The sequence below is a fragment of the Amycolatopsis sp. EV170708-02-1 genome (assembly GCF_022479115.1).
GTDB lineage: Bacteria > Actinomycetota > Actinomycetes > Mycobacteriales > Pseudonocardiaceae > Amycolatopsis.
On sequence record NZ_CP092497.1, the window covers coordinates 6,952,929 to 7,065,584 of the forward strand.

Annotated in this window: 102 protein-coding genes, 3 rRNA genes and 3 pseudogenes (2 of these 108 running past the window's edge); 47 read left to right on the top strand and 61 right to left on the bottom strand. The window is 68.6% G+C overall.

The window, feature by feature from the left end; genetic code table 11:
* Positions 1-234 carry the 3' portion of a hypothetical protein gene (locus tag MJQ72_RS31590; RefSeq protein ID WP_240594662.1) on the top strand. 150 nt of this gene lie to the left of the window's left edge, so only the last 234 of its 384 coding nucleotides appear in the window; the start codon falls outside the window, past its left edge; its stop codon occupies positions 232-234.
* Positions 235-278: 44 nt separating this feature from the next.
* Here MJQ72_RS31590 and MJQ72_RS31595 read toward each other — a convergent pair whose 3' ends face one another.
* Positions 279-653, bottom strand: coding sequence for a cupin domain-containing protein (locus MJQ72_RS31595; protein WP_240594663.1), 375 nt, complete (start codon positions 651-653; stop codon positions 279-281).
* 111 nt (positions 654-764) lie between these two features.
* Positions 765-1,175, bottom strand: a complete 411-nt coding sequence (locus MJQ72_RS31600) for a MarR family transcriptional regulator (protein ID WP_240594664.1) — start codon at positions 1,173-1,175, stop codon at positions 765-767.
* Positions 1,176-1,262: 87 nt separating this feature from the next.
* Here MJQ72_RS31600 and MJQ72_RS31605 point away from each other — a divergent pair, with 87 nt between their 5' ends.
* The 4 genes from MJQ72_RS31605 (at position 1,263) to MJQ72_RS31620 (ending at position 4,452) form a co-directional block, all read left to right on the top strand.
* Entirely contained in the window at positions 1,263-2,339 is a 1,077-nt protein-coding gene (locus MJQ72_RS31605) for a substrate-binding domain-containing protein (RefSeq protein ID WP_396426888.1), read from the top strand.
* A gap of 83 nt (positions 2,340-2,422) precedes the next feature.
* Positions 2,423-2,932 carry an AmiS/UreI family transporter gene (locus MJQ72_RS31610; RefSeq protein WP_396426889.1) on the top strand — a complete coding sequence of 170 codons (510 nt, stop codon included), beginning with the start codon at positions 2,423-2,425 and terminating at the stop codon, positions 2,930-2,932.
* A gap of 27 nt (positions 2,933-2,959) precedes the next feature.
* Complete coding sequence (locus MJQ72_RS31615; protein ID WP_240594665.1) at positions 2,960-3,958, top strand: aliphatic amidase; 999 nt, start codon at positions 2,960-2,962, stop codon at positions 3,956-3,958.
* A 29-nt stretch (positions 3,959-3,987) separates the two neighbouring features.
* Positions 3,988-4,452: an SRPBCC family protein gene (locus MJQ72_RS31620; protein WP_240594666.1), complete on the top strand. Its 465-nt coding sequence runs from the start codon at positions 3,988-3,990 to the stop codon at positions 4,450-4,452.
* Here MJQ72_RS31620 and MJQ72_RS31625 read toward each other — a convergent pair.
* The gene (locus MJQ72_RS31625) at positions 4,392-5,807 is read right to left on the bottom strand and encodes an MFS transporter (protein ID WP_240601466.1); all 1,416 of its coding nucleotides are present in this window, start codon (positions 5,805-5,807) and stop codon (positions 4,392-4,394) included. The two genes, MJQ72_RS31620 and MJQ72_RS31625, sit on opposite strands and share 61 nt — an antisense overlap.
* Positions 5,808-5,934: 127 nt before the next feature.
* Here MJQ72_RS31625 and MJQ72_RS31630 point away from each other — a divergent pair, with 127 nt between their 5' ends.
* Both MJQ72_RS31630 and MJQ72_RS31635 read left to right on the top strand, forming a co-directional pair.
* Positions 5,935-6,363 carry a helix-turn-helix domain-containing protein gene (locus MJQ72_RS31630; protein WP_240594667.1) on the top strand — a complete coding sequence of 143 codons (429 nt, stop codon included), beginning with the start codon at positions 5,935-5,937 and terminating at the stop codon, positions 6,361-6,363.
* A gap of 8 nt (positions 6,364-6,371) precedes the next feature.
* Positions 6,372-7,355, top strand: coding sequence for an ROK family transcriptional regulator (locus MJQ72_RS31635; protein WP_240594668.1), 984 nt, complete (start codon positions 6,372-6,374; stop codon positions 7,353-7,355).
* Here MJQ72_RS31635 and MJQ72_RS31640 read toward each other — a convergent pair.
* The 5 genes from MJQ72_RS31640 to ligD (MJQ72_RS31660) all read right to left on the bottom strand — a co-directional run bounded on the left by MJQ72_RS31640 (position 7,324) and on the right by ligD (MJQ72_RS31660) (position 12,078).
* A complete protein-coding gene (locus tag MJQ72_RS31640; protein ID WP_240594669.1) occupies positions 7,324-8,712 on the bottom strand; it encodes an amino acid permease in 1,389 nt (462 codons plus the stop codon). The two genes, MJQ72_RS31635 and MJQ72_RS31640, sit on opposite strands and share 32 nt — an antisense overlap.
* Positions 8,713-8,744: 32 nt before the next feature.
* The gene (locus tag MJQ72_RS31645) at positions 8,745-10,109 is read right to left on the bottom strand and encodes an aminotransferase class V-fold PLP-dependent enzyme (RefSeq protein WP_240594670.1); all 1,365 of its coding nucleotides are present in this window, start codon (positions 10,107-10,109) and stop codon (positions 8,745-8,747) included.
* Positions 10,110-10,188: 79 nt separating this feature from the next.
* Entirely contained in the window at positions 10,189-10,722 is a 534-nt protein-coding gene (locus MJQ72_RS31650; protein WP_240601467.1) for a MarR family winged helix-turn-helix transcriptional regulator, read from the bottom strand.
* A 114-nt stretch (positions 10,723-10,836) separates the two neighbouring features.
* Positions 10,837-11,100, bottom strand: a complete 264-nt coding sequence (locus MJQ72_RS31655) for a hypothetical protein (protein ID WP_240594671.1) — start codon at positions 11,098-11,100, stop codon at positions 10,837-10,839.
* Between the two features lie 60 nt (positions 11,101-11,160).
* Positions 11,161-12,078: a non-homologous end-joining DNA ligase gene (gene ligD, locus MJQ72_RS31660; RefSeq protein ID WP_240594672.1), complete on the bottom strand. Its 918-nt coding sequence runs from the start codon at positions 12,076-12,078 to the stop codon at positions 11,161-11,163.
* A gap of 46 nt (positions 12,079-12,124) precedes the next feature.
* Between ligD (MJQ72_RS31660) and ligD (MJQ72_RS31665) the strand changes: the two genes are divergently transcribed.
* Entirely contained in the window at positions 12,125-13,081 is a 957-nt protein-coding gene (gene ligD, locus MJQ72_RS31665) for a non-homologous end-joining DNA ligase (protein WP_240594673.1), read from the top strand.
* On the opposite strand, the gene MJQ72_RS31670 is transcribed toward ligD (MJQ72_RS31665), so the two are convergent.
* Positions 13,078-13,680, bottom strand: a complete 603-nt coding sequence (locus MJQ72_RS31670) for a TetR/AcrR family transcriptional regulator (RefSeq protein ID WP_240594674.1) — start codon at positions 13,678-13,680, stop codon at positions 13,078-13,080. The two genes, ligD (MJQ72_RS31665) and MJQ72_RS31670, sit on opposite strands and share 4 nt — an antisense overlap.
* A gap of 29 nt (positions 13,681-13,709) precedes the next feature.
* Here MJQ72_RS31670 and MJQ72_RS31675 point away from each other — a divergent pair, with 29 nt between their 5' ends.
* Entirely contained in the window at positions 13,710-14,918 is a 1,209-nt protein-coding gene (locus MJQ72_RS31675) for a saccharopine dehydrogenase family protein (RefSeq protein ID WP_240594675.1), read from the top strand.
* An 11-nt stretch (positions 14,919-14,929) separates the two neighbouring features.
* Here the strand turns inward: MJQ72_RS31675 and MJQ72_RS31680 are convergent, their stop codons facing one another.
* Both MJQ72_RS31680 and MJQ72_RS31685 read right to left on the bottom strand, forming a co-directional pair.
* Positions 14,930-15,976, bottom strand: a complete 1,047-nt coding sequence (locus MJQ72_RS31680; RefSeq protein ID WP_240594676.1) for a polymorphic toxin type 44 domain-containing protein — start codon at positions 15,974-15,976, stop codon at positions 14,930-14,932.
* Between the two features lie 6 nt (positions 15,977-15,982).
* A complete protein-coding gene (locus MJQ72_RS31685) occupies positions 15,983-16,285 on the bottom strand; it encodes a hypothetical protein (protein ID WP_240594677.1) in 303 nt (100 codons plus the stop codon).
* Between the two features lie 174 nt (positions 16,286-16,459).
* Between MJQ72_RS31685 and MJQ72_RS31690 the strand changes: the two genes are divergently transcribed.
* The 3 genes from MJQ72_RS31690 (at position 16,460) to MJQ72_RS31705 (ending at position 19,917) form a co-directional block, all read left to right on the top strand.
* Complete coding sequence (locus MJQ72_RS31690) at positions 16,460-17,275, top strand: DUF4097 family beta strand repeat-containing protein (protein ID WP_240594678.1); 816 nt, start codon at positions 16,460-16,462, stop codon at positions 17,273-17,275.
* A 618-nt stretch (positions 17,276-17,893) separates the two neighbouring features.
* Positions 17,894-19,150: an HNH endonuclease signature motif containing protein gene (locus tag MJQ72_RS31700; RefSeq protein WP_240594679.1), complete on the top strand. Its 1,257-nt coding sequence runs from the start codon at positions 17,894-17,896 to the stop codon at positions 19,148-19,150.
* A 188-nt stretch (positions 19,151-19,338) separates the two neighbouring features.
* A complete protein-coding gene (locus MJQ72_RS31705) occupies positions 19,339-19,917 on the top strand; it encodes a tyrosine-protein phosphatase (protein ID WP_240594680.1) in 579 nt (192 codons plus the stop codon).
* Here MJQ72_RS31705 and pip read toward each other — a convergent pair.
* Positions 19,914-20,858 (bottom strand): prolyl aminopeptidase, encoded by a 945-nt coding sequence (pip, locus tag MJQ72_RS31710; protein WP_240594681.1) that lies wholly within the window; start codon positions 20,856-20,858, stop codon positions 19,914-19,916. The genes MJQ72_RS31705 and pip overlap by 4 nt on opposite strands.
* Before the next feature lie 136 nt (positions 20,859-20,994).
* Between pip and MJQ72_RS31715 the strand changes: the two genes are divergently transcribed.
* The gene (locus tag MJQ72_RS31715) at positions 20,995-22,092 is read left to right on the top strand and encodes a glutamate--cysteine ligase (protein ID WP_240594682.1); all 1,098 of its coding nucleotides are present in this window, start codon (positions 20,995-20,997) and stop codon (positions 22,090-22,092) included.
* Positions 22,093-22,103: 11 nt separating this feature from the next.
* On the opposite strand, the gene MJQ72_RS31720 is transcribed toward MJQ72_RS31715, so the two are convergent.
* Complete coding sequence (locus MJQ72_RS31720; protein WP_043848645.1) at positions 22,104-22,709, bottom strand: DNA-binding response regulator; 606 nt, start codon at positions 22,707-22,709, stop codon at positions 22,104-22,106.
* Positions 22,710-23,166: 457 nt separating this feature from the next.
* Between MJQ72_RS31720 and MJQ72_RS31725 the strand changes: the two genes are divergently transcribed.
* Positions 23,167-23,865: an AraC family transcriptional regulator gene (locus tag MJQ72_RS31725; RefSeq protein WP_240594683.1), complete on the top strand. Its 699-nt coding sequence runs from the start codon at positions 23,167-23,169 to the stop codon at positions 23,863-23,865.
* A 78-nt stretch (positions 23,866-23,943) separates the two neighbouring features.
* On the opposite strand, the gene MJQ72_RS31730 is transcribed toward MJQ72_RS31725, so the two are convergent.
* Positions 23,944-24,939, bottom strand: coding sequence for a DUF1702 family protein (locus MJQ72_RS31730; RefSeq protein ID WP_240594684.1), 996 nt, complete (start codon positions 24,937-24,939; stop codon positions 23,944-23,946).
* Positions 24,940-25,361: 422 nt separating this feature from the next.
* Between MJQ72_RS31730 and MJQ72_RS31735 the strand changes: the two genes are divergently transcribed.
* The 3 genes from MJQ72_RS31735 to MJQ72_RS31745 all read left to right on the top strand — a co-directional run bounded on the left by MJQ72_RS31735 (position 25,362) and on the right by MJQ72_RS31745 (position 27,648).
* The gene (locus tag MJQ72_RS31735; protein ID WP_037347757.1) at positions 25,362-25,967 is read left to right on the top strand and encodes a DNA-binding response regulator; all 606 of its coding nucleotides are present in this window, start codon (positions 25,362-25,364) and stop codon (positions 25,965-25,967) included.
* 166 nt (positions 25,968-26,133) lie between these two features.
* On the top strand, positions 26,134-26,913 hold the full coding sequence (locus tag MJQ72_RS31740; RefSeq protein ID WP_240594685.1) for an AfsR/SARP family transcriptional regulator: 780 nt from the start codon (positions 26,134-26,136) through the stop codon (positions 26,911-26,913).
* A gap of 48 nt (positions 26,914-26,961) precedes the next feature.
* The gene (locus tag MJQ72_RS31745; protein WP_016332244.1) at positions 26,962-27,648 is read left to right on the top strand and encodes a helix-turn-helix domain-containing protein; all 687 of its coding nucleotides are present in this window, start codon (positions 26,962-26,964) and stop codon (positions 27,646-27,648) included.
* Between the two features lie 39 nt (positions 27,649-27,687).
* Here the strand turns inward: MJQ72_RS31745 and MJQ72_RS31750 are convergent, their stop codons facing one another.
* The gene (locus MJQ72_RS31750; protein ID WP_125695428.1) at positions 27,688-28,308 is read right to left on the bottom strand and encodes an L-threonylcarbamoyladenylate synthase; all 621 of its coding nucleotides are present in this window, start codon (positions 28,306-28,308) and stop codon (positions 27,688-27,690) included.
* Positions 28,309-28,661: 353 nt separating this feature from the next.
* Between MJQ72_RS31750 and MJQ72_RS31755 the strand changes: the two genes are divergently transcribed.
* On the top strand, positions 28,662-30,983 hold the full coding sequence (locus MJQ72_RS31755) for a sensor histidine kinase (protein WP_240594686.1): 2,322 nt from the start codon (positions 28,662-28,664) through the stop codon (positions 30,981-30,983).
* A 160-nt stretch (positions 30,984-31,143) separates the two neighbouring features.
* Here the strand turns inward: MJQ72_RS31755 and MJQ72_RS31760 are convergent, their stop codons facing one another.
* The 8 genes from MJQ72_RS31760 to MJQ72_RS31795 form a co-directional block, all read right to left on the bottom strand.
* Entirely contained in the window at positions 31,144-31,752 is a 609-nt protein-coding gene (locus MJQ72_RS31760) for a DNA-binding response regulator (protein WP_081976077.1), read from the bottom strand.
* A 228-nt stretch (positions 31,753-31,980) separates the two neighbouring features.
* Positions 31,981-32,172 carry a hypothetical protein gene (locus tag MJQ72_RS31765; protein ID WP_037347770.1) on the bottom strand — a complete coding sequence of 64 codons (192 nt, stop codon included), beginning with the start codon at positions 32,170-32,172 and terminating at the stop codon, positions 31,981-31,983.
* A 269-nt stretch (positions 32,173-32,441) separates the two neighbouring features.
* The gene (locus tag MJQ72_RS31770; RefSeq protein ID WP_315860771.1) at positions 32,442-32,996 is read right to left on the bottom strand and encodes a carboxymuconolactone decarboxylase family protein; all 555 of its coding nucleotides are present in this window, start codon (positions 32,994-32,996) and stop codon (positions 32,442-32,444) included.
* Positions 32,968-33,444, bottom strand: coding sequence for a DUF6187 family protein (locus MJQ72_RS31775; protein ID WP_240594688.1), 477 nt, complete (start codon positions 33,442-33,444; stop codon positions 32,968-32,970). Before MJQ72_RS31775 ends, MJQ72_RS31770 begins: the two co-directional genes overlap by 29 nt.
* A complete protein-coding gene (locus MJQ72_RS31780; protein WP_240594689.1) occupies positions 33,437-34,756 on the bottom strand; it encodes an FAD-dependent oxidoreductase in 1,320 nt (439 codons plus the stop codon). The genes MJQ72_RS31775 and MJQ72_RS31780 overlap by 8 nt, the downstream gene beginning before the upstream one ends.
* Positions 34,757-34,764: 8 nt before the next feature.
* Complete coding sequence (locus tag MJQ72_RS31785) at positions 34,765-35,250, bottom strand: DUF6423 family protein (RefSeq protein ID WP_240594690.1); 486 nt, start codon at positions 35,248-35,250, stop codon at positions 34,765-34,767.
* Positions 35,251-35,490: 240 nt separating this feature from the next.
* Positions 35,491-35,799: a DUF6235 family protein gene (locus tag MJQ72_RS31790; RefSeq protein ID WP_016332236.1), complete on the bottom strand. Its 309-nt coding sequence runs from the start codon at positions 35,797-35,799 to the stop codon at positions 35,491-35,493.
* Positions 35,800-35,901: 102 nt separating this feature from the next.
* Positions 35,902-36,051 (bottom strand): hypothetical protein, encoded by a 150-nt coding sequence (locus MJQ72_RS31795; RefSeq protein WP_240594691.1) that lies wholly within the window; start codon positions 36,049-36,051, stop codon positions 35,902-35,904.
* A gap of 290 nt (positions 36,052-36,341) precedes the next feature.
* Between MJQ72_RS31795 and MJQ72_RS31800 the strand changes: the two genes are divergently transcribed.
* Positions 36,342-36,518, top strand: coding sequence for a hypothetical protein (locus MJQ72_RS31800; RefSeq protein WP_240594692.1), 177 nt, complete (start codon positions 36,342-36,344; stop codon positions 36,516-36,518).
* 199 nt (positions 36,519-36,717) lie between these two features.
* Here MJQ72_RS31800 and MJQ72_RS31805 read toward each other — a convergent pair whose 3' ends face one another.
* From MJQ72_RS31805 to MJQ72_RS31830, 6 genes and pseudogenes are all read right to left on the bottom strand, one after another.
* Entirely contained in the window at positions 36,718-36,909 is a 192-nt protein-coding gene (locus MJQ72_RS31805) for an acyl-CoA carboxylase subunit epsilon (protein ID WP_240594693.1), read from the bottom strand.
* A gap of 11 nt (positions 36,910-36,920) precedes the next feature.
* Positions 36,921-38,462, bottom strand: a complete 1,542-nt coding sequence (locus MJQ72_RS31810) for an acyl-CoA carboxylase subunit beta (protein ID WP_396427016.1) — start codon at positions 38,460-38,462, stop codon at positions 36,921-36,923.
* Between the two features lie 158 nt (positions 38,463-38,620).
* Positions 38,621-38,788 carry a DUF6222 family protein gene (locus tag MJQ72_RS31815; protein ID WP_240594695.1) on the bottom strand — a complete coding sequence of 56 codons (168 nt, stop codon included), beginning with the start codon at positions 38,786-38,788 and terminating at the stop codon, positions 38,621-38,623.
* A gap of 17 nt (positions 38,789-38,805) precedes the next feature.
* Positions 38,806-39,378, bottom strand: a complete 573-nt coding sequence (locus MJQ72_RS31820) for a flavin reductase family protein (protein WP_240594696.1) — start codon at positions 39,376-39,378, stop codon at positions 38,806-38,808.
* A 1-nt stretch (position 39,379) separates the two neighbouring features.
* On the bottom strand, positions 39,380-39,820 hold the full coding sequence (locus tag MJQ72_RS31825) for a thioesterase family protein (RefSeq protein WP_005154182.1): 441 nt from the start codon (positions 39,818-39,820) through the stop codon (positions 39,380-39,382).
* Position 39,821: 1 nt separating this feature from the next.
* Positions 39,822-45,640 (bottom strand): annotated as a pseudogene (locus MJQ72_RS31830) (SDR family NAD(P)-dependent oxidoreductase).
* 230 nt (positions 45,641-45,870) lie between these two features.
* Between MJQ72_RS31830 and MJQ72_RS31835 the strand changes: the two are divergent.
* Entirely contained in the window at positions 45,871-47,313 is a 1,443-nt protein-coding gene (locus tag MJQ72_RS31835) for an alpha/beta hydrolase (protein ID WP_240594697.1), read from the top strand.
* A gap of 149 nt (positions 47,314-47,462) precedes the next feature.
* On the opposite strand, the gene MJQ72_RS31840 is transcribed toward MJQ72_RS31835, so the two are convergent.
* From MJQ72_RS31840 to MJQ72_RS31885, 10 genes are all read right to left on the bottom strand, one after another.
* Positions 47,463-48,443 (bottom strand): carboxymuconolactone decarboxylase family protein, encoded by a 981-nt coding sequence (locus MJQ72_RS31840; RefSeq protein WP_240594698.1) that lies wholly within the window; start codon positions 48,441-48,443, stop codon positions 47,463-47,465.
* Between the two features lie 2 nt (positions 48,444-48,445).
* Positions 48,446-50,098, bottom strand: coding sequence for a GMC family oxidoreductase N-terminal domain-containing protein (locus tag MJQ72_RS31845; RefSeq protein WP_240594699.1), 1,653 nt, complete (start codon positions 50,096-50,098; stop codon positions 48,446-48,448).
* A complete protein-coding gene (locus MJQ72_RS31850) occupies positions 50,095-50,652 on the bottom strand; it encodes a DUF5987 family protein (RefSeq protein WP_240594700.1) in 558 nt (185 codons plus the stop codon). Before MJQ72_RS31850 ends, MJQ72_RS31845 begins: the two co-directional genes overlap by 4 nt.
* A gap of 5 nt (positions 50,653-50,657) precedes the next feature.
* Positions 50,658-52,010, bottom strand: coding sequence for a cytochrome P450 (locus tag MJQ72_RS31855; protein ID WP_240594701.1), 1,353 nt, complete (start codon positions 52,008-52,010; stop codon positions 50,658-50,660).
* Positions 52,007-53,002: an enediyne biosynthesis protein gene (locus MJQ72_RS31860; RefSeq protein ID WP_396426890.1), complete on the bottom strand. Its 996-nt coding sequence runs from the start codon at positions 53,000-53,002 to the stop codon at positions 52,007-52,009. The genes MJQ72_RS31855 and MJQ72_RS31860 overlap by 4 nt, the downstream gene beginning before the upstream one ends.
* Entirely contained in the window at positions 52,999-54,963 is a 1,965-nt protein-coding gene (locus MJQ72_RS31865) for a CRTAC1 family protein (protein WP_240594703.1), read from the bottom strand. The genes MJQ72_RS31860 and MJQ72_RS31865 overlap by 4 nt, the downstream gene beginning before the upstream one ends.
* Positions 54,960-55,916, bottom strand: coding sequence for a DUF1702 family protein (locus MJQ72_RS31870; protein WP_396427017.1), 957 nt, complete (start codon positions 55,914-55,916; stop codon positions 54,960-54,962). The genes MJQ72_RS31865 and MJQ72_RS31870 overlap by 4 nt, the downstream gene beginning before the upstream one ends.
* 161 nt (positions 55,917-56,077) lie before the next feature.
* Positions 56,078-56,980 (bottom strand): AraC family transcriptional regulator, encoded by a 903-nt coding sequence (locus MJQ72_RS31875; RefSeq protein WP_240594705.1) that lies wholly within the window; start codon positions 56,978-56,980, stop codon positions 56,078-56,080.
* Positions 56,981-57,138: 158 nt separating this feature from the next.
* A complete protein-coding gene (locus MJQ72_RS31880; RefSeq protein ID WP_240601468.1) occupies positions 57,139-58,584 on the bottom strand; it encodes a SagB family peptide dehydrogenase in 1,446 nt (481 codons plus the stop codon).
* A gap of 42 nt (positions 58,585-58,626) precedes the next feature.
* Positions 58,627-60,897, bottom strand: a complete 2,271-nt coding sequence (locus tag MJQ72_RS31885; protein ID WP_240594706.1) for a TOMM precursor leader peptide-binding protein — start codon at positions 60,895-60,897, stop codon at positions 58,627-58,629.
* Between the two features lie 223 nt (positions 60,898-61,120).
* Between MJQ72_RS31885 and MJQ72_RS31890 the strand changes: the two genes are divergently transcribed.
* The 4 genes and pseudogenes from MJQ72_RS31890 (at position 61,121) to MJQ72_RS31910 (ending at position 64,712) form a co-directional block, all read left to right on the top strand.
* Positions 61,121-61,960 carry an AfsR/SARP family transcriptional regulator gene (locus tag MJQ72_RS31890; protein ID WP_240594707.1) on the top strand — a complete coding sequence of 280 codons (840 nt, stop codon included), beginning with the start codon at positions 61,121-61,123 and terminating at the stop codon, positions 61,958-61,960.
* A gap of 40 nt (positions 61,961-62,000) precedes the next feature.
* Complete coding sequence (locus tag MJQ72_RS31895; RefSeq protein ID WP_240594708.1) at positions 62,001-62,687, top strand: helix-turn-helix domain-containing protein; 687 nt, start codon at positions 62,001-62,003, stop codon at positions 62,685-62,687.
* A gap of 116 nt (positions 62,688-62,803) precedes the next feature.
* A complete protein-coding gene (locus MJQ72_RS31900; RefSeq protein ID WP_240594709.1) occupies positions 62,804-63,382 on the top strand; it encodes a hypothetical protein in 579 nt (192 codons plus the stop codon).
* Positions 63,379-64,712, top strand: a pseudogene (locus MJQ72_RS31910) (copper resistance CopC/CopD family protein). The gene MJQ72_RS31900 and the pseudogene MJQ72_RS31910 overlap by 4 nt, the downstream one beginning before the upstream one ends.
* Here the strand turns inward: MJQ72_RS31910 and MJQ72_RS31915 are convergent.
* Complete coding sequence (locus MJQ72_RS31915; protein ID WP_240594712.1) at positions 64,713-65,408, bottom strand: maleylpyruvate isomerase family mycothiol-dependent enzyme; 696 nt, start codon at positions 65,406-65,408, stop codon at positions 64,713-64,715.
* A 212-nt stretch (positions 65,409-65,620) separates the two neighbouring features.
* Here MJQ72_RS31915 and MJQ72_RS31920 point away from each other — a divergent pair, with 212 nt between their 5' ends.
* A complete protein-coding gene (locus tag MJQ72_RS31920) occupies positions 65,621-66,289 on the top strand; it encodes a M protein (RefSeq protein ID WP_240594713.1) in 669 nt (222 codons plus the stop codon).
* Here the strand turns inward: MJQ72_RS31920 and MJQ72_RS31925 are convergent, their stop codons facing one another.
* Positions 66,290-66,652 carry a YciI family protein gene (locus MJQ72_RS31925; RefSeq protein ID WP_037347812.1) on the bottom strand — a complete coding sequence of 121 codons (363 nt, stop codon included), beginning with the start codon at positions 66,650-66,652 and terminating at the stop codon, positions 66,290-66,292.
* 168 nt (positions 66,653-66,820) lie between these two features.
* Between MJQ72_RS31925 and MJQ72_RS31930 the strand changes: the two genes are divergently transcribed.
* Entirely contained in the window at positions 66,821-67,102 is a 282-nt protein-coding gene (locus MJQ72_RS31930; RefSeq protein WP_007034631.1) for a metal-sensitive transcriptional regulator, read from the top strand.
* On the opposite strand, the gene MJQ72_RS31935 is transcribed toward MJQ72_RS31930, so the two are convergent.
* The 3 genes from MJQ72_RS31935 to MJQ72_RS31945 are packed head-to-tail and all read right to left on the bottom strand — an operon-like array spanning position 67,092 to position 69,639.
* Positions 67,092-69,278: a heavy metal translocating P-type ATPase gene (locus MJQ72_RS31935; RefSeq protein WP_396426891.1), complete on the bottom strand. Its 2,187-nt coding sequence runs from the start codon at positions 69,276-69,278 to the stop codon at positions 67,092-67,094. The two genes, MJQ72_RS31930 and MJQ72_RS31935, sit on opposite strands and share 11 nt — an antisense overlap.
* Positions 69,275-69,436, bottom strand: coding sequence for a hypothetical protein (locus MJQ72_RS31940; RefSeq protein WP_240594714.1), 162 nt, complete (start codon positions 69,434-69,436; stop codon positions 69,275-69,277). Before MJQ72_RS31940 ends, MJQ72_RS31935 begins: the two co-directional genes overlap by 4 nt.
* Positions 69,433-69,639: a heavy-metal-associated domain-containing protein gene (locus tag MJQ72_RS31945; RefSeq protein ID WP_007034629.1), complete on the bottom strand. Its 207-nt coding sequence runs from the start codon at positions 69,637-69,639 to the stop codon at positions 69,433-69,435. The genes MJQ72_RS31940 and MJQ72_RS31945 overlap by 4 nt, the downstream gene beginning before the upstream one ends.
* 96 nt (positions 69,640-69,735) lie before the next feature.
* On the opposite strand from MJQ72_RS31945, the pseudogene cobF reads away from it, so the two are divergent.
* Positions 69,736-70,494: pseudogene (gene cobF / locus MJQ72_RS31950) on the top strand (precorrin-6A synthase (deacetylating)); the annotation flags it as partial.
* Positions 70,495-70,869: 375 nt separating this feature from the next.
* Here cobF and rrf read toward each other — a convergent pair.
* From rrf to MJQ72_RS31965, 3 genes are all read right to left on the bottom strand, one after another.
* A 5S ribosomal RNA gene (gene rrf / locus MJQ72_RS31955) occupies positions 70,870-70,986 on the bottom strand.
* An 83-nt stretch (positions 70,987-71,069) separates the two neighbouring features.
* Positions 71,070-74,202: ribosomal RNA gene (locus tag MJQ72_RS31960) — 23S ribosomal RNA — on the bottom strand.
* A 325-nt stretch (positions 74,203-74,527) separates the two neighbouring features.
* A 16S ribosomal RNA gene (locus MJQ72_RS31965) occupies positions 74,528-76,044 on the bottom strand.
* Together the 16S, 23S and 5S rRNA genes form the textbook arrangement of a ribosomal RNA operon.
* A 463-nt stretch (positions 76,045-76,507) precedes the next feature.
* Between MJQ72_RS31965 and MJQ72_RS31970 the strand changes: the two genes are divergently transcribed.
* Positions 76,508-77,311 (top strand): alpha/beta fold hydrolase, encoded by an 804-nt coding sequence (locus MJQ72_RS31970; RefSeq protein WP_240594715.1) that lies wholly within the window; start codon positions 76,508-76,510, stop codon positions 77,309-77,311.
* Entirely contained in the window at positions 77,311-78,069 is a 759-nt protein-coding gene (locus MJQ72_RS31975) for an SDR family oxidoreductase (protein ID WP_240594716.1), read from the top strand. The genes MJQ72_RS31970 and MJQ72_RS31975 overlap by 1 nt, the downstream gene beginning before the upstream one ends.
* On the opposite strand, the gene MJQ72_RS31980 is transcribed toward MJQ72_RS31975, so the two are convergent.
* Positions 78,008-79,606, bottom strand: coding sequence for a transposase (locus MJQ72_RS31980; RefSeq protein WP_240594717.1), 1,599 nt, complete (start codon positions 79,604-79,606; stop codon positions 78,008-78,010). The genes MJQ72_RS31975 and MJQ72_RS31980 overlap by 62 nt on opposite strands.
* A gap of 143 nt (positions 79,607-79,749) precedes the next feature.
* Between MJQ72_RS31980 and MJQ72_RS31985 the strand changes: the two genes are divergently transcribed.
* The 4 genes from MJQ72_RS31985 to MJQ72_RS32000 all read left to right on the top strand — a co-directional run bounded on the left by MJQ72_RS31985 (position 79,750) and on the right by MJQ72_RS32000 (position 86,035).
* Complete coding sequence (locus MJQ72_RS31985; RefSeq protein ID WP_396426892.1) at positions 79,750-82,347, top strand: bifunctional FO biosynthesis protein CofGH; 2,598 nt, start codon at positions 79,750-79,752, stop codon at positions 82,345-82,347.
* A 203-nt stretch (positions 82,348-82,550) separates the two neighbouring features.
* Positions 82,551-83,402, top strand: coding sequence for an arpA protein (locus tag MJQ72_RS31990; RefSeq protein ID WP_240594718.1), 852 nt, complete (start codon positions 82,551-82,553; stop codon positions 83,400-83,402).
* A gap of 21 nt (positions 83,403-83,423) precedes the next feature.
* On the top strand, positions 83,424-84,257 hold the full coding sequence (locus MJQ72_RS31995; protein WP_240601471.1) for a class I SAM-dependent methyltransferase: 834 nt from the start codon (positions 83,424-83,426) through the stop codon (positions 84,255-84,257).
* Positions 84,254-86,035 carry a choline/carnitine O-acyltransferase gene (locus MJQ72_RS32000; protein WP_240594719.1) on the top strand — a complete coding sequence of 594 codons (1,782 nt, stop codon included), beginning with the start codon at positions 84,254-84,256 and terminating at the stop codon, positions 86,033-86,035. The genes MJQ72_RS31995 and MJQ72_RS32000 overlap by 4 nt, the downstream gene beginning before the upstream one ends.
* An 81-nt stretch (positions 86,036-86,116) precedes the next feature.
* Here MJQ72_RS32000 and MJQ72_RS32005 read toward each other — a convergent pair whose 3' ends face one another.
* Together MJQ72_RS32005 and MJQ72_RS32010 are read right to left on the bottom strand one after the other, a co-directional pair.
* Positions 86,117-86,554: a hypothetical protein gene (locus MJQ72_RS32005; RefSeq protein ID WP_240594720.1), complete on the bottom strand. Its 438-nt coding sequence runs from the start codon at positions 86,552-86,554 to the stop codon at positions 86,117-86,119.
* Between the two features lie 15 nt (positions 86,555-86,569).
* Entirely contained in the window at positions 86,570-87,907 is a 1,338-nt protein-coding gene (locus tag MJQ72_RS32010; protein WP_240594721.1) for an LVIVD repeat-containing protein, read from the bottom strand.
* A 100-nt stretch (positions 87,908-88,007) separates the two neighbouring features.
* Here MJQ72_RS32010 and MJQ72_RS32015 point away from each other — a divergent pair, with 100 nt between their 5' ends.
* Positions 88,008-89,450 carry an ABC transporter substrate-binding protein gene (locus tag MJQ72_RS32015; protein WP_240594722.1) on the top strand — a complete coding sequence of 481 codons (1,443 nt, stop codon included), beginning with the start codon at positions 88,008-88,010 and terminating at the stop codon, positions 89,448-89,450.
* Here the strand turns inward: MJQ72_RS32015 and MJQ72_RS32020 are convergent.
* The gene (locus tag MJQ72_RS32020; RefSeq protein WP_240594723.1) at positions 89,430-90,329 is read right to left on the bottom strand and encodes a LysR family transcriptional regulator; all 900 of its coding nucleotides are present in this window, start codon (positions 90,327-90,329) and stop codon (positions 89,430-89,432) included. The genes MJQ72_RS32015 and MJQ72_RS32020 overlap by 21 nt on opposite strands.
* Positions 90,330-90,400: 71 nt before the next feature.
* On the opposite strand from MJQ72_RS32020, the gene MJQ72_RS32025 reads away from it, so the two are divergent.
* Positions 90,401-91,435, top strand: a complete 1,035-nt coding sequence (locus MJQ72_RS32025) for an SDR family oxidoreductase (protein ID WP_240594724.1) — start codon at positions 90,401-90,403, stop codon at positions 91,433-91,435.
* Positions 91,436-91,493: 58 nt separating this feature from the next.
* Here MJQ72_RS32025 and MJQ72_RS32030 read toward each other — a convergent pair whose 3' ends face one another.
* The gene (locus MJQ72_RS32030) at positions 91,494-92,234 is read right to left on the bottom strand and encodes an SDR family oxidoreductase (protein ID WP_240594725.1); all 741 of its coding nucleotides are present in this window, start codon (positions 92,232-92,234) and stop codon (positions 91,494-91,496) included.
* A gap of 281 nt (positions 92,235-92,515) precedes the next feature.
* Here MJQ72_RS32030 and MJQ72_RS32035 point away from each other — a divergent pair, with 281 nt between their 5' ends.
* Both MJQ72_RS32035 and MJQ72_RS32040 read left to right on the top strand, forming a co-directional pair.
* Positions 92,516-92,863, top strand: coding sequence for a DUF1508 domain-containing protein (locus MJQ72_RS32035; protein WP_240594726.1), 348 nt, complete (start codon positions 92,516-92,518; stop codon positions 92,861-92,863).
* A 156-nt stretch (positions 92,864-93,019) separates the two neighbouring features.
* Positions 93,020-94,111, top strand: a complete 1,092-nt coding sequence (locus tag MJQ72_RS32040; protein WP_240594727.1) for a substrate-binding domain-containing protein — start codon at positions 93,020-93,022, stop codon at positions 94,109-94,111.
* Positions 94,112-94,177: 66 nt separating this feature from the next.
* Here the strand turns inward: MJQ72_RS32040 and MJQ72_RS32045 are convergent, their stop codons facing one another.
* The 5 genes from MJQ72_RS32045 to MJQ72_RS32065 all read right to left on the bottom strand — a co-directional run bounded on the left by MJQ72_RS32045 (position 94,178) and on the right by MJQ72_RS32065 (position 99,513).
* The gene (locus MJQ72_RS32045) at positions 94,178-96,070 is read right to left on the bottom strand and encodes a S8 family serine peptidase (protein ID WP_240594728.1); all 1,893 of its coding nucleotides are present in this window, start codon (positions 96,068-96,070) and stop codon (positions 94,178-94,180) included.
* Between the two features lie 195 nt (positions 96,071-96,265).
* Positions 96,266-97,168, bottom strand: coding sequence for a sortase (locus MJQ72_RS32050; RefSeq protein WP_240594729.1), 903 nt, complete (start codon positions 97,166-97,168; stop codon positions 96,266-96,268).
* Positions 97,165-97,410 (bottom strand): hypothetical protein, encoded by a 246-nt coding sequence (locus MJQ72_RS32055; protein ID WP_240594730.1) that lies wholly within the window; start codon positions 97,408-97,410, stop codon positions 97,165-97,167. Before MJQ72_RS32055 ends, MJQ72_RS32050 begins: the two co-directional genes overlap by 4 nt.
* Before the next feature lie 91 nt (positions 97,411-97,501).
* A complete protein-coding gene (locus MJQ72_RS32060; protein ID WP_240594731.1) occupies positions 97,502-98,263 on the bottom strand; it encodes a hypothetical protein in 762 nt (253 codons plus the stop codon).
* A complete protein-coding gene (locus MJQ72_RS32065; RefSeq protein ID WP_240594732.1) occupies positions 98,260-99,513 on the bottom strand; it encodes a hypothetical protein in 1,254 nt (417 codons plus the stop codon). Before MJQ72_RS32065 ends, MJQ72_RS32060 begins: the two co-directional genes overlap by 4 nt.
* 259 nt (positions 99,514-99,772) lie before the next feature.
* On the opposite strand from MJQ72_RS32065, the gene pstC reads away from it, so the two are divergent.
* Genes pstC through MJQ72_RS32085 form a run of 4 tightly spaced genes read left to right on the top strand, consistent with a single transcriptional unit; the run spans position 99,773 to position 104,278 of the window.
* Positions 99,773-100,762 (top strand): phosphate ABC transporter permease subunit PstC, encoded by a 990-nt coding sequence (pstC, locus tag MJQ72_RS32070; protein ID WP_240594733.1) that lies wholly within the window; start codon positions 99,773-99,775, stop codon positions 100,760-100,762.
* Positions 100,762-101,886, top strand: coding sequence for a phosphate ABC transporter permease PstA (pstA, locus tag MJQ72_RS32075; RefSeq protein WP_240594734.1), 1,125 nt, complete (start codon positions 100,762-100,764; stop codon positions 101,884-101,886). Before pstC ends, pstA begins: the two co-directional genes overlap by 1 nt.
* Before the next feature lie 23 nt (positions 101,887-101,909).
* Positions 101,910-102,725, top strand: coding sequence for a phosphate ABC transporter ATP-binding protein (locus MJQ72_RS32080; RefSeq protein ID WP_394329954.1), 816 nt, complete (start codon positions 101,910-101,912; stop codon positions 102,723-102,725).
* Positions 102,722-104,278, top strand: a complete 1,557-nt coding sequence (locus tag MJQ72_RS32085; RefSeq protein WP_240594735.1) for a substrate-binding domain-containing protein — start codon at positions 102,722-102,724, stop codon at positions 104,276-104,278. The genes MJQ72_RS32080 and MJQ72_RS32085 overlap by 4 nt, the downstream gene beginning before the upstream one ends.
* An 83-nt stretch (positions 104,279-104,361) precedes the next feature.
* Here MJQ72_RS32085 and MJQ72_RS32090 read toward each other — a convergent pair whose 3' ends face one another.
* On the bottom strand, positions 104,362-105,615 hold the full coding sequence (locus MJQ72_RS32090; protein ID WP_240594736.1) for an HNH endonuclease signature motif containing protein: 1,254 nt from the start codon (positions 105,613-105,615) through the stop codon (positions 104,362-104,364).
* Positions 105,616-105,778: 163 nt separating this feature from the next.
* Between MJQ72_RS32090 and MJQ72_RS32095 the strand changes: the two genes are divergently transcribed.
* Complete coding sequence (locus MJQ72_RS32095; protein ID WP_240594737.1) at positions 105,779-106,372, top strand: hypothetical protein; 594 nt, start codon at positions 105,779-105,781, stop codon at positions 106,370-106,372.
* Positions 106,373-106,402: 30 nt separating this feature from the next.
* Here MJQ72_RS32095 and MJQ72_RS32100 read toward each other — a convergent pair whose 3' ends face one another.
* The gene (locus tag MJQ72_RS32100) at positions 106,403-107,314 is read right to left on the bottom strand and encodes an NADP-dependent oxidoreductase (protein ID WP_240594738.1); all 912 of its coding nucleotides are present in this window, start codon (positions 107,312-107,314) and stop codon (positions 106,403-106,405) included.
* A gap of 99 nt (positions 107,315-107,413) precedes the next feature.
* On the opposite strand from MJQ72_RS32100, the gene MJQ72_RS32105 reads away from it, so the two are divergent.
* A complete protein-coding gene (locus MJQ72_RS32105; protein ID WP_396426893.1) occupies positions 107,414-107,875 on the top strand; it encodes a GNAT family N-acetyltransferase in 462 nt (153 codons plus the stop codon).
* On the opposite strand, the gene MJQ72_RS32110 is transcribed toward MJQ72_RS32105, so the two are convergent.
* Complete coding sequence (locus tag MJQ72_RS32110; protein WP_240594739.1) at positions 107,853-108,806, bottom strand: YafY family protein; 954 nt, start codon at positions 108,804-108,806, stop codon at positions 107,853-107,855. The genes MJQ72_RS32105 and MJQ72_RS32110 overlap by 23 nt on opposite strands.
* Before the next feature lie 63 nt (positions 108,807-108,869).
* On the opposite strand from MJQ72_RS32110, the gene MJQ72_RS32115 reads away from it, so the two are divergent.
* The 3 genes from MJQ72_RS32115 to MJQ72_RS32125 all read left to right on the top strand — a co-directional run bounded on the left by MJQ72_RS32115 (position 108,870) and on the right by MJQ72_RS32125 (position 111,462).
* Positions 108,870-110,006, top strand: a complete 1,137-nt coding sequence (locus MJQ72_RS32115; protein WP_240594740.1) for an epoxide hydrolase family protein — start codon at positions 108,870-108,872, stop codon at positions 110,004-110,006.
* A gap of 3 nt (positions 110,007-110,009) precedes the next feature.
* The gene (locus MJQ72_RS32120) at positions 110,010-111,089 is read left to right on the top strand and encodes a winged helix DNA-binding domain-containing protein (protein WP_240594741.1); all 1,080 of its coding nucleotides are present in this window, start codon (positions 110,010-110,012) and stop codon (positions 111,087-111,089) included.
* 76 nt (positions 111,090-111,165) lie between these two features.
* Entirely contained in the window at positions 111,166-111,462 is a 297-nt protein-coding gene (locus tag MJQ72_RS32125) for a hypothetical protein (RefSeq protein ID WP_240594742.1), read from the top strand.
* A 15-nt stretch (positions 111,463-111,477) separates the two neighbouring features.
* On the opposite strand, the gene MJQ72_RS32130 is transcribed toward MJQ72_RS32125, so the two are convergent.
* Positions 111,478-112,248: an FHA domain-containing protein gene (locus MJQ72_RS32130; RefSeq protein ID WP_240594743.1), complete on the bottom strand. Its 771-nt coding sequence runs from the start codon at positions 112,246-112,248 to the stop codon at positions 111,478-111,480.
* Between the two features lie 84 nt (positions 112,249-112,332).
* Between MJQ72_RS32130 and MJQ72_RS32135 the strand changes: the two genes are divergently transcribed.
* Positions 112,333-112,656: the 5' portion of a PH domain-containing protein gene (locus MJQ72_RS32135; RefSeq protein WP_026467493.1), read on the top strand. It continues 48 nt past the right edge of the window; the window shows 324 of its 372 coding nt (coding positions 1-324); its start codon is at positions 112,333-112,335; its stop codon lies off the right edge, out of view.

Consider the following 112,656-nt stretch of genomic DNA (forward strand, 5'->3'; position numbering starts at 1 on the left):
CCCCGCGAGCCCGCGCACGGTGCCGCGGATGTCGCCCGGCTGGTCATGACGTCGCTGTGCGCGCGAGCCGATGCCGAGCTGACCGTCGAATCCGTCAACGGCCGCGCCGGGCTCGCCCTGCGCCGTGCCTCCCGTGCCGTCGCGGTCGTCGCCGCCGAAACGGCCGGGTCGAAGATCACCACGCTCTGGATCGTGGTCAACCCGGCCAAGCTGACCGGCTGGCACCGCGCATGACCGGGCCCGCACGGCGGCCGCCGTGCGGGCCCGGTCGGTGGTCTTCACTTCTTCGTCCTCGTCCATCCCTTCGCCCGGAGTTCTTCCTCGGCCACGAGGTCGACCATCGGCTTGCCCGGTTCGCAGAGCATGGTGACGGTGAACCGCACCGGGACGTCGTCGCGGTTGTTGCCGTCCTGGTAGTGGATGACGTCGCCGCCCGGCTCCCAGAACGCCTCGCCGGCGCGGACGACGCGCGGCGGCGCACCTTCGAGTTCGAACACCATCTCGCCCTCCAGCACGTAGCCGAAGGCCGGTCCGGGATGGCGGTGCGGCGGGGTGCCGGGGTCGCCCGGCGGGTACTCGATGACGATGGTCATCGCATGCGCCCCCTCCGGGATGAAGGGTGGTTGCGCCTCTTGCAGCACGGTCAATGACATGGAAGGCCTCCTCGGCGAACGGGTGCACCCGCTATGACCGGACAGCCGCGCGATCTGTGACTCCCCGGACCGCGCGCGCCGCCCACGCCGAAACCCTGACGCGCGCCTGACTCAGTCGCCGAGTTCCCGCAGGGCGGCGAGCACTTCTTCCGGTACGTCGAGGCCGGCTTCCACTTCCGACACCTTCGCGGCCACGCGGCGATACGTCGCGCGGCCACGGGTGCTGAGGTGGACGAGCACGCGTCGTCTGTCCGCGGCGTCGACCTCGCGGTAGGCCTGCGCGGTGGTCACCAGTTTGTCCACCACCCTGGTCAACGTCGGGGCGGTGGCGAGCGTCCGGTCGGCGAGGTCTGCCATGGCGAGACCTCCCTTGCCGCTCAGCGCGTCCAGCACCAGCCACTGGTCCAAGGTGAGGCCTTCCTTGGCGAGCACCTGCTCGACCCTGGCGGCGACGGCCCGGGCGGCGCGGGTGAGCGAGCCGGTGAGCGACGTTCCGGCGGTCGTGACGCCGCGTGTCCCCATATCCCGTCCCCTTGCCAAAACCGGACACCCTCGCAATACTTCCAGGTGAAAGCACTTTGACCTTACCGGGCCACCGCACGGAGCGCCATGCCCCTACGCCTCGCCACCCGGCCCCGCGACGACACCTGGCGTGTGGCCATGGTGGTCCCGTTGCAAGGGCCCGCCGGGCTGTTCGGCCCGTCGTGCGAGGCGATCACGGAGCTGGCCGTCCACGAGCTCAACGAATCCGGCGGCATCCTCGGCAGGCAGGTCGAGGCCGAGGTGGTCGACGGCGGCGGCACGCCCGCGCAGGTGGCGGGCGACTTGCGGCGGCTGGTCGGCACAGGGCGGGTCGACGCGGTGAGCGGCTGGCACATCTCGTCGGTCCGGCACGCGCTCGCACCGGTCGTGGCCGACAGGATCCCGTACGTGTACACGTCGCTCTACGAAGGCGGCGAGCGCCGCGCGGGCATCTTCTGCACGGGCGAAACGCCGCGCTGCCAGATCGAACCGGCGCTGCGCTGGCTGCGCGACCACCTCGGCACCCGTCGCTGGTTCGTCGTCGGCGACGACTACGTCTGGCCGCACCGGTCGACCCGCGCGATCCGCCACTACGCCAAGGATCTCGATCTGCGCATCACCGGCGAGGCGTTCGTCGGGCTCGGGGCGGGCGATATGTCCACAGTGGTCCGCAAGATCGAACAGTCCACAAGCGACGGTGTGCTCATGTTGCTGGTCGGGCAGGACGCGGTGCGCTTCAACCGCGCCTTCGCCGCGCACGGGCTCAGCGATCGGCTGATCCGGTTCAGCCCGCTGATGGAGGAGAACATGCTCCTGGCGAGCGGCGCGAACGCCACCGGCAACCTCTACGTCTCCGCCGCCTACTTCCGTTCCATGGTCACCGCCGACGCGATGGACCTGCTCGGCCGCTACGTCGGCCGCAACGGCCCCGGCGCCCCGGCACTGAACAACGCCGCCGAATCCTGTTACGAGGGGTTGCACACGCTGGCGGAACTCGTCCGACGCGCGGGCACGTCGGAGCTTCCCGCGCTCAACGCGGCGATCGACGGCGTCGCCTATCACGGGCCGCGCGGCACGATCGAGTTCCGCGGGCAGCAGGCCGATCAGCACGTCCATCTCGCGGTCGCCGACGGCTACGACTTCGAAGTCCTCACCCGGCTCTGAAAGCCACCCCTTGACTCGCTCCGGCACACCACATACTTTCATTTGAAATTATTCCATGTGACGCACGTCCTGCGGAGGTGAGCATGGGCAACGTGGGCCTGCTCTACGTCGGCGCCGCCTTGATGATCAACGGCCTGATGTTGCTGGGCCGGATACCTCCGCGTTCGGCGGCGGTGCTGAACCTGTTCGTCGGCGCGCTCCAGTGCGTCACCCCGACCGTGCTGATCGTCCAGGCGGACGGGAATCCGGACACGATCCTCGCCGCGTCCGGCCTGTACCTGTTCGGTTTCACCTATCTGTACGTCGGTATCGCGAACCTCGCCGGCCTGGAGCCCGAAGGCATCGGCTGGTTCTCGCTCTTCGTGGCGGGCGCCGCCGTGGCGTACGCGGGAATCGCCTTCTGGCACGACGACGATCCGGTGTTCGGCGTCATCTGGCTGTCCTGGGCGCTGTTGTGGACCTTGTTCTTCCTGGTTCTCGGCCTTGACAAGGAACAGCTGACGCGGTTCACCGGCTGGACCTCCCTGCTGCTCAGCCAGCCGACCTGCACGGTGCCCGCCTTCCTCGGCCTCACCGGCGTTTACCCGTCCTGAAAAACCGTTCGGAGAAAAGGAGTCTTCATGCGACACGGTGACATTTCCGCCAGCCCGGACACGGTCGGTGTCGCGGTGGTCAACTACAAGATGCCGCGCCTGCACACCAAGGCCGAAGTCCTCGACAACGCCCGCAAGATCGCCGAAATGGTGGTGGGCATGAAATCCGGGCTTCCCGGCATGGATCTCGTGGTGTTCCCCGAGTACTCGACCCAGGGCATCATGTACGACCCGAAGGAGATGTACGAGACCGCGGCGACGATTCCCGGCGAGGAGACCGAGATCTTCGCGGCCGCGTGCCGGGAAGCCCAGACCTGGGGCGTCTTCTCGATCACCGGCGAGCGGCACGAGGACCACCCGGCCAAACCGCCGTACAACACGCTCGTGCTCATCAACGACCGCGGCGAGATCGTCCAGAAATACCGGAAGATCCTGCCCTGGTGCCCGATCGAGGGCTGGTATCCCGGCGAGGACACCTACGTCAGCGACGGCCCCAAGGGCATGAAGATCTCGCTGATCATCTGCGACGACGGGAACTACCCGGAGATCTGGCGCGACTGCGCGATGAAGGGCGCCGAACTCATCGTGCGCTGCCAGGGCTACATGTATCCGGCCAAGGAACAGCAGATCCTCATGGCCAAGGCGATGGCGTGGGCCAACAACTGTTACGTGGCGGTGGCGAACGCCGCCGGTTTCGACGGCGTGTACTCGTACTTCGGCCATTCCGCGATCATCGGCTTCGACGGGCGCACACTCGGCGAGACCGGCGAAGAGGAATACGGGATCCAGTACGCGCAGCTTTCGGTTTCGGCGATCCGTGACGCGCGGACCTACGACCAGTCGCAGAACCACATCTTCAAGCTGCTGCACCGGGGTTACACCGGCGTGCAGGACGCGGACGAGGGCGACAAGGGCGTGGCGGACTGCCCGTTCGACTTCTACAAGCTCTGGGTCACCGACGCCAAGAAGGCGCAGGAGAAGGTGGAGTCGATCACCCGCGACACCATCACTCCTCGGCATCCCTGACGAGGACAGTGCGCCCTAGACTCGGCGCCATGGACCGGATCGACAGCGGCAGCCGGACGATCGCCGCCCCGCCCGAGACCGTCTACCAGGCACTCCTCGACCGGGAGTCCCTGGAAACCTGGCTGCCGCCCGAAGGTATGCGGGGCCGGATCGAGCACTGGGATCCGCGGCCCGGCGGCGGTTTCCGGATGACCCTCACCTACCTCGACGCGTCCGCCGCGCCCGGCAAATCGTCGGACGCGACGGACGTCGTCGAAGTCGGGTTCGCCGAGCTGGTGCCCGCCGAACGCGTCGTGCAGCGGGCCGTCTTCGAATCCGAAGACCCCGCGTTCGCGGGCACCATGACGATGACCTGGAGCCTGACCGCCGCGGGTGACGGCACCGAAGTGACCGTCACCGCGACGGGCGTGCCCTCCGGCATCGGCCAGGCGGATCACGAGGCCGGGATCGCCTCCTCACTGGCCAACCTGGCTTCCTTCGCCGAGACGCGCTGACGGCCGGACGCGATGACGATCGCGGCGAGCACGGCCATCACCAGTGGCACCACCAGCGCCGCCCGGTACCCGCCGAGCGCTGCCTCGGGCGAACCACCCGCGCCGAGCGCGGCGACGTTGACGGCGGTCACCGCGGACAGCCCGAGCGCCGCGCCGAACTGGAACGCCGTGTACAGCAGACCGCCCGCGAGCCCCTGTTCGTCCTCGGCGATCCCCTCGGTGGCGACGATCGTCAGCGGACCGTAGGCGATCGCGAAGCCGAGCCCCAGGATGATCATCGACGGGAACATCGCCGCGTACGTCCAGTCCAGGCCCAGCGGCAGGAAGAGCGCGTAGGACACGGCCGCGAGCACGAAACCGCCGAAGATCAGCCGGGTGTTGCCGAACCTCGCCACCAGCCGCGGGGTCAGCGTCGGCGCGAGGATCGCGTCGATCCCGACCGCCAGCAGCGCCAGGCTCGTCTCCAGCGTCGACCAGCCCCGCAGTTCCTGCAGGTACAGCGTGACCAGGAACTGGAACCCGAAGAACGAGCCCGCGAACAGCAATGCGCTGGCGTTCGCCCGCACCAGCGGCCCCGACTTCAGGATGCCCAGGCGCACCAGCGGCGCGGGCGAGCGGCGTTCGACGGACACGAAGGCCACCAGCGCGGCCACTCCCCCGGCGAACGACGCGACGGTCCAGCCCCAGCCCTGTCCGGGGTGTTCCAGCCGGACCACCGCGTAGGCGATCAACAGCATCGCCACCGTGACGGTGACCGCGCCGGCGAAGTCCAGGCGACGCGGGCCGGGTTCCTCGCGAGCGGGTTCCTTGATGAGCCAGAGCGCGGCGAGCAGGATGACCGCGGACAGGATCACCGGCGTGAAGAACACCCAGCGCCAGTCGATCCTGGCCAGCAGGCCGCCGATGACGAGGCCGAGCGAGAAGCCGCCCGCCCCGGTGCCGGCGTAGAACAACAGGGCCTTGTTGCGCTTCGGGCCCTCTTCGAAGCTCGTGGTGATGATGGACAGGCCCGCCGGGGTCATGAAGGCCGCGGCGACGCCGGTGACGAACCGGGCGAGCAGCAGCATCCAGCCTTCGGTGGCGAATCCGCCCAGCCCGGAGAAGACGAGGAACACCACCAGCCAGCCGACGAACATGCGGCGGCGGCCGTACAGGTCGGCGGCGCGCCCGCCCAGCAGCATGAACCCGCCGTAGCCGAGCACGTAGGCGCTCACCACGCCGCTCAGCGTCGCGGTCGACAGGCCGAGCTCGGCCCGGATGGACGGCAGCGCCACGTTCAGCATCGCGACGTCGATGCCCTCCAGGAAGATGGCGCCGCACAGCACCAGGAGCACGCCCCAGGCCCGCCCTCCCATCCGGTCGGTGCGCGCAAGCGTTTGCGAGTCGTTCAAGATCGGATCTCCCTCAGTGAACGGGAACCGACGGTTACTCATCAGCCGGTCGGTTCCCTCTTGTAACCAAGGGGATCTTCCGTCACCGTCGATGACCATGGAAGAAGGCACTTTGAACTCACCCAGTCGTTGCGAACTCACCGAGGAGGACTACGAGGCCTTCCAGTGGGACACGCGCGAAGACTGCGAGGTCCGCCAGATCCTGGACCGGGTGGCGGACAAATGGTCGCTCCTGGTGATCGCGCTGCTCGACCGCAACACCCTGCGGTTCACCGAGCTCAAGTACAAGATCGACGGCATCAGCCAGCGCATGCTCACCACCACGCTGCGGCATCTGGAACGCGACGGGCTGGTGAGCCGCACCGTCTATCCGGTGGTGCCGCCCCGCGTCGAGTACGCGCTGACACCGCTGGGGATGACGTTGCACAAGACGATCCAGTCGCTGGTCACCTGGACCGAGGACCACCAGGGCGAGATCGCCCTCGCGCGCGCCCAGTACGACAAACGCGTCACCGCCTAGGGAGCCGCATGGCCAGACTGTCCGGAGGGGATCCGTCACTGCTGCGGCGGCTCAACGCCATCGCCGTCCTGCGAGCGCTGTACGCGGCCGAGGAACTCACCCTCGCGGAACTGGTCAAGGCGAGCGAGGTCTCCCGTCCGACGGTCGAGGAGATCGCCGCCGACCTCGGTGAACAGGGGCTGGTCGAGGAGGTCCCGCTTCCTCCCGGCGCGCCGCGGCCGGTGGGGCGGCCCGCCAAGCGATACCGCTTCCGCCACGAGTCCGGGCACGTCGCCGGCCTCGAGATCGGCCCGCATCAGGCGTTGTGCCTGGTCGCCGACCTGCGGGGCGAGGTCGTCGGGCGGGCGGGGGCCGGGCTCACCCCGGAAACGGCCGCCGCGGACCGGCTCGGTACGGCGCACCGGGTGCTCGCCACCGCCGTCGAAGGCCGCGCCAACGTGCGGGTGCTCGGCATCGGCACGACCGGCGTGGTGTCCGGCGGCAAGGTCGTCCACAACTACCGCCTGCCCGGCTGGACCGGCGTCGACCTGCCCGCGGAGTTCGGCGGCGGCTGTCCGGTGCTGGCCGGGAACGACACCGAACTCGCGACGCTGGCCGAACATTGGCGCGGCGCCGCGCACGGCTTCGACGACGTCGTCTACGTGCGGGCCGGACCCGCCGTCTCGCTGGGCCTGCTGCTCGGCGGGAAGCTGCACGCGGGCCACCACGGCGCGGCAGGCCAGCTCGGCGCCCTGCGCCAGGCGAGCGAGTTCGCCGAACTGGTCGCCGCCACCATCCTCGCCCTCGACCCGCAACTGGTGGTGATCAGCGGCTCCGAAAAACCGCTGGCCACGACGCTGCGCGCCGAACTGGCCCGGCTGTGCCTGTTCCCGGTGCGCGTCGAAACGTCGGCGCTCGGCGAAGACGCGGTCGCGCTCGGCGCGGTCCGGCTGGCGCTGAGCCGGGTGGAGCGCGAACTGTTCAGCGTGGCGGACGTCGCCGGAGCAGGCTGATCACCACGATCAGCACGGCCACCGCGCCACTGGTGAACAGCTGCGTCCGCGCGTCGGCGTCCGTCCACATGAGAACGAGCACACCCGCCATCGCGAGCAGCGCGACCCAGCTGAGCCACGGGAAACCCCACATCCGCACCGGCAGATCGGCGGCCGTGCCGTCGCGTTCCGCCGCCTTCCGCAGCCGCAGCTGGGAGACGGCGACGAAGATCCAGACCAGCAGGATATTCGCCCCGATGGCGTTGAGCAGGAACGGCAGCACGTGTTCCGGGGCGAGGAAGTTCAGCAACACGGCCACGAAACCGAAGGCCACCGACGCGAGCACCGCCGTCCGCGGGACACCGGCACCGGACAGTTTCAGCATCGCGCGCGGCGCTTCACCGCGTCCGGCCAAGGAGAACACCATGCGCGAGGCGCCGTAGAGGTTCGCGTTGAGCGCCGAGAGCAGCGAGGTCAGCACGACGAAGCTCATCAGCAGCGCCGCCGACGGAACCCCGATCTTCTCCAGGATGACGACGAAGGGGCTGGTGTTGGCCGAAGCCGATTCCCACGGCAGCAACAGCACCATCAGCGCCACGGAACCGACGTAGAACAGCAGCAGCCGCACGATGACCGTGCGCGTGGTACGGCGGATCGACCCCGCCGGGTCGTCGGACTCCGCGGCCGCGATGGTCACCAATTCCATGCCACCGAAGGAGAACGCGACCGCGAGCAGACCGGTCAGCACGCCTTGGAGGCCGTTGGGCAGGAAACCGCCGTGCCCGGTGAGGTTGTCCAGGCCGACCGCCGTCGTGCCCGGCAGGATCCCGAACACCGCCAGGGTGCCGAGGACGAGGAAGGCGACCACGGCGGTCACCTTGATCGCGCCGAACCAGAACTCGAATTCCCCGAACGAGCGCACGGCGAACAGGTTCACCGCGGTCAGCACCGCCATGAACAGCAGCACCCAGGTCCACTGTGGAACCTGGGGCAGCAGCCCGTTCGCGATCCCCGCGGCCGCGGTGGCCTCGGCGGCGACCACGACCACCAGCAGCGACCAGTACAGCCAGCCGACGGTGAACCCGGCCCAGCGGCCGAGCGCCTTCTCCGCGTACACCGAGAACGAGCCGCTGCTCGGCTCGGCGGCCGCCATCTCGCCCAGCATGCGCATCACGAGCACCATGAGCAGGCCCGCGACCACATAGGACAGCAGGATGCCGGGGCCGGCGGTCTTGATCCCCGCGCCGGTGCCCACGAACAGCCCGGCGCCGATCGCCCCGCTGATGGCCAGCATGGTGACGTGCCGCCGCCGGAACCCGGTGCCGAGCGATTTCGTCTCGATCGCGGTCACGGGTTCGGCGGGACCTGGTGCGGGCATGGTGGATCCATTCGTCTGCGGTACGCGGGAGCTCAACCGCGGGACAACTCTTCCAGCCGTTCGTGCAGCCGGTCGACGTGGTCCTCGCTTTCGGGCTTCATCAGCACGCTACGCAGGATCCTCGTGCCGTCCGCATCCGCGTCGACCCCGGTGTGACGCAGACCGAACTGCGGCTCGCCGACCCGCAGCGTGCTGAGGAACACCGGCTCCCTCGCCGCGGCCATGCCGGTGCGCAGGATCCGCTCGCTCGCCTGGTCGATCCTCGACAGCGAAAGCGGCTCCGTGCGGGGGAAGTAGGTGACGATGTCGAGTTCCGGCGGCTGGTACAGGTCGAACCGCTCGGAGTCCTCCAGCAGCTTCGCCCACCGCAACGCCGCGCGGCGCCCGGCCGCGAGCACCCGGCCCAGTCCGTCGGGGGTGGGCGGCAGGACCCGGAAGGTGAGCCACAGCGCGGCGGCGGCCGCGCCCGCCCTGGAGCATTCGAGGCTGATCTCGCCGAGATGCAGGTCGTCCGAGGTGAAGTAGGTGTACGGCGAATCGTGCAGGAAGAACCGGCCTGCCCCGGGGTCCTTGAACAGCACCGCGCCGCAGCCGTAGGGCTGGAGGCCATGCTTGTGCGGGTCGATGACGATCGAGTCGGCCTCGGCGATGGCCAGCCACGGGGCTTCGGGCAGCCCCTCCGGACCGTCCAAACCGGACAGAAGCCGGAAGAATCCCCCGTACGCGGCATCGACGTGCACCCGGACGCCGTAGCGTTCGCGCAGCGCCATCGCCTCGTGGACCGGCTCGACCGTGCCGAGCGCGGTCGTCCCGGCGGTGAGGACGACGGTGCCGATCTTCCCGGTGCGCAGCAGCTCTTCGAGCGCGTCGAGGTCCATCGCGCCGCGCGCGTCGACGGGGACCGTGTGCCCCTCGACGCCGAGGACGCCGCACATCCTGCCGTGCGTGTAGTGCGCCTCGGCGCTGTACGCGATCCCCTTGCCCGGATGCGTTTCCCGCGCGACGAACAGCGCTTCGAGGTTCGCCACCGTGCCGCTGGTGGTCAGATGCCCCAGATGCTCCGGGTAGCCGAACATCGTCGCCAGCGCCTGGACGACCTCGCGTTCCATCTCGGCCGTCGCGGGACCACCGTCGAGCGCGTGGTTGTTGGGGTTGACCAGCATCGCGGTCAGGTAGCCGACCACTGCGGCCGGATGCGGCGGTTTGAGCATCTGGCCGGCGTAGGACGGGTGGAAGAACGGGTAGTTGTCCTTCAGCCGCTCGGTGAGCTCCTCGAACGCCGTCTCGAACCGCCCGTCGGAGATCTCCACCGACGGATGCGGCCGGACGGGGGTGAACGTCTCCGCCCACGCCTCGTTCGACGTCAACGCCTGCCCGAGCCAATACCGGAAGTCCATCAAGGGCGCCCTTCGCTTCGTTCGGCTCCAAAAAACGTAGGAGTCGCCGGAGGTCTCGCGCAACCGCCTTCGGTAGGGGTCAGCTCCCCCGGGTCCGCCGTTCTTCGCCCTTCTCCTCCAGTTGCCGGACGATCTCCCGCAGCGAAGCGGCCAGCTCGGTGCACTCCTCGGGACTCAGCCGTTCGGTGACGAACGCCTCCTCCTGGTTGAACTCCGGGAAGAGCTCCCGCATCAGCCGCTCCCCTTCCGGGGTCAGCGCGAGCAGCACGAGCCGTCCGTCGACGGGGTGTTTGCGCCGGGTGACGAGGCCGTGCGCCTCCAGCGTCTTCATGACCCCGGTCAGCGTCCCCTTGGTGATCCCGGACTCCGCGGCGACGTGCCTGGTCTCCTTCTCGCCGAAGATCCACACCACCCAGAGCACCACGAACGCGGTCCAGGTGAGGCCCGCGGTGCGCAGGACCGAGTTCTCGAAGTGCAACCGGACGGCGGTCGCGGCGCGGTGAAGATTGGCCACCGCCTCCATCCGCTCCCACAGCAGCGGGATACCGCCCAGTTTGGCCCGGACGGCGTTCTCGGTCTCGGCCAGCGTGTGATACCCGGTCAACAGCCACATCCTCACCGGCCCCGGAGGCACCAGCCCGATGGGCACGCACCCCCGCGCACCCGCTCCGCAGATCGTATGCGGAACGGGCGTGAGTCCACAGTGGTCTTTCCGGGTACCTCTCCGCTAAGCGGCGGGCGCCAAGGGCTCCAGCAGATCCTGTCCGGTTTCGGACAATTCCGCGGGTACCCGGCTGCCGGGAACGCCACCGGCGGGCGGCCGGATCAGCCCGGCGTGGGCGAGGCGGTGGGCTGTGCTCTGGTCACTGCACGGCAGGCCGTCGACGTAGAGATCGGGCTCCAGGCTGACGGTGATTTCGGCCCTGCCCTGTGCCACGGCTCGCAGCATGGCCAGGGCCCGCGCTGACCAGTCTTCGGTGTTTTCGGTCATTCGGGGTCACTCCTCCGACCAGAGGTTTTCCCGCCGGCCGCGGTTCAAACATGACCCCGGTCACCGTTGGGGAACGGCCGCGCGATGCTCGGCGATGTCCCCGAACAGGTCGCCCATCTCCTCGACGCGTTCGAGCACCTGATCAGCGGTGAACAGCAGGTCGGCGGCCTTGCGGCAGGCTTCGACCTCCTCCCAGGTCACCGGGGTGGAGACGGTCGGGACGGCACGGCCGCGCAGCGAGTACGGCGCGATGGTGGTCTTGGCGGTGTTGTTCTGGCTCCAGTCGATGAACACCCGGCCGGGGCGGATGGCCTTCGTCATCTTGGCGACGATGGTTTCCGGTGACCGGCGCGCGAGCTCCTCCGCGACGGCTTTGGCGTACACGGAGGTGCGTTCGTCGGAGCGCGTGCGCACCGGGCAGTACAACTGCATTCCCTTGTTGCCGCTGGTCTTCGCGTACACCGTGAGACCGTCTCCGATGAGCAGGTCGCTGAGCGTCTCGGCCACGCGGCAGCAGTCGACGACGTCCGCGGGCGGCCCGGGGTCGAGGTCGAACACCAGCAGATCGGGTGATTTCCGCGCACCACGCGGGCCGACCGTCCACTGTGGAACGTGCAGCTCCAGCGCGGCGAGGTTGGCCGCCCACATCAGGGTCGGGAGGTCGCCGACCACCGGGTAGTCGAGCGTCTCCTCGCCGCCCCGGCGGCCGCGGTTGGTGAGCCGCGCGGTGCGCACCCAGCCGGGCGCGTGCCGGGAAACGTTCTTCTCGTAGAACGGTTCGCCGTCGACACCGTCGGGGAAGCGGCGGAACGTGGCGGCGCGGTCGCGCAGATGCGGGAGCATGGCCGGGGCTATCCGGCGGTAGTAGTCGAGGACCTCGCGTTTGGTGAAACCGTGCGCGGGGTAGAGCACCTTGTCCAGATTGGACAGCCCCAGCCGCCGACCTTCGACCTCGACCGTTATCCGCTCCTCAGGCACCCTTCGACGATAGATCACGGGCGGGGTTTCCGGGGTACCGTGAGGCATGAGCACCGTGCCGGACGCGATCGCCCCGATGCTGGCGACCGACGGCGACCTGCCCACCGGCGGGTGGGGGTACGAATACAAATGGGACGGCTACCGCTGCTGCCTGCGGGTCGCGCGCGACGGCGAGACCCGTCTGACCAGCCGCCGCGGGCTCGACATCACGACGACGTACCCGGATGTCACCGGCGAAGCGCTCGACGGCCGCGAAGCCGTCCTCGACGGCGAGATCGTCGTGCTCGACGAGCACGGGCGGCCCAGCTTCCCGCTGCTGCAGACACGGCATCTGCGCACACCGGACGCGTCGCTGCTGGAACGCAGCCCGGTGCACTTCTTCGCCTTCGACGTGCTGTTTCTCGACGGCGACGTACTGCTCGACGAGCCGTACGAGGCCAGGCGCGAGGTGCTGACGTCCTTGGGCGCCGGCGGCCGCATCGCCGTCCCACCGGGGTACACCGACGAAGACATCTCGCCCGAGCAGCTGCTCGACGTCGTCCGGCAGCACGGGCTCGAAGGCTTGATCGCGAAGAAGCTCGACAGCCGCTACTACCCCGGCAAGCGGACACGGCAGTGGGTCAAACGGGCGCTGTGGCACACCCAAGAGGTCGTGGTCGGCGGCTGGCGTCCCGGCGACGGACGGCGCTCGGGAACGCTCGGCGCGCTGCTGCTCGGCGCCCATGACGAAGCCGGGGACCTGCGGTACATCGGCGACGTCGGCACCGGGTTCACCGACAAGGTCCTCGAAGACCTGCATGCCCGGCTCACCCCGCTGGAACGGAAGCAGCCGCCCTTCGCTTCGGAGGTCCCGCGCGATCGGGCGCGGCGGGTGCACTGGGTGGAGCCGGAACTCGTCGGGGAGGTCGTGCACCGGAACTGGACGCCGGACGGCCGTCTGCGCCATACGACCTGGCGGGGTTTGCGGGCGGACAAGACGCCGGAGGACGTCAAGCTGCCCTAGTGCCGCCGGCACGGCAGCTGATCCAAGATGAGCAGGGCCGCGCGCTCGGCCTGGCGACGGCGGCGTTCGTCGGCGACGTCTTGCACGCTGAACGCCCAATGCGCCTCGAACAGGCACACCAGCGCGTACACCGTGTCCGCGACGTCCTCGGAGGACGCGTCGGGACTGTGCGCGGCCAGCAGCGCTTCGAGCTCGGGCAGCCACAGCTCGGTCCACAGGCCGCGCAAACGGCGGCGCACGTCCTCGTCGCGGGCGCTCAAGGCCACGAGTTCCGTCCACACGACCAGGTCCTCGCGGGAGCGGTACGCCCCCGGGGCGAAGAGGGACACGACCCGCTCACGGAGCGACAGGCCGGGATCGCGACGGAAGATCTCCGTTCCCATGGCGCCGACGGCATGCTCGATGAACGCGCCGAGCAGCTCGTCACGGGAACCGAAGTAGTGCAGGACCAGCGTGCGCTGCATGCCCGCCACCTCCGCGACCTTCGCGAAGGTCACCCCGGCCAGCCCGTCGCGCACGACCACTTCGGCCGTCGCGCGCAGGATCTCCGGGATCCGCTCGCCGGCCTTGCTGGGCCGCCCGACTTGATTTACTGTCATGACAGTAAATATATCAAAGGGGGTCTGCCATGCGCGTTCTCGCGCTCGGAGGAGGCGGCGAGATGGGGGCCGCCGCGGCGGCGGTCCTCGCCGCGGACGACTCGGTGACCGAGGTGGTCATCGCCGATCGCGACCTGTCCCGCGCCACCACGGTGGCGAGCGGGCTGGGGGCCAAGGTGTCGGCACGCCAGGTCGACGCGACGGATCACCCCGGGCTGGTCGCCGCGATGAAGCCGCACGACCTGGTCGTCAACACGGTGGGCCCGTTCTTCCGGTTCGGCGTCCCGATCCTGACCGCCGCGATCGAGGCAGGCCGTGACTACGTGGACATCTGCGACGATCCGGCACCGACCTTGCGCATGCTCGAACTCGACGAGCGGGCCGAGGCCGCCGGGATATGCGCCCTGATCGGCACCGGCGCCAGCCCCGGCGTCGCGAGCATGCTCGCGGTGCGCGCCGCACGGGAACTCGACACCGTCGAAACCCTTCTCACCGGCTGGAACATCGCCGCGGCCCAGCCGGAGACCCCGCGTTCCGGAACGGGCCCCAGTGCGGCGATCGTGCACATGATGGAGCAGATCAGCGGCACCATCCCCGTCCTGCGCGAGGGCAGGCTGGTGCACCGTCCTGCGCTGGAGAAGCTCGACTGGCGGCATCCCGGCCTCGGGCCGCTGAGCGGGCGGACCGTCGGGCATCCGGAGGCCGTGACCCTGCATCGCGCCTTTCCCACGCTGCGCTCCAGCACCAATGTCTGTGTCGGGGACAAGGCGGCGCTCAGGATGCTGGCGGGGCTGCGGCGGCTCATCGACGCCGGAGTGTTGAGCCCCGGACGAGCGGCGCGGCTGGTGGAACGGGCGGAGAAGCTGCTGACCTCCGAGACGAGCGACATCTTCAAACGAGGCACCCCACCTCCCCTCTTCGCCGTGGCCACCGGCGTTCGCGAGGGGCGTCCCGCCGTCGCGGCCACGATCCTGGCCAACACACCCGGATTCACCATGGCCGCCGCCACCGGCGTGCCGCTCGCCGTGTCGGCGCTGCTCGTCCCCGCCGCCCGGCGGCCCGGCGTGCACACCCAGGAAACGCTCATCGACGCGGACGACTTCTTCGCCGCGCTCGCGCCGCACTGCATCGGCGATCCGTCACCCGAGCACATGACCGCCACCACGACGAGCTGGGCGTCCGAAGAGGAGAACAAGCGAGCGCTCGACGCGTCACTGCTGACCGCCCTGATGCGCTGAACCCCTTCGGCTCACAGCGGCCGGATGGCGCCCGCCTGCTCGAATCTGTCACGGCGATCGAGGATCGCCTTGGTGACGGCCTCCGGGGTCAGCGCGCCCGGGCCGTACTCGTGCGCGAGATCGATCCCCAGCTGCACGGACGCCTGATCGGCGGGATCGGTGGGATGGCCGTCCTTCCAATCGGCGGCGTTGGCTCCGGCGTGCAGGGTCCATTCGTCGATTCCGCCCAGGGTGCCGACGTACCCGTAATGGATGTTGGACCAGACGTCGTACCGGATCTGCTCCCGCAGGCCCGGCATGGGGGTGAACGTGTTGTCCCCCGTGGTCATGTCCAGGATCCTGCCCTTGTGGTCCCACTGGGCGCCGGTGTTCACGAGGTCGTACCACTCCTTGAGCGCCTCGACCTTGTCGCCGATCGAGGTGAACGGATTCACCTTGTCCTTCAAGAGATCCCGGATGTTCCGGAGATCCGGCGACAGCCCGTTGCGCACCATCTCGTCGGTGATGAACGCGAGAATGGCGTCGTATTCGGCGACCGGGTTCTCCGAGGCGGTTTGCGTGGTGACACCCGAGTCGAGGCCGTTGACCGACGCGACCCCCGCGGTGAGCAGGTCCCTGACCGCGTTGGCCACGATCAGGACGAAATCGCGTCGCTCCCCTTCGTCCCGCATGGCCGAGTAGGGCTGCTCGCGGTCGTCGACGGTCGCCCGGATCGACTGCTTCACCTGCTCGACTATCGACGCGAAGCGGTTGACGTGGTCGAAAAGCTGCTGACAGGAGACCCTGACGTTCGTGGTCGCCCGGATGGTTCCCTCGACCCGCTGCGCGAACATCTCACCGGCCCTGTCCCGCCAGGCGTCTCGGAGATCGTCCGGTTCGACCCGGACCGGCGTGAAGGCCAGTGAGGCGTCACGCCAGGCGACGGCGAGCGCCCGGACCTTGTCCTCGTCGGTGTCGGGCCAGGCCATCGCGGGCTCCCGGCTGCCCCGGACCGCTTCGATCTCGGCTCTGACCGCCGCCCACAACCCGTGGGCGTTGTCCGGCTGTGGCACGGCCATCCGGTGCTACCTCCCGAACCCGGAGGCCGCGTCCTGATCCGCCTTGGCGTACGTCGCCGCGGAAATTGTGGCGCCGTGGCCGTCGGCCTGCCACAACGCCGGGAGCGGATCGGCGTGGCTCAGCACCGAGACCTCCGCCGGCCGGTATTCGCCGAGGAAGGCCGTGCCGAGCGGATCGACGCCGATCCCGGCCCGCTCGGTTTCGACGGTCCGCCGGAACCGGCCCCACTCGCGTTCCATGTCGTCGCCGATCGCGACGAGCTGTGCCCCGATCCGGTTCACCGTGGCGATATCCATGTCGACGGACATCGGGCCTCCCTTCCCGTCACACCATTGTCCGGCCGCTTCACGAGGCGGGATCGCCGTGACCTGTACCGGCCACGCCGTGTCCCCGGCGTGTCAGCGCCGTGGCGGTCCGATGTCAGGCGGGTCGGCGATCGTTGCTTTCACCAACGAGAGACACCAGCACCGAAGGAGCTCACAATGTCCGTCTTCCCCACCCCGCAGCCGATCGCCGCCACGCTGACCGTCGCCGGCGCCCGGGTCCGCCTCACCGCGAGCGAACGCACCGACACGGTGGTCCTGGTCGAGCCGATCGACGCCACGAGCAAGTCGGACGTGAAGGTCGCCGAGAACACCAAGGTCGGCTTCGACGGCGGAAAGCTGTCGATCGAGACGAAGAAGGCGGGCGGCAAGAACGGCTCGGTCGCGATCACGATCGAGATGCCCGCCGGCTCCCAGCTGGCCCTGAACACGGCCTGGTCGGACGTCGACGCCGACGGCCGGTTCGGCGACTGCGCGCTGGAGATGTCGTCGGGACAGGTGCGGATCGACCGCGCCGCCACGGTGCGGGGCAACCTCGCGGCCGGCGAGATCGCGATCGGCCACGTCGCCGGGACCGTGGACGTCGACGGCGGCTCGGCCGGAGTCCGGATCGGCGAGGTCGAAGGCACCGTCAAGTACTCGGGCGCGACCGGGAAGGTCTGGATCGGGCACGCCCGGTCCGACGTCGCGCTTTCCGGCTCCAGCGGCAGCTTCGACATCGACCGCGCCGACGGCGACATCGTCGCGACGGCGGCCAACTGCCCGATCCGCGTCGGACGGCTGTCGCACGGCGAGGCCGAACTGACGAACGCGTCCGGCGGTATCGAGGTCGGCGTCGACGGGGACACCGCGTCGGTGGATGCCAAGAGCACCAAGGGATCCGTGCGCAACTCCCTCACCGCCGACAGCGAGGCCGCGGTCAAGGTCTACGCCCGTACGCGCCTGGACGACATCGTCATTCACCGCGCCGCGTGAGCCGGTGGTTCGGGTTGGGGTGGTCGCGATTGGTCGACTGAGTGCGACCACCCCATCGGCCCGGGCCGGCGACTTCGAGGGATTCCCGTTGATGTGCGCGGCGTCGCCACCGGATGTGTCGAGGCCTACCTAGGTCCATGTCTCCACAGACCATTCGATGCCGGTTTTATCGGGCGTGGTTCCGCCGAGCGCGTGGCACTCTTGCTCGCGGACAAGATGCATACCCTGCCCGACGCGTTCAAGAACAGCGTCACCTGGGGCCAGGGCAAAGAAATGAGCCATCATCCGACCTTTACCATGGCCACAGGAATGCCGGTATATTTCTGTGATCCTCGCTCTCCCTGGCAGCACTGAAAATATCAATGGTCTTCTTCGTCAGTACCTCCCCTAGGAACCGACCTGTCGACCTTCAGCCAGGACGACCTGAACGAGTTGAACGAGTTGAACGAGTTGAACGGTCGACCACGGCAGACACTCGGCTGACGCAATCCCCGAGAGGCCTTTCAGGAAGTCTTGCCAGGATAGGCGTGATGCATTGACCGCCTGCATCCGCCTCGGGCGCGATATAGTCTGAATATGCTATAGCACAGGTGTTCGATCCGGCGTAGCGTTGATCTTGTGTCCAGCGACGATGCCTCTCCGAAGACGTCCACCGAGTGGTGGCGCGTCGACACGGCGACGCTGCACGCCCGTAAACAGGAACTCGAAATCCTGAAACGCCAACTGGATGCCGAGCAGAACGCGATCCTCGCGGAAATCAACTCCCGCGGGGTGCGCGGCTGTAGTGGTCATTCGACATTAGCGGGGTTGATTGCCGAGGATTTCCTGGTGTCGGACAAGGAAGCCAGCGCCCGCGCCGACCGGATCCTCGGCCTGCACCCTGGCCCGTCGATCGGCGGAGACCCCGAACCACCCCTGGCGCCACTCACAGCCGAGGCCGCTGCGGAGGGCGCGATCGGCGGCGGCCAGATCGACGCCATCATCAAAACCCTCGCCCGCATCCCCTCCACCGTCCCCGAGAAGGATGTGCGGGCCGGAGAGAAGATCCTGGTCGAACTGGCCAGGCGTGCTGGACCACGCCAGATCGCCCGCGCCGGACGCCGCCTGCTCGACGAACTCGACCCCGACGGCAAAGAACCCCGCAACGACAACCCCAAAGACACCCGCCCCGAGCTGCGGTTCGTGAAGCACCGCGACGGCACCCTCGGCCTCAAAGCCAGACTCGACCTGGAAACCTACGCCCGCCTCAAATCCGACCTCGACCCCATGGCCAAACCCCACAAAGCCATCGACGGCATCCGGGACTCCCGTAGCCAGGACGAACGCTACGGGGATGCCTTCACCGACTACGTCCGCCTGAAAACCACCAGCCGCAACCTTCCCGGCCAAGCCGGGGAAGCCACCCACATCCTCATCACCATGTCCTACGACGACCTGATGAACGATCTCGGCGAAGCCCACCTCGACCTCGTCGGCCCGATCAGCGCCACCGACGCCCGCATCCTCGCCTGCGACGCCCGCGTCCGCCCCGGCGTCCTCGGCACCGCAGGCGAACCCCTCGACATCGGCCGCTCCAAACGCACCGTCTCCCTCGCCCAGAAATACGCCCTCACCCTCCGCGACGGAGGCTGCGCCTTCCCAGGCTGCGACATGCCCGTCCCCCGCTGCACCGCCCACCACATCGTCTTCTGGCGACACCACGGCGAAACCAAAATCGACAACCTCGTCCTCCTCTGCACCAAACACCACCGACTCATCCACCGCAGCGAATGGAAAGTCCAAATCGCCCAAGACGGACTCCCCGAATTCACCCCACCCACCTACCTCGACCCGACCAGGACACCGAGGCGCAACACCATGCACCTCAGGACATAAGCCGACCCCGATCGAACTCACAACCGGCCGCGACCGAACCTGCCCACGGATGGAAAGCCCAGGCCATCCAAGACAGACTCCCCGAATACGACCCTGCCCACCGGAACCCCGAGACACAAACACCATCCCCGGGACATAGGCCGATCCCGCCTAAGCTCGGAAGAGCCGACAAAACAAGGAGTCGCTTCATGAAGCTCGATTGGCCCGGCTGCCTCAACGGCCGCGACGTAGGCGGGCTGCCGGCGGCAGACGGCCGTCGGACGCGTTTCGGCGCGCTTCTCCGGTCCGACAGCCACAATCGGTTGACCGCCGAGGGAATAGCCGCGGTCCGCGCCGCGGGGATCGGTCGCATATTCGACCTCCGGTGGGCGTGGGAAACCGCGCAGGAGCCCAGCCCGTTCGCGGACGATGCCGTCTACCGCAACGCACCCTTGATCGCCGAACTGGCCGAGCAGGGCACCACCATGCCGGACGCGTACCGCACCATGCTCGACGACAACCGACGTCAGATCACCGGCGTCTTCGTTCAGTTGAGTGAAGCTCCGCCCGGCCCGCTCGCGGTGCACTGCAGTGCCGGGCGGGACCGGACGGGCGTGCTCACGCTGAGAGCCGCGGACTACGCGCTCACGGAAGGATGCGGCGGCGACACGATCCTCCGCACCCTGGCCCATCTGGATGCCCGCCACGGCGGCGCGTTCACTTACCTGACGAAAGGAGGAGCGAGCACGGCTCAGCTGCGGCAGGTCAGGGATCGCTTGATTTCCTAGGACACAGCCGACGCGAACCGGTCCAGCGCCGCGAGTTTCCAGGCCCGCTTCACGTCGCTCGAATGATGGCCCGAATCGTCGTCGATCAACAACTCCGCGCCCGGCCAGGCGCGGGCGAGTTCCCAGGCCGTGTTCACCGGGCAGCTCAGGTCGCGGCGCCCGTGGATCAGCACGCCGGGAATGTCCCGCAACAGGACGGCGTCGCGGATCAGCGCGCCGGGTTCCAGCCAGCCGGCGTGGGAGTAGTAATGCGTGACGATACGCGCGAACGCGAGTTCCCATTCGCCGATCGGACCATTGTGGACGGTGGCGCCGGGTTCCAGTGACAGCACGGTGTCCTCCCAGAGGCACCAGGAACGGGCGGCCTCGATCCGCACACGCGGGTCGGGGTCCTCCAGGAGCCGCGCGTAGGCGGCGACCAGATCTCCGGAAAGGTCGCCGCGGAAACGGGCCCATTCCTCGGGGAAGAACCGGCCGGCGCCGTGATACAGCCAGTCGATCTCGGACGGCCTCGTCGTGCTGATGGAGCTGAGGACGATCTCGGTGACCCGCTCCGGGAATCGTTCGGCGTAGGCGAGCGCGAGTGTCGCGCCCCACGAGCCACCGGTGACGAGCCAGCGTTCGATCCCCAGGTGTTCCCGCAGGCGTTCCATGTCGGCGACGAGGTGATCCGTCGTGTTGTGCCGCATGTCTGTCGCCGGGTCGCTCGCGTGCGGGGTGCTGCGGCCGCAGCCGCGTTGATCGAACAGGACCGCGCGATAGCGGGCCGGGTCGAACATCCGCCGCATCCCCGGCGTGCAGCCCTGTCCGGGGCCGCCGTGCAGCATGACCGCCGGCTTCCCGGCGGGGTTCCCGCAGGTCTCCCAGTAGAGGACGTTGCCGTCACCTACATCGAGCAGTCCCTTGTCGTACGGCTCGACGGCTGGATAGAGATCGATCATGAACCGAGACTAGACCGTCCGTGAGGCCGCGAAACACTTTCGCCGCAACGAAGTTCAGCACACCGGCCCTTTCCTCGCCGCGTCCGAAGGGGCAGATTCAAGAGACTCACCGGCGAAAACCCACGAACGGGGAACCATGGCGGTCGACGGCATGAACCACACCCTCGGGGTGGAGGAAGAGTTCGTCCTGCTCGACCCGGTGGACGGCTCGGTCGCGTTGCGCGCGCCCGAACTTCTCGAAAACCTCGGCCCCGGGCCGGACGTCACCGGTGAGCTGATGCGGTTCCAGATCGAGACCGCGACCGGCGTCTGCCGCGGCCTGGACGAGGTGCGCTCGGAACTGACACGGCTGCGGCAGATCGTCGCGGCGGCGGCGGAAGCCGGCGGCTGCCTGATGGTGGCGTCGGGGGTCCCGCCGGGCGGGCTGCGGGGAGACACGCTCACGCCCGAGCCCCGGTACCGGCGGATGGCGCAGGCGTTCCCGGAGCTGATCGGCGAGGCCGGGACCTGCGCCTGTCATGTGCACGTCGGCCTGCCGTCACGGGATCTCGGCGCTCGGGTCCTCGCCGGGCTGCGGCCGTGGCTCGCCCCGTTGCTGGCGCTCAGCGTCAACTCCCCGGTGGAGAACGGCGCCGATTCCGGCTGGTCGAGCAGGCGTTTCCCGATCTGGGACCGCTGGCCGACGGCGAGACCACCCGACGAATGGTCCGGCGCGGCCGCGTACGACCGGAGCGTCGGGGAGGCCCTGCGCCGCGGCGCCGCCCTCGACGCGGCGGGCGTGTACTTCTACGCGCGTCTTTCCCCGCGGCATCCCACGGTCGAGGTGCGGATCGCCGACGTCTGCCTGGCCGTCGACGACGCCGTGCTCCTCGCGGCGCTGGTGCGCGGGCTGGTCGCGACCTGCGCCGCGACGGCGAGACCGCCACGGGCCCGCGGTGCCCGGATCGACGCCGCCTTGACGGCCGCCGCGCGCCGCGGTCTCGACGGGCCGGGTATCGACGTCTTCACCGGCCGGGAGGCCGATCAGCGCGAACTGCTCGGCGAACTCGTCGAGTTCGTCCGGCCGGCGCTCACGGCCGCGGGCGACGCGGAAGACGTCGAGCGGGGGTTGGACTCACTGTTCGACCACGGGACCGGTGCGGCCCGGCAACGCCGGCTGCTCGCGGAAGCGGCTTCTCCCGGCGAGTTCGCCGCGGATCTCGCCCACGCGACGATGAACGTCCCGGCCCGGTAGGCGGGCCGGCGTCACAGCCAGCCGGACTCGCGCGCGATCCGCACCGCGTCGACCCGGTTGCGGGCGCTGAGCTTCGAAACGATCGTCGTCAGGTAGTTCCGCACGGTGCCGGCGGACAGGAACAGTTCGGCGGCGATCTCGGTCGGGTCGGAACCGACCGACGCCAGCCGGAGCACTTCGATCTCGCGGGCGGTGAGCGGGCATTCCTCGCTGTCCCAGGCGGCGAGCGCCAGGTCGCCGTCGACGACGCGCCGTCCGGCGGCGACGCCGCGGACCGCGTTGGCGAGCCTGTCGGCGGGCGCGTCCTTGCGCAGGAAACCGTTGACCTTCGCCGCCAGCGCACGCCGCAGGGTCCCGGGGCTGCCGAGCGAGGTGAGGATCAGTGTGCGGACACCGGGCAGTTGCTCGTGCAGTTCGGCGGCCGCGGTGAGCCCGTCCTTGCCGGGCAGGTCGATGTCGATCAGCGCGATGTCGGGGCGCGCGGACTGGGCGAGCGGGAGGATCTCGTCGCCGCTGGCGCATTCGGCGACTACTTCGATGTCGGGTTCCAAACCGAGCAGCGCGACCAGGGCCCCCCGGACAATGTGCATGTCCTCGGCCACCAGGACCTTGATCATCGACCCCATCTGCCTTTCGCCTGCGTCTCGCCCCACGAGCCGACGATACTATCCTCACACACTCGTTCCGCGAAATGGAAACCGGCCCTTGACCGCCGCGGGGGACGCGGTCAAGGGCCGGTTCTGTGTTGCCGCGGGAATACGTTCTTCGGACCGCGCCAACACGGCCGGGGGGGTTCCGGCGTGAATGCGCTACCAGGAATTCTGCGGCCACCGGCCACCAGGATCCAGTGCGCGCACCACCGGTGGACCATGGTTTTCGCATGCTCGCCCACCCCGTGAAATTTTCACGCCGTCGCACACAGGAATCCATATCCGGCGGTGAATCAAGCACTTCAGGAGAAGCGGCGGCGAACACTACTGTCGGAAACCGCAAAGCATGCCAGAATTCCTCGAGCGAAAGGACGGCACAATGGATGAGACTGTCCGGCGAGCCGTGGAGCGAGCCATTGGGGCCATGAACGAGAAACTGGGCGAAGAGCTCACTATCGACGACATCGCCCGCGCCGCGACCTTCAGCAAATTCCATTTCACCAGGGTGTTCCAGCAGGCCACCGGGGTCTCGCCCGGCCGGTTCCTGTCCGCGCTGCGGCTCGACGAGGCCAAGCGCCTGCTGCTGACCACCTCGATCACGGTCGCCGACATCAGCCACCGCGTGGGCTACAACAGCGTCGGCACCTTCAGCACGCGGTTCAGCAGCCGCGTCGGCCTGTCCCCTTCCGCGTACCGGCGGCAGGGCGGCTTCCAGCGCCGTCTGGCCGGCGAGCCCCGTCCCGGCCCGAAGCGGGCGATCGTCCGCGGTTTCGTGTCGGCGCCGCCGGAGATCTCGCCCGGCCTCGTCTTCGTCGGTCTCTTCCCGACGCGGATCCCCGAGGGCGCGCCCGTGCGGTACACGGTCATCGACGCCCCCGGCCCCTATCAGCTGACCGAGGTCCCGGAAGGCGACTGGCATCTGGTCGCGCACTGCGTGACCGGCCCGCTCACGCGCCGCGGTACCGGCTACACCGGGCACCACGGCCCGATCACCGTCGAGCCGGGCGTCACCGCGCGGCTCGCGGACCTGCGGATGCGCCCCAAACGCCTGTTCGACCCGCCGGTCCTGCTCGCGCTGCCCGACCTGCGGCACCGGCCGGAGCCGGTCAAGCGCGCGGCCTGACCCTCATCCGGCTGCCAGGAAAGGGTCGTTCAGGACGGTAAACGTCTTGAACGACCCTTTCCCGACGTCCACGGGGCCTCAGGCGGACAGCCGGCCCGCCGAAGGGGCCAGCCCGTCCCGGATGTTCTGCCGCCACAGCTCGTACGCGGGCGTCCCGTCCGCGGCGTCTTCGGTGACCTCGGTCGAGTCGGCCAGCTCGACGGCCTCCTCGATGCTCAGCCCGGCGAGCGCGCGGGCGGCGCGGCGCGTGTGCGGCGGGACGAACGACGAGAACGTCCTCGCCTTCACCGCGAAGACGACGCCGAGCCCGAGCTCGTCCTGGTGCTCCCCCGCCGCCTCGCGGAGCCTCACCAACCCTGGCCGGTCGCAGCCGCCCGCGAAGGTCGAGGCCAGCCCCACCCCGCTCCACAGGTCCGGGCGGCGTCCGGCCGGGAAGCGGTTCACCGCCGCGGCGACCTTCACCGGGTCTCCGCCGTTGATGAACCACAGCGCGCGCCCGATGCCCTGATCGCAGGCGCGCGGGAAGTACGCGGGGGCACCCGCCCACGGGTACGGCTTGGGGACGAACTGCTCGTCGACCCACTTGCGCGTGTCGAAGTAGGCGCGGTCGAAGGCGTAGCCGTCGACGGCCAGCCAGCTCATCGTCGGATGGAACGGCACGCCGTCCAGCTCCGGCAGCACCTTCTTCCACAGCGGCCGGGGCAGCCGGGCCATCGCGAAGCCGATGCCGATGTAGGTCAGGAACACGTGCGGGAGACCGGGACCGCGCATCAGTTCGGCCGTCCGGTCCTTCCGGCCGCCGGGCATGACGTCGAGGATGGTGAACGCCATCGCCGCGCCCTCGTAGGCGAACCCGCGCATCTCCGGCTCGACCATGTCCAGGCGCCGTTCGGCCTCCCACAGCTCCGGGGCGGCGATCCCCCACTCGAAGCCGCACACCACCGACTGCGGGATCGACTCCAGCCGGGCGGTCGACGGCGTCCGCGGCACTCCGAAGCCGCGCCCCTCGAAGCCGACCGAAGCCAGCGAAGGCGCGAACATGACCTTGCGCAGGGCACCCAGCAATGAGCTCATCATACGTCCTTTGTGGATAGTGGCGGCTTCGCGCGAACCGGCTCGTGCCGAGGAGACCATGCCGCGATCGACGTCCGATCGAGGCCGGCGCCGGTACCGCCGAACAGTCCATCGCCGCCTTCGAAAAGGAGAGAGTTCACCCGTTCGCCGAACCGATTCACCGGAATGGAACGTACTCATCGGGGAATGAAAACCACTCGAGGTAGCAATTTTACCTTCTTCTGACCTGACAGCGAGTAATCGATCGCTCGCAGTTTCAGCACCCTCGAAGCCGTACCATCGTCGCAGCTCATCGGCACATTGATCATGCCGGGCAGGCCGCCGGGAAAAGCGCAACCTTGTATCGTGCGATTCCGATTCACTCTTCCGGGTTTGCTATGTACACTGAGAGTTAGCGCGTTTCTGGGGAAGAGGAGGTCGGAGTGATCCGAGTCCTATTGGCCGAGGATATGCACATGGTCCGTGGCGCCTTGGTCGCTCTGCTGAACCTCGAACAGGACATCGAGGTCGTCGCCGAGGTCTGTTCGGGCGACAAGATCCTTCCGATGGCCGCGGAGTATCTCCCGGACGTCGCGATCATCGACATCGATCTGCCAGCCAAGGACGGGCTCGCGGCCGCTTCCGAGCTCTGCCAGCAACTTCCGAGCGTCCGCACGCTGATCCTCACCTCGCTCGGCCGTCCGGGCACCGTGCGCCGCGCGCTCGACGCGAAGGTCAACGGCTTCCTGCTCAAGGACGCGCCTGCCGACAAACTCGCCAACGCCGTCCGTTCGGTCGCCATCGGCCGCCGGGTCATCGACAGTGAACTGGCGTTGTCCGCCTGGGAAACGGAAGACTGCCCGCTGACCCCGCGGGAAGCCGAGATCCTCCGCCTCGCGGCGAACGGGCGCACGGTCGCCGACATCGCGGCGGAGCTGTTCCTGTCGCCGGGGACCGTGCGGAACTATCTCGCCACCGTGGTCACGAAACTCAACGCCCGCAACAGGGTGGACGCCATTCGCATCGCCACCGATTCCGACTGGCTCTGACCCGTTCCGCGTCTTCTCTTTTGCCACAACCGGTTCATCGCGCCAGGTCGTGACGATCGCATACGGCGCAACGAAGAAATCATGGTCCGCCGGGTGTTTCCGGCACTGTTCCGAAGGTTCCGCCTCTGTCACCGTCATCGAGGGGGAGTCCGCCGGAGGGGCAGGGATGCACGCGATGACCATCGAACCGGGTGACACGGCCAGGCTGCTGGGGCCACTCGAGCTGCACATCGGCGGTGCCGATCGCGCGCCGAGCACGCCGAAACTTCTGCAACTGCTGGCGATGCTGCTCATCCGTCCCGGCAAGACGGTCCACGTCGACTCCCTCGTCCACGAGCTGTGGAACGACGCGCCCCCGCGCAGTGTCCGCCGGACCCTGCACACCTACGTCCACCACCTCCGCCGTCACCTCGACCCCGGCGGCACCGGCGGCATCCTGGTGACCAGCTCCCCCGGTTACCGGCTGGAGATCGACGCCGGCGTGGTGGACGTGTCGGAGTTCCAGCGGCTCCACCGGCTCGGCCGCGACCTGCTGGCCGAGGGCGACAACGCGGCGGCCGCGCACGCGTTCCGTACCGCGCTGGACCTGTGGTCCGGTCCCCCGCTGGCGAACATCCACTGTGGACCGACCTTGGCCGCGTACACCGTCTATCTCCTGGAGCATCGGCGCAACGCCCGCGACCTGTGGATCGAGGCCGAGATCCGGGCGGGCAGGCACCGGGAGATGCTCGGCGTGCTGCGGTCGCTGACCACCGCCGACCCGTTCGACGAAACCCTGCACGCCCACCTGATCCGCGCGCTGGGGCTCAGCGGGCGGCGCAGCGACGCGCTGGCGTCCTACGAGTGGCTGCGATCCAGGCTCGAGGACGAACTGGGGGTGACACCCTGCGCCGAACTGCGAGAGCTGCACCGCGAACTGCTCTCCGAAGGACATCCGGTCCGCTGACCGAGCACCACCCGCCACCACCAGATCAAGGAAACTGAGGAGTCAAGCATGACCGCTCGCACCTATGGCCAGTTCTGCGGCCTCGCCCGCGCGCTCGAGATCATCGGGGAACGCTGGTCCCTGCTCGTGATCCGCGACCTCGTGCTCGGGCCGAAGCGCTTCGACGAGCTCCAGCACGGCCTGCCGAAGATCCCGACGAGCATCCTGTCGACCAGGCTCAACGAACTCGAACGGCACGGGGTCGTCCAGCGCCGGGTGCTCTCGCAGCTCGACGCCGGGGTGGTCTACGAGCTGACCGAGTACGGCAACGACCTCGACCAGATCCTGCTGCAGCTGGGCCTGTGGGGCGCCCGTTCGCTCACCGACCCGGCCGCCGACGACCTGTTCACCCTCGACGCGGCCATCCTGTCGCTGTACACGACGTTCCAGCCCGACGCGGCCCGCGGCATCGACTGCGCGTTCGAACTGCACTACGGCGATCAGATGATCGTGCACGCGGTGGTCGAGGACGGCGCCATGACGGCCGGGGAGGGCCCGCACCCGAACCCCGACCTCGTCATCGAGCCGCGCGGCCCGGTCGTGCTGAAGCTGCTGAACGGCGAGATGGACGCCGCGAGCGCGCTCACCTGCGGCGCGGTGGCCATCAAGGGCGAACCGGCGATGCTGGAGCTGTTCACCAGGCTGTTCCACATCCCCTCGGCGCCGTCGAAGGCCGAAGGGCTCGTCACGCACTGAACCGCCGGCGCGCGGGGCCGGAGAGGCCGGCCCCGCGCGTCACTCGAAGCGCGCGGTGTCGCCGGCGCCCCGGCGCACGATCTCCGGCTCGCCCGACGAGAAATCGATGACCGTGGTGGGCTCGACCCCGCAGTCGCCGGAGTCGATCACCGCGTCCACCACGTGCTCCAGATGTTCCTTGATGTCCCAGCCCTGGGTCATCGGCTCCTCCTGGTCGGGCAGCAGCAGCGTGCTCGACAGCAGCGGCTCGCCGAGTTCGCCGAGCAGGGCCTGGGTGACCACGTGGTCCGGGATGCGCACGCCGACGGTCTTCTTCTTGGCGTGCAGCAGACGGCGCGGAACCTCCTTGGTGGCCGGGAGGATGAACGTGTAACTGCCCGGTGTGGACGCCTTGACCGCGCGGAAGACCGCGTTGTCCACGTGCACGAACTGGCCCAGCTGGGCGAAGTCCTGGCACACCAGGGTGAAATGGTGGCGGTCGTCGAGCTTGCGGATGCTCCGGATGCGGTCGATGCCCTGTTTGTTCCCCAGCTGGCAGCCGAGGGCGAAACAGGAGTCCGTCGGGTACGCGATGAGCCCGTCTTCGCGCAGGATGTCGACGACCTGTCCGATCGCGCGTCGTTGCGGATTCTCCGGATGTACGTCGAAATACCTGGCCATGCGCAGAGCTTAGGGCCACCGGCGCCCCGCCGCCGCGAGCGCCCGTCCCGCGTGGCGCACCCCGGGTGGCGTACAAAGTGGAACCCACGTCTTCCATCGTGGCGTGTTCCGCGACCGCCCGCGTGGTCCGAACGCCCCACACCCGTGCGGGTGACCGTCGGGATTTCCCTGTCCCGGTGCGGGAAAACGTCTCCTTGATCATCCTCCCCGCCGTCACGGAAGCGGGAACCGGGGTAACGAAGATGGGTTAGGATCCGAATCACACGGCGATGGAGGTCGTGCGACGGCCTCGGCCGTCGCAAGGGGGCAGCACGACAAGGATCACGACGTCTTCTGTTACCACTGGGGTGCCTGTGCCGGATCAGCTCGCGGTGACCGCCGAACCGCTGGGTACCGCCGGAGTCGACCGGCGTCCGCGGCGGGCGCTGTTCCTCGCCGCGCTGATCATCACCGTCGTCTTCGTCAACTCCTGCCTCTTCGGTCTCCTCGCGGTCTTGTTCCGGCCCGGGGTGGACTTCTGGCAGGGCCTGCTGGCCGTGCTGTACGTCGGGCCCGTGCTGGCGATCCAGCTGCTGTACTTCAGCAGGCCGGCGGTCCGGCTCGACACCAGGCTCGCGAAGGTGATGCTGGCGGTGCAGGCGTGTCTCGCGTTCCTGTCGACCCTGCACTTCGACGCGGCGCTGAGCTCGCTGACCACCCTCGCGGCCGGCAGCGCGCTGCTGCTGTTCCGGCCGCGGACGGGCTGGACGGTGTTCACCGTGTTCATGGCGGGCACGATCTGGATCCTCTGGACCTACGACGAGACCTGGCTCGGCGCGGTGTTCGACAGTGTCACCGCGGTCCTCTACGCCCTGGTCGTGTACCTGCTGACCTGGCTCGCGCGGCTGGTGACCGAACTGCACCAGGCCAGGACCGAGCTGGCCAGGCGCGCCGTGGCAGAACAGCGGCTGGCCTTCGCGAGGGATCTGCACGACCTGCTCGGCCTCAGCCTGTCCGCGATCGCCCTCAAGGGCGAGCTGGTGCACCGGCTGCTGCGGAAGTCACTGACCAGGGCGCGTGAGGAGCTCGCCGAGATCACCGGGATCGCCCAGCGGACGCTGTCCGACGTGCGGTCGGTGGCCAGGGGCTACCGGGAGCTGTCGCTCGACAAGGAGTCGCGGACCGCGGTGTCGCTGCTCTCGGCGTCGAACGTCGCGGTGCGGGTCGACCTCGAGCAGGTCGAACTCCCGGTGAAGCTGCGCACCCTGCTGGCGAAGGTGCTGCGAGAAGGGGTCACGAACGTGCTCCGCTACACCGGCGTCGAGCACTGCGAGATCACCGTGCGCGAGAACGGCGGCCGGGTCGCGCTGGAGATCGTGCACGACGGGACGGCGCACGACGACGTCCCCGAGGAGACGGCCGAGAGCCTGCGCGAGGTGACCGAGGAGGTCGCCGGGCACGGCGGGAAGCTGAGCGCGGGCCCCGACCCGGCGGGCCGGTGGCGGCTGCACGCCGAACTCCCGGTGCCCGAACAGGCCGAGCCCACCGAGACGGCGCTGGCCGAGGCGTCGGGGCACTGGTCCCGGATCGACGCCAGGAACGTCCAGTGGACGATGACGGTGGTCTTCATCGTCTTCAGCCTCTCCGCGATGGCCAGGGCGTTCATGCTGACCGACGACGGCTGGTCCCTCGCGCTCATCGCCGGCTATCTCACCGCGCTGACCACGCTGCAGCTGTCCTACTTCGCCCGCCCGAACGTCCGGCTGCGCTCGCGGCAGAGCTACGCGCTGCTGTTCGTGCAGGCCTGTCTCATCTTCCTGCCGCTGATCCCGCTCGGGAGCGCGTGGGTGAGCCTGCCGAGCCTGTTCGCCGGCACCGCCCTGCTGGTGCTGCCGCCGCTGGCCGGATGGACGGCGTTCGCCGTGACCGCCGCCGGTGTGGTGGCGATCCGGATCGCCTACGGCACCGACTTCCTCGGCGGCTTCTACACCTTCGCGTCCATCCTGAACACCGGGCTGATGGTGTTCGGGCTCATCTGGCTGATCCGGCTGGTGACCGAACTGGGCGAGACCAGGAAACGCCTCGCCGAGGTCGCGGTCGCGGAGGAGCGGCTGCGGTTCGCCCGCGACCTGCACGATCTGCTGGGGATGAGCCTCTCGGCGATCGCCCTGAAGAGCGAGCTGACCAGCCGGATCATGGACATCGACACCGATCGCGCCTCCGACGAGCTGCTGGAGATCCTCGGGCTGACGCGGCAGGCGCTGAGCGACGTCCGGTCGGTGGCGAGCGGCTACCGCGAACTCTCGCTGGATCAGGAGTCCCGGTCGGCGCAGGCGGTCCTGGTGGCCGCCGACGTCCAGGTGCGGCTGGAGATCGAGCACGACGACCTGCCGACGACGGTGCGGACCGTGCTGGCCGTGGTGCTGCGCGAAGGCGTGACGAACGTGTTGCGGCACAGCAAGGTCGAACGCTGCGAGATCGCCGTGCGGCGGACCGGCGACGGCGTCGCGCTCGACATCGTCAACGACGGCGTGGTGAACGGGCGGCCGCCGAAGCCGGAGCAGCCGGTGCGGGTGGAGGCCCCGGGCAGCGGCATCACGAATATGTCCGACCGGGTCGCCGGGCTCGGCGGGGAGCTGACCGCCGGGGTCGAGCCCGACGGGCGGTTCCGGCTGCGTGCCGTGGTGCCCGTCTAGGCCGTGTCCTGTAAGTCTGTTCGATGGGCTTCGTGATCCAGGTGGTTCCTGGCGGTGCGGGCGGATCGGCCTCGTACCGGGTCGTACTCGGCCGCATCCGCCCGTGCCGTCAGGGACCACTTGGGCGCGAAGACCGCGAACAAGACTTGCAGGACACGGCCTAGATCCAGCCCGACTCCTTGGCGATCCGGATCGCGTCGACGCGGTTGCGTGCGTTGAGTTTCGACACGATCGTGGTCAGGTAGTTGCGCACGGTTCCGGTGGAGAGAAAGGCCTTCGCCGCGACCTCCAGGGTGTCGCGGCCTTCGGCGGTCAGCCGCAGGACGTCGATCTCCCGCGGGGTCAGCGGGCATTCCACGGTGTCCCAGGCGGCGAGGGCCAGATCGCCGTCGACCATCCGCCGTCCGGCCGCCACCCCGCGCACGGCGTTGGCGAGCTTCTCCGCGGGGGCGTCCTTCAGCAGGAAGCCGCTCACTTTGGCCGCCAGTGCCCGGCGGAGCGTGCCGGGCCTGCCGAGGCTGGTCAGGATGAGGGTCCTGACCTCCGGGAGCTGCTCGTGGAGTTCGGTGGCCGCGGTGAGCCCGTCCTTGCCGGGGAGGTCGATGTCGATGATCGCCACCTGGGTGCGGGAAACCCGTGCGGCGGGGAGGATCTCGTCACCCGACGCCACTTCGGACACCACTTCGATATCCGGTTCCAGCCGCAGCAGCGCCACGAGCGCCCCCCGGACTATGTGCATGTCTTCGGCCACGAGAACCCTGATCACCACGGCGCCGTCCCCTCACGCACACCCCCAAGGCCCCAACATAAACACGCCCGCTCGGAACGCGTTCCACCGTTCGGGTGGTGAGTCGGCCGCGTCCTTCGTGCGGGCGGCGGGGCGAATGGGTCACGTGGCAACGGATTCCGCGATCGGTCGGCTACTTTCCGTCGAGCACGCGTACGAAACCGGCCGCCACTCGCGTTCGGGGCGCGAGTGACGGCCGGCGGGGTGCGTTCAGCTCGCTTCGGCCAGCGGCGGGGCGGTGCAACAGGCGCCGGTGAAACAGCTGAAGGCCTCGCCGCGGTGCTGATTGGTCCAGTGGTCGAACCGGTCGATCACGAGCTCGACCTGGTCCCCGGCGAACCCGGTGTCGATCCCCCGGACGGCGAAGAGCGAGCGGACGTTGTCGGTCGCGGTGTTCATCATCGATGGCTCCCAGGCTGTTCGGTGGTGTTCCTTCGATGAGGAAATCGTGCTGCTCAGGGCGGGTACGCGGCCAGTGCCATGCATCATCGCGGGGATGTGCTTTTCACCTACGCCGGAAGGTGCCTTTCGCCTGCTCCGTTTCCGCGATCTTGAGCACCGGACGGAGTAACGGGCGCCGTTTTCGGCGACGGAAAGTGGCGAGGCGATCTCAGCGCGGAATGGTGACCGCTCGTGGTCACCACCCGGTTACCCGCACTCGAATGGCCCAGTCAGCGGGCAGGTTCTTCGAGTAACGCGGCCAGGCCGGCGTAGCCGCCTTCCTTCAGCCGCACGCCCGAGATCTTCGCGTAGGCGGCGTCGGCGCGGATCCCGAGCCCTTCGACCATCCGGTTCATGAAGTTGAACAGGGCGCACACGAGGACGGCGTCGTGCAGCGCGCTCTCGTCCCAGCCCGCCGCGAACACCGCCTCGGCGTCCGCGTCGGTCATCCGTGCCGGAGTGCGCGTCAGCTTGCCCACGTAGGCCAGCACGGGCTTCATCCGGTCGTCCACGGGCGAGGAGCCGAGATCGGCCAATGCGGCGGCCAGAAGCCCTTCAGGCACACCGAAAGCCTCCGCGGTGACGGTGTGGACCCCATGGCAGTACCGGCACTCGTTGAGGCCGGAAACGTAGGCCGCGATCAGCTCCCGCTCGCCCGCGCCGAACGCCGACGGCGCCCGCATGAGGAGTTCGTGGAGTTCCAGCAGTTTCGCCGCGGGCGCGGGGAACTTCCGGAAGACCTGCAGCAGTGTGGCGTCAGTCGGCAAAGACCCGAGATAGGACATCCTGTGTACCGCTCCCCTTTTCCGGCGCCCGTCCGTGCGCGGCGAACTCGTCGATCTCGTCGCGACGCAGCCAGCAGGCCGCGAGGCACGCCACCGATGCCGGGCCGAGCCCGGTCACCGTGGCGGTGACCCGCGCGGTGGCGTGTTCCCATTCTCGGCGCAGGGAACCCGCCGCCGTCATCTCCGGACCTGCTTCGATCAGCGGCCGGACCGCGCGCCAGCGGAGGATCCCGGCCTCGACGAGCGCGTCGAGGCCGAGGTCGAGCGCCTCGTGCCGGGCCTGGTCCACGGCGAGGGCCACCAGCGCGGGCTCGTCGGCGAGCCGGGCCAGCCCGGCCCCGGCGAGCAGGCGTTCGGCGTCCAGGCCCAGCAGGATCACCCCCGACTCGGTCGAGGGCGCGTCGTCGATCGACGGCAGGGTGAAACGGGAGTCGTAGGGCTCAGACACGGGCGACGTCCTTCGTGACCGTCCGCAGCGGGGTGTCCCGGCGCAGGTTCCCGGCGACGGCCGCCGCGACCCGCGCGGTGGCGACACGATGGCCGTCGATGTTGCGGGCGGCCGGGCCCAGCGCCATCCCCGCGGCCGCGCCGACGGCGAAGACCCGGGGCGCGCCCTCGTAGGCGAAGGTGCGTTCGTCCAGCCGCGGCCAGCCGCCGGTATCGAGAACGGCTTCGCCGGGCATCAGGCCGTCACCGATCGACGGCGTGGTGCCGAGCGCCAGGACGGCGTGGTCCGCGGAGATCCGCGAACCGTCTTCGAGGTGGAGCCCGACCCCCGGCGTCACCTTGGTGATCGCCTTGCCGCGATGCACGATCAGCCGTCCTTCGGCCTCGGCCGCCTCGAGCATCGGCCGGAACTCGAACATGATCGACGCGCGCCGGAACCGGCCCATCAGTTCGAGCCGCTCGGACCAGCTCACCCCGTCGAAGCGGGCACGGCCTTCCGGACGGAAGAACGACGAGTTGACGTCGGCGCACTGGTAGCGTTCGCCCGCTTCGCGGACCACCCAGTGCACCTCGCGCCCTTGGGCGAGCCCGTTGGAGATCAGGTGCGCGGCGGTGAGGCCGGCGCCGACGACGGCGAGGCGTTTCCCGGCGGTGGGAACGGGTTCGTCCCAGTAGCTCACGCCGCGCGGCGGATGGCCGCCACCCCACCAGGTGTCCGGCGCGGACCGGCGCTCCTCGCCGAGGCAGAGCACGACATGGCGCGCGGTGACGGAGAACCGGTCGGCGCGCACGGTGACCGCGTCGGAGGTCGGCAGCACCTCGCGCACCGAACCGCGCCAGGTCCGTTCGGTGACGTGGTGGCTCGCGGCCAGATGACGGCAATAGGCCTCGAAGACGTCGACGGGAACCACGGAGCGATGCCCGGCCTGCGCCATCCGGATCTCCCGGCGCTCCACCGGGGTCAGCAGCGCCCAGTGCAGCCGCGCGAAGTCCAGCAGTTCGCAGTCGCGGTAGCCCTCGACACCGGGGTGGTGTTCGTACGGCGACCGCAGCACGCGCTGGCCGAGCAGATCGACGCGGTCGAAGAACCGGCCGCAGGGACGGCCGTCGCGGTCGACGACGACGAGGTCGCGGACGCCGTGGTGCCACAACGCGGAAGCGACGGCGAGCCCGGCCGGGCCCGCCCCGACGATGACCACGTCGGCGGCGGGCGGCGGTTCGGAGGTGCGCGCCGCAAGGGCGCCGGGGAGAACGGGCCACTCCCGTCCGCGCGGCGATTCGAGCAGATGGGGTTCCGGGACGAAGGTGATCACCGGCGTGCTCAGCCGATCACGGTCACCGGGACGATCAGCTCGATCACGGGGCGCTGCTTCATCCCGTTGCCGATCAGTTCGTCCAGTGTCTGCTGCGACTGCTCGGCGGTGTCGGTGGCGATCGGGCTGTAGCGGGAATAGGAGTAGGTCGGCTTCCGCCCGCCGGCGTCCAGCGAGTACACCTTCAGCACGGCCTCGCCGGGCCGGACCTCACCGTCGTAGAAGGTGAGACGGCGCTGATCCGGCGTCATGAAGGATTTCGAGAACTGGCGGGAAAGCACGAGGGTGTCGGCGTCGTTGACGAACGTCGAGTCCTCGTCGGTGACGACCTGCATCGCGACCCAGGTCTTGTCGGTCAGATTGGTCTCGGATTTGATCACCTGCCACCGGCCGGGTTCGGGGAGATTGACGCTGACCGAGATGTCGTGCTCGGTGGTGTCGATCGCCCCGGAGATCATCAGCACCCTCCGGCGGACGTCGGCGACCCCGGCCATCTGAATGTCACGCGCGCGTACCCGTGTGGAAACATCCAATCCCGGGAATTCAGGAGATGACATCTTTCATGCCTCCAGATCTCGACAACCGCAATTCCAGACCGGCAGAATTTCCCCATCCGCAAACACTCGCAGAATTTCACGCCGAACTGGACGATGTCAAGGTGAGGAACACATGATCCACTGGTACGAAAGGCTGCCGGTACCGATGCGCGGACTGGGCCGTTCAGCGGTACCGGCTCAGGAACCGTCGACGTCGTCCGCCCAAGCCGCGGCGGGTGTACCGTGCTCCAGCGCGCCGATGTAGACGATCTCGAACGAGGAATCGGTCCGCTTGAGCCCGATCCGGATGACCAGATCGTGTTTCACCAGAATGATGAACTGATGCGGATCACGGCCATCTCCGAAAATGTCGTAGATGAGAAAAGCGGATCCGTCGGCTACCGCGAACAGCGCTTCGTAGATAACATTGCGGTCGGCCTGCGGAGCATTGATCGCCCATTCTTCCAGCACCTGCAAACCCGACGTGAGCTGGAGGCGCATAGCCATCCGGAGGCCTCCTCGTGGTCTGGCCGGTTCGCGGGCGATCTTCATTTTCGCGCGCGTTGTACCCGGCGGTCTTCTTCGTCCGTGCTGTCCGTGCCGGTCGCGCTAGTTGTAGCCGAGGACGATGTGCTCGGCCGGGAAATCGTTTTCGGCGGCCAGCCTCGGCTCCGGGACGAACGCCGTCGCGTCGGCCTCGGCGGCCCCGCTCGGGTCGAGATCATCGGTCACGACCCAAATTCGCACCTGCGCCGTCATGATGTTCCTCCCGGCCTCGGATGAAAGACTCACTTGACAACCAAGGATGGCCCCGTCCGATCGGGAGCCGGTCGTGACGTGCTCGAGGACGCCGGCGCGCCCCGATGAGCAAAGGAAAAGTCGCCGGTGGCGGGGTGCCGGTAGTGCCCTTGTGGTACCCCGAAACCCAAGGAGCGCGCCATGACCGAACGTCTCGACCCGTATGAGATCTACGCCGAAGACGAGCTCGACGTCGACCTGCTGGGCCTGTCGTGGCCCGACCCCGCGGTCCCCGAGCAGCGGGACCGGCAATGAGCGCGGCGGAACGCCAGCGGACCTGCGCGGCCTGCGGGGGCCCGTTCGAGCCTGGGGAGCGAACGGAGCTGGAGACCGTGGTCGACGGAGGGATCCTCTACGTCGCCGTGCACACCTGCCACAGTACGTATCCACCTCGGCGGGAGACCGAGGCCGCGCGACGGCTCGCGTGAGGACACGTCGCGAAAGCCACTTTCGAGACATCAGACGTCGCGAAAGTGGCTTTCGCGACATCAGGCAACGCTGTCGGCTTCTTCGGGCGGTGGGGGGTCTCGGCGGTGCCTGTGTTCCCTGTCCGTGAAGGCCTCCTTGAGGGACCCAGAGTCCCTCAAGGAGGCCTTCACGGACTTCGGACCATTACGCGCGACGGGCTCAGCGCAGCACCGAGGTGCGCCAGGTCGGCGCGACGAGCGGCGACCAGGCCGGCCGGGCAGGCGGCGCGGGCGGGGGCGCGGCCGAAGCCAGCGCGGTGAAGACGGCGACGAGCGCCGCCAGATCGGCGTCTTCCGGGTCCCCCCGCAGGACCCGGAAGACCGGCGCACTGTCCATTCCGGACGGTGACATGGTTCCCCCGTTCAGATCGGGTGGTTGCCGTGCTTGCGCTGAGGCGCAGCCTTTCGCTTGTCCTGCAGCATGTCCAGCGCTCTGGCGACGGCGGACCGGGTGTCCGCCGGGTCGATGATGTCGTCGACCAGGCCGCGTTCGGCCGAATACTGCGGGTTCATGAACTCCTCGGTGTACTCGGCGACCAGGTGGGCGCGCAACGCGTCCGGATCGGGCGCGACGGCGAGATCCTTGCGGAACAACACGTTCACCGCGCCCTCGGCGCCCATCACGGCGATCTGGTTGGTCGGCCACGCCAGCGAGAGATCGGTCCCGATGGACCGCGAGTCCATCACGATGTACGCGCCGCCGTACGCCTTGCGCAGGATCACCTGCACACGCGGCACGGTCGCCTCGCAGTACGCGTGCAGCAGTTGCGCCCCGTGCCGGATGATCCCGGAATGCTCCTGTTCGACGCCCGGCAGGAAGCCCGGAACGTCCACAAGGGTCACCAGCGGGATGCTGAACGCGTCGCAGAACCGCACGAAGCGCGCCGCCTTCTGCGAAGCCGGGCCGTCGAGCACGCCGGCGAACACCACCGGCTGGTTGCCGACCAGGCCGACCACGCGCCCGTCGACCCGCGCGAGCGCGCACAGCACGTTCTGCGCCCATCGCTCGTGCAGCTCGAAGAATTCGCCGTCGTCGGCCAGTTCCGAGAACACGTCACGCATGTCGTAGGGCTTGTTCGGCTCCACCGGGACGAGTTCGGCGAACCGCGGCCGCCGGTCCTTGCCCGCGTCCTGCGACGGCTCGCGGGGCGCGGGCTCCAGGTAGTTCGACGGGAGCAGCGACACCAGGTACCGGACGTCGGCGAGGCAGGTCTCCTCGTCGTCGTGCACCACGGTCGCCACGCCGGACGACGCGCCGTGCACGTCCGCGCCGCCCAGTTCGTCGTGGCTGACCCGTTCCCCGGTCACGGTCTCGACGACGTCCGGCCCGGTCAGGTACATGCGGGCGGTGTCGCGCACCATGAAGACGAAATCCGCGAGCGCGGGCGAATACGCCGCCCCGCCCGCGCACGGGCCCAGCACCACGCTGATCTGCGGGATGACACCGGACGCCTCGACCTGGCGGCGGAAGATGCCGCCGTAGCCGTTGAGCGCCATGACCCCTTCCTGGATCCGCGCTCCCCCGCTGTCGTTGAGCCCGATCAGCGGCGAGCCGGTGGCGATCGCCAGATCCATCACCTTCTGGATCTTCGCCGCGTGCGCCTCGCCGAGCGAACCGCCGAAGACGGTGAAGTCCTGCGCGTAGACGAACACGCGCCGTCCGTCGATGGTGCCCGAGCCGGCGATCACGCCGTCGGTGTACGGCCGGTTCTCCGCCAGCCCGAGCCCGCTCGCCTGATGCCGCCGGTACAGCTCGACCTCGGTGAAGGAATCGGGGTCCAGCAACAGATCCAGCCGTTCGCGCGCGGTGTGCTTGCCGAGCGAGTGCTGCCGGCGGACGCCGTCGAGCCGTCCGTCGACGATATGTTCGCGCAGTTCGTCGCGCTGGGTGCGCAGCAACGGCATCGTCGGTTCCGGTGGATGCACCGGTTCGGTACCGCGGGCGAGCGGGATCACCTGCCCGTCGGTCGGCCTCGGGATCCGGGAGCGCCGCAGCCGGTCTTCCGGCAGCGGCACCACCTCGGAGTCCTCCGTGCGCTGAGCGCCCGGATCGCCCTGCAGGGTCACGCCGCCTCCCTCATGCGGGCCTCGCGCTCGAGCTCGTCGAGTTCGATCTCGCGCACGATGTCGCGCCAGCACACCCCCCGTCCGAGCCGGGGCATCGTGGTCACCACCGGCGGCCGTTCGGTGGTGGGCGCCGGGGCGGGCGTGGCGGATTCGTCGATGGTCATGGCATTCCCTCTCCCTGTCAGGCCGATGCCCGTATGCGGCCGTCGATCTGGTGATAGCCGCCGCTGTAGAACACGAGCGAGTCCTGCGCGGTGCCGCGGCTGGAGGCGACCACCTTGCCGAGGAAGATCGAGTGGTCACCGCCTTCGTAGACCTCCGCCAGCTCGCATTCCAGCCACGCCAGCGCGCCGTCGAGCAGCGGGGCGCCGGTCTGCGGCCCGGCCGTCCAGTCCACCGAGTCGAACTGCGCGAGCCCGGCCGGGCGGCGCCAGTCCGCGAAGTACTTCGCCAGTTCCTTCTGGTCCGAGGCCAGCACCGTGACCGCGTACGAGCCCGCCGTCACGATCGCCTCGTGCATCCGGGCCGCGCGGGAAACGCAGCACAGCACCATCGGCGGCTCCAGCGACACGGAGGTGACGGCGTTGGCGGTCATCCCGTGCGCCCGTTCGCCCCCGGCGGTCAGCACGGTGACCCCGGTGGCGAACTGGCCCATCACCTCCCGCAGGCCGGCCTGCGCGGACAACCGGCGCCGGGCGGCGGGTGTCGGCAGTCTTTTCAGCACCGGCCGCGAAGGTTCCTCCAGCGTGCCCACGTCATTCCCCCTTGCCGTCGACCGCGTACGGGGCCAGCGCCTCACGCAACTGCTCGGGCACCCGGCTGGGCACCGTGGCCGTGTTCGGGCCGCGCATGCACGCGATCCGCTGCCGTCCGCGGGCCACCAGCCGCTCGCCTTCCGCGGTGAGGTGGACGTAGTCGAAGGTGAACTGGATCTGGGTCTGGGTCAGCTCTTCCAGCCGCAGCCGGATGGACAGCTCGTCGAACGCGGTGATCTCGGCGTAGAACTCGCAGTCCACCTTGAGCGTGAACAGCTTGAGGTCGTGGCGGACCTCTTCGAGCACCGCGGGCGCCTTCTCCTTCAGGAACATCTCGCGGCACCGGCCCTGCCAGCGCACGTAGTTCACGTAGTAGACGTTGCCCACCAGGTTGGTCTCTTCGAATCCGACCGTGTGGAGGATCTCGTAGTAGTCGGCCATGTCAGCTTTCCTCTCCCTGGAGCACGGCGAAGACGACGGGATCGGTCCGGTCGTTGACGGTGGTCACCCAGGTGGCGATGCGAGCGGCGCCGTGGGAGAGCACCGCCCAGCCGTCCGGGTCGACCCGGTGCACGGTCAGCGCCTGCGACATGTCCCCGGTCTTGCGCACGCATTCCAGCGCGCTCCAGACCCTGGTGTGCGCCACCGAAAGCGGCTCACGGGCGTCCGCGGCCAGCAGTTCGCCCACCGCGAGCAGATCCTCGCCGAGCAGGCCCGCCCAGTCCTCCGGCGTCCGTTCGATCGCCGTTTCGACGTCGCACGCGATCCGGCCGCTGCCCGCGATGGCCAGGGTGAGCTCGGCGCTGTGCGACGCGCTCACCTCGACCCCGTCGGCCTCCGGTTTCCCGTCGGGGCGGTAGCGGATCTCGAGCGGCGCGTCGACGGCGCGGCTGGCGGCCAGTGCCGTCTGCGCCCGCCGTTCCGGCGTGGACTCCACGGAAACGCCGACCGGATCCGGTTCGACGACGATCGCGCGGGACGAGCCGAGCAGCCGTTCGACGGAACGCTCCAAATAGGACCCGAGCATCGACGGGACCCAAGGCCCTTCGCCGTCGCGTTTGCGCACCGCGCGCAGCTTCAGCCCTTCCCACCGCTCGACCAGCTTCCCGTCGGGGTTGCGGACGTCGAGGTCGTAGACGTAGCTGTCGCCGTCCTGCGAACGCTCGCGGGCGTCGAGGAGCACGTACTCCGGGTGCTGCTCGCCGGGTTCGGCAAGGTACAGCCGCTCGATCCCCTGCGGCAGCAGGGTCGCGTCCGGCACACAGCACTGGATGGCGTGCATCATCGCGTCGCGGGTGCCCGGGTCGGCCAGGAGCTGTTCCTGCGGCAGGAACGGCGCGAACCAGTCGACCTCGGCGCCGGTCGCGATCTCCGCGACCGCGTGCCGCGCGCTGGCCCGCCGGTATCCGGTGACCCGCTGGAATCGCTTGCCCTGGAACAGGACCGTGCCGTAGAGCTCGGTCGTCGGGTCGACCGGGACCGGCGGCAGCGCGACGTCGCGGGCGACGGTGTCGCCGAGCGGATCCGGCCGCGAGAAGCTCAGCCGGGCCCGGAAGTGGTCGGCACTGAAACCGGTCTCCCCGCTGCGCAGCACCACGTCCACCGTTTCGGCGTCCCTGGCCAGCGCGGCGAGCCGGATCGTGGTCGACCCGCCCGGCGAGACGATGATCGGGCGCAGGAACTCGACGTCGGAGAACACCGGCGCCGGCAGCGTTTCCGCGGCCAGCGCGGCCTTGGCGACCTGGGTCATCGCCTCCATGCCGATCACCGCCGGGAACAGCAGCTGACCGTCGAGCAGGTGGTCGGCCAGATACGGGTCGCTGCCCGCGGACAGGTCGGCCTCGGTGATCAGCTCGACCCCCGGATAGTGCACGACGGCGCGGTCGACGAAGCGGGTCAGCGGCAGTTCGCGCTTCTCCACCGGCAGGGTGGCCAGCCCGGCGGTCCGGCCGCAGACGACCAGCACCGACGGGGCGGCCGGGTCGCCGACGACCTGGCGGAGGATCTCGATGCCCTCCTCGGTCGGGATGGGGGTGATGCCGTCGCGCATCAGAGCGCTGACCACACCGAGCTTCTCGCCCATCCCCGTCCCGGACCAGACCGACCATTCGAGCGCGATCGCCTTGGCCCGCGGGTGTTCCTGGCCGAACCGCACGGTCAGTTCGGTCATCCAGTCGTTGGCCGTGGCGTAGTGAGCCTCACCGCGCAGGCCCGCCCGGCCGATGATGCTGCCGAAGGTCACCAGCAGCTTGATCTTGTCCTTGTCGACGGCGTCGAGGACGGCGTGGAGACCGCCGATCTTCGGCGCCAGCGTCTTGCGGAAGCTCTCCTCGGTCAGGGAGAACAGCGCGGCGGGCTCGTTGCGGCCCGCGCCGTGCAGCACCGCGGTGACCGGGCCGAACGCCTCCTGGACCCGGCCGATCGCGTCGGCGACCTGCCTTCCGTCGGTGACGTCAGCGCGCTCGTAGCGGTAGTTGATGCCAGCCGCCGCCATGCGGCCGAGGTTCTCCGAAAGTTCGGCGTCGTCGGCCGGGTCGCTGCGGCCGAGCAGCGCCAGTTTCGCGCCGGAATCCTTGGCCAGCGCCAACGCGCTCTCGGCGGTGATGCCCTTCCCTCCGCCCGTGACGAGCAGGACGTCGCCGGTGTCCAGCGGGGTGCCTTCGGCCTCGGCCGGGGTCAGCGCGGCGAGCTTCGGCACCGTGCGGACACCCGCGGTGTCATAACGGACTTCGCTGAAGTCGGTGGTCGCCGCCACTTCGGTGACCACAGTGGACACCGCGGCGTCGAGCGCCTCGGGATCGACCGGCGCGAGGTCGGCGAGGTCGACGATCGTGGTGCGGGCCGACGGGTCCTCCAGCCGGAGCGTCTTCGCCAGGCCGGAGGCGCCGAGGCCGTGCTGCACCACGACGAACCGCGTGCCGTTGGGGCGGCCAGCACCGCGCGGCCCGCGTCCAGGAACAGGCCGACGTCGCCGGAACCGCTGTCCGCGTTCAGGCACAGGAGGACACCGTCGCCGAGACCGGCCGTGGCCAGCGCCGCGCGCAGCGGCTCCGCCAGCGGATGGCCGGCCGGGGCGAACGCCGTCCACTCGGCGGTGGAGATACCGGTCGCGAGGTCGGGCGACGGCTTCGGCGCGACGACGTACTCGACCGCGAACGGACGGACCCACGGCCCGACCCCGGCGACCTCGGCCTGGTTGCTGTCCGCGGGTTTGGCGGTCTGCGCGAGTTCGTCGATCATCTCGGCGAGTTCGCCGAGACACACGGTCGCGAAGTTCGGCATGCCCTCCAGCGCCGGTCGGCCGAGCGCCCTGGTCACGTCGTTGACCAGCTGGCCGACGGTGATCGACGAAAGGTGCAGATCGTCGAGGGGATGCGTGTCGGCGGTGACCGCTTCGAGCGGCAGCTCGACCCGTTCGGACGCGAGCTTGCGCAGCAGGTCGAGGGTGCTGCTGCCGCCGCTTTCCGAAGCCGTTCCGGCGGCCGCCTCGGCAGGCTCGGCGACCCGGTCGCGGGCCAGGACGGCGCCGATGGACGGCGCGGCCTCGCACGGGCTGGCGAGGAACGAGAATTCGCCGTCCGCGGGCAGCGGCCGCACGACGCGGCCGTCGAACAACGCGGACGTCTCCAGGTCGGCGCCGAACGCGAACGCGGCTCCGGCGGCCTTCAGCACCGGGGCGAGCGTCAGGCTGTCGGTGTCGATCGAAAGCACCGGGGTGCCGGGCGCGATCGTCCCGAACAGGCCGGTGAGCACGCGGCCGGGGCCGACCTCGATCACCAGATCGCTGCGCTCGGCGACCTTCGCGGCCGCCTCACGGAAGCGGACCGGCAGGACCACCTGGTCACGCAGCAGATCGCGCAGGTCCTCGGCGGCGTGCAGGACGTCACCGGTCACCGTGGAGACGACCGGCCGGTCGAGCCGGGCGAAGTCGAACGCGGCGAGTTCCTCGGTCATCGCCTCGGCGGCCGGGACGACCGCGGGCGAGTGGAAGGCGTGCGAGACGTTGATGCGGGCGGCGGTGACCCCTTCCGTGCGGGCACGGGCGACCACGCGGTCGATCGCCTCCGCCGGTCCGGAAAGGACGGTCTGCTCGGGCGCGTTGTAGCCCGCGATGACGACCTCTTCGCCATCGGCGAGCCCCTCGGCGACGCTCGGCGTGGCCGAGATCGCCGCCATGGCACCGTTCCCGTCGCTGGCGGTCGCCATCACCCTGCCGCGGATCTTGGCCAGTTTGAGGACTTCGCGTTCGGTGAGCGCGCCACCCCAGTGCAGGGCGGTGAGCTCTCCGAGGCTGTGCCCCGCGACGGTGCCCGCCTCGATGCCGAGGCTCTTCAGCACGCGGAGCCCGGCGAGCGAACCGGTGACGATACGCGGCTGCGCGACGTCGGTGGCGACCTGGTCGGCGCCGGTGGACAGGTTCGCGGCGCGGTAGATGTCGTCCGCGTGCGCGAAGCGTTTGCGCACCGCGCCGACCCTGCCCTGCCCGGAACCCTGGCCGGGGAACAGGAAGCCGATCTTCGGGGTATGGGCGTGCGAGCCGGCGAAGATGCCTTCCTTGGCGGAGAAGACTTCCGGCTCCCCTTCACCGAGCAGGTCGAGCAGTTTGGCCAGTTTGCGCTCGGCGTCGTCCGGGCCGGCCGCGACGATCGCCGCGCGGACCGGTTTCCCCGACAGTTCACGGGAAATCGTGCCCGCGAGGTCCGCGAGTTCGGCGAACGAGAGCTTCGGCACGACCTCCAGCAGACCGGTCACCCGGCCGCGCAGCGACGCGGCGTCGTCGGCGTCGAGGAGCAGCAGTTCGCTGTCCTGCCGTCCGGCGACCAGCGATCTGGTCCGCTCGTCGAGTTCCTTGCGCCGGGCCGCGCCCGGCGCTTCGGTGACGGTGACGTGCGAGTTGATACCGCCGAAACCCATCGCGGAGACACCGGCGCGGACCGGCTGGTCCGAAGGCCACAACCCGGCCTCGGCGGGCACGTACATCCGCGCGGAGTCGCCGACCAGCGACTCGTGCGGTTCGAAGTGGCCGGTAGCGGGCGGGATGACCTGGTGGTAGACCGCCAAGGTCGCCTTGATCAGCCCGGCGACCCCGGCCGCGGCCTTGGTGTGGCCGATATTGCCCTTGATCGTGCTCAGCGCGGCCCGTTCGGCGAGCGGATCGGCGTCCCGGCGGGCGGTGGAGAGCGCCTCGATCTCGGTGGCGTCGCCCAGCGCGGTGCCGGTGCCGTGGCCCTCGAAGTAGGAAACCGTCTCGACGCCGTAACCCGCCTTGTCGTACGCCCGCTTGAGCGCGAGGCGGTGGCCCGACGCCTCGGGACGGGTGATGCCGCCCTTGCCGTCGGACGAGACACCCCAGCCGCCGATGGTGGCGTAGATCCGCTTGCCCTGCGCGATCGCGTCCTCCTCGCGCATCAGCACGAGCATTCCGGAGCCCTCGCCGGGCCAGAACCCGTTGGAATCGGCGTCGTAGACCTTCATCTCGCGTTTGGCGAGCGCGCCGGTCTTGGCGAAACCGATCACCTCGAACGGGTCGATCGACAAGTCGACACCGCCCGCGATCGCGACGTCGAGGTCGCCCTCCGAAAGCGCGTTCGCCGCCGTGACCACGGAAAGCAGCGACGACGAGCAGGCACCGTCCACAGTGAACCCGCCGCCGCCGAAGTCGAAGAAGTTGCAGACCCGGCCGGCGATCGTGTTCGCCAGCCCGCCCGCGAGCGTGTCCTCGTCGATCTCCGGGAAGGGGGCCTTGTACTGCGCTTCGAGATCGTGGAGGAACTCGGCGGTGTCGCCGTCGGCCCAGCCGCGCTCGGCCAGTGCCGCCGCGACCGTGCGGCGCACGTACGGCCAGCGCAGCCGCATGATGTTGGCCCGCGAGAACTCGCCGGTGAGGCTGTTGCCGATGACCACGCCGGTGGCGGAGCGCGGCAGCCCCTCGCCCTCGGGGAAGCCCGCGTCCGCCAGCGCCTGCGCCGCGACGTCGAGGGCCAGCCAATGCGTGGTGTCGGTCGAGCGGAACGTGCTGCCCGCGACCTTGTACTTGATCCGGTCGAATTCCCAGTCGCGGAGGACCGCGGCCTTCTGGGCGTAGAAACGGTCCGGTGCCTTGGGGTCGGGCGAGTAGTAGTCCTCGCGGTTCATCCGCTCGTCGGGCAGCCTCCGGAACGCCCGGCGGCCGGCGAGGACGTTCTCCCACAGCTCTTCCGGGGAACCGGCGTCCGGGTATCGGAGACCGATACCGACAATCGAAATCCGCTCAACGCTCATGCCACCGCACTCCCCTAGCTCTCAACCACTCAAGTCACGGAATCCGGTCCCGGCGCCGGCTCTGTCCCCAGATACGCGGCCGCCGTCCGTTCGCGCAGTCCGGTCAAGCATGAACCGGGGGCGGACGCGGAGTCTTCTCTCAAGTTGTTGACCGGGATCGGTCATCTGGCCGAGTGATCCAGGCCGATCGGCCAGTGCCGGGCACTGTCCACTGTGGCTAGCGTGGGCGGATGAGCACCCGCAAGACCACGATCGCACTGGCCGCCGTCGCGCTCGTCCTCTCCACCGCGGCCCCGGCGACGGCGGCGTCCTCCGCGCTCGCCTGGGCCCAGTGCGCGGACCACGAAACCGCCCAGTGCGCGACCCTGACCCTGCCCATCGACCGCGCCGATCCGGGCAAGGGCTCCTTCGGGATGGCGGTCGCGCGGATTCCCGCGACCGATCCGGGGCGCCGGATCGGTGCGCTGGTCGTGAATCCGGGCGGGCCGGGAGCGTCCGGCGTCGACTTCGCGTTCAAGAGCGAAGCGTTGTTCCCGGAGGAGATCCGCGCGCGCTTCGACATCGTCGGATTCGATCCTCGGGGTATCGGGGCCAGTCAGCCCATCCAGTGCGCGAGCGGGCTCGTGCGAGGACTCGCCGCCGCGACACCTCGCGATCAGGCAGGGTTCGACAGGCTCGTGGCGGGCAACCGGGCACTTCGCGACGACTGCCGCGCCCGCAGCGGCCCGCTGTTCGACCACGTCGACACCGGGGCGGTGGCCGACGATCTGGACGATCTCCGCATCGCCCTCGACGAACCGATGATCAGCTATTTCGGTGTCTCGTACGGCTCCCTCATCGGGCAGCAGTACGCGCGGCAGCACGGCGACCGTCTGCGTGCCGCGGTCCTGGACGGCAACATGGATCACAGTCTCGGTTTGACAGACTTCGCCGCCACGGCGGCCGGGGCCGCGGAGGACGCGCTCGCCGAGTTCGCCTCCTGGTGCTCGGTTTCGACGGAGTGCGCGCTGCACGGCGTGGACGTGCTCGCCCGCTGGCGGGAACTGCTCGCCGCGGCCGACGAAGGCAAGCTGTACGAGGGTGAACCCACCAACCCGAGCTCCCCTTGGTACGTCCTCCAGACCGCGTACGGAAATCTCAGCCGGGCCGACGTGGTGGGCCTCGGCCGGTTCCTGGCCAGTCTCCACATCGGGACTCCCAAGGCACAGCCGGATTCCCCGGCCGCCACGGTCTCCGATGAAACCGTCTCGAATGGACGGCTGCCCGTGTTGTGCCAGGACTGGGACATGCGCGTCGCCGACCAGGGACAGCTCGACCGGCTCGTCGCCGCGGAACGGGCGGCGGCGCCGAACATGCGCTACTCCACCGAATTGCGCGAAGCCTGGCTCGGCTGCGTCGGCTGGCCGTCCGAGGTCAACAACCCGCCGGCGCCCGCCCGCGTCGACCCGCGCACGCCGACCATCCTCCTGACGAACCCGAAGCACGATCCGGCGACCGGCCACGCGTGGGCGGCGAACGTGCACCGTCAGCTGCCCACCAAGACCACGCTGCTCACCTACGACGGGATCGGGCACACCGCCTACCCGTGGAGCGGGTGCGTCCGGGGCCTGGCGAACACCTACCTGCTCGACGGGTCGCTTCCCGCGCCGGACACCGTCTGCCCGGCCGGCTGAGCGCGGCGGGATATCGCGAAAGCCACTTTCGGGACACCAGATGTCTCGAAAGTGGCTTTCGCGACACCGGTGCTGGATGGTCGGCATGATCATCGCGCCGCCCAATCCTCTTGAGGGAAAGCAAAGGCGGCTGGGTTGCGCCGGCCGGCCTAGTCGGCCGTGCTCTCCGCCTTGCCCTCAACAGCCCGCACGCTCGAGAGCGAAACGGCGCGGGCCGCGGCCGTGAAACTCGCCCACCCCACCAACTCGACCAGTTCCCGATCACCCAGCCCCGCGGCCGCCACCAAAGCGTCGTCCACCTGATAGGGCGCCTTCGCGACCACCAAGGCCAACCGGACCGCGGGATCGTCGAAGGCGTCCACCCAAGACCGGCTCAACCCCGGCGGCGAACAGTCCCAAGTGGACAGTTCTCGATCCACGACCTCCCGAACCACCGAAGGCACCGCCAGTGCGTCGAACACCGACGACACACGAGAGAACGCGTCCTCGACCACCGGATTACCCGCGGCCCAGGCGAAATCCCGGGAGCCCACCGGCAGCAGGTCCAACGACTCTCCCGGCGAAGCCCCCGTCACCGGCCGCAGGAACCGCCCCAAGACGGCCTTCGCCTTCGCACGCGCCGAATCCGGCACGGACGACGGAAGCGGCGAAGGTCCGAGGAACACGCTCACCACCCGGTTCAGATAATGGAACGTGAACGCGACCGCGGTCAGCTCCGACCGGGCACCAGGTGACAAAGGCCCGGCGAGAGGATCCGCGACGGGACGGCCCTCGGCGATCGCCGCTGCCTCCGAAGAGCGCCCGAGCGACTCCAGCGCCATCCCGTGGACTTCGACGCAGTACGGGCACGAGTTCCCTCGCGACACCAGCGTCGCGACGATCTCCCGGTCCGCCCGGCTCGTCTCCCCCGCCGCCACCAGCGACTCCCGCAGCATCACCCAGCTCGCCGCGAGTACCGCCGGCGACGGCGAATGCAGCGCGACCGGCGGGGCCAGCATCCCGAAGTCGCGTTCCAGCCGTCTGTAGACGTCGCGCACGAGCCCGGTCGCCCGGCCGAAGGGAACCGGCCGGACGTACCGGACTTCGCGTATCGCGCGCCGCAGCGCGAGCCTCACCAGCGCGGGTGCCATGCTCAGCTCCCGGCCACCAGCGACAGCTTGCCGACCGCTCGCCGTCCGGTGATGGAACCGTCCGGAGCGGGGGCGCCGTAGGTGACGTCGACACCGCGTGCCTGCAACGCCCGCACGATCCCCGGCACCGAACGCTCGGCCAGCGCCGCGATCGTCATCGCCGGGTTCACCGTCAGCGCGCCCGGCACGGAAGCGCTGTCGGTCACGAAGATCCCCGGATGGTCGCGGAGTTCGTGGTTCGGGTGCAGTGCCGAGGTCGCCGGGTCGTCACCGATCCGGCACGACGCCAGCGGGTGCACGGTGTACGCGCCGACGACGTCGTTGGTCCACGGCGCCACCTTCGCCAGGCCGTCCTTCTCGAGGATCTCCTTGCACTCGGCGTCGGCCAGCGCCCAGCCGTGGCGGGTGTTCGGCGTCGGGTCGTACTTCAGCGGGCCGCGGCCGAGCATCTGCTGCGAGATGCGGTAGGCGTTGCCGGTGGGCGGCGGCGCGCCGAAGACGCCTTCGTTGTCGTCCTCGGTCATCAGGAAGATGGTCAGCCAGGAGGCCCACTTCTTGAGGATCTCCTTCTTCTGCACCCCGAACCAGCGTGGTTCGTCGCCGTCCGGCACCTGCGCGAGGATCGTGCCGAGCCCGGGCGGGAAGTACAGCTGTTCCAGCGAATACCGCTCGTACTCCGGCAGTGAACCGTCGAGCTTGTCCCAGTTCGCCACGGTCGGGCCCTTGCCGATGTGGTTGGCCTCGTAGACCTTCCCGTCCTCACGGGACAGCCCGAGCACCTCGCGGACGCGTTCCTCGTTGATGATGGCGGTGTTGAGCCGCTCCCCGTTCCCCGAGAAGTACCGGCCGACGGCGTGCGGCATGGTGCCCAATGCCGCCTCCGAACGCTGCAGGATCACCGGAGTCGCGCCGGCGCCCGCGGCGATGATGACGACCTTCGCGTCGATCGTCCCGCTGCCGGACTGGAGCCGGTAGTCCTCGTCGTCGACGATGGTGAAGTGCACGCGGTAGTCGCCGTCGTCGATCCGCTCGATCCGCTGGACCTCGTGCAGCGGCCGGATCTTCGCGCCGTGCGCGAGCGCCGCGGGCAGGTAGTTGGTCAGCAGCGAGCGTTTCGCGTCGAACCGGCACCCCGCCATCATGAAGTTGCAGTTCACGCAGCGGTCGTTGTCCACCGCCACCGGCGCCGGGTTGGCGGTACGGCCGGAGTGGTTGCAGAATGCGGCCCACAGCCCGCCCGCGTACGAGACGTCGTTCCAGTCCTGTGTGGACACCGGAAGCGACTCTGAGACCCGGTCGTACCAAGGCTCCAGGGTGTCACGCGTCAGCGCCGAAGGCCACATGCGGCGGCCGATGCTGCCGTGGCGTTCGAACACGAACTTCGGCGCGCGGGGCATCGCGGCGAAGTACACCACGCTGCCGCCGCCGACACAGTTCCCGCCGAGCACGCTCATCCCGTCGCCGACGACGAAGTCGAAAGCCCGGGTGTAGGACGAGCCGAGCAGGTAATCGTGCTCGAACTCCTTCGTCTCCAGCCACGGCCCGCGTTCCAGCACGGTGACCTTCGCCCCGCCCGCGGCCAAGTGGTAGGCGGGGATGGAGCCACCGAACCCGCTGCCGACGATGACGACGTCGGTCTTGTCGTAGGCGGTCATGCGGGGCTCCCGGAAGGCGTGGTGTCGGGGTGGACTCGGGCCAGCTCGCGCCGGTAGGAGAACTTCGGGAACCGCCACAGACCGTCTTCGTCCGGCGCGGTGTATCCCATCGCCAGCAGGCCGGGGTGGCCTTCGGCGATCGCTTCGGCGGTGTGCTTGTGCGCCGCGCTGTCGAAGGACATGTTGCAGAACAAGGCGAGGCTGACCCAGCCGTCCTTCTCCGGATGTCCCGGCGCGGTCAGCGACCGCACGAGCGCCGTCCTGTCCGGAAAGGACAGTGCGACGAACGGCGGCAGCGACTCGTCCAGCGTGACGTCGTGCTCCTTGGCGTAGACCTTCGCGTGCTCGTTGAGGGACTGCGCCAGATAAGGCAGGCCGACGGTCACCCCGGTCGCCTCGGTGTGCAGCAGTTCGAGCGCGCCGGCCACGACCGCGCCCGGTCCCGGCGAAGCGCCGGCGATGGCGTGATCATCGGGGAAGCGCTTCTCCCCCGGCACGATGGTGTCCGCGTAGGCCTCCAAAGTGGACACCTCGACCTGTTCGTCCGAATCCACGGAACCTACCTCCTGTTCCTGGTGTGCACGGTCATCGGCAGCCCGCCGCGCACCCGGAGCGACAGCATCGCCTCGGGAACCACGTCGTAGCCCGGGAGCTTCCTGAGTTCGAGGTCGCGCAGGACCATCGTCAGCACGAAAACGGCCTCCATCACGCCGAGGCTGTTGCCGATGCAGAACCGGGGCCCTGCGCCGAACGGGATGTAGGCGTAGCGCGGGCGCCCGCTCGGCCGGTCCGGGTCGAACCGGTCCGGATCGAACTTCTCCGGCTCCGGCCAGAAATCCGGATGCCGGTGCAGGGTGAAGGGCACGACGACGACGTCGGAGCCTGCGGGGATGTGATAGCCGCCGATCTCGTCGTCGGCCTGCGCCACCCGCGGCAGCAGCCACACCGGCGGGTACAGGCGCATGACCTCTTCGACGACCCTCGCCGTGTACGGCAACCGGTGCAGATCCTCGTGCGTCGGCAGCTGGTCGCCCAGCACCGAATCGGCCTCGGCACGCAGTTTCGCCGCGATCTCCGGGTGTTCGTCGAGCAGATGGAACGCCCAGCCCAGCGTGCTCGCCGTCGTCTCGTGCCCGGCCAGCAGCAGCGTGATCAGCTCGTCCCGCATCTGCTCGCGGGTCCCGCCGGTCGCGATGAGCCGCGAAAGCACGTCCTCGCCGTTCTCCACCGGGTTGGCCAGCCGCTGCTCGACGAGTTCGTCGGCGATGCGGCGCAGGTCGTCCCGCGATTCCCGGAAGCGCAGCTGTTTCTTCAGTGGAGCCCATTGCGGGACCATGCTCAGCGTCACCGCTTCGAACATCGCCTGGTCCTGCACGGCCTCGAACGAATGGCCCAGCGAGGTGAACCCGCCGAGATCCGCGTCGAGCAGCGTCTTGCCGAGCACGCCGAGGGTCAGCCCGGTCATCTCGTGCAGGATCTCGACCGGTCCTTCGGTGTCCCGCAGGCGTTTCACGAGTCCTTCGACCTCGTTCGCGACGACCGAGGCCTGCCGCGCGATCCGCTTGGGCTGGAACACCGGCTGGATGGTCCGGCGCTGCTTCTTCCAGACGTCGCCGTCGCTGGTGAGCAGCCCGTCGCCGAGCGCCCGCCTGGCCTCCTGGAGGCCGATTCCCTTGTGGTAGTTGGCCGCGTTGTCCGCGAGCACGTGTTTCGCCAGCTCGGGGTGGTTCACCAGGTACATCGTCTTGGGACCGATCGCGATCCGGACGACGTCCCCGTGTGCCTCCGCCGAGTCCGACATGAGCGCCAGCCGGTCGGTGAAGAGCTTCTTCAGCAGACCGAACGTCGCCCGGCGCGGCGGGCCGGGCGGCGCGAGACGCGCCGCCCGGCTGCTTTCCGCACCGGGGGTCATGCCGCCACGGCCCCGGTTTCCGTCTCCGGCTTCCCGGCCGGTTTGGGCAGGGACGTGACCTCGGCGGACTTCGCCTGCTCGGCCTCCCACTTCTCGGTGGCCTTCTTGGAGAAGTGCAGGCCCCACAGGAACATCCCGCGGATGAGGCAGACCAGCGCGGTGGCGAGGAACAGGCCGTAGGCCACGTGCACGACCATGAAGAACCCGTACGCCAGCGCCACCCCCGAACCGAACAGGATCTGCGACGCGGGCTTGGACGGGGTCGTCCCCGGGTCCGTGACCATGTAGTTCGTGTAGAGCACGAACGCCACCCCGGTCATCATCCCCAGCGCGCCGGGGATCGCGGTGTCGAACATCCACCCGCGGATGATCGCCTGGAGGGCGAAGGTGATCAGCCAGGCGCCGATCAGCCACATCCGCTGGGTCAGCATCGCGTTGAGCACGGTGCCGGAGACGATGATGATGCCGACGATCAGCCAGCCGACCCACGAGTCGACCTGCTCGGTGAAGTGGTACGGCGGCGCGATGCTCGCCCAGGGGAACACCAGCAGGATGATCGTGATGCCGAAGTTCGACGGGTTCATGTAGTGGCGGAGCCTGCCGCGCACCGGGGCCTGCAGGACCCACTTGGCGCCGACGGCGACCACCACGCCGAACATCATGACCAGCACCTGGTCGTTGACGTAGGTGAGCATGTTCAGCGCGAGACCGGTGATATGCGCCGGGAAGAGGAACTCCACCAGTCCCTTGAAACCGTTGCCCCGGAAGCGGACGTCACGCCCCTGGGCGCGGGCCCCGATGATCTCCAGCAGGACTTCCGTGGCGTACGCCGTGGCCAGCGCGATGAACGGATAGGTGTAGGGCTGCTCGAAACCGAGCACGGTGTAACCGATGATGTTGAAGATCGTGATCGAGATCGCGAACCGGCGCAGCGCCGTGATCGTCTTGTTGCTCTTCGGTGCCGTGAGTGTCTGCTCAGCCATGACGGTCATTTCTCCTTAGCCTGAGCGCCGAGCTGGAACGTGTGGTCGCCCGGGGTCAGCTGGACTTCCTGCGTGCGGATCTGCCCGGTCAGGTCGCGCCACTGCAGGTGGACCTTCACCGGCCCGGTGACCTTGCCCAGCCCGATCTGGATCTCGTGGCTGCGCTTGCCGGAGTGGCCGCTGCCGCCGTCGACGCGGTCCATGTACTTCTTGCCGTCGGGGGTGACGACGGTGACCTGCGCGCCGATCGCCGCGGTACCCGCCGCCTTCAGCGGGCCGTCCGCCGAAGCCTTGTCGTGCACCAGCTTCAGGTTCAGGTAGGACCCGGTGCCGGGGCTGACGTTGCGGTAGAAGATCGGCTGCTCCCACTGGCGGGCCACGGCGAAATCGAGCTTGCCGTCGCCGTCGGCGTCACCGGTGGCGATACCGCGGGTGGGCACCGGGACCGCGAGACCGAGGCGCGGGGCCAGGTCGGTGTAGCGGCCGTCGGAGCTCTTGGCCCAGAAGTGCAGCGTGTGGTCGCCGCCGACGTCGTCACCCGCGACCATGTTCGGCCAGAAGTACGGGTGCTTCAGCAGTTCGTCGTTCGACGTCGCCAGCTCCTGCAGCTGCGGCCAGCGGTTGACGTCGCCCTTGACGAAACCGGTCGCCTGGGTGATCACCGATTCGCCGCTGTTGTCGTAGTCGGCGATCTTGACGTCCCAGCCCCAGCCGGACCAGGCGGTGCCCGCCTGCGCGCTGCGGTCCACCCACGGCGCCTCGCCGCCCTGCAGACGGCCACGCAGATCCGCGGTGTCCTTGGCGGTGTTCATGAACTGGAAGTGGCTTTCCTCGATACCCCAGGACGTCGTGATGTTGCTGACGTACAGGTCGTAGAGACCGTCGTGGTCGAGGTCGGCGAAGTCGACGCCCATGCCCTTGAAGGAGTCGTTGCCGATCACCTTGGACTTCGGCTCGTTGGGCCCGCGAATGCCCTTCACCTCGGCGAATTCGACGTGACCGGGGCGGGACTTGTTGTACAGCAGCCGGTCGTGACCGAAGTCGTTGCCGATGTAGAGCTCCGGCAGGTTGTCCCCGTCGACGTCGGTGGCGCTGGCCGCCAGCGACCAGCCGCCCTGGGAGTCGGCCGGGATGGCCTTGTCGTCGAGGGCGAAGGTCGCGCTCGGCTTCGCGCCCTGGGTGGCGCCGGTGAACCGCAGGATGTACTTGCCGCCGGCGTTGTCGGCGTGCGACATCGACTTGTTCATCTCGACCCCGCCGGAGACGCGGTCGTCCAGCACCGCGCTGTCGGGGAAGTAGTTGCCGATGAAGATGTCCTGGTGGCCGTCGCCGTCGAAGTCACCGACCGAGGCGGCGTTGGTGTTCCACAGTGGACCCGAGTACTCGCCGTTCTTGGAGTTGTTGCCCGGCACCAGTTCCACCGGCTCGTAGGCCTTCGGCTCCAGCTTCGTGGCGCCCGGCTTCGAGAGGAACAGGATCGGGGTGCGGCCCCAGTAGTAGGCCAGCAGGTCGACCCGGCCGTCCTCGTTGTAGTCGGCGGGGACGCAGCCCATGGGTGCGATGTACTTGCCCATCGGCAGCGGTGCCGCGTCGAGCGCGAACGGCGCGTAGCGGTCGCCGCCCTTGCCCGGCGTCGGGGTGATGACGACCTGGTCGCTGCGCGGGTCCACGAAGCACAGGTCGTTCGCGAGCTTGTCGCCGTCGAGGTCGTTGACCGCGATCGCGGCGCCGACCGAGGAGATCCAGGCCCGGATGTGCTCGTAGTCCTTGTTCACCGTCCGGATCGACTGGCTCTTCGCCGCCTCCGGCAAGGCGATCGTCAGCGGCTCGAAGGCGTACTTCGAAGCCATGGTGTCGGCTTCGGCGGTCGAGACCGTGGGCAGCTGCGCCACCACGAACAGTCCCGCCATCAGCACCAGCGCCACGATGCCCGCAAGCTGCTTGCGGAGCCAGCCCAAGGTCGCGGTCATTTCCCTGCACCTCCAGAAGTGAGTACCTCGGTGGCGATGCGCTGTCGCCAGGTTTCGAATGCCGGGAGTTCGCCGTCGACCACGGTCGCCGGGCGCACCTCCTGGGTGATGGCCGCGGCCCGCTCGGCCGGCAGCCCGCAGATCGCCCGCGTGGCGACCTCGGTCTCGGGGATCAGCAGACCGGCGCGAACCCGGGCTTCGGCGGCGAAAGCACTGCCCTGGGCGAGGTTCCCGCGGTGCTCACCGGCGAACTCGGCCAGCTTCAGCAGTTCGTCGCCGGTGACGCCGCACGCGTAGGTCGAGGCGAGCCCGATGCCGGCGTAGAGGTCACCGTGCCGGTGCTCGGGGAATCGCGCGACCGTGTCGGCGACCAGGTCGACGTCGGTACCGCAGATGAACCACAGCGCCCGCCCGATGCCCTGGTCGATCGCCCGCAGCGAGTAGCCGTCGTTTCCGGGCGGCCAGGAGAAGTCCGGGTCCTGGAACTGCCCGTCGACGTACTTCGCGGTCTTGAAGTAGGCCTGGTGGAAGCCGTAGCCGTCGAGCACCAGCCAGCGCAGCAACGGGTCGAAGTCCTCGGCGGACGGCCAGCGGAAGCGCGGGAGACGGGCCATCGCCCAGCCGACGCCGACGTAGATGATGTAGTCGTGCTTCTCGCCGGGGCCGTCGAGGAAGCCCTCGATGTGACGGCGGCCGCCGCCCGGCAGCCCGTCCAGCATCCCGTACCCCATTCCCGCGCCCTCGTAGGCGAAGCCGCGGTATTTCACCGGAATCTGTTCGAGCCATTCTTCCGCCTGACCGACGGACCGTGCTTCGACCGCGTGCGCGTAGCCGAGCAGGAATTTCTCACCGACGGTCTCCAGCAATTCTTGAGCGGCCGGGCTCTTCTTGTGGAAACCGCGCTTGTCCAGTGACGTCTCGGAGACGTCCGGCGTGATCATGCGACGTCTGATCGTGCGCCAACCATTGCCCAACGCACTCTCCCCCTAACGGGTGGATTCGAATTCCGGATTGCTTAAAGGCTCACATGCGTGCCGATAACCCAGCTACTCCACGGTTGCGCCCGCGGTTCTCCCGGTTTGCGAGACCGGGAGACCGCGGGAATAGCTTCGCCTCAGGCCACCGCGCGGAGGTACTCCGGAGCGGGCATGGTCATCCGGTTCCCGGCGGAGCTCGGGCCGCCGGCGAGGGTGATCGCCATCGGCGCGTCGGTGGGCCGCGGGGCGCGCATCGGCATCCGCAGGTGGACCCTGCCGTAACGGGTGATGTCGACGCGGCCGGGCAACGTGCCCACGGAGAACGACGAGGCCGCGGTCCCGGCGGCGTGCTCGGCCACCCCGATGACGGTCCACCGCCCCTCGGGGACGTTCTGGATCTCGATGTCCGCGGACAGGACGTTCGCCCTGCCACCGAACGCGACGGGACCGCACTGCGGGATCGACTCGGCGAACAGTCCGATGAGGACACTCGCCGGGCCCGCCCCGCGCGGCGTCTCGACGCGCACGCTGATCGTGCCGGTGCCGCTGCGCATCGTGGCGCTGCCCATTCCGGCGCTGTGCAACGCTTCCAGGGTCGGGAGGCGCTGGAAATGCGGGGCCAGCGCCACGAGCAGTTCGCCGACCTCGGGATCGCGGTACTGGGTCGGGGTCATCCCGACCGCACGGGTGAAACGGCTGGTGAACGTGCCGACGCTGCTGTAGCCGACGCTGCACACGATGTCCGACACCGTCAGCGATGTCGTCAGCAGCAGTCGTTTCGCTTCGAAGAGCCGGATCGCGGTGAGGTACCGGCCGGGGGTGACGCCGGTGGCCTTGGTGAAGATCCGCGAGAAGTGGAACGGGCTGACGAAGACTTCCGATGCCAGGTCGCCCAAGGTGATCGGGTCGAAGTACCTCGCGTGCATCGATGAGATGGCCTGCAGCACCGCAGGTTGCAAGGGGGACGCCGGCTCGGGGGGCCGACCGGGTTCGGTGACGCCTTTCTCGTTCGCCGCCGTGGCGACTGTTCGTAGCTGCATCAGACCAACCTCGGATTCGCTGTCGCTTTTCCTCTGTACGCCAGCAAACGCGGTGCCGATTTCGGTGTACTCGACGAGCGATCGAGATAGGGCCGTCCGGGCGAAAAGCTCGTGAGTGGTAAGGACGGTTAGAACCGTCCTTACCACTCACGAGGCCGTCAAGCGGGAAGGTCGAGGACGCACTCTCCGACGCTGACCTCGGCGGGCCAGTCGAGCTTCAGGGCGCGGTCGACGCGGTCTCCGGCGTCCACCGGGACGGCGTGCGCGGCCAGCCCCATGGCGCGGGCGACGAGGTACAGCGTCTGTTGCAGCGCGCCGACGTGCGCCAGGGTCGTGGCGTACGCGCCACCCCCGAGGACGGACGCCATCCGCGGCATCCGCGCGGTGACGGTGATCAGCGCGGAAGGCCGCTGATGGTTGCCGCCGCCGATCATCGCCATGTCGAGCATCGCGTCGAGATCGGCTTCGTCGGCGTTGACGAGGCTGAGCCGGTGCTCCAGCGGGTCGTAGTGGTAGATCCCGCGGTCCAGCCCCGAGCAACGGTTGACCGACACGTACAGCTCGAGTTCGTACAGGCACGCGACGCTGAAATACGGCCGCTGCGAAGCGCTGTGCGCGGGCCCGTTCGGCAGATGCGCCGGCCCGATCGACCGGATCCGCGCGCCGCGGAACAGGAACTCGCCGATCTGCTCGGCGGTCAGCACGCCCTCGGTGAATTCGGGGCAGGTGTGGTCGTTCTCCAGCAACGTCGTCAGCGTCGGATCGGTCACCGCGCGGTCGGCCAGATCGGGCCGGTACAGCGGATGCACCGGCCCGTCGCCGGTGGCGGCCTTGACCACCGGCGGTTTCCCGAGGCCGGGCAGGTCCGCCGGGCCGCCGGGCCGCCAGGTGCGGCTGGTGGTGTGGAACGAGAGTTCGTCCGGGGACCACAGGCCCAGTTCGGGATCGTCGTCCTCGGCGAACCGGCCGTGTTCCCCGGCGACCTGGACGACGCCCGCGGCGACCAGATAGGACACGATCGCGCCGACCACGGCGGCGTCGATCCCGGTCGTGGACACGATGTCCCCGACCGATTTCGCCGTCGCCAAGGTCGCCGCGACGTGCACCGCCCACGGCTGTGACAGCACGACGCGGTACCGCGCGGACGGCGACTCCAGCCCCATCCCGTCGGCGTCGGAACGCAGGGAACTGAAGCGGGACAACCGGATCGGACGTGTGGGTGGGATCTCCACCGGCGCGAACACCGGCGCGAGCGCGACCGGGATCACCGACAGCAGCGGTCCCCTGCCGTCGGCGAGCCCCAGCGAGCGCACCACGGAGCCGCCGAGTTCCTTGAGCGCCTGACGCAACGCGTCGGCGCCTTCGGCCGTCCAGCTCAGCTCGCCTTCGAGATCGGGCTCCCGCTCGAAGGGTTCCCACGAAGACGTCACGTTCGCCAGCGAGACCGGCCCCAACGCCATCCGCCGCAACGATTCCAGCACCAGCGGTTCCGCGCGGTCGAACTCGTACTCGCCCCACCGGGTGACGACCACCAGCGAGCCGTCCTCACCGATCTCGACAAGGCTGTCGTCGGTGAGCGACCACAAGGGGATCGTTTCGGCCACTCCGCCGGGGGGATCTGTCGTCAACGGTTGCTCCAGCTTGATCTACAAGAACATGGGGAAAGGGTTCAGCCGGTCGTAGGGGGTCGGCTCGGCGAGCCTGCCCAGCCGCACCGGCACGTCGAAAAGGCGTCCGGGGGCGAAGCGGCTCCAGAACGGGCGCAGCCCCGGAACGACCACCCGCACCACTGGGAGGTCGATGTCCGGCCTGGTCTGGTCCAGCACGAGCGTCTCCATTCCCAGCGCGGAAAGCTTGCGTACCAAGCACTCCACGTCGTCACGGACATCGGGCCGCCGGACGAACTTGAAATCCGCGGCGCGTTTCGCCGACCGGCCAGGGGCCGGCAGCAGATACGGCTGGTTCCCGACGGTCGCGTACTTCAGCCACGCCGACGCGTCGGGATCGTCGAGTTCGACGTCGTTCGCGAGCACCGCCGGGATCATCTGGTTGAGCTCGCTGACCGCCCTCCGCAACGCCGTCCTGGGATCCAGGTGGGCGCCGAAGCCCATCATGACGTTCTCGCGCGGCCCGGCGATACTCCTGGACAGCGCGACCATCACCGGCACACCGAGATCCGCGGTCAGGTCGAGCACCCACAGCTCCCGGCCCGCCCGCGCGTACTGGCCGACCATCTCCTCGGCCCAGGGATCGTCGAACGACGCGATGTCGACGCCGGGCACGGGAAGCCGGTTGTACCACCACATCGCGACGGCGTCGCGTTCGACGAGTTCGAGCAGGCCCTGCAGGATCGCGTCCTCGACGCTGCTTCCGGCCGCGCAGCCGTTGGAGTCCGCGCGCATACCGGTGAGCCCGCACTCCGGCGGCACCCCGTAGTAGAGGTACGCCGTCGGCATCAGCTTCCGCCGCTGCTGCGAAAGCGACCACAGCGGCGTCCAGTCGACCGCGGCCTCGGTGTCGAACCGGTCGGGGACGTGCTGGAAGTTCGCGTGCCTGGCGTTCCATTCGGCCCGCGTTTCGTACTGGCGCTCGTCGAAGAGCATGCACGAGTTCGGGTGGACGGCGTCTTCGCCGAGCGCGCGGAAGGTGTCGCGGATCCGCAGTTCGTCGCCCTGGTAGTTCGCCGAGAACCGTTCGATCGCCTCGCACAGCGCGCCGACCTCGGCGTCGATCGGGCTCGCGCCCTTGCCGCCGTTGTCCCCGCGCAGCCCGGCCTGCAGCCCCGCTTCGCCCCGCACGCGGCGCGCGACGTTCAGCCCGGAGCGGTACGCGTTCACGAACGCGGGCGCTCGCGGGTCGCGGGCGATCTCCTTGACGATGCCGGTGACCGGGCTGACCAGATGGCCGTAGCGGTCGAGCACCTCGACCGGGGTGAGCGTCCGGTGCCCGCCGCCGCCCGACGTCGCCTTCTTGGCCTCCCGCAGCACGACCGGCTCGGCCGTCCGCGCGGCGACGATGCCTTCGTCCCCGCATTCGGGGCATTGCGGGCGGCGCCGCAGTTCGTGCAGCCGCCCCTGCAGGTCGAGGGTGTCGAGGATCCACACGGCCTGCTGCCCCGGATAGCGGTGTCCCGCCAGCCATTTGGACGCTTCGAGGGAGATCAGCTGCGACGCGGCCGCGGTCAGCGGCGGTACCGCGGGCATCGGGAACGACGCGGGACCGTCGTGCCCCAGTACCTCCTGCACACAGGCCTCGGCGTGCCGGTGCCCCCACAACCGGTTCGTCAGGCAGTGCCAGCAGCCGGACCGGCCGGGCTGCATGATCGGGCCGATCCACACCTGCGAACCCGAAGGCCGGGCCAGCAGCCAGGGCCGCCCGGTGCGCCGGTGCGCCGCGTCGATCTCGGCGAGCCTCGGGTCGAGGTAGTCGTCGCACAGCACGATGGCCAGCTCGGAAGCCGTCTCGACCACTTCGATACCGCTCGCGGCCAGCGCGCTCGCCACCTGCGAGGTGTCGACGCCGCGGCCGATCGCGGTCAGGCTCGCCGTCGCCGGCTTCTGGCGGCAGGCCACCGCGGACGCGTCGAGCCCGCACGCGTCCCAGTACGCGAGCGCGCGCTCGTCCCCGCTGAACTCGTCCGGGACGTGGACGGTGACCAGACCGGCCTCCACCAGCCGGGCGACCACGCCGGTGACCTGTTCGGCGTTCATCCCCTCCGGGCAGGCGGACAGGAGCCCGTCGAGGTCACGGGTGCCGTCGAGCAGGGCCGCCACCGACGCGACCTGCGCGCCGCGGATCGCGATGACCCCCTGTTCGGAGAACAGGTAGGCGCCGTTGCCCTCACTGATCTCCGCCCGCAGATGCCGTTTGAATCCCAGTCCGCCGATCGAGGTGGGCGTGGACGATGCCTCGCGCATGATGACCCCCAGTAGGTCGGTTCGATTCTCGAATCCTGCTGCGTGAGGCCGGGCACCGGCCAGTGTGCGATTCACGCGTCGGATGTGAAAAACCCATGTTCTTCCGGGAGACACGCATGCGGGGCCTGGTGGACGGCTCACTGGCCCGGCGACCGGCCGCTCTGTCACTGTCGAAGCACTGGGAAACAGGTCACGACGCGTATCGAGCTGGAGGGCGCTTGCGATGTACACCGGATCACGAGTAGCGGACAAGCACCACGGCTCGGCACCCAACCCGATTCCGGCCCCGTCCGCAAGCCCCGTCCGTTTCAGTCTCCTTGGCCCGCTCGAACTCGTGCGGGACGGAGTCGACTACGCGCCGACGACACCGAAGCTGCTGCAGGTGCTCGCCATGCTGGTCATGAGCCCGGGCAAGATCGTGCACATCGACACGATCGTGCAGGAACTGTGGGCCAACGACCCGCCGCGCAGCGTCCGCACCACCATGCACACCTACGTCTACCAGCTGCGCAAGTGCATCGACGAGAACGAGCTTGCCCCGTACGGCGAGACCATGCTGGCGACCAAACCGCCGGGGTACGTGTTCCGGATCGCCCCGGAGCAGGTGGACGTCTTCGAGTTCCAGGAGCTGCAGCACAAGGGCCGCGAGCTGCACCTGCGCGGCGAGCACGCCGAAGCGGCGAAGGCCTTCCGGTCCGCGCTCGACCTGTGGTCCGGGCCGCCGCTCGCGAATGTCCACTGTGGACCGGTGCTGTCGGCGTACGCGGTCGACCTCGTCGAGCAGCGACGCAGCACCCTGCACCTGCGGATCGAGGCGGATATCGCGGCCGGGATGCGGCACGAGCTGATCGGCGAACTGCGTTCCCTCGTCACCGCGAACCCGCTCGACGAAGCCCTGCACGGGCAGCTGATCCGCGTGCTCGGCCGCAGCGGACGGCGCTCCGACGCGCTCGCCACGTACCGTCAGGTGCGGACGAGGCTCAACAACGAACTGGGCGTGGAACCCTGTGACGAGCTGCAGGTCCTGCACCACGACCTGCTTTCCGAAGGGGAACCCGCGTGAACCCCGCTCCCGCCACGGAAACGAAAGTGAGGATCGACGGATGAGCAGTCGTACCTATGGACAGTTCTGCGGGCTGGCCCGCGCGCTGGAGATCATCGGCGAACGCTGGTCGCTGCTGATCGTCCGTGACCTCGTCCTCGGCCCGAAGCGGTTCACCGAACTGCAGGCGGGTCTGCCCAAGATCCCGGCGAGCACGCTGTCCGCGCGGCTCAACGAACTCGAACAGTCCGGCGTGCTCCGCCGCCGCCTGCTCCCCCAACTCGACGCCGCGGTGGTCTACGAGCTCACCGAATACGGCAGCGAACTCGACCAGATCGTGCTGGACCTCGGGCTCTGGGGCGCGCGATCGCTCGGGCGGCCGGGAGCCGAGGACGTCTTCACCCTGGACTCGGCGATCCTCTCGCTGTACACGACCTTCCGGAGTGAAAAGGCCAAGGGCGTCCAGGTCACCTACGAGCTGCGCTACCCGGGCGAGATGGTCCTCCACGCGATCGTCGAGGACGGCGCGCTCAAGGTCGCGGAGGGCGCGCACCCCGGCGCGGACGCGGTCATCGAACCGCTGGGCCCGTTCATCAAGGACCTGCTGAGCGGGGATCTCACCGCCGCCGACGCGACGCGAACCGGAAAGATCCGCATCGAAGGTGCCTTCGAATATCTGGAGCTGTTCACGGAATTGTTCCACATTCCCGCCGCTCCGAAAATGCCCGACGGAATCGTCGTCCGCTGATCCATCCGGCGTAACACCGCTGGTCGGATCAGCAATCCGGAGTAACGGAAATCGCCGGAACGCGGGCTATCGTCGACATCCGTCACCGGTCGGTCTTTCGCCCTAGGAGCTCTTTCATGGCCGCACTCGATTCGCCTCGTCCGGGTCTGCTCGCCTCGCTCAACGGGAAATACCACCGCGTGGCGCTCCTCACCTTCGCGGTGGTCGTCGTGGCCCACTGGGCGGAACACCTCGTGCAGGCGTTCCAGATCTACGCCCTCGGCTGGAAGACCGCGGACGCCCGCGGTGTGCTCGGCATCCCGTTTCCCAAGCTGATCAGCTCCGAGTGGCTGCACTACGGCTACGCGATCGTCATGCTGATCTTCCTGTTCGTCCTGCGCAAGGGTTTCGCCGGCCGCTCGCGGCAGTGGTGGAATCTGGCGCTCGGCCTGCAGTTCTGGCACCACATCGAGCATCTGCTCCTGCTGATCCAGGCGCAGACCGGCTGGCGGCTCGGCGGCGGCACCGCGCCGAGCAGCATCATCCAGCTGTTCATCCCGCGCGTGGAGCTGCACCTGTTCTACAACACGATCGTCACCATCCCGATGATCATCGCGATGCTCGTGCACCGGAAGGCCTCCGCCGCGGAGCGGGAGCTGACCGGCTGCACGTGCTCGCCCGTCAGCCGGCGTGAGCTGGCGACCGCGGCATCGTGACCGGGAGACTCTTCGCGCTCCTGGCCCTCGTGGCGGCGTGGTTCGGGGTCGCGGTGCTCACCGCGGCCCCGGCTTCGGCCCACGTCGAGCTCCTCTCCTCGAACCCCGCCGACGGCGCCCGGCTCACCTCGACACCGGCGCTGGTCTCGATCACTTTGTCGGAGAACATCGGCATCCAGCCGAATTCGATCAAGGTCGTCGACCACCAGGGCACCGACGTGGTGTCCGGCCCGGTGTTCCAGCCCGGCCAAGTCGCCGAAGAGGTCGCCGTCAAGCTGGAGCCCGACCTGCCCGACGGCAGCTATCTCGTCGAATACGCCTTCGTCTCGGCCGACTCGCATCCGGTGCGCGGCACGATCGCCTTCGTGATCGGCACCGGCCCCTGATCACCTCGGCGGGCGCGGTGTCCGCCTCCACCGGGACCGACCCGGTGACCGACGCGCTGTTCACCACCTTCCGCTGGGGGTCCTTCGGCGGTGTCGCGCTGCTCGGCGGGATGGTGTTCCTGCTGGTCTGCCGTCCGGGCGGCCGGACCGATCCGGCGGCGCGGAGGCTGATCACCGCGGGCCTGTGGGTCTCGGGCGTCACTGCCGTGGCCGGGTTCCTGCTGCAGGGCCCGTACGTCGCGGGCCGCGGTATCGATGGGCTCTTCGACCCGGCACTGATCGAGGCGACCCTGCGGGTGGCGTACGGGAAACTCCTGCTCCTGCGCCTGGCCGCGATCGTCGCGCTCGCCGTGATCGTGCGGCGGCTGCTGGCCGGCGGCCTGCCGGACCGGCTGCGGTCGCGCTACGAGAACCTCGGCATCGCGGCCGGGTTCATCGTGATGCTGAGCTTCTCCGCGACCGGGCACGCGGTGGCCGACCGGATCATGTTCCTCTCGGTCAGCGCGGATCTCGCGCACTTCGGCGCGATGGCCGTCTGGGTGGGCGGGCTGATCCAGCTGGCCGTGCTCCTGCGCGGCCGGTACCCGTCGTCGGAGGCCGAGCCGGCGCTGGCGCGGTTCCATCCGATCGCCACCCGGTCCATCGTGATCATGGTGGTCAGCGGCGCCTACCTGGGCTTCCGGCTCGTCCCCTCGGTGGAGGCGCTCTGGACGTCGGCCTACGGCATCGTCTTCGTGCTGAAGCTGACCGGGTTCGCCGCGTTGCTGCTGGTGGCGAACGTGAGCCGCAACGCGGTGCGCCGCGGGTTCTCCGGCCGCGGCGGCACCGCGGTGGTGACCGCCGACCTGCGGAAACTGCGGGTCGGCGTCGGGGTCGAGGTGCTGATCGTGGCCGTGGTGCTCGCGCTGGCCGCGGCGCTGTCCTCGATGTCCCCGACCGGCTGATCACCGCTCGATCTCCTCCTCCGGCGGGGCGAACGGCCCCCAGGTGAAGGCCCGGAGCCACGGCTCGGGATCGCCCAGCCAGTCCATGGCGGCGATCTGGGCCGGGCTCCGGCGCCCGGCGAGCGTCCGGTACAGGTCCACGGGCGCGCCCGTGAGCACCGCGGCGACCGGTTCGGTGCCGGCGATCCAGGTCGCGCCCTCGGTCTCGATCCGCATCCCCGGCAGTCCGTGCCTGCCCAGCGAGGCGCCGAGCCCGCTGACGAGCACTTCGAATCCCCGCAGCCAGCCCGCGTGCGCTTCGGGCGGTGGTGCGCCGAGCGCGTACCGGAGATCGAGCTCGTGGGTGAAAGCGTCCATCACCATGATGTCGCCGCGGCTCTTCCCCTCGCCGTCGGCGGCGAGGAGGCTGTCCGCCTCGGGGCCGCGTTCGAGCCAGAGTTTCAGCAATTCGGCGGCCGACGCGGACTCCGGGATCGGGCAGGCCTCACCACCGAACCGGGTGATCACCCGATCGCAGATCTCGGTCAGATGCGCGATCAGGTCCCGCACGGTCCACTGTGGACAGGCCGGGACGGCGCGCTCGCCCGCACCCGCGTGATCGGCGACCAAGATCGCGATGTTCTCCCTGACCTGCCGATATCCTTCGGCCGCCGTCGCCGTATTCCAGCCAGGGACCTGAATTCGGCTGCTCGTCACGCGGCCACCTCCCGTGGGGTATGCGATGGTCGTCCATTCTTCCATCACCGGGAAGCGTCACCCTTCTTCCCGCTTGCGGCGGACCGTTCACCGCAAAGACCACCCACCCGTGGCGCGTGTCGCCGCGGCTTCAGGCACACTGGTCGTTGAAAGCCCCGTGTGGCAAAGAAAAGCGCCCAACGGTGACACATCGACCACTGTGGAGGTGACCAATGGAGATGCCCGGCTTCGATCTGGCGTGGCGTGGTTTCAATCGCGCGCAGGTCCGGGAATTCGTCCGCGAGGTGGAAGCCGAACTGCGACGAGTGGAAGCCGAACGCGACGAAGCGATCCGCCGCGGGGAAGCGCTCGCCGACAAGCTCACCGCCACACAAGAGGAAAATCGCGAACTGAAGGCCAGCGTCGACCGGATCAGCCGCGTGCCGATCGCGCCGGACGCGTTGCAGGAACGCTCGCGCCGGATGCTCGAACTCACCCGCGAGGAAGCCGACGACATCACCGCCCGAGCCGCCGAAGAGGCCGCCAAGGCCGAAGCGGAACGGAAGCGGATCGCCGAAGACTTCGAGCGCGCCATGACGCTGCGCCGCGCGGAGGCGATGCGCGCACTCGCCGCGCGGGACGAAGCCGCGCAGGCGAAGGCGCGGAAACTGCTCGACGACGCCGCCGAAGAGGGCGAGCGCCTGGTCGCCGAAGCGCGGCAGAAGGCCGATGTGGCCCTCCGCCTGCGCGACGACGTGCTGAAACAGCTGGTCGGCTGCCGCGAACTGCTCGCCGAAGCCGGTGTCGTGCTGGCCGTGCCGGACTCACCGAAACCGGAAGTGCCCGTTCAGCGCCGGAGCAGGCCCGAAGCCCGCACCGGCACCGAAGCGGCCGCCACCTAGCTAAGCGTTGTCGCCGGACGAGAAGACCACCGGCCGGATCTCCATCGCGTTGATATGCGCGTCCGGGATCTGGCCCGCGATCTCGATCGCCCGCTCCTTGCTGTCGCATTCGACCAGGTAGAAGCCGGCCAGGTACTCCTTCGACTCCGCGAACGGGCCGTCGGTGACCACCGGGACGCCGTCACGCACCCGGACCACCGTGCTGTCCTTCGGCTCCGCCAGCGCCTGCGTCCCGAGCAGTTCGCCGCTCTCGGTGAGCTTCTTCATGAAAGGGTCGATGCGGGCGACCACCTCGTTGCGCTCCTCTTCGGGGAGGGCGTCCCAGGCGGTGGGGTTCATCGTGATCATGATCATGTACTTCATCGGTGTTCCTCCTGGTCGTGCGGCCGGTGCCCGGCCACTCACGCAGGAGTCGGAGCGGCCGGATCGTTCTCGACATCCTGACACCCGCTTTTTTCCGCCCTCCGGGCGCATACGTGGGGAGGGTATAGTGGGATGACGACGGGGAACGACGAGAGAACGGGTGCGGGAATGACGGGCTACGGCACCGAGCGGGAGGCCTACCTCAAGCGCCTGCGCCGGATCGAGGGGCAGATCCGCGGTTTGCAGCGGATGGTGGAAGAGGACAAGTACTGCATCGACATCCTGACCCAGGTGTCGGCGGCCACGAAGGCGCTGCAGTCGTTCTCCCTCGAACTGCTGGACGAGCACCTCGCCACCTGCGTGGTCCACGCCGCCGCCGCGGGCGGGGAAGAGGCCGACCTCAAGGTCCGTGAGGCGTCCGACGCCATCGCCAGGCTGGTCAGGTCCTGAAGCGTCGCAGCCGCAGGCTGTTGGTGACGACGAACACCGAGGAGAACGCCATCGCGGCCCCGGCGATCATGGGGTTGAGCAGGCCGAGCGCGGCCAGCGGCAGGGCGGCGTTGTAGGCGAACGCCCAGAACAGGTTGCCCTTGATCGTGCCGAGCGTGCGGCGCGCGAGCCGGATGGCGTCCACGGCGGCGCGCAGGTCTCCGCGCACCAGGGTGAGGTCGCCCGCTTCGATCGCGGCGTCGGTCCCGGTCCCCATCGAGAGGCCGAGGTCGGCCCGCGCGAGCGCGGCCGCGTCGTTGACGCCGTCGCCGACCATGGCGACCACCCGGCCTTCGGCTTGCAGCCGCTTGACGACGTCGACCTTGTCGGCGGGCAGCACCTCCGCGACGACCTCGTCGATCCCCACCTCGGCGGCGACGGCCTTCGCGGAACCGGCGTTGTCGCCGGTCAGCAGGACGGGCCGGAGCCCTAGCGCCTTCAACCCGGCCACGGCCTCGGCCGAAGTCGGCTTGACCGTGTCGGCGACGACGACCACACCCCGTGCCTCGCCGTCCCAGGCGACGACGACCGCGGTCGCGCCACGGTCTTCGGCGGCCTTCACGACCTGGGTGAACTCGTCGCCGACGGCGATACCGTGCTGGTTGAGGAGCGCCTGCCGCCCGGCCAGGACGGTCTTGCCTTCGACCTCGCCGACGACGCCCAGCCCCTCGGCGTTGCGGAACCCCTGGACCGGCGGCAACTCGCCCAGCCGCTCCTCGCCCGCCGTGACGATCGCGCGGGCGATCGGATGCTCGGAAGCGTGCTCGACCGCCGCGGCGAGCCGCAGCACCTCGGTCTCATCGGCGCCGAACAAGTCGGTGAGGCTCATCTTCCCGGCGGTCACCGTGCCGGTCTTGTCCAGCACGACGGTGTCGACCGCGCGAGTGGACTCGAGCACCTCAGGCCCCTTGATGAGGATGCCCAGCTGCGCGCCGCGGCCGGTGCCGACCAGCAGCGCCGTCGGCGTGGCCAGCCCGAGCGCACACGGGCAGGCGATGATCAAGACCGCGACAGCGGCGGTGAAGGCGGCGTCGGCCCCGCTGCCGGCGCCGAGCCAGAAGCCGAGCGTGCCGACCGCGAGGGCGATCACCACCGGGACGAACACGGCCGACACCCGGTCCGCGAGCCGCTGGACCCGGGCCTTGCCGTTCTGCGCGTCTTCGACCAGCCGCGCCATCTGCGCGAGCCGCGTGTCGGCGCCGATCCGGGTGGCGCGGACGACGAGCCTGCCACCCGCGTTGACCGTCCCGCCGACGACCGAGTCCCCGGCCACCACCTCGACCGGGACGGCTTCACCCGTCAGCATGCTCAGGTCGACGGCCGAACCACCGTCGGTCACCACCCCGTCGGTGGCGATCTTCTCCCCCGGCCGCACGACGAACTCGTCGCCCGTCTTTAACTCGCCGATCGGGACGCGGCTCTCGGCGCCGTCCTTCAGAAGCGCGACGTCCTTGGCCCCGAGTTCGAGCAGCGCCCGCAACGCGGCGCCGGAGCGGCGCTTGGACCGGGCCTCGAAGTAGCGGCCCGCGAGGAGGAAGGTGGTCACCCCGGCGGCGACCTCGAGGTAGACGTTGCCCGCGCCGTGCCCGCGCTCCATGATCAGCTCGAAGCCGTGCCGCATGCCGGGTGTCCCGGCGGTGCCGAACAGCAGCGCGTACAGCGACCAGAGCGTGGCGGCGGCGACGCCGAGCGAGATCAGGGTGTCCATGGTGGCGGCGCCATGGCGCAGGTTCGTCCAGGCCGGGCGGTGGAACGGCCACGCGCCCCAGGTGACCACCGGTGCGGCCAAGGCCAGCGAGACCCACTGCCAGTAGGTGAATTGCCAGGTCGGGACCATCGCCAGCACGATCACCGGCACGGCGAGCACGGCGGAAACCACGAGACGGGTTCTCAGGGAGCCGGTCTCGTCTTCGTCTTCGTCCGGCCGGGGTGGCTGGGCCGTGTAGCCGGCGGACTCGACGACGCCGACGAGGTCTTCGACCGAGAGCGCGCCGGGGAAGTCGACCTGCGCCTTCTCGGTGGCGTAATTGACCGTGGCGGAGACGCCGTCGACCTTGTTCAGCTTGCGTTCGACCCGCGCGGCACAGGACGCGCAGGTCATCCCGCCGATGGCGAGTTCGACCCGCTGCGATGTCACGGCGTGCCTCCCGGGTGGTGCCCGTGGTGCTCGCCGGCCGGCGGTGGCGCGGGCGGCGCCTCGTCCAGTGGCCCGACGGCGGAACCTATCGCCCAGGCGACGGCGAACACCGCGACCAGAGCCGCGGCGAACGCCGACACCTTGACGGCGGTGCTCACGAGACGAGCTGGTAACCGGCCTCGGTGACGGCCGCGTCGACGGCTTGGACGTCCAGCGGCGACTCGCTGGTGACGGTGACCTTGCCGCTGGCGACGTCCACGTTCACGGCGCTGACGCCCGCGATCCCGCTGACCTCTTCGGTGACGGAGGAGGCGCAGTGTCCGCAGGACATGCCCTTGACGGTGTAGGTGGTTTCGGCCATCGGTACGAACTCCTCTACAGGACAGGTGGAGCGATCACTTCCTTTATACCCCGTGGGGGTAGGGGTGTGCACAGAGGGTGCGGGGACACTGCGGAAATGAGGAAGATCTCCGCCATCGGCATCGGCGCCGGCGACCCGGACCACCTGACCGTCCAGGCGATCCGGCGGCTCAACGAGACCGATGTGTTCTTCGTGCTCGACAAGGGCTCGGAAAAGCAGGACCTGGTGGCCCTGCGCCAGGAGATCCTCGACCGCTTCGTCGAGCAGCCCGGCTACCGCGTCGTCCGGGCACCCGACCCCGAACGCGACCGTACCCCCGATGACTACCGGAAGGCCGTCGCCGACTGGCACCGCCTCCGCACCGACGTCTACGAGAACATGATCGCTTCACTGGGGCCCGACGAGCGGGGCGCGTTCCTCGTCTGGGGCGACCCCGCGCTCTACGACTCGACTCTGACCTTGCTGGACGCGGTGCTCGACCGCGGGAACGTCGAGTTCGAGTACGACGTCATCCCCGGGGTCAGCAGCGTGGCCGCGCTGACGTCCCGGCACCGGACCACGATGAACCAGATCGGCCGTCCGGTGCTGGTCACCACCGGCCGCCGCCTCGAGGCCGGCTGGCCCGCGGACGTCGACGACGTGTTCGTCATGCTGGACGCCGGGTGCACGTTCTCGCGGTTCGCCGACACGGGCCTGGAGATCTACTGGGGTGCGTACCTCGGGACCCCCGACGAGCTCCTGCTCTCCGGTCCCCTCACCGCCGCCCTCGCCGAGGAGATCCGCTCCGTCCGCGCCTCCGCCCGCTCCCGAAAGGGCTGGATCATGGACATCTACCACCTGCGCCGGCCCGCCCCTCCCGCATTTAGTCCTCTAAATGCTCGGGCCGCGCCCCTCCCTCGCGTGCCCGCCCCAGTCACTCGCGTGATCGAGGCCGCAACTCACGTGATTGAGGGTGTGACTCGCGTGCTTGGAGGCGTATCTCGCGTGATCGGACGGGCGACTCGCGTGATCAGGTGGACGTCACGTGTGTTTGGCAGGACGTCACGACCGGAGCACCGTGTCGTCCGTCCAATCACGGGTGTCGTCCCTGTAATCACGCGAGTGACGGGTTCAAGCACGCGTGTGACGTGCCCAGGCACGTGTGTGGCGGGTTTCGGGTATGAAAAAAGGTCTGGGACCTGGGAGAACTCTCGGTTCTCGACCAGGTCCCAGACCTTCTTTTCAAGGTTAGTCCGGCGGTGTCCTACTCTCCCACAACCCTTCGGTTGCAGTACCATCGGCGCTGTCAGGCTTAGCTTCCGGGTTCGGAATGGGACCGGGCGTTTCCCTGACGCTATAACCACCGAAACACTATGAAACAACACTCCCCACCGATCTTGCTGGTGGTTGTGTGGTGTTTCAGAGCTGCAGAGTGGATGCGTAACATCTTTGTGGGCAAGTCCTCGGCCTATTAGTACCAGTCAACTCGACAACACATTACTGTGCTTCCATTTCTGGCCTATCAACCCAATGGTCTGTTGGGGGCCTTAACCCACAAAGGGGTGGGATACCTCATCTTGGAACAGGCTTCCCGCTTAGATGCCTTCAGCGGTTATCCCTTCCGAACGTGGCCAACCAGCCATGCCACTGGCGTGACAACTGGCATACCAGAGGTTCGTCCGTCCCGGTCCTCTCGTACTAGGGACAGCCTTCCTCAAGTATCCTACGCGCGCGGCGGATAGGGACCGAACTGTCTCACGACGTTCTAAACCCAGCTCGCGTGCCGCTTTAATGGGCGAACAGCCCAACCCTTGGGACCTACTCCGGCCCCAGGATGCGACGAGCCGACATCGAGGTGCCAAACCATGCCGTCGATATGGACTCTTGGGCAAGATCAGCCTGTTATCCCCGGGGTACCTTTTATCCGTTGAGCGACACCCCTTCCACCAGGTGGTGCCGGATCACTAGTCCCGACTTTCGTCCCTGCTCGACATGTCTGTCTCACAGTCAAGCTCCCTTGTGCACTTGCACTCAACACCTGATTGCCAACCAGGCTGAGGGAACCTTTGGGCGCCTCCGTTACTCTTTAGGAGGCAACCGCCCCAGTTAAACTACCCATCAGGCACTGTCCCTGAACCAGATCATGGTCCGAGGTTCAGATTCCCAATCCGACCAGAGTGGTATTTCAACAACGACTCCACCAACACTAGCGTGCCAGCTTCACAGTCTCCCACCTATCCTACACAAGCCGAACCGAAAACCAATACCAAACTATAGTAAAGGTCCCGGGGTCTTTCCGTCCTGCCGCGCGTAACGAGCATCTTTACTCGTAGTGCAATTTCGCCGGGCCTGTGGTTGAGACAGCCGGAAAGTCGTTACGCCATTCGTGCAGGTCGGAACTTACCCGACAAGGAATTTCGCTACCTTAGGATGGTTATAGTTACCACCGCCGTTTACTGGCGCTTAAATTCTCAGCTTCACCCCGAAGGGTTAACCGGTCCTCTTAACGTTCCAGCACCGGGCAGGCGTCAGTCCATATACATCGTCTTGCGACTTCGCATGGACCTGTGTTTTTAGTAAACAGTCGCTTTCCGCTGGTCTCTGCGGCCACCCACCCCTAGTCCGCAAGGGACTTCAGAGTGTTTGGCCCCCTTCTCCCGAAGTTACGGGGGCATTTTGCCGAGTTCCTTAACCACAGTTCACCCGATCGCCTTAGTATTCTCTACCTGACCACCTGTGTTGGTTTGGGGTACGGGCCGTGCACGCACTCGCTAGAGGCTTTTCTCGGCAGCATAGGATCACTCTACTTCACCTCAATCGGCTACGCATCACGTCTCAACCTATATGAATGGCGGATTTGCCTACCATTCGGTCTACACGCTTACACCAGTACTACCACTCACTGGCGGAGCTACCTTCCTGCGTCACCCCATCACTCGACTACTACGGAATCAGATCCCACGCTCCACACAGAAACCTCCATCCGAAGACTTCGGTAACTGGCTTTGGGTGGTTAGTATCAACCGCCTCATCCTGGGCGCACGTGCTCGGGTACGGGAATATCAACCCGTTATCCATCGACTACGCCTGTCGGCCTCGCCTTAGGTCCCGACTTACCCTGGCGGATTAGCCTGGCCCAGGAACCCTTGGTCATCCGGCGGCAGAGTTTCTCACTCTGCATTCGCTACTCATGCCTGCATTCTCACTCCCACACCCTCCACGACTGGCTTCCGCCGCCGCTTCCCTGGATGCAGGACGCTCCCCTACCCATCAACACGACTAGACGTCCCCTCAAGGAGAACGCCGATCTATATGTGTCAATGACACAGCTTCGGCGGTGTGCTTAAGCCCGCTACATTGTCGGCGCAGGACCACTTGACCAGTGAGCTATTACGCACTCTTTCAAGGGTGGCTGCTTCTAAGCCAACCTCCTGGTTGTCTGGGCAATCCCACATCCTTTCCCACTGAGCACACACTTAGGGGCCTTAGCTGGTGTTCTGGGCTGTTTCCCTCTCGACGACGAAGCTTATCCCCCGCCGTCTCACTGCCACACTCTCACACCACGGTATTCGGAGTTTGGTTGATTTCGGTAACCCGGTAAGGCCCCTAGACCATCCAGTAGCTCTACCCCCGTGGAGAAACATGTGACGCTGCACCTAAATGCATTTCGGGGAGAACCAGCTATCACGGAGTTTGATTGGCCTTTCACCCCTACCCACAGCTCATCCCCTCAGTTTTCAACCTAAGTGGGTTCGGCCCTCCACGTCGTCTTACCGACGCTTCAGCCTGGCCATGGGTAGATCACTCCGCTTCGGGTCTAGACCACGCGACTCAATCGCCCTATTCAGACTCGCTTTCGCTACGGCTACCCCACACGGGTTAACCTCGCCACGCAGCACTAACTCGCAGGCTCATTCTTCAAAAGGCACGCCATCACCTCAACATCACAAGGATGTGCTCGGGCTCTGACGGCTTGTAGGCACACGGTTTCAGGTACTCTTTCACTCCCCTCCCGGGGTACTTTTCATCTTTCCCTCACGGTACTAGTCCGCTATCGGTCTTCAGGAAGTATTTAGGCTTACCGGGTGGTCCCGGCAGATTCACAGCAAATTCCACGAGCTCGCTGCTACTCGGGAACACCACCAAGGTCTCAGAAACTGGTTTTCGCGTACGGGACTCTCACCCACTCCGGTCGCCCATCCCAAGGCGTTCCACTAACCAGCACATCAACCCGAAGAAATGTCAGTCTCTTCAAGGCGGGTCCCACAACACCACACACACAACGCCTGACAGCTTGACATGTGCATGGTTTAGCCTCTTCCGCTTTCGCTCGCCACTACTCACGGAATCACGGTTGTTTTCTCTTCCTACGGGTACTGAGATGTTTCACTTCCCCGCGTTCCCTCCACACACCCTATATATTCAGATGCGGGTAACACCACATAACTGGTGCTGGGTTTCCCCATTCGGAAATCCTCGGATCACAGCTCGGTTGACAGCTCCCCGAGGCATATCGCAGCCTCCCACGTCCTTCATCGGCTCCTGAAGCCAAGACATCCACCATGTGCCCTTAACAACTTGACCACAAAGATGCTCGCATCCACTCTACAGTTCTCAAACACCACACCAGAAACAAACAACCTGGAGCTCGTGTAAGCCCCTTGGCGTGTTGCCTCAGGACCCAACAGCATGCCAGCGAACAATCCCTCCGACTTCCCAGGAGCACCCGTTCCACGCTTCCCGAAGGAAGCAGTACTAGAGCGTCCCGGCAAAAACCGGCGACACCATAACCAGTAGTTCCACAATTCCTTGAGCAAGCCCGGCAACACCACATTCGGATGTTGAGCCGTGCCCACTCCACCAACCGTTGGTCCGGGTATCCCGGCGGGGTGGATGTGTTGCTCCTTAGAAAGGAGGTGATCCAGCCGCACCTTCCGGTACGGCTACCTTGTTACGACTTCGTCCCAATCGCCAGTCCCACCTTCGACCACTCCCCCCCTTACGGGTTGGGCCATGGGCTTCGGGTGTTACCGACTTTCATGACGTGACGGGCGGTGTGTACAAGGCCCGGGAACGTATTCACCGCAGCGTTGCTGATCTGCGATTACTAGCGACTCCGACTTCACGCAGTCGAGTTGCAGACTGCGATCCGAACTGAGACCGGCTTTAAGGGATTCGCTCCACCTCGCGGTATCGCAGCCCTCTGTACCAGCCATTGTAGCATGTGTGAAGCCCTGGACATAAGGGGCATGATGACTTGACGTCATCCCCACCTTCCTCCGAGTTGACCCCGGCAGTCTCCCACGAGTCCCCGCCATAACGCGCTGGCAACGTAGGATAAGGGTTGCGCTCGTTGCGGGACTTAACCCAACATCTCACGACACGAGCTGACGACAGCCATGCACCACCTGTACACCAACCACAAGGGAAGCCCTATCTCTAGGGATGTCTGGCGCATGTCAAGCCCAGGTAAGGTTCTTCGCGTTGCATCGAATTAATCCACATGCTCCGCCGCTTGTGCGGGCCCCCGTCAATTCCTTTGAGTTTTAGCCTTGCGGCCGTACTCCCCAGGCGGGGCGCTTAATGCGTTAGCTACGGCACGGACAACGTGGATGTCGCCCACACCTAGCGCCCAACGTTTACAGCGTGGACTACCAGGGTATCTAATCCTGTTCGCTCCCCACGCTTTCGCTCCTCAGCGTCAGTATCGGCCCAGAGACCCGCCTTCGCCACCGGTGTTCCTCCTGATATCTGCGCATTTCACCGCTACACCAGGAATTCCAGTCTCCCCTACCGAACTCAAGTCTGCCCGTATCGCCCGCACGCTCCACGTTAAGCGTGGAGTTTTCACGAACGACGCGACAAACCGCCTACGAGCTCTTTACGCCCAATAATTCCGGACAACGCTCGCACCCTACGTATTACCGCGGCTGCTGGCACGTAGTTAGCCGGTGCTTCTTATCCAGGTACCGTCACTTGCGCTTCGTCCCTGGCGAAAGAGGTTTACAACCCGAAGGCCGTCATCCCTCACGCGGCGTCGCTGCATCAGGCTTGCGCCCATTGTGCAATATTCCCCACTGCTGCCTCCCGTAGGAGTCTGGGCCGTGTCTCAGTCCCAGTGTGGCCGGTCACCCTCTCAGGCCGGCTACCCGTCGTCGCCTTGGTAGGCCATTACCCCACCAACAAGCTGATAGGCCGCGGGCTCATCCCGTACCGCCGGAGCTTTCCACTTCCACGGATGCCCGCAGAAGTCATATCCGGTATTAGACCCAGTTTCCCAGGCTTATCCCAAAGTACAGGGCAGATTGCCCACGTGTTACTCACCCGTTCGCCACTAATCCACCCCGAAAGGCTTCATCGTTCGACTTGCATGTGTTAAGCACGCCGCCAGCGTTCGTCCTGAGCCAGGATCAAACTCTCCAACAATGTCAAATTTGATCGAGGCAAATAATACTTGCTCTCAAAGGAACCTCACACGAGGTTCAAATACATAAGCTCTACTGGCTTAGTTCACTAGCACACTGTTGAGTTCTCAAGCAACACACCCCGAATCGCACCACCATCACAGCGGCCTTATCCGAAGCAGTCATTCCTAGCAGTTTTTGGTGAGACACCCACTCAATCGCACTGAGCGAGAGCTTGGTTCGTGTCCCGGTCGGCCGCCCGGTTTCCCTGGCGACGAAGAGAACTTTACATGGCCGGAAACCCCCGAAAACAGGGGGGTACCTTAACGACATTCGCGCAGGTCAGAGGCGATAAACGAGCCCGATGCCGGCGATCACGCGGTGATCGCCCCGGGGGACCTCGGGTGAACTCCCGGGCAAGAATATTGCTCCGAGTACATTGCACCTTATTGATCCAGCGGATTGCTCCGATTAGCGTCGGGCTCATGAGCACTGCGGAACTCGACGGCATCTCCGTCGCTTACGACGACCTCGGCACCGGGTTGCCCGTCGTCCTCGTCCACGGCCACCCCTTCAACCGTTCGATGTGGCGTCCCCAGGCCGAGCGCTTCAGCCGGGAGGGCTACCGGGTCATCACCGCGGACCTCCGCGGGTACGGCGAGACGACCAAGCCGGCAATTGACCAGAAGACGGGTCTCGATGTCTTCGCAGCCGACATCGTCCGGCTCGCCGATCACCTCGGTCTAGGGCGCTTCGTCCTCGGTGGTCTCTCCATGGGCGGGCAGATCGTCATGGAGTTCCACCGCACCTATCCCGAGCGCGTCTCCGGGCTCCTGCTCGCCGACACCTCTCCCCAGGAGGAGACCGAGGAGGGCAAGCGCGTCCGCAACGAGATGGCGGACCGCGTCCTCGCGGAGGGAATGAACCCGTACGCGGAGGAAGTGCTGACGAAGATGGTCTCCCCGGAGAACGTCCGCACGATGCCGGACGTGGCGGCGCACGTCCTCGGCATGATGCGCACGACGCCCAAGGAAGGAGCGGCGGCCGCGCTCAGGGGACGGGCCGAGCGGCCGGACTATCGGGAGAGCCTCGCCCGCGTGGAGGTACCGGCGCTGGTCGTCGTCGGGGACGAGGACGAGTTCACCCCGGTCGCGGACGCCGAGCTCATGCACGACCTCATCCCAGGCTCCACCCTGGCGGTGATCGAAGGCGCCGCCCACATGCCTAACCTGGAGCGCGAGGCCGAGTTCAACGACGTGTTCGCACGGTTCTTGAAAGAGATTGATTGATGCCCCAGAAGACCGTATTCGTGACCGGTGCCAGCGCCGGGTTCGGCGTCGAGATCGTCCGCCGGTTCGCCGCCGACGGCGCCAAGGTCGTCGCGGCCGCGCGCAGCAAGGACCGGCTCGACAAGCTGGTCGGCGAGCTGGGCGAGAACGTCCTCCCCTTCGAGCTCGACGTCCGGGACGCCGACGCGGTGGCCGCGCTCCCCGGCGCGCTGCCCGCCGAATTCGCCGAGGTCGACCTGCTGGTGAACAACGCCGGCCTCGCGAAGGGCCTTGAGCCAGCGCACCGGGCGAAGCTCGACGACTGGGACCAGATGATCGACACGAACATCAAGGGGCTCGCGCACCTGACCCGCGCGTTGCTGCCCGGCATGGTCGAGCGCGGCCGCGGGCACGTGATCAACATCGGCTCGGTCGCGGGCAGCTACCCCTACCCCGGCGGCAACGCCTACGGGGCGACCAAGGCGTTCGTACACCAGTTCAGCTTGAATCTGCGCGCGGACCTGCAGGGCACCGGCGTCCGGGTGACCAACGTCGAGCCGGGCCTCGTCGGCGGCACCGAGTTCTCCGTCGTCCGGTTCGAGGGCGACCAGAGCAAGGCGGACAACGTCTACAAGGGCACGACGCCGCTGACGGCCGCCGACGTGGCCGAGTCCGTCTTCTGGGCGGCTTCGCAGCCGGAACACGTGAACATCAACGTCATCGAGCTGATGCCGGTGGTGCAGAGCTTCTCGGCTCTCCATATCCACCGAGAGAGCTGAGACCGAAGAGGTCGAAGAGCGCCTGCTGTTCCGGGTTCCGCTCGGTCAGCAGGCGCCGCGTCCGCGGGCGGCCGCCGGTGGACGGATACCGCAGCACCGTCTCCCCTATCCCCGCGAGGCTGTCCATCAGTTCGCGGACCGACAGGTTCATCCCGGCGCGGTCGGCCTCGCGCCGCATGAGGTGGGTGACCGTGGACGCGAGCACCGTGACCAGGGTGTGCACCGCGATCCGGTGCGGCGTCCAGTCCCAGCGCGGGGTCGGACCGGCGACGGCGGGGCCGGTCAGCCAGCGGAACGTCGAGTCGAGGTGGGTCCGGGCGCGGTACGCGGTGACGACCTCGGACACCGGCCAGTCGTGATCGGTGACCAGCACCTGCTTGCCGAAGAACTCGTCGTGCAACCGCGACACCGCGGCGTCGTCGACCTTCCAGGTCAGCCGGATCTCCCCCGGTTTCGTCCCGGTCAGTGCGGGTGAGAGCACCCGTTCGACGCGGCGGCCGCGGGTGATCCGCGCGATTTCGGCGTTCACCTGGCCGCGGTCGCCCCGGTACGTGCCCGAGGCCAGCGCGGCGTCGAGGCCGGCGAGTTCGCGGGTCGCGGTGCCCAGCTCCTCACCGAACGCGCGGGCCTGCGCGTTGTGCAGGGTCTCCGAATGGGTCAGGATCACGCGCCGCCGCACGCCGGCGACCACGGCCCTGGTGTCGAGGGCGGTCAGCCCGGCGAAACGCTCCGGGTCGACGGGTTTGCGCGCGGACGGCGGTTTCGCCAGCAGTTCCGGGTGCTCCGAGAGCGGGAGCGCGCCGACGAAATGCCGTCCGAGATCCAGTTGGGCCGCCTGGCCCGCGGTGAAGACCAGCGTGACCGGATACCGCGAGCGGAGTTCCTCGGCGAGTGCGGCGAACGGCGGCGCCCCTTCCCGCGGGTACACGTGCGACGCCAGCGGGATCGCGCCGTCCTTGGTCACCACCAGGCCGAGGCCGGCGAGTTCGCAGCGGCACGGGTCGGCGGTGGTGAAGGTGGCGAACTGCGGAACGTCGACGGCGAGCGCGGCGTCGCCCGTCCCCAGCCAGGAGAGCACCGCGTCGGCGACGGCCGTCTCGATCCGCGCGATCCGTTCGGGGGTGAGGCGTTGCAGCGCACGCCGGTGATTCGGAAGGTCGGCTTGGACGAATTCCCGGGCGACGGAGTCTCGCCACCAGTCGGCTAACTGCGTTTCCGGCGCTGTCGCCCGATGCAGGACGGCGAGCGCGAGATGCGAGCCCAGGGTGGTCGCCGCGCGCTGGGCTCCGACGGCTTCGTCGACCCGGCGCACGAAGTCGAGCCGCCGCAGCGTGGCCCACACTGCCGCGACGTCGCCGAAGGTCCGGTGACGCGCTTCGCCGGGGGCGGAGACGTCACCCTCCATCGCGCGCCCGATCTCCTCGGCCGTCCCGAGGTAACGCTGCGAAACCACCCTCGGCTCGCCGTCGACCCGCGCGGAGGTGACGAGGTAGTAGTACGTCCGCCCGCCGACCTTCTTGCCGATCACCGAAGCCACACTTTAGGTAATACACTCGCACCCGCCGATCGGCAACCAAGATCACGCTCTGACCAGCGGAAACGGTGACCTTACCCACGTGGGTGACGCGGTGGCGGGTTGCACACTGGCAGGTGGAGCGAGTCCGGCCATAGCGTGCGGGAATGGCATCCCCTGCTGACGCGAACGCCCCCACCACCTCGGCGATGCGCCGGGCGCTCGCCAGGGCGCGCGACGGGAAGACCCTCGACATCACCGAGGCTTCGATCCTGCTCCAGGCGCGTGGCGACGACCTCAAGACGCTGTCCGAGCACGCCTCCCGGGTCCGCGACGCCGGGCTCGTCGCGGCGGGCCGTCCCGGTGTGGTCACCTACAGCCGTTCGGTGTTCATCCCGCTGACCCGGCTGTGCCGGGACCGCTGCGGTTACTGCACCTTCGCGACCGTCCCCGGCCGCGTCGAATCGCCGTTCCTCTCCCCCGACGAGGTGCTCGACATCGCCCGCAAGGGTGCCGAGATGGGGGTCAAGGAAGCGCTGTTCACCCTCGGCGACCGCCCGGAAGACCGCTGGAAGGCGGCGAAGGACTGGCTCGACGCGCACGGTTACGACGACACGCTGTCCTACGTCCGGGCGATGGCGATCCGGGTCCTCGAAGAGACCGGCGTCCTCCCTCACCTCAACCCCGGCGTGCTGACCTGGCAGGACTTCCAGCGGCTCAAGCCGGTCTCGGCGTCGATGGGCATGATGCTGGAGACCACGGCGAAGCGGCTGTACACCGAGAAGGGCGGCCCGCACTACGGCTCGCCGGACAAGGATCCCGACGTCCGGCTGCGGGTGCTGGAGGACGCCGGCCGCAGTTCGGTGCCGTTCACCACCGGCATCCTGATCGGCATCGGCGAGAACTTCGAGGAACGCGCCGACTCCCTGTTCGCCATCCGCAAGGTCGCGAAGACCTACGGCGGCATCCAGGAGGTCATCGTCCAGAACTTCCGCGCGAAGCCGGACACCAAGATGCGCGCGACCCCGGACGCCGATCTCGAAGAGCTCGCCGCGACCATCGCCGTCGCGCGGCTCGTGCTCGGGCCGCGGATGCGGATCCAGGCGCCGCCGAACCTGATCGGCCAGCAGTACGAACTGATGCTGAACGCGGGGATCGACGACTGGGGCGGTGTCTCGCCGCTGACCCCCGACCACGTCAACCCCGAACGCGCGTGGCCGCAGATCGACGAGCTCAAACGCCGCACCGAAGCGCTCGGGTTCACCGTGCGCGAGCGGCTGCCGATCTACCCGGAGTACGTCAAGGCCGGCGAGCCGTGGCTGGACCCGCGGATGAACGCGCATCTCGCCCCGCTGACCGACACCGAGACCGGGCTCGCGATCGAAGAGGCCATCCCGGTGGGCATCCCGTGGCAGGAGCCGGACGGCGGCTGGAAGGAGGCCGGGCGGACCGATCTCCACGTCGAGGTCGACACGGTCGGGCGCACGGAGGACCGCCGCAGCGACTTCGACTCGGTGTACGGCGACTGGGCCGAGATCAAGGGCAACATCAAGACCGCGCCGCAGCGGTTCGACCTCGACGTCCGGGATGCCTTGCGCAGCGCGGAAAAGAACCCCGCCGGGCTTTCGGACGACGAGGCGCTGGCATTGCTGCACGCCGACGGACCGGAGCTCGACGCGTTCACCAAGATCGCCGACGACCTGCGTCGCGAGGTGAACGGCGACGACGTCACCTTCGTCGTCACGCGGAACATCAACTTCACCAACGTCTGTTACACCGGCTGCCGGTTCTGCGCCTTCGCCCAGCGGCGCACCGACGCCGACGCGTACACGCTCTCGCTGGAGCAGGTCGGCGACCGGGTCGACGAGGCGTGGGCCGCGGGCGCGACCGAGATCTGCATGCAGGGCGGCATCCACCCGGATCTGCCGGGCACCGCGTACTTCGACCTCGCGGCGGAGGTGAAACGCCGTCAGCCGGACATCCACCTGCACTCGTACTCGCCGATGGAGGTCGTCAACGGCGCTTCGCGGACGAACCTCTCGATCGAGGACTGGCTGGCGCGCGCGAAGGAAGCCGGCGTCGACTCGCTGCCGGGCACGGCGGCGGAGATCCTGGACGACGACGTGCGCTGGGTGCTGACGAAGGGCAAGCTGCCGACGTCCGAATGGATCAACGTCGTCACCACCGCGCACAAACTCGGCATCACGACGACGTCGACGATGATGTACGGCCACGTCGACACCCCGGCGCACTGGGTCGGGCATCTGAAACTGCTGGCGAAACTGCAGCGGGAAGGCCTGGAGCGCAACGGGCGGCGCGGGTTCAGCGAATTCGTGCTGCTGCCGTTCATCCACCAGAGCTCCCCGATCTACCTCGCCGGGCTCGCCAGGGCGGGGACGACGCTGCGCGAGAACCGCGCGGTGCACGCGCTGGCCCGGCTGCTTCTGCACGGGATGATCGACAACATCCAGAGCTCGTGGGTGAAACTCGGCGAGGAGGGCAGCCGCGCGGTGCTCCAGGGCGGGGTCAACGACATCGGCGGGACGCTGATGGAGGAGACGATCAGCCGGATGGCGGGCGCGGCCAACGGGTCGTACAAGACGATCAGCGACATGCGCGCGATGGTCGAACCGCTGGGCCGCCCGCTGCGGCAGCGGACCACGGAGTACGGCACGCCGACGGCCGAGCGGATCGCCGCCGCCCAGGCGTCCGACGGCGTCGCGACCGCGGTGCGGCGGCCGCTGCTGCCGCTTGTCACCAGCTGACGAAAAGTCGCCGACGGCCCCCTTATCCTCCATCCATGCCCCCGCCACCACCCTCAACGGACGCGCTGGCGCGCGCGGATTAATTTGTGACGCGGACAAGGGGGCCGTCACGTTGCGTGTGGCACCGCTCACAAGGCGCGGGGGTCGCGGGCGTTTTCTGTGCTAAACCCGAGACTCACTTCCGGGCAGCCGAGAGGACGTCGATGACCGCGAGCGCAGTCCAAGTGGCCGATACCGCCCGCTATCCGTTGTCCGAACCGGGAAGCCCCGCGTGGCGCGAAATCGTTTCCCGGACCCGCGCCGAACTGCGGGAAACGGGCTGCAGTGTGCTGGCCGACTTCATCCGTCCGGAGTTGCGCGACGCCCTTCGCCACGAAGGCGCGAAGATCGCTCCGGAGGCGTACGCGAAGGTCGAACGCGTCAACGCCTACAACATCGCCATCGACACTCCGCTGCCCGAGGACCATCCCGGCCGCACGATCATGGAACGCGGCAACGCTTTCGTGGCGCGAGACCGGATCCCGGCGACCGCGGTGATCCAGCAGCTGTACACGAGCCCGGAGTTCCAGCGGTTCGTGGCCGACTGCTTCGAACTCCCCGAGCTGCACGAACTCGCCGATCCGCTGTCCGGCCTGGTGCTCAACGTGATCGAGCCGGGCCGCTCGCATCCGTGGCATTTCGACACCAACGAGTACACGGTCAGCATGCTCACGCAGGAAGCGGCCGAAGGCGGTGTCTTCGAATACTGCCCGAACATCCGCTCCGAAACGGCGGAGAACTTCGGCGACGTCCGCGCCGTCCTGGCGGGCGAAGGTGATCACCTGATCAGGCGGCTCACTCTCCGTCCTGGCGATCTTCAGCTGTTTCGCGGACGCTTCGCGCTGCACCGGGTGAGTAGTGTTCAAGGGGCAGTCGCCCGCCATTCCGCGATCTTCGCGTACAGCGAGCGTCCTGGGGTCATCGGCAGTCCGGAACGGACGAGACAGCTGTTCGGCCGGGTCCTGCCGGAACACGTCGCTTCGGCGGCGGTCCGGGGCGATCAGCTGCTCGACTAAGTCAGGAGCTTGGCCGTGCCTTTGGATTCGACCGGCAAGATCAATTTCGATCACATCTACACCGAGCCCGATCCTCGCGCGTTCTTCGGCACCTTGCGCAGACTGGACTACGACATCCCGCAGCAGGCGAAGGCCTACTTCGCGAAACTGATCGACGAGTACCGCGCGGAGGCCGACGTCAAGGTCCCGACGGTGCTCGACCTCGGCTGTTCCTACGGTGTCAACGCGGCGCTGCACAGATTCGACACCACGATGGAGCGCCTGTACGACCATTACGCGTCCGCCGGTTCGCTGAGCCGGGACGAACTGATCGCGCGGGATCGCCGGATGGACGCCGTCGGCGACGGAGTCCGCTTCATCGGCCTCGACGCCTCCGCGCCCGCTCTGGACTACGCGCTGGCAGCGGGCTTCATCGACGAAGCGATCCACGCCGATCTTGAGAACGAAGACCCGACAGAGGAACAGCGCGCGTTGCTGGCCGATGTCGACATCGTCATCTCGACCGGCTGCGTCGGCTACGTCACCGAGAAGACCCTCGTGCGGATCGCGCGGGAAAACCGGCCTTGGATGGCGCATTTCGTCCTCCGGATGTTCTCCTACGGCCCGGTCGCCGACAGCCTCGGCGACCTGGAGTACGAGACGACCGGGGTCGAGGGCGTCTTCCGGCAGCGGAAATTCGCCTCGGCCGAGGAACAGACGCAGATCCTGGACAATCTGTCCGTCGCGGGTGTCGACCCGCGTGGGCTGGAGGACGGCGGCCGCCTGTACGCGCGGCTGTTCGTCTCCCGCCCGAACGGCGCGGCGGGCGGGCTCGCCTCCGCGCTGAACGCCCTTCCCCTTCGAGATCAAGGATGATCGTGAGCAGTCCGGAACCGTCCACCCACACGTTCGGCAACGAGGACAGCCTGCCGCGGGTCCCCGTCCCCCGCCTGGAGGACACCTGCCGCCGGTTCCTCGAGTGGTGCTCGCCGCTGCTCACCACCGGCGAACTCGCGGAGACCGAAGGCGCCGTCGCCGAGTTCCTCGCCGAAGGAAGCCCGGCGCACGAACTGCAGAGCGCGCTCGAGGCCTACGACAAGCGCGAAGACGTCCGGAGCTGGCTCGACACCTTCTGGCCGTACCGCTACCTCGGCCGTCGCGACCGGATCGCCCTCAACGCGAACTTCTTCTTCCTGTTCACCGAATCCCCGCTGGGGCAGCTGGAGCGCGCGGCCGAACTGGCGGCTTCGGCGGTGGACTACAAGCTGAAGCTCGACGAGGAACTGGTGCCGCCGATCCTGCTGCGCGGGCAGCCGCAGTCGATGGTGCAGCACAAGTTCCTGTTCTCGGCGACGCGGATCCCCGGCGCCGTGCAGGACACCGCGCGCACGCCGTACCGCGAGGACTGGCCGGGGCCGTCGAGGGCGCGGCATATCGTGGTCTTCCACCGCGACACCCCGTTCCGGATGGACGTCATCGCGCCCGACGGCCGCCCGTACTCCCCCGAACAGCTGGTCGCGGGGCTGCAGGCGATCGTGAAGTCGGGGAACTTCGTCGAAGACCCGCAGACCGCCGCCGGGCATTTCACCACCAAGGCCAGGGCCGAATGGGCGGCGACGCGGGAAGCGTTGCTGGCGGCGGGGAACGCGGCCGCGCTCGACGACATCGAGACGGCGTTGTTCTGCCTGTGCCTGGAGGACTTCACGCCGTCGGGCACGCAGGAGGCGTGCGACCACCTGCTGCACGGCGACAGCGGGAACCGCTGGTTCGACAAGGCCGTGTCGCTGATCGTGTTCGAGGACGGCACGGCGGGGATCAACGTCGAGCACTGCGAACTGGACGGGACCACGATCCTCGGGTTCACCGACGCGCTGCTCAGCGGGACACGGCTGGAGCGGCCGCCTGCCGACGGTGTGCCGTCGTCCGAGGTCATCGAGTTCGTCCTGGGTGACGCGCTGCGCGAGGACGCGCGAGCCGCCGCCGCGTCCTTCGCCGAGTACGCCGACGCGACCGCTACGAAGACGGTGTCCTTTACCGACTTCGGCGCGAAGCGGGCGAAGGAGCTGGGGATGTCCCCGGATGCCTTCGCGCAGATGGCGTACCAGCTCGCGCACAAACGGGCGAAGGGGATCACGGGCGCGACGTACGAGTCGATCGCGACGCGGCAGTACCAGAACGGGCGCACCGAAGCGATGCGTGTGGTGACTCCCGAGGTGCTGTGGTTCGTCCAAGTGATGAACGACCCGCAAGCCGACCGGCAGACGCGCCAGGCGGCTTTCCGCGCGGCGGCCGCGAAGCACGTCACGCGGGCGAAGGAGTGCCAGGCGGGTGACGCGCCGGAGCAGCACCTGTGGGAGCTGCAGCTGATCCAGAAGCGGCGCGGCGTCGAGGACTCTCCCTCGCTGTACTCGTCACCCGGCTGGCTGAAGATGCGCAACGACTACCTGAGCACCAGCTCGGCGCCGTCGGTGAACATCCGGTACTTCGGTTTCGGGTCGACCAGCCCGCAGTGCATCGGCGTCGCGTACGTGCTGCTGCCCGAGTCGCTGAATCTGTACCTGTGCACGCCGAAGCACGTGGCGCACGAGATGGAGCTGTTCGCGACGGAACTGACCGCGGCCGTGGCGGAACTGCAGGAGTTGCTGGCCTCTTGAGCGGGGCCTGAGTTGGGCCGAAGGCGTCCTTCGCCGCGTCGGATGCGGTGAAGGACGCCTTCGGCCCGAACAGGCCTCCGCTCACATGGTCGTCGAGGTGAGGAAGGCCTGTTCGGACCCGTCGGCGACGAACGCGGTCCGCGCCTTGGTGGTCGTGGGCAGCGCGCAGGAAAGCCACTTCACCCCGGTCGGGAAGAGCCCCTTCAAGGGCTCGGGCACCATCGGGGAACCCGCTTGGCACTGGTAGCCGTCCAGCACTTTCGCGACGGCCTCGCGACGCAGCTTCACCACCGCGGACAACCGGAGATCGGACGGCCCCGGCGCCGCGTCCCGCCCCTGGCCGGCGCCCATCCTCTCCTCGACCCAGGACGCCTGGACGATCTCGCCGACCTCCGGGAAGTCCTCGGCGACCGGCGCCGGATCGGTGTGGACGGCCACTTCCTTCGGCGGGACCGGGTCACAGGCCGCGATCAGGACGATCGCGGCCGTGATCCCCAGCATCTTCCCCATGGTGCGCATGGGGAAGATCCTGCCTCAGGCGGTGAGCTTCAGGATGTCGATTCCGCGAGTGTTGTCGGCGACATAGACGTAACCCTTGTGCCAGTACGGCGCCCACGCGCTGGCGTCCGCCGGGCGGAAGTAGGCGATCTGCTTCGGGTCGGTCGGGTCGCTGACGTCGAGGAACCGCGTGCCCTGCGCGTAGAAGGACTGCACGAGGACCTTGCCGCGGATGTCGAAGTAGTGCGCGGAGCAGTCACCCGACGCCGGGTCGCTGCCTTCCTGGCCGGCGACGCTCCAGGTGCCGACGGACTTCAGGCGGAACGGCTTCTCCGGCGTCGAGCGCCAGCCTTCGCCGTTGTAGGAGTTCTGCAGCGACGAGATCGTCAGCACGCCGTCGCCGGCGCAGCCGTCGAGGAAGCTCTCTTCGGTGGCGTAGATCAGGTCGCGGCCGTGCCAGCGGTTCGAGTCGGCGCCGTCGGCCGAGCGGTGTCCCGCCGGGTGGAAGCTGTTGTGCATGAACTTCGACGGCGCCGCCGTCTCCTCGATCCCGCCGCCCGCGTACGGCACGGGGTCGAACGCCGTCGCGCGGCGCACCTTGCCCTGCACGGGATCGCGGTGGTAGCCGTTGGTCCAGTAGCCGCGGACGCCGCCTCGCCCGGACACCCACGCCACGCCCTCGTCGTCGACCTGGACGTCGTGCACGTAGTCGGTCTTGCCGTCGTTGCGCGCGAGCTCGATCGGGTTCGGGAACGTCTTGGGGTTGCGCGGGTCGCGGATGTCGGTCACCCAGATCGGGCGGCCGCCCCAGTCCGCGGGCTGGTTCGCGGCCTTGGCGGGGCCGCCGGTCCAGAGGTACCGGCAGTCGTCGACACAGCTGGTCGTGTGGCCGGCGGGCACCTTGGTGTAGCTCAGGACGGCCGGTTTGTCCGGGTTCTTCAGATCGATGATGTAGATGCCGGACTCACCGGTCTGCGTGGTGCCGCCGTAGGCCCGCGGGTCCCGCGCGAGGAAGACGAGCTTGCGCTTGACGTCGACCTCGGTGTCTTCGGTCTCCCACAGGCCGGGGAGGCTGACCTCGCCGATCAGCTTCGGGGCGGTGGGGTTCTTCGTCAGGTCGTAGACCTTCAGGCCGAACTCGCCGGAAACCGCCATGACGTCACGCTTGCCGTACTGCAGGAACCCCATGGCGATGGCGCCTTGCGCGTCGGGCACGTTGCCGACGGCCTTGACGTTCTTCACCGCGCCGGGGGCACCCGCGGCCCGGACCTTCTCGGCGGCCGGTTTGTCCTCTTCGCCGCACGCCGCGGCGGGCAAGCCGGTGGCGATCAAGGTCGCGGTGACCGTGGTGAGCGCCAAACACGAACGGAGCAACCAGTTTCCTCGCACAGAAACCTCCCAGGCTGGTCCCTGCACCTTATGATCGCCACTTTGCCCGCACAACCGCCAATAGTCGCCGCGGGACTGCTATGACATGACCATGCGCTCGCGTCTTCTGGCCCCGCTCCTCGCCGCCGCCCTGGTCGCGGCGGGCTGCACCGAATCCGGCGAACCGCCCGCACCGGACGTTCTTCGCGTGGGCCTGGCCGCCCCGGCGACCCTGCTGCCCGCCGACGTCCGCGACCAGTCCGGGCGGATGCTCGCGGGCGCGCTGTGGACACCGCTGGCCGACTACGACCCGGCGACGGGGAAGACGGCGCCGCGGGCGGCCGAATCGTTCTCCAGCTCCGATCGGGTCACGTGGACGGTCAAGCTCAAGGACGGCGGGAAGTTCCACGACGGCACCCCCGTGACCGCGCAGTCCTATGTGGACACCTGGAAGGCGATCGGGGCGGAGCGGTGGCAGGCGTCCCGGGTGGTCAAGGATCTCTTGCGGGCCAAGGAGATCACCGCGCCGGACCCGCTGACCATCCGGCTCGTGCTCGACCGGCCGTCCGGGCAGGTCCCGGCGCTGCTCTCCTCGCCCGCGCTGGTCCCGATGCCCGCTTCCGCGCTGGCTTCGCGTGACTGGGCGGGCTTCGCGCAGCGTCCGGTCGGCAACGGACCGTTCCGGCTGGACGGCGCGTGGCAGCCGTCGGGCGGCAAACTCGTCCGGGTCGCCGACGCGCCGGGCAAGGCGCGGGTGATCGAGCTGAAGACCGGCGACGCGGCGGCACAGTACGACGAGGTCAAGGCCGGGAAACTCGACCTTTCCACCTTCGTCCCCGGTGATCGCCACGAGGCCATGCACGCGGATTTCGCGCAGCGGCACGTGATGTGGGCCCTGCCCACCGTCGCCTACCTCGGATTCCCCTTGACCGCACCGCATTTCTCCGACGCGACCGTCCGGCACGGCTTCGCGCTCGGCATCGACCGCGCGGTTTTGGAGGCGGGCGCGCTGGGCAAGCAGGTGGATCCGGCGAAGTCGCTGCTGCCGCCCGCCGTCGCCCCGGGTGAGCGCAGCAGCACCTGCCGCCCCTGCACGTTCGACGCCGGTGCCGGGAAATCCCTGCTGACCCAGGCGGAGTTCCCGGCCACCCCCGTCCACTTCGGACAGTCCCAGGCCAGCTGGCTGCGACCGCTCGCGGAGCAGGTCGGCGCGGCCGTCGGTGTCCCGCTCGCCCCGGAGCCCGGGCAAGGACCGTTCGCGATCGACGTGGCGCTGACGACGCCGAGCCCCCAAGAAGTGCTGGCCGAGATTGTGAAGGCGACCGGCTACGCCAGCGACGGTTTCGCCGACCTGCTGAAATCGGCCGAGGAGACCGAGTCCGCCGAAAGCGGCGAGATCTACCGGCTGGTGGAGAACCAGTTGCTGCGCGATCTCCCGGTCGTGCCGCTGTGGTCCGGCCACGGGCACGCGGTCTGGGCGGACCGCGCCGGTGACGTCAAGGCGACGGCGTTCGGCGGCGTGGACCTCTCAGGGGTTTCCGTGCGGTGACCCGAGCGTGCACTTCCCCGCGACGACGTCGATGAACGCCGAGGTCAGCGGGTCGGGCGTGCTACGGCAGTAGGCGGCGAGCGTGCGCCGGATCGCCGGTTCGGGCCGCAGGACGCGGCCGTGGAAACCTTCGGGCAGCACGTTGGCCGGGACCAGCGCGGGACCGAGGCCCGCGGCCGCGAGCATCGGGGCGGCCGCGCTCTGTTCGGTCCGGACCGCGGCCCTCGGCTGGAATCCCGCTGCGGCGCAGGCCTGGTCGACGAGGTCGGCCAGGCCGTTGCCCGGCGCGTAGTGCACCCACGCGCAGTCGGCGAGGGTCGCCAGGTCGACGACGCCGGTGCCGTCGTCCTCGCGCGGCCCGTCGATCGGCAGGACGACGACGAACTCCTCGACCCCGAGTTCGCGCACCGGCCCGTCCCAGCCCGGCGGGACCGGGCCGACCGCGACGTCGGCCTCCCCCGCCGCCATCGCCTCCCGGAGTTCGTCCGCGTGCCGGAACTCCACCAGCCGGATGTCGACGTCGGGCCGCTCCCGGCGCCACACCCGCAACGCCGCGGGAAGGACCCCGAGGCCGACCGAGTAGACCGTGGCGATCTGCAGCTCCCCGGCCTCCAGGCCGGACGCCTGCCGGGCCGCGCACCGCGCGCGTTCGGCGTCGGCGAGGGTGGCGCGGGCGTGCGGCAGCATGGCGCGGCCCATCGGGGTGAGCCGGACGCTGCGGGGCAACCGTTCGAGCAGCGGGCCGCCGACGCCTTTCTCCAGCGCGCGCACCTGATGCGACAACGCGGGCTGTGTCACGTGCAGCAGCTCGGCGGCCCGGGTGAAGGAGCCGGTGTCGACGACGGTCACTAGGTATTCGAGCTGCCGCAAACTGGCCATGAAGAGAGTTTATCGGAGCGGTGAGATCTATGCCTTGGACTTATCGCCCGGGACGGTCCAGGCTCGATGACATGAACGAAGAACGCAAGGTCGCCCTGGTCGCCGGGGCCAACGGGGTCATCGGCAAGAACCTGATCGCACACCTCGAGTCCCTGCCGGGCTGGCGCGTCATCGGCCTGTCGCGGCGCGGCGGCCCCGGCCAGATCGCGGTCGACCTGCTCGACGCGGACGACACCCGCGCGAAACTCGGCGGACTGGACGACGTCACGCACGTGTTCTACGCGGCCTATGTCGACAAGCCGACCTGGGCCGAACTGGTCCCGCCGAACCTGGCGATGCTGACCAACCTCGTCGACGCGATCGAACCCGCCGCCCCCGGACTCCGCCACGTCAGCCTCATGCAGGGTTACAAGGTCTACGGCGCCCACCTCGGCCCGTTCAAGACCCCGGCGCGCGAGGACGACGCCGGGCACATGCCGCCCGAGTTCAACGTGGACCAACAGCAGTTCCTCGAACGTCGTCAGACCGGGAAATCCTGGACGTGGTCGGCGATCCGGCCGTCGGTGGTCGGCGGCACCGCGCTGGGCAACCCGATGAACCTGGCGCTGGCCATCGCGGTCTACGCGTCGATCTCGAAGGAACTCGGCCTGCCGCTGCGGTTCCCCGGCAAACCCGGCGCGTACGACAGTCTCCTGGAGATGACCGACGCCGGGCTGCTGGCGAAGGCCACCGTGTGGGCCACCGGCTCGGAGAACGAGGCGTACAACATCGCGAACGGGGATCTGTTCCGGTGGAACGACCTCTGGCCGCGGATCGCGCGCTACTTCGACCTGGAGGTGGCGCCGCCGCTGCCGATGTCGCTGGACGTCGTCATGGCGGACAAGGAAGAACTCTGGACCTCCATCGCCGCGAAGTACGGCCTCGAAGTGCCGTACAGCGCCGTTTCGTCGTCGTGGGCGTTCGCGGACTTCGTGTTCGGCTGGGACTACGACATGTTCGCGGACGGCTCGAAGGCGCGGCGGGCCGGTTTCCACGAGTACGCCGAGACGCCGGAGATGTTCTTCCGGCTGTTCGACGAGTTCCGGAAGGCGAAGGTGATCCCGTGAGGCCCTCGTGAGTGGCAAGGACGGTTCTAACCGTCCTTGCCACTCACGAGGCCGGTCGCTAACCGCGTCCGATGTACGGCATCGCGGTCGCCGTGACGGTCAGGAAGCCGACATTCGCGTCCAGCGGCAGCCCGGCCATGTACAGCACGGCGTCCGCGACGTGCCGGGCGTCGAAGGTCGGCTCGGCCTTGACGCTGCCGTCGGCCTGCGGGATCCCGTCGGCCATCCGTAGGGTCATCTCGGTGGCGGCGTTGCCGATGTCGATCTGTCCACAGGCGACGTTCCAAGCGCGGCCGTCGAGGGAGATCGACTTCGTCAGCCCGGTGACCGCGTGTTTCGTCGCGGTGTAGGCGACGGACGCGGGTCGCGGGGCGTGCGCGGAGATCGAACCGTTGTTGATGATCCGGCCGCCGCGCGGATCCTGCGCCTTCATCAGCCGCACGGCCTGCTGCGCGCACAGGAACATCCCGGTCAGGTTGGTGTCGACGGTGCGTTTCCAGTCCGCGAAGGACAGTTCGTCGACGGTCCCGCCCACCGAGACACCCGCGTTGTTCACCAGGAGATCCAGCCGCCCCCACCGGTCGCGGACCGTCTCGAACAGGGCGGCGACGGAATCGGGGTCGGCGACGTCGGTGGGCACGGGAAGCGCGTCCTTGGTGCCGCCCGCGGTCTCGGCCAGCGCGTCCACGCGGCGGCCGGCGAGGGCGACCCGGTAACCGGCGCCGAGCAACGCGCGGGAGATCTCCCTGCCGAGCCCCGAACCCGCCCCGGTGACCACCGCGATCTTGCCGTTGCCCATCGATCCTCCTCGCAGACCGTGCCGGACCGGACCGGCTCGGTGATTGTTTTCCGATTACCCGCGTCCGTTCAGGCTAGCGCGCCGCCGCCGGGGGAAAACGTTCACCCGGCGGCCGTCGCGCCTTAAGCAAAACCGGTAACCCCTTCACCTCATCGCGGCGATTCACCGGATGTGACCAGGGGGAATTCACGTCGTTCACTTCGTCGTACGGACGGTGAACGGTGAAGAAGAATCCACGATTTCAGCTCGTCCAGACCGGCGAGCAGACACTTCGATGGCGTTTGCTCGGCGGCAACAACGTGTCGCTGGGTTCGGCGCCGGACGACTATCCACGGGCCGAGGAATGCCTTGTCGCGATCGCTTGGCTCAGCACGCACATCTCCGAACTGACCAGCGATTTCAGTCATCTCAGCGGCGGTCGCTGGCGCTGGCGCCTGCACACCGGCGACCGGCTCGTCGCGATCGCCAGCCATGCCTACGGACGGCGTATCGAGGCACAGCGCGGCCTCGACCGATTCCGCTCGGCCACCACCGAAGCGTCCATCGGCGAAGGAATCGAGACGATAGCCGATTGGCGCCGGAAATACCGACGCGATTACGGCGGATATTCACCGAATCGTTCTCCGTGACGGCCGATCACGGAAAGTGCGTTCCCCGGAGATTAACCACCATGACGTCGGGCGGGAACGCGAAGCACCGCCGCCGGACAGTGTTACGGAGCGAGGATTGGGCCAAGTCACGGAATCCCGCGACTACTTGGGGACTAGAGAAAGAGTGCAAACAAGATGCGTGCTCGTACCACTCGGTTTCTCGGCGCCACCGCGATCGCCGCGTGTGCCTGCCTCACCCTGACCGGCACCGCCTCGGCGGTCGCCCCGGCCAACGGCCTCGAAGACGTCCTGGCCGCGGCGGGCTCGGACACCACCGTCGACATCACCGGCGCGATCCTGGCCAACGCCAACAGCGCGGCCTGGAACACCGACCCCGACAACCACGTCAACATCCCGCCGCTGCTCGCCGCGGGCGCGACGTTCACCGTCCCCGGTGACCTGTACGCCGACGAGGTCGTCTACAACACCACGACCAACCTCCCGCCGAACGGCTCGTCGCAGGGCAAGGCCGCGCTCAAGGCCTCCGGCGACGCGGCCGACGGCAAGATCGACATCGCGCGGTCGTCCTCGCCCCGCGGCTCGTCCGACCCGGCGTCGTTCGAGTACTACGCCTTCGCCACCGACGGTGTCACCTGGTCCTCCTCGGCGACCGGCTCGGGCGCGGGCCTGTCCCTCTCGCTGGCGCAGCTGCGCGGCATCTACGACGGCTCCATCACCAACTGGAACCAGGTCGGTGGCGCCAACGCCGCCATCGTCGTCTACCTGCCCCAGACCGGCTCCGGCACGCTGAGCTTCTTCACCACCACCGTCCTCGGCTTCGACCCCACCACCAAGCCGGTCACCATCAAGCGGTTCCAGGAGCACGACGGCAACTCCATCCCGGCCGCCGACCGCGCCAACGCGATCGCCCCGTTCTCCATCGCGCAGTGGATCGCCCAGGGCAACGCGGTGACCGCGGACAAGCGCGCGGGCTTCACCGTGAACCCGCTGACCGGCGCCGGCTTCGACGGCTCCCCGGTCGCCGGTTCGGCCGGCAACTACACCCCGGCCTTCACCACCGCGTTCCTCGGCTCGCGCAGCGTCTACCACGTGCTCGACACCCGCACGCCGAGCTACGACCAGGCCCAGCGCGCGGTCGGTTTCGCCGCCGGTGACACCGCCGCGACCGCCAGCCCGCTGTGCGGTGGCCAGCTCGCCACCACCATCAAGCGGTACGGCTTCCTGACCGTCTCCGGCCCGAACGGCCTGTCCTGCGTCAAGTCCTGACCCGGAATAGCAAGAAACGGCCCGGCGCGCTCGCGCGCCGGGCCGTTTTCCTGGTCCTGGAAGGTGTTACTTCGGGGCGACGCCCAGCGCGGCGAGCGCCGGGCCGGTCATGATCACGCCCGCCCCGGTGACCGGGTCGAAGCCCGGGGCGCCGAGGTCGATCGCGGTCGACACGAGCGCGTTCCGGATCTCCGCCGGGGTCGCGGCCGGCTTGCCCTGCTTCAGCAGCGCGGCGATGGCGGCGGCGCTCGGCGCGGCGGCCGAAGTCCCGAAGAACGGCTGGAAACCGCTCACCGAGGTCGCGACGCCGTCGGCCGCGGTGATGTCCGGCTTGTTGCGGGTCGCACCACCGGTCGAGGACACGTTGCCGGGGGTGATCACCGAACCGTCCGGGTTGTAGAACTGGTGACGGCGACCGTCCGAGGTGAACCGTTCCCACTTGCTGGCGGAGGTGAACAGACCCGGGTACGGGCCGGCCGGGTTCGCCGGGTCACCGGCTTCGAGCGCACGGCCGAAGGCGACGGCGGCGGGAGCGGCCGCGACGCTGAAGGCGTTGACGGCCGCCGAGTGGCCGGAGGTGACACCGTTGGTGCTGAAGGCTTTCAGGTCACCCGAGGCGACGAAGCGGCCGCGGATCACGTTGAGCGCGATGAACCGGTCGGAACCGCTGTACTTGACCACGGCGACCTTGAAGCCCGAGCCGCTGGCCGGGACCTGGGCGATCTCGTACGGGTTCTGGGTGCCGTTCTGCGCGCCCTCGCTGGAGGCGACGACCGCACCGGAGGAGTTCAGGACGAACAGGTCGTAGTCGCTGGTGGCCTTGCCCCACGGGTCGGACCAGAACAGGGTGACGTAGCGGCCGACCGAGTTCGGCGAAAGCGCGTTGTACAGCTGGGTCGTGGTGCCCGGGTCGAAGTCGTGCGGCGTCCCGGTGATCCCGGAGATCTTGCTGCCGGAGCCGCGGAAGTCGCCCTCGTAGTAGCCGCTGGTGCCGTCGGTCAGGTTGCCCGAGTTCCCCGCGGAGGAGAAGTAGAGCGCGCCGGCCGCGGTCACGTCGTTGACGGCCTGCGCGACCGGGCCGTCCTGGAACGGCGACTCGTCGAAGTAGGACACGTCGTCGACGATGATCGTGCACTTGCCGGTGGTACGCAGGGCACGGATGTTGTCGGCGAAGCTCTGCTCGCTGGTGAACGCGGTCGCGAAACCGAGCGCGGCGCCGGGCGCCATGTCGTGGATGATCTCCAGCATCGCGGTGCCCTCGTCACCGCTGCCCGCCTGGCCGGGGAGGACGTCGACGGCAGGGAGCTCACCGGCGGTCTGGGACGCCTTCAGCGACTTGATGCCGTCGGAAAGCACGCAGACCTTCTGGCCGGCGCCGGTGACGCCGTACTTGGTGCGGGCGGTGTCGTTGCCGTGCGCCTTGTCGCCCTCGGCGACCTGCAGCGCGGCGGCGGTCTGCTTGACCGCGGCCTGCCGCCGGTCCTGCGGCGCGGATTCGTTCCAGGTCATGGCCTGGGAAGCGGCCTTGACCTCGGCGACGTCCCCGCGTCCGGCGATCGCGTCGACGGCGTTCAGGGGGAGGTCGGCCCGGATCGCGCCGGCGGGAGAGGCGTAGCGGACGGTGCCGCCCGCCGCCTTGACGGCGTCCACCAGGGACTGTCCGGCGCCCTTGATGTCCACCGCGACCGTGCCGGCGTCGCTGACGCCCAGCCCGGTCCGGTATTCGGGCAGCTTGCCCGCCAGGCCCTTGTCGGCGCGCAGGCGCTTCTCGACGACGAGCTGGCTGGACTGCTTGCGTTCAGCCGGGGTGAGGCTCTTCTTGATGCTCTGCAGGGCGCTGATCCCGGCCTGGGTGCGCACCTCTTCCGACGGCTGGGCACTGGAAACCGCCGTCGACAGCAGCAAAGCGCCGACCGCGACCGGAACCGAGCATGTGACCACCCGGCTGAATCTGCTCATCGAAATCTCCCTGTTCCCACACACGACACAGCCCGTAACAGGAATCCCTTCGGCTGCCCGAATGAATTACCCCTGACCGGGTGTAATGGGGAGAATCTAAAGAGCGATCAGTGAGGAGTCCACCGACCAAAGTCTGGATCGGGGGATGATCCACATCGTGGGAATGATTTCGGTCCGAAAAGACCGAAATCGGGATCACGCCCAGGCGGGGAACAGCCGCCACAACGCCAGCGCCGCGAGTGCGGCGAGGGTGAGCAGCACCGGTCCGGTGATGACATAGGTCGAAACCGGACGCCACCGGCGATAAAGGAATGTCGCCCCGGCCGCCGCCACCACGAATCCGCCGAAGGCCAGCACCAGTCCGGCCCACGCGCCGCCGTCACCGGTCCGGCCGTCCTGCGCGTCCGCCTTGCCGTTCTGCGGACTGGGCCGGAACGGCCTGCCCTCCAGCACCGCGGTCACCACGGTCGCTTCCTCCGACGCCAGCGGCCACCAGGAAGCCGAGGTCACCAACGTCAGCCGATCGTTCTGCGTCTTGCCGTAGTCGGCCCCTTCGTCGAGCGGGCGGGTGACCTTCTCGGTCACGCGGTAGACGGACTTGCCCTGGGTGGTCGCGACGACGATTTCGTCACCGGGTTCCAGCGCCCCGAGCGAACCGAACGGACCGCCGTAACCGGCGTTGCGCGCCACGATCGCGGCGTTGCCCGGCTGCCCCGGACCGGCGGTCCCCGGCACGTGGCCCGGCCCGGACGCGGTCTCCCCGCTCGACGCGCCTTCGACGACGACCTGCTGCAGCTTCAACGCGGGAATCTCCAGCACGGCGACCGGTTTGCCGAATTCGACCGGTTCGGTGGGCGGAGCGGCGCCGAAAAGGCTTTGGCTGGCCCCCAGCGCCAGGCCGATCTCGCCGCGGATCTCGCCCAGCGCCTTCCTCTGGTCGCTCGCCTGAAGCATCGGCCCCAGCGCGTAGACGACCAGGGCCAGCGCCACCAGGGTGGTGACCAGCCAGGCGGCGAGAACGGTGCCGATCCATCCCGGGCCGAAACTCAGGAAGCGGGTTTCCGGTTCCTGATGGTTCTCTTCGACGATGGTGCTCACGCCGCGCCTCCGGCCGATTTACGCCGCAGGAGACCGAAGACCATCGCGAACGCCGCGCCGATCCCGGCCAGCGCCGCCAGCAGCCACCTCGGCACCGGGCGCCCGGCGGCGACGTACGCCGTCGCGGACGGGAGCGTCGCCAGGATCACCAAGGCCACCAGGGGAACGAGCGCGCCCAGCACCCCGGCCCCCGGGAACTTCGGGATGTCGATCGACTCGGCGAGGTTCTTGGCCGCCAGCACGCTTTCCGGCGTCGGGGCGGCCGCGGGGCGGGCCCGGTGGCGGCCGACGGCGACGCCCCGGCAGGCGAACCCGTTCCCCCGCTGGGGCCGGTCAACGAGGAGTTGGCGGCCGTCGTGGCACCGGTCCCCCCGCGGGTGGCGGATTCTTCGCTTCTTCCCGTTCCTTACAGGATTCCTGGACCGTCCCGGTGCCGATCTTGGCCACTCGCGCGGGAACGGTGGCCGCCAGACCGGGGCTCAACGGGGCCATCCCCGGCGGGAGCAGCGACTGGCCGTAGCCGCTCGCCAGCTCGGCGACCGCCTTCAGCTGCGCCTGCTTCTCGGTCATCGGCTTGCAGGTCGCGTCGATCAACGGATTGACCGGCGCCGCCAGGTACTCCACGAAGGTCAGCGGATACGCGCCGTCCTTGGTCGCGGTGCCCGGCTGCACGGTCCCGTCCGCGCCGGCCTGCATCGAATCGGCCGCCAGCTGCAGGCTTTCCTTGGTCGGCGCGACGAAGTTCCCCTTGCCGTCCGGAAGCGCGACCGGCGCCCAGCCATAGGCCCTCGCCGTCGCGAGATCGGTGATCACCCAGCTCATACAGCCGCCGGTGCAGACGAATCCCGTTCCCACGACACCGTTCTGCACCGTCTTGCGCACGGCGAGCTGACCGGTTTTCGCGTCGACGTTGTGCAGCGAACGGGCACCCGGATCGAGCGCGTTGAGATCGGAGATCACCCCCGGCGATTTCCCGTCCAGCTCACCGAAGTATTCGGTCCCCTTGTTCGGGAACACCCAGGCCGACGGCGCTGCCCCGGCGAGCACCTTGCTCAACGCGAGCGGCACCGTGCCCGGTCCGGATTCCCCGGTCACCCCGAAGAAGTCCAGGCTCTCGGCGCCGGCCCTGGCGCTGGCCGCGTTCGCCTCGTTCTCCCGCGTGACGGAGGCGAGCGCCGGATTGCGGCCGACCAGCGGGGTCCCGTTCCGGAAAATGCCGCCCCGGCCGTCCAGATCGGGTTGCTGTCCCCCTTGGTGATCATGTTCGCCACCTCGTCGTGGGTGAACCGCAGGGTGCCGGTGAACTTCGCGTTGAGCGAGCTCCCGTTGTCGTCGCTGTCGGTCGGCGACCAGCCGACCGCGGCCACGACCGCCGCGTTGATCCCGACCGGGATGTACTGCCGGTCCCGGACGGTCTGGGTGGCGAGCGCGTTCCCGCTGCCGGTGATCACCAGATCCGAGTCGCCCTTGTCGAACGCGGTCAGGCCGGCGTCTTCCGTCTCGCTCACGATGTTCGCCGGCTGCTCGGCCTGGGTGGGCGCGCAGAGCGCCTGGTTCCACGCGACCGCGGTGCGGCCCAGCCGCTCCGGCATGCTGGCGCTGAGCGTGTGCTGACCGGCGCCCTTGCACCCCTTGACGCCGAGCTCCTGCTGCGTCGGGGTGAAGGCGATCGAGCTGTCGATCCAGGTCACGAACGCGCCGGCCGCGTTCTTCGCGGTGATCGTGACCGCGACCGAACAGGGATTGTTCTCGTCGCACCGGAACGAGTACTTGTTGCGGGTCTTCGCACCGGTCACCGGATCGACGACGTCGGGATTGGCCGCCCAGGACACCGTGGGCGGCTTGTCCGCCTGGCCTTCGGCGTTCTTGTTGAAGGTGGTGTACAGCGGATCCCAGATGATCGGTTTCGGGGTGGAGGAGCCGAGCGGGATCTGGGTGTCGATGACGATGTCGCCGGTCCTGCTGCTGCGGCGGCCGGTGGCGCTGTCCATATGCGCCGCGTTCGCGATGAACTCGTCCTTCAACCCTCCGCAGTAGGCATTGACCCGCGCGCTGACGGAAGTCTCCCGGTTCCACGGCGGTTTCCCGGCGACCTTGATCAAATTGTCCGGCAGGACCTTGGGGCAGACCTTCAGGGACGCCTGGGCACCGCTCGCCAATCCCGACACCGTGATCCGCACCGGTTCGCCGTTCCGGGCCGACGACAGATCGGCCGGCTCGGTTTTGAGGGTGTACGGCGGATTCGCCGGCGCTTGCGCCTGCGCCGCGGGGACGGACACTCCCGTGACCATCAGCACCCCGCAGATCAGCAGGATCCCGACTTGTCTTGCGCGGACGAAGAACACGGACGACTCCCCAAGGTGCGCGGGCATACGGCGGAGAGCGGGACTCGATCACGAGCCGCGCCCGGAACCAACGTCCCCGAGCCGCCCGTGCGGGGTCAACCGCCCCCGGACCCGCCCCGGCACAGATTCACACGCGCCCCGTCGGGCGTTCTCCGCTTGGACACCTTTCGCGGTTTCGGGCACCACATACTGGCCGCATCGAGGGGCGAAGTGGTGTGCCCTGAAGTCGTTTACTTACCGATACGAAGGAAGGCCGCTCGTGACCGTCGCGCCACCCCGGCCCGACCCGTCCCCACCGGGAACCCCGGTGCGACGGGCGATCACCGAAGTCCTTTCCCGGGCCGACCGGGCGTTCCGCCGGGTCACCACCGGCGCCGGGCTGACCATGCTGGGCATCCTTCTGGTCATCGGTTTCTTCCTGGTCTACCGGTCCGGGCCTGCTTTCGACAACAGCGGCTTCGGGTTCTTCACCACCATCCGGTTCGACCCCGCCTCCGGAGTACTCGGCGTGCTGGGCCTGCTCTACGGGACGATCGTGGTCGCGCTCATCGCGGTCCTGGTCGCCGTGCCGCTGAGCATCCTCGCGGCGCTGTTCATCACCGAGTACTCCAGCGGCCGGATCCGCGGCTTCCTCACCGGCCTCGTCGACCTGCTCGCCGCCATTCCCAGCCTGTTGTACGGCCTGTGGGGATTCAGCTTCCTCGGCCCGCAGATCGTCCCGGTTTCGACGTGGCTGACCGAGAACCTCGGCTGGTTCCCGCTGTTCGCGTCCAAAGAGAACACGCTGTACATCCAGTCCATGTTCATCGCCGGGCTGGTCGTCTCCCTGATGGTCCTGCCGATCACGACCTCGGTGATCCGTGAGGTGTTCGCGCAGACCCCGCCCGGGGAAAAGGAAGCGGCGCTCGCGCTGGGCAGTACGCGGTGGGGGATGGTCAAAACGGTCGTGCTGCCCTTCGGCCGCGGCGGCATCATCGGCGGTTCGATGCTCGGGCTCGGCCGCGCGCTCGGCGAGACGATCGCGGTTTCCCTGCTGCTGCCCCAGGTTCCGGAGATCACGAAGTACATCCTCCAGTTCGGCGGCGCGACGATCTCCGGGTTCATCGCCAACAACTCCGGCGCGTCTGGGCTCTTCCTGTCCGGACTGATGGCAGCGGGCCTGGTGCTGTTCGTCTTCACCCTGGCCACGAACTTCACCGCGTCGGTGATCATCTCCAAGAGCCGGTCCGGCGCGGGAGTGGATGCCTGATGACCACGACAGTCACTCCCCCGGTCTCGTCCGGCCCGCGCAAACTCGTCAAACGTCGCCCGTCGGAGACCACCCGGCAGGACCGGCTGGCCGCGCTCGGCTGCGCGGTGTCGGCCACGCTGCTCACCTGGTTCGTCATGCATCTCCTGCTGGATTCCCCCGGTTGGCTGGCGGATCTGATCGTCGCCTACCTGCTGTACCTGGCGATGCTCTACCTGGTCACCCGCGACCGCTTGGGCAGGCTCGCCGCGTCGGACCGGCTCGTCTCGACGGTCGTGGTCTCCGGGGCGCTCACCCTCCTCGTCCCGTTGCTGCTCCTGCTGACCTACATCGTCATCCAGGGCGCCCCGTACCTGCGCCTTGGCTTCTTCTCTCACGACATGTCCGCGGTCGCGCCGACCGATCCGGTCACCGCGACCGGCGGTCTGCACGCGGTGGTCGGCACCCTTCAGCAGACCGCGCTGACCCTGGTGTTCGTCGTTCCGCTGGGCGTGCTCACCGCGATCTTCCTGAACGAGACCCGGTCCCGGTTCCGCCGTCCGGTGCGCATCATGGTCGACGCGATGAGCGGTCTCCCGTCGATCGTGGCAGGCCTGTTCATCTACGCGGCGCTGATCATCCCCGGTATCCAGGCGGGCGTGGGACTGTTCAGCTACAACGGTTTGATGGCCACGCTGGCACTGACGATGGTCATGCTGCCGACGGTGACGCGGACCGTGGACGTGGTGCTCCGGCTGGTCCCGGACGGCCTTCGCGAGGCGTCGCTGGCCCTCGGCGCGAGCCGGGCGAGGACGGTGTGGTCGGTGGTGCTGCCCACCGCACGCACCGGCGTCACCACCGCCGTGATCCTCGGCATCGCCAGGGTGGCGGGCGAAACGGCACCGCTGCTGTTCACCTCGTTCGGCTCGCTCGCGATGAACGCCAACCCGTTCTCCGCGCCGCAGGAGAGCATCCCGCTGTTCATCTTCCGCTTCATCAAGCAGCCGCTGGAGAACGTCCAGCAGCGCGGTTACGTCGGCGCGCTCGTGCTGATCCTGCTCATCTTCGGCCTGTTCGCGATCGCCAGGATCGTCGGGCGCGACCGGTCGAAGCGCAAGGCGAAAAGAACGAAGGAGAACCGGTGACCGACACCACCGAATTGTCCACTGTGGACGGCAGGCCTCAGGTCACCTTGACCGGCGGCCCGCCGCCCGGCGCGGCGGAACTCGAGTCGCGCGAGATCGGTGCCTGGTTCGGCGACCGGCTGGTCCTCGAAGGCGTGTCTTTGCGGATGCCCGCCAAAGAGGTGACCGCGCTGATCGGTCCGTCGGGCTGTGGCAAGTCGACCTTCCTGCGCATCCTCAACCGGATGCACGAGCTCGTCCCGTCGGCGTCGCTGACCGGCGAGGTCCTGTTGGACGGCCAAGACATCTACGCCGACGGAACCCGGCCACAGCAGGTCCGGCTGCGCATCGGCATGGTGTTCCAGAAGCCGAACCCGTTCCCGGCGATGTCCATCCGGGACAACGTGCTCGCCGGGCTGAAACTCGCCGGCGTCAAATGCGACGACAAGAACGCGCTCGTGGAACAGAGTCTCGAACGCGCCGGGCTGTGGCGTGAGGTCCGCGACCGGCTGAGCTCGCCCGGTGGCGCCCTCTCCGGTGGGCAGCAGCAGCGGCTCTGCATCGCCCGTTCGCTCGCGGTGCAGCCGAACGTGCTCCTGATGGACGAGCCCTGCTCCGCCCTCGACCCGACGTCCACCCGGCGGATCGAGCAGACGATCGCCGAGATCGGGCACGAGGTGACCGTCGTGATCGTCACGCACAACATGCAGCAGGCCCAACGGGTTTCGGATCACTGCGCGTTCTTCCTCGCCGCCGAGAACGAACCCGGCCGGGTGATCGAGCACGGCCCGACGGACACGATCTTCAACGCGCCGTCGGACGAACGCACCTACGACTACGTGAACGGGCGATTCGGATGACGACTTTGCGCAGGGTGGGCGCTTTGGGCGGGATCTCGGCGCTGCTGCTCTCGATCTCCGTGGCGGGCGCGCCCGACGCAGCGGCGCTCAGCAGGGTCACGGGCTCGGGGTCCAGTTATGTCGGTGTGGCGATGACCGACTGGCAGAACGGCGCGACGTCGCGGGGGATCCCGGTCAACTACTCGGCCACCAACTCACCCGCCGGGGTCAACCAGTACGGCGACCGGACGGTCGACTTCGGCGGGACCGAAGCCGAGGTCTCCTCGCTGCTCGCGGCGGGCGGTGGCGGCGTGACCGCGCAGACCCGCGGCTACCAGTACGTCCCGGACGTCGCCGGCGCGGTCGCCGTCATGTACAACGTCACCGACCAGGCCGGGAAGCGGGTCGACTACCTGCATCTCACCCGCGAGGTGATCGGCCGGATCTTCAGCCGGGACATCACCCGCTGGAGTGATCCGGCGATCACCGCGACCAACGGCGGGAAGTCGCTGCCGGACCAGCCCATCACCCTCGTCGGGCGGACCGGGCAATCCGGGACGACGGCACTGTTCTACGACTTCATCGCGCACGCGGCCCCCGACGCCTACCAGCGTTTCGTCTCCCGCAACGTCGGCAACGGGATGGGCAGCCTGCCCGCCGGGGTGCGCCCGATCCAGCTCCCCGAACGGGGGCCGGACGCCGACTGGTATCGGCTGCTCGCGGACTCGGACCAGATCGCGCAGGCCATCGGCAAAGCGACCATCCCGTTCTCCGTCGCCTACGACGAATTCGCCTACGCGCAGCGCCACAACGTGCCGACGGCCTGGGTGCAGAACGGTGCGGGCCAGTACACGCAGCCTTATGCGGAGAACATCGCCTCCGCGCTGAAGTTCGCGGAACTCCGCCCGGACCTGAGCCAGAAACTCGACAAGGTCTACTCGAACGCGGATCCGAAGACGTACCCGATTTCGGCGTACTCCTACATCATGATGCCGTGTACCAGCGGCCGGGACACCTGCCGCGGCGGCTATGGCGACCAGGGCAAGACCGACACCATGACCGCGTTCCTCGAACACGTCGCGTGCGACGGCCAGATCAACATGGCCCGCATCGGCTACTCGCCGCTGCCGCCGAACCTGTCGCAAGAGATCATGAACTCCAACGCGCGGCTCACCGGCCAGCCGCCGAAGCAGCTGAACGCGGGCAACTGCGCCAACCCGACCTTCCACGGCAGTCTCGGCGCCGGTGCCACCAGCCCGCCCGACCCGCTGGTGACCGCCGGGATCATCGCCCCGAACGGCAAACCGGCGGCCGGGACGGGTGCGGGCGGGCCGAGTAAGCCTGCCGGACCCGGCACCGGCCCGGCCTCCGACGACAAGACCACGACCGCGACGGCGAACCCCGACGAGGAGTCGGCGGGCGGCGGCTCGAAGAACTGGCGGGAAGCCGCCCCGGCGTCCTACGACGAGGGCGGGTTCGGCGGCATCGGCGGCTGGGCGGCGCTGGTGCTCTTCGTGGCGATCGTGACGCCTTTGGTGGTGCGCGGGGTGGTGAGGAAACTGCGGAGATCGTGACGATGCCGGGACCTGGTCGGTCGAGGCCGGTCCCGGGCAGGCCGAGGGGCCCGTCGCCTGGCTGGCTGGCGGGCTCCTCGGGGTCAGACGTGGTGCAGGGTGTTGCGGCGAGGTATTCGGAGCGGATCCCGGTACTGGGGTGGGATGAACTCCGGTAACCCATCGGCCGCCATCCGTACTTCCCAATCACCGTGATGAATCAACCGATGATGGAAACCGCACAGCAGCACCAAGTTCCGGAGATCCGTCGGCCCGCCGTCTGCCCAGTGCTCAATGTGGTGGGCGTGGCAGTTCTTGGGTTTCCGATGACAGCCGGGGAAGGCGCAGCCACCGTCACGGATGTTCAACGCGCGTCTCTGGCCGGGTGTGACGAACCGTCGTAGCCGTCCCATATCCAGCGGCTCACCCGAGGCACTCATCACCACCGGCAACATCAGACAGTCACAGGCCGCGAGCCGCGCTTCCCGCGCGGTCATCGTCCCCACGAAATCCAGGCACGCGGTCCCGAGACCGGACTTCAGTTCCTCAAGCCCGATGGTGACGTTCACCAAGGTGCGGTAGCCGCTGGTCCCGGGCTGGTCCGGGCAGGCGATCGCCAGATCCAGCAGATCAACCCAGGCGTCTCCCATGCGCTCGCACTTCATCCGCAAATCCGCCTGCCCGAACTCATCCACCGGCCGCGGCTGGGCATGCGCCTCCAACGCGGCGGCGGTACGAGCCCCGGTCTCGTCATCGAGGAGGCCGGTGAGTTTCCAGAACCCGTCTTTCCGGCGTTCCAAGGTGATTTCCCGGCGCGGTTCTTTGGGCTCGGGGTCTTTGGGTTCCTTGCCGTCGGGATCCAACCAGCCCAACAGGTTCGCTTCGGCCTTGGTGAGCTGTGCGGGTCCGGCATTCGGAGCGAGATCGGCGAGGATCTTCTCCGCCTTCGCCCGATCCTCCGCAGAGGTATCCGCCGGGAGCCGTTTCAAAATCTCCAGAATCTGATCGATCCGCTCAACCCCGACCAACCCCTCCGCGGCCACCGCAGCGGTCGCGGGAGCAACGGGCGGAACCTCCGTGCCGTCCAAGGCTCGGGTGGGGTTCAACGCGACGGCCCGCTTCACCACCGCCCCCGCCTCACCACGCGACAATCCCGCCATATCCGCGAGCCAGCCGGCTGTACTGCCATGGCCGTACAAGTCTTTGACGCCCCGAGACTCGATCTCCGCCAAGAACTGCCCCAGCGCGGCAGTCGCCACCCGGATCACCTGCAAGGACTGCTGCACACCATGCGCAAGCTCCAGCTTGCCAGCGCGCCACAACTCCTGCGGCAGTTCGGGGAGGAAGGTCTCGGACACGACCCCATCATACCCGAAGAATTCGAACACGTGTTCGTAATTTTAAGCAACAATCAAAGAGCGCATTTACCACTGAAGGGTGATATCGACAGGACGCGTCGTAACACCGTGCGCGGATCGAGCGAGTAAGTCCGGCAAGTACCACCACAAGCGGGAGAGCGCCATGTACATCCCACCCGAACCGGCCACACGTCCGGGCAAACCTCGACGATGGCCTTGGATACTCGCCGCCGCAATCGTCGTCGCAGCGCTCTCGGCGACCCTGACACTCGTACTGCTCGGCAACGAAGGCGACGGGAAGGCGGGCGCGCCGAAGTCGGTCGCGTCACCTTGCCGGGACCAGGCACTCAAGCCGCCTTGCCAAGGCGTCAACGGCTGGGTCTTGGCCGACGGCTCCTACGAGAGCACCACACGCGCGACCCCACCCGCATACGTAGCACCGACGAAGACCAGTGCTCCGCCGCTCACTCCGGCGGATTTCACCCTCGACCTGAAAACCTATTCCAAACAATGCTTCGGCTCCGCCGGCTGCAACGTGGTCGTCGAACCCGCCTTGACCTACAAAGGCTCCGCGGAAACCATGTTGAGCCATGGAATGTGCTCGATGACCTACGACATCACGGGCGATGAATCGGGCACGGTCACCGATACACTCAGTTTCGTCGGAACGAGCGTGACCGCGCACCGATCGGTACTTTCGACGCCGTCCTCGAAGACCAAGGTATCCGTCAAGATCGTCAGCGTTTCCTGTACCTGACCGGGGCGCGCCCACGCCCCCGGCCAGCCCCTACGGGAAGGTCAGCACGATCTTCCCCCGCCCGTGCCCGGTCTCGATCTCCCGGTGCGCCGCCGCGGCCTCGCTGAACGGATACGTCCGCCGGACAAGGAAGCGCAGCTCCCCCTTGACGTACAACGACGCCAGCATCCCCAGCCGTTCGGCCGACCGCGTGCCGGTGACCAGCCGCGCCCCGGCCTCCGGCGCGCGGCCGTGCTCGACCAGGGTGAGCACGCGGTCCGGATTCCCGACCAGTTCCAGGGAAAGATCGAAGGCCTCCCCGCCCGCCCCGTCCAGCGCCGCGTCGATTCCGGACGGGGCGAGGGCCCGCACCCGGCCGGCGAGGCCGTCCCCGTAGACCACCGGTTCGGCGCCGAGCGAGCGGACGTACTCCTGGTTCGCCGCGCTCGCCGTCCCGATCACCGTCGCCCCGCGCAGCACGGCGAGCTGGACGGCGGCCGTGCCCACCGCGCCCGCCGCCCCGTGGATCAGCAGTGTCTCGCCACGGGCGACCCGAAGGGCGTCCAGTGCCAGGTACGCCGTCTGCGTCCCCGCCGTGAACCCGCCCGCGACCTCCCACGGCATCTCCGCCGGCTTCGGCGTGACGTTCTCCGCGGGCACCACGATGTACTCGGCATACGCCTGTACGGCGGTGAACCCGAGCACCTCGGCCCCCGCGACGAGGCCGGTAACCCCGGAACCGACCTCGTCGACGACCCCGGCGAACTCGTTCCCCGGGACACGCGGCCAACGCAGCTCCAGCCCCGCGGGTTCCCAGCCCGCCCGCACGGCCGCGTCGTACGGCTGCACCCCCGCCGCCTTCACCCGCACCCGGACCTCCCCCGCACCGGCGTGCGGCTCCTCCAGCTCCAGCACCCGGAGCACCTCCGGGCCACCGGCTTCCGTGAACGCGGCCGCTTTCATGTCGTTCCTCCAGTTCGTTCCCCAGCTGTCGGGACCAGCCTGATACCTCCAGATAACTGGAGGTCAAGAACTGTCGGTGTGACGTTCTAAGCTGCGCACGTGACGAGCTACCGCATCTCCAGGGCAAGCGCTTCCGACGCCGGCAGGCTGACGGCGCTGATGCACGAATCGGCCGCCTACCAAGGGGAATACGCCTCGATCCTCGAGGGCTACCAGGTCACCGAGGACTATCTCGCCACTCATCCCGCGTTCGTCGCGCACGCGCAGCGGGAAGTGGTCGGCTTCTACAGCCTGATCGAGTACCCGGCCGAGCTCGACCTGCTGTTCGTCGCCGATTCGACCCAGGGCACGGGGATCGGCGCCTGGCTGGTCGAGCATATGCTCGGGCAGGCCGCGAGCCTCGGCATGACCGAGGTCCGCGTCGTCTCCCATCCGCCCGCCGCCGGGTTCTACGAGCGGATGGGTGCCCGCCGCGCCGGCGTCGTACCGCCCAGCCCGCCGAAGATCACCTGGGAGCGCCCGGAACTGGTCTTCGACGTCAAGCACCCACCGCGCGACTGAACCGCCCGATCAGTTTGCGCAGGTGGCCGGCGAATTCCGGGGAGTCGACGACCTCGAAATCGGTGTCGAGCAGGCCCAGGTAGAGCGCCAGATACTCCAGCGTGTCCGCGCCGGCTTTGAGCAGGCAGGTCCGCTCGTCGACGGCTTCGACGACGACGGCGGGCGGCACCTTCGCCGCCGCTTCGGCGGCCGGGGCGTGCAGCCGGATCGTCGCGTGGTGCCGCCAAAGCGCCGCGCCGACACCGCGCTGGAGGTAGGCGACCACGCCGCCTTCGGGTGGTTCGCGTTCCTCGAAACGGCGCCCGTTCGGCGTACGCGGCCGCACCCGATCCGCGCGGAACGTGCGCCAGTCCCGCTTGTCGACGTCCCAGCCGACGAGGTACCACCGGCGGCTCATATGCACGACGCGATGCGGCTCGACCTGCCTGCGCGTCTCGGATCCGTTGTGTCCCACGTAATCGAAGCGCAAGGTCTCGCGGTCACGGCAGGCGGCGGCGATGGCGGCGAGCACCTCGGCGTCGACCGTCGGGCCGCCGCCCTGCACCGCGAGGGTCGCGGAATTCAGCGCCGCGACCCGGTGCCGCAGCCGCGACGGCAGCACCTGCTCCAGTTTCGCCAGCGCGCGAACCGACGTCTCCTCGATCCCCGCGATCGTCCCGCCCGCGGCCGTGCGCAGGCCCATCGCCACCGCGACGGCCTCTTCGTCGTCGAGGAGCAGCGGCGGCATGGCCGCGCCCGCGCCCAGGCTGTAGCCACCGGAGACGCCGGGCGTCGCGTCCACCGGGTAGCCCAGCCCGCGAAGCCGCTCGACGTCGTTCCGGATCGTCCTGGTCGTGACGTCGAGCCGCTCCGCCAGTTCCGGCCCCGTCCAGTTGCGCCTGGCCTGCAGCAGCGACAGGAGCCGCAGCAGTCTCGCCGAAGTTTCCGCCATGAATCCCAACCTTGCCGGAGATCGCGGAACGAACCTTTCCGCAATCGTTCCTAATCTAGCCCCATGACTGAGATCAAGCCCTTCCGCATCGCCATCGACCAGGCCGAACTCGACGACCTCAAGGACCGCCTCGGCCGCACCCGCTGGCCGCGCGAGGTCACCGGCGACTGGAGCCGAGGCGTCCCGGTCGCCTACCTCAAGGGACTGGCCGAGTACTGGGCCGACGGCTTCGATTGGCGTGCCCAGGAGGCGGAACTGAACGAGTTCCCGCAGTTCACCACCGAGATCGACGGCCAGACCATCCACTTCCTGCACATCCGGTCGGCCACCCCGGACGCGCTGCCGGTGATCCTCACGCACGGCTGGCCGAGCTCGCCGTTCGAATTCCGGCGGGTCGTCGAGGAGCTGAGCGGCGAGTTCCACCTGGTCATCCCGTCCCTGCCCGGTTACGGGTTCTCGAACCCGGTGAGCGGCCCCGGCTGGGGCAACCTGTTCCGCGTCGCCCAGGCGTGGATCACGCTGATGGACCGTCTCGGCTACGAGCGCTTCGGCGTCCACGGCACCGACGCCGGCGCCGGGGTCGCGGGGATCCTTTCGATGATCGCCGCGCACCGCGTGGCCGGCGTCCATCTCACCGGCACCAGCGCGGGCATGCCGTTCGGCCCCGCCCTCGACCTGGACGGCCTCGACGACAAGGACCGCGAACGCGGCGAACGCTTCAACCGGTTCCAGTCCGACGGCCTCGGTTACCTGCACCTGCAGGCCACCCGGCCGCAGACGCTGGCCTATTCGCTGAACGACTCCCCCACCGGCCAGCTCGCCTGGATCGTCGAGAAGTTCGCCGAGTGGACCGATCCGGCCAAGGAACTGCCGGACGACGCCGTCGACCGCGACCATCTGCTGACCGCGGTCAGCCTGTACTGGTTCACCGGCGCGGGCGCCTCCTCCGCGCACGCCGTGTACGAAGGCATGGAGGTCTACCGGCAGATGTCCCAGGGCGGCTGGGACGACGGCGGCGAGGCCCCCGCCGGCCCGCCGCGCGGGATCGCCGTCTTCGCCGGGGACACCACGATCCGGAGCCTTCAGGACGGTCCGGTGGCACACTGGTCCGAGTACGACACCGGCGGCCACTTCCCGGCGATGGAGGTGCCCGGTCTGTTCGCCGAAGACCTCCGTTCCTTCCTGCGAAAGTGCGTCTGACGAATGGATCAGCTCAGCCCACGGGCCCTCAACCGCGCGACCCTGGCCAGGCAGCTCCTGCTGGATCGTGCCGATCTTCCTGCCATCACCGCGATCGAGCGGCTGGCAGGCCTCCAGGCACAGGCTCCCGACTCGTCGTATGTCGGGCTGTGGTCACGGCTCCGCGACTTCCAGGTGGACGAGCTGGCGAAGCCGCTGGCCGCCCGCGAAGTCGTCCGGATGACCTTGATGCGCGGCACGGTGCACCTGGTGACGGCCGCCGACGGTCTCGCCCTGTGGCCCACCCTGAAACCGGTGGTCGAGCGCGGTTTCCTCGGCCACTACTCGCGAGAGGTCGCCGGGCTCGACCTCGCCGCGATCGCCGAAGCGGGGCGGGCCCTGCTCTCCGAACGGCCATGCACGCGAGCCGAGATCCGCACCGCGCTCGCGCCCCGCTGGCCCGACGCGGACCCGCCGACGCTCGGCTACGCGGTCAACAGCCTGCTCCCCCTCGCGCACGTGACCCCGCGTGGCCTGTGGGGCCGGACCGGCCCGGCCGCGTTCGCCCTGCTCGAAGACTGGATCGGCGAACCGATCACGGCCGGGATCTCCCTCGAAGACCTGGTGCTGCGCTACCTGGCGGCGTTCGGCCCGGCGACCGTCCGCGACGCGCAGCTCTGGTCGGGGCTCACCCGGTTGAAGGAGGTTTTCGAGCGGCTCCGGCCCCAGCTGCGCACCTTCACCGACGGCGGGGGAAAGGAACTGTTCGACCTCCCCGACGCACCACGCCCCGACCCCGAGACCCCTGCGCCACCCCGGTTCCTTCCCGAGTACGACAACGTCCTGCTCTCCCACGCCGACCGCGTGCGGGTGATCCCCGACGGCCGCCGCGTGCCGCTGCCACCGGGTAACGGCGGCCGAAGGGGCACGCTGCTCGTCGATGGTGAATTCCTGGCCATTTGGGCGATCAAAGGGGCGACGCTGACGATCGAATCGCGGGAACCGTTGCGAGATCAGGATTCGATCGCCGAAGAGGGCGCGCGGCTGCTGGAATTCGTAGTGCCGGACTCCGCGCACGACATACGTTTCGGCATCGGCGGGTAACGGTCCGGCCTTTTGCCGTAACGACGAGCACCGTTCGGGCGAAGCATGGGCGCAAAGAGCCTGAAGGGAGCGGGCCATGAGCAAGAACTACGGCTTCATGACGGTGCTGGCGGGCCTCAGCGCGCTCGCGGTGATCGCGGTCGCTGCGGTTTGGCGGTATCCGAACACGTCGGACGTCACGGCGGTGATCACCGCGGCGGGAACGGTGATCGGCACCGTGGTGGGCGCCTTCTTCGGCGTGAACGCGGCCTCGGCGGGACGTGTGAAGGCCGAAGAAAGCCGGGATCAGGCGACGGCGGCACTGGTCAAGGTGGCCACCCAGGCGGACGAGGGCAGCGACGTCGCGAAAACGGCCATGGAGGGCGTGCGCTGACCGTCCTTCAGGGACTCAGTCGAGCGCTTCGAGAAGGGCGAGGTCCGGCGGGACGAGCGTCGTGGACAGCACGAGCTCACGCAACAGGTTGTCGTTCAACGCGTTGCCGACCGGCTCGCCGACCTCTTCCCGCCGCAGCCCGAAAACGCCGCCGGCGGACAACCGCGCCCGGACGTCGATGACGACGTGCTCGACCCGGCGGGCGGTCCACGTCTCGCCGGGCCTGAGTTCGGCGAGCACCTCGGCCGTCTGCTGGCGGGACAACGGCTGCGGATTGAGGTCGTGCAACAGATAGCGCTGCCCGAACACGACCAAGACCAGGCGTTCCTCCGCGCTGAGGCGCCAGCGGCGGGGCGGCACGGTGACGTCGTCGTGCCGGGTGACGGGATGCCCGCCCTCGGGACCCGCGACATACAACTCGAGCAGGTGCTCCCGCCTGCCCGAACCGCGGACGAACAGCGGCGTGTACCCATCCGAGAGGGGAATCGGCTCCTCGCCACGGGAAAGCCAGCGGGAATTCGGCAACCGGATGGGCAACTGGCCGGTGTTGCTGACCCACCATTGCCCGTCGGTGAAGTTCAGCAGCCCGTGCTTGCGGCTGACCTGCAGGTCGTTCTCCCCCACACAGACGTCGACCTGCGGCCGATTACGCCCGAACGAGATCTCGCCACCCTCACCGGGATCGACGGAGACGCCGCCCGCGAGCGTGAGCGCGAACACCGCGCCGGGCGCCGACCGGGGCACGCCGAGCGCCAGGCTCTCGTGCGTCGTCGTCAGCCGCTTCATCGTCCCTCCTCCTGGTCCCCGGCATTATGCGAGATCCCGTCGGGGACGGGTCCCGATGTCGCGTTCGTCCGTATGTTGGAGTACATGATTGACTTCTCCAAGGACACCGTCTTCAAGCTCACGCCGTGCAAGCCGAAGGACATCGCGCCGACGGTGCAGCCGATCATCATCCCCGGCGAGGAGATCATCTCGTCGTTCAAGGCGGTGCGCGACTTCGTGGTGTTCACGAACAAGCGGCTGATCGCGGTGAACGTCCAGGGCATGACCGGCAAGAAGAAGGACTTCACCTCGTTGCCCTATAACCGGATCCAGGCCTTCTCGATCGAAACCGCGGGCACCTTCGACCTCGACGCGGAACTGGACCTGTGGTTCAGCGGACTGGGGAACGTACGGCTTGAGTTCCGGGGT

Coding starts and splice junctions, on each gene's coding strand:
- MJQ72_RS31595 (WP_240594663.1), bottom strand. CDS start 653: ATGTCATTGACCGTGCTGCAAGAGGCGCAACCACCCTTCATCCCGGAG.
- MJQ72_RS31600 (WP_240594664.1), bottom strand. CDS start 1,175: ATGGGGACACGCGGCGTCACGACCGCCGGAACGTCGCTCACCGGCTCG.
- MJQ72_RS31605 (WP_396426888.1), top strand. CDS start 1,263: ATGCCCCTACGCCTCGCCACCCGGCCCCGCGACGACACCTGGCGTGTG.
- MJQ72_RS31610 (WP_396426889.1), top strand. CDS start 2,423: ATGGGCAACGTGGGCCTGCTCTACGTCGGCGCCGCCTTGATGATCAAC.
- MJQ72_RS31615 (WP_240594665.1), top strand. CDS start 2,960: ATGCGACACGGTGACATTTCCGCCAGCCCGGACACGGTCGGTGTCGCG.
- MJQ72_RS31620 (WP_240594666.1), top strand. CDS start 3,988: ATGGACCGGATCGACAGCGGCAGCCGGACGATCGCCGCCCCGCCCGAG.
- MJQ72_RS31625 (WP_240601466.1), bottom strand. CDS start 5,807: ATGGGAGGGCGGGCCTGGGGCGTGCTCCTGGTGCTGTGCGGCGCCATC.
- MJQ72_RS31630 (WP_240594667.1), top strand. CDS start 5,935: ATGACCATGGAAGAAGGCACTTTGAACTCACCCAGTCGTTGCGAACTC.
- MJQ72_RS31635 (WP_240594668.1), top strand. CDS start 6,372: ATGGCCAGACTGTCCGGAGGGGATCCGTCACTGCTGCGGCGGCTCAAC.
- MJQ72_RS31640 (WP_240594669.1), bottom strand. CDS start 8,712: ATGCCCGCACCAGGTCCCGCCGAACCCGTGACCGCGATCGAGACGAAA.
- MJQ72_RS31645 (WP_240594670.1), bottom strand. CDS start 10,109: ATGGACTTCCGGTATTGGCTCGGGCAGGCGTTGACGTCGAACGAGGCG.
- MJQ72_RS31650 (WP_240601467.1), bottom strand. CDS start 10,722: ATGTGGCTGTTGACCGGGTATCACACGCTGGCCGAGACCGAGAACGCC.
- MJQ72_RS31655 (WP_240594671.1), bottom strand. CDS start 11,100: ATGACCGAAAACACCGAAGACTGGTCAGCGCGGGCCCTGGCCATGCTG.
- ligD (WP_240594673.1), top strand. CDS start 12,125: ATGAGCACCGTGCCGGACGCGATCGCCCCGATGCTGGCGACCGACGGC.
- MJQ72_RS31670 (WP_240594674.1), bottom strand. CDS start 13,680: ATGACAGTAAATCAAGTCGGGCGGCCCAGCAAGGCCGGCGAGCGGATC.
- MJQ72_RS31675 (WP_240594675.1), top strand. CDS start 13,710: ATGCGCGTTCTCGCGCTCGGAGGAGGCGGCGAGATGGGGGCCGCCGCG.
- MJQ72_RS31680 (WP_240594676.1), bottom strand. CDS start 15,976: ATGGCCGTGCCACAGCCGGACAACGCCCACGGGTTGTGGGCGGCGGTC.
- MJQ72_RS31685 (WP_240594677.1), bottom strand. CDS start 16,285: ATGTCCGTCGACATGGATATCGCCACGGTGAACCGGATCGGGGCACAG.
- MJQ72_RS31690 (WP_240594678.1), top strand. CDS start 16,460: ATGTCCGTCTTCCCCACCCCGCAGCCGATCGCCGCCACGCTGACCGTC.
- MJQ72_RS31705 (WP_240594680.1), top strand. CDS start 19,339: ATGAAGCTCGATTGGCCCGGCTGCCTCAACGGCCGCGACGTAGGCGGG.
- pip (WP_240594681.1), bottom strand. CDS start 20,858: ATGATCGATCTCTATCCAGCCGTCGAGCCGTACGACAAGGGACTGCTC.
- MJQ72_RS31715 (WP_240594682.1), top strand. CDS start 20,995: ATGGCGGTCGACGGCATGAACCACACCCTCGGGGTGGAGGAAGAGTTC.
- MJQ72_RS31720 (WP_043848645.1), bottom strand. CDS start 22,709: ATGATCAAGGTCCTGGTGGCCGAGGACATGCACATTGTCCGGGGGGCC.
- MJQ72_RS31725 (WP_240594683.1), top strand. CDS start 23,167: ATGAACGAGAAACTGGGCGAAGAGCTCACTATCGACGACATCGCCCGC.
- MJQ72_RS31730 (WP_240594684.1), bottom strand. CDS start 24,939: ATGAGCTCATTGCTGGGTGCCCTGCGCAAGGTCATGTTCGCGCCTTCG.
- MJQ72_RS31740 (WP_240594685.1), top strand. CDS start 26,134: ATGCACGCGATGACCATCGAACCGGGTGACACGGCCAGGCTGCTGGGG.
- MJQ72_RS31745 (WP_016332244.1), top strand. CDS start 26,962: ATGACCGCTCGCACCTATGGCCAGTTCTGCGGCCTCGCCCGCGCGCTC.
- MJQ72_RS31750 (WP_125695428.1), bottom strand. CDS start 28,308: ATGGCCAGGTATTTCGACGTACATCCGGAGAATCCGCAACGACGCGCG.
- MJQ72_RS31765 (WP_037347770.1), bottom strand. CDS start 32,172: ATGATGAACACCGCGACCGACAACGTCCGCTCGCTCTTCGCCGTCCGG.
- MJQ72_RS31770 (WP_315860771.1), bottom strand. CDS start 32,996: ATGTCCTATCTCGGGTCTTTGCCGACTGACGCCACACTGCTGCAGGTC.
- MJQ72_RS31785 (WP_240594690.1), bottom strand. CDS start 35,250: ATGGCCGGGGTCGCCGACGTCCGCCGGAGGGTGCTGATGATCTCCGGG.
- MJQ72_RS31790 (WP_016332236.1), bottom strand. CDS start 35,799: ATGGCTATGCGCCTCCAGCTCACGTCGGGTTTGCAGGTGCTGGAAGAA.
- MJQ72_RS31795 (WP_240594691.1), bottom strand. CDS start 36,051: ATGACGGCGCAGGTGCGAATTTGGGTCGTGACCGATGATCTCGACCCG.
- MJQ72_RS31800 (WP_240594692.1), top strand. CDS start 36,342: ATGAGCGCGGCGGAACGCCAGCGGACCTGCGCGGCCTGCGGGGGCCCG.
- MJQ72_RS31805 (WP_240594693.1), bottom strand. CDS start 36,909: ATGTCACCGTCCGGAATGGACAGTGCGCCGGTCTTCCGGGTCCTGCGG.
- MJQ72_RS31810 (WP_396427016.1), bottom strand. CDS start 38,462: ATGCCGTTGCTGCGCACCCAGCGCGACGAACTGCGCGAACATATCGTC.
- MJQ72_RS31815 (WP_240594695.1), bottom strand. CDS start 38,788: ATGACCATCGACGAATCCGCCACGCCCGCCCCGGCGCCCACCACCGAA.
- MJQ72_RS31825 (WP_005154182.1), bottom strand. CDS start 39,820: ATGGCCGACTACTACGAGATCCTCCACACGGTCGGATTCGAAGAGACC.
- MJQ72_RS31835 (WP_240594697.1), top strand. CDS start 45,871: ATGAGCACCCGCAAGACCACGATCGCACTGGCCGCCGTCGCGCTCGTC.
- MJQ72_RS31840 (WP_240594698.1), bottom strand. CDS start 48,443: ATGGCACCCGCGCTGGTGAGGCTCGCGCTGCGGCGCGCGATACGCGAA.
- MJQ72_RS31845 (WP_240594699.1), bottom strand. CDS start 50,098: ATGACCGCCTACGACAAGACCGACGTCGTCATCGTCGGCAGCGGGTTC.
- MJQ72_RS31855 (WP_240594701.1), bottom strand. CDS start 52,010: ATGACCCCCGGTGCGGAAAGCAGCCGGGCGGCGCGTCTCGCGCCGCCC.
- MJQ72_RS31860 (WP_396426890.1), bottom strand. CDS start 53,002: ATGACCGTCATGGCTGAGCAGACACTCACGGCACCGAAGAGCAACAAG.
- MJQ72_RS31865 (WP_240594703.1), bottom strand. CDS start 54,963: ATGACCGCGACCTTGGGCTGGCTCCGCAAGCAGCTTGCGGGCATCGTG.
- MJQ72_RS31875 (WP_240594705.1), bottom strand. CDS start 56,980: ATGCAGCTACGAACAGTCGCCACGGCGGCGAACGAGAAAGGCGTCACC.
- MJQ72_RS31885 (WP_240594706.1), bottom strand. CDS start 60,897: ATGCGCGAGGCATCGTCCACGCCCACCTCGATCGGCGGACTGGGATTC.
- MJQ72_RS31890 (WP_240594707.1), top strand. CDS start 61,121: ATGTACACCGGATCACGAGTAGCGGACAAGCACCACGGCTCGGCACCC.
- MJQ72_RS31895 (WP_240594708.1), top strand. CDS start 62,001: ATGAGCAGTCGTACCTATGGACAGTTCTGCGGGCTGGCCCGCGCGCTG.
- MJQ72_RS31900 (WP_240594709.1), top strand. CDS start 62,804: ATGGCCGCACTCGATTCGCCTCGTCCGGGTCTGCTCGCCTCGCTCAAC.
- MJQ72_RS31920 (WP_240594713.1), top strand. CDS start 65,621: ATGGAGATGCCCGGCTTCGATCTGGCGTGGCGTGGTTTCAATCGCGCG.
- MJQ72_RS31925 (WP_037347812.1), bottom strand. CDS start 66,652: ATGAAGTACATGATCATGATCACGATGAACCCCACCGCCTGGGACGCC.
- MJQ72_RS31930 (WP_007034631.1), top strand. CDS start 66,821: ATGACGGGCTACGGCACCGAGCGGGAGGCCTACCTCAAGCGCCTGCGC.
- MJQ72_RS31945 (WP_007034629.1), bottom strand. CDS start 69,639: ATGGCCGAAACCACCTACACCGTCAAGGGCATGTCCTGCGGACACTGC.
- MJQ72_RS31970 (WP_240594715.1), top strand. CDS start 76,508: ATGAGCACTGCGGAACTCGACGGCATCTCCGTCGCTTACGACGACCTC.
- MJQ72_RS31975 (WP_240594716.1), top strand. CDS start 77,311: ATGCCCCAGAAGACCGTATTCGTGACCGGTGCCAGCGCCGGGTTCGGC.
- MJQ72_RS31985 (WP_396426892.1), top strand. CDS start 79,750: ATGGCATCCCCTGCTGACGCGAACGCCCCCACCACCTCGGCGATGCGC.
- MJQ72_RS31990 (WP_240594718.1), top strand. CDS start 82,551: ATGACCGCGAGCGCAGTCCAAGTGGCCGATACCGCCCGCTATCCGTTG.
- MJQ72_RS32000 (WP_240594719.1), top strand. CDS start 84,254: ATGATCGTGAGCAGTCCGGAACCGTCCACCCACACGTTCGGCAACGAG.
- MJQ72_RS32005 (WP_240594720.1), bottom strand. CDS start 86,554: ATGCGCACCATGGGGAAGATGCTGGGGATCACGGCCGCGATCGTCCTG.
- MJQ72_RS32015 (WP_240594722.1), top strand. CDS start 88,008: ATGACCATGCGCTCGCGTCTTCTGGCCCCGCTCCTCGCCGCCGCCCTG.
- MJQ72_RS32020 (WP_240594723.1), bottom strand. CDS start 90,329: ATGGCCAGTTTGCGGCAGCTCGAATACCTAGTGACCGTCGTCGACACC.
- MJQ72_RS32025 (WP_240594724.1), top strand. CDS start 90,401: ATGAACGAAGAACGCAAGGTCGCCCTGGTCGCCGGGGCCAACGGGGTC.
- MJQ72_RS32030 (WP_240594725.1), bottom strand. CDS start 92,234: ATGGGCAACGGCAAGATCGCGGTGGTCACCGGGGCGGGTTCGGGGCTC.
- MJQ72_RS32040 (WP_240594727.1), top strand. CDS start 93,020: ATGCGTGCTCGTACCACTCGGTTTCTCGGCGCCACCGCGATCGCCGCG.
- MJQ72_RS32045 (WP_240594728.1), bottom strand. CDS start 96,070: ATGAGCAGATTCAGCCGGGTGGTCACATGCTCGGTTCCGGTCGCGGTC.
- pstA (WP_240594734.1), top strand. CDS start 100,762: ATGACCACGACAGTCACTCCCCCGGTCTCGTCCGGCCCGCGCAAACTC.
- MJQ72_RS32085 (WP_240594735.1), top strand. CDS start 102,722: ATGACGACTTTGCGCAGGGTGGGCGCTTTGGGCGGGATCTCGGCGCTG.
- MJQ72_RS32095 (WP_240594737.1), top strand. CDS start 105,779: ATGTACATCCCACCCGAACCGGCCACACGTCCGGGCAAACCTCGACGA.
- MJQ72_RS32100 (WP_240594738.1), bottom strand. CDS start 107,314: ATGAAAGCGGCCGCGTTCACGGAAGCCGGTGGCCCGGAGGTGCTCCGG.
- MJQ72_RS32110 (WP_240594739.1), bottom strand. CDS start 108,806: ATGGCGGAAACTTCGGCGAGACTGCTGCGGCTCCTGTCGCTGCTGCAG.
- MJQ72_RS32115 (WP_240594740.1), top strand. CDS start 108,870: ATGACTGAGATCAAGCCCTTCCGCATCGCCATCGACCAGGCCGAACTC.
- MJQ72_RS32120 (WP_240594741.1), top strand. CDS start 110,010: ATGGATCAGCTCAGCCCACGGGCCCTCAACCGCGCGACCCTGGCCAGG.
- MJQ72_RS32125 (WP_240594742.1), top strand. CDS start 111,166: ATGAGCAAGAACTACGGCTTCATGACGGTGCTGGCGGGCCTCAGCGCG.
- MJQ72_RS32130 (WP_240594743.1), bottom strand. CDS start 112,248: ATGAAGCGGCTGACGACGACGCACGAGAGCCTGGCGCTCGGCGTGCCC.